This window comes from Persicobacter sp. CCB-QB2, assembly GCF_001274635.1.
Taxonomy (GTDB): Bacteria; Bacteroidota; Bacteroidia; order Cytophagales; family Cyclobacteriaceae; genus Persicobacter; species Persicobacter diffluens.
Map to the genome: position 1 here is coordinate 692,058 of NZ_LBGV01000001.1, position 115,343 is coordinate 807,400.

Sequence of the window (115,343 nt, forward strand, 5' to 3'; positions counted from 1 at the left end):
GCCCGTCTTTTACCACATGAAGGCCATCATTTGAGATGATTACGGGTTCCTGTTGTACTTTATAATCCTTTCGGTAATAATGGAAAGTAGCGGCCGGTACTACCGGATTTAAGGTGTATGCCGGGATGATTTGTTTAAATTCTTTCGGGGAAGAGTAATTAATGGGAAAGGCTTTTAAAGAGGTGAGTGGAGCAAGGAAATTGCCCAGCTCATGTGTGTTAATTGCTCTTCTGGCGATACTTTTAAGCTTTTGACTGTTGAGCTTCATCTGGATCTGGAATGGGTATAATTATTTAAAGTCCGATCTCCATTCTTTGTTAACAGCTTTGAATAAATTATAGCTTGTTGGCCATATTCCTGTTTTTAGCTAATTTGCGGTCATAATTAGAAATCATGCAATTAGTAGTAAAAGCAGATAGTTGGGATGCATTAATGCGTCGATCAGTGGAGATTTTGAAGCCTTTCTCGGCCTGTAGGGTATTTAAGCTGACCATGGATTTATTCCATGCAGAGGAGTGTTTTGTAGATGCTTTGGATGATTACCGTTTCATGGAAATTGTAGAGCATATGTTCAGCGGTCAGACGGTCATGCATTGGAATACGCATCCGAAATCCGGTTTGGAAAAAAACTTTGAGATCAGATTTAGGTTTAGGGCCAAAGGAATAACGCAATATCATCCCAAGTACAAAGAGACATTGTTGACCGAGGGATAGTCAATGAAGATACCCGATGAAAAGTAATCGCCAAAAAAAAGGCCCGAAGGTTAACCTTCGGGCCTTTTTAATTGTGCCTTTAAATATTATTCAGCAGCCGGAGTATTAATCATCGCCTCAACAGAAGCCATCAATTGCTTTGCGTTTGAGTTGTTAGGATCAATTTCCAAAGCTTTCTCTAACAATGGAACCGCCTTTTTCGCTTCTTCTTTTGCCTGCTCGATTTTCGCTGGATCAGCTTGCATGGTGTTGGCTTTCTTTACGATAGCAGCACCTTCCTTGTAATACTTGCTAGACAAGGTTTTGGTCATCGTCTTACTTTTTGGGCAAGACTCCAATCCTTTTTCACAAGCGGCAAACATCTCTTCATTTTTCTTCGCTTTTTTCAAGGAAGCCACTTTCAAGTCCCAAGAGTTACACGCTTTGTAGTTGTTCTCAATGGCCTGATCGAAAAATGGTACTGCCTCTGCATACTGCTTATTTTTGTAGCAGGAGTAACCAGCATTGAAATAAACCGTAGCATCTACCTCTTCCGGCATTACTTCAATTGCCTTTTTATAGTTATCCAAAGCAGTAGTATAGTCCTTAGCGGCCATTGCTTTGTTACCTTCATTTTTCAATTCTGCAAAATCCTGCGCATTAGCAGTAAATGCCATTGCCATGGCACAAACGATTGCTAAAAAAGTTCTTTTCATAGTGATTTTAACTAATTATCTGTGAAATCCATCCTAAATATATGGAGAGCTTACCGAAAGCTCCAAATATTCAATTTCATTTATGCGTTAAAAATGGTTAAATGAGTTAAAAAAACATCAAACGTCCATTCTTTTAAATAGAATCATTATCTTCGAAGTTTTTCTCGTCAATGAGGGTGCCGTACTTGTCGTAATATCTCCATTTTCCGCTAGGCTTATCCTCTCTATATTTCCCGTTGCTGGAAACCCGACCATTTTTATGAAAATAAAGCCAGAGCCCTTCCTTTTTGCCATTCACAAATTCACCTTCTGCTTTTACCTTCCCGTTTGGGAAAAATAATTTGCTTTTGCCCTGCTTCAAGCCATTCTCATAGTATTCCTCGATGGTTTTCTTTCCATCCTCATCGTATGTGATCAGGCTTCCGGTGCCCTCTTTGAAGGAGCCTTTATTCAAAATTTTCCCTTTAGGGGAAATAGGGTCTGTAACGGATTGAAGTCGACCATTGGAGAAGGTGAGCTCTTGTTGTAATTTCCCGTTGGGGTAGAAATAGCCCCAAAGGCCTTCTTCTTTGTTATTTTTGTAAGTGCCCAGATAGGCCAGTTGTTTATTTTCATGATAATAGAACCACTGTCCTCCTTTTTCACCAAAAACAAAATGGCCTTCCGAACGGAGAGATCCATTTTCATAAAAGGTTTTCCAAAGGCCACTTTTCTCATCGTCTTTGTATTCCCCTACTTCAGAGTTTTGTCCGTTTTCATGGAAAAATTCCCAGGTGCCTGTTTTTAAACCTTCTTCATACTTTCCCCGGGCACTCATGAGTTTGTTCTCATAGTACTCCGCATAATCTCCATGTTCTAAGCCATCTTTGAATTGAATGTTCTTATAGAGGTTGCCATTGGGGTAGAAAATCAATGCCCGGCCTTGAACCGTGTCCCGCTGATAATTGAATTCAGATTCTTTTCGACCATTTTCAAAATAGGTGATCTGAATGCCTTCAATCAATCCGTTGACAAAGGTTTCTTCTTTATATTTTGCTAAGGAATAAGGGTAGGAATACTTCCATGTGCCGGTTTCTTTTCCTTTGATGAACTGCCCTTTAGTAATAACATTGCCCATGTCATCATATTCTAAAAATTCGCCATCCTGCAGGCTTCCCTTGTATTGTGTTTTTGTTTTGATATTTCCCCAGGCGTTGTAAGTTATCACGGCACCCTCCACTTCTCCATTCACATAGGTGATGGTTTGTGCCTTTCTGCCAGATTCAGAAAAGTTGGTCCATTCACCATTTTTCAAGCCACTATTATAGGAACCGGATTGCTTAATGTTTCCGTTTTCATAATACAAATTATAAAGGCCGGAGAGTTTATCGTTGGTGTAAACGGCTTCAGAGAAAATTTTCCCACTGGCATAAATCTTCCTCTCTGCTCCATTTTTCATTCCGGATTTATAAGTGGATTTGGCATATAATCGGCCATTATCGGTGTACTGATTCCAAACACCTTCCTTTTGCCCGTTTTTGTAAATTCCGGCTATAAGGGAATCTCCTTTGTCTGAAATAAAGTACCAAACCCCTTCCGGTTTACCTTCTGCATTGTTTTGCCCAACGAGTCTGGCTTCTTCCTGAGCCAGGCAAATAGAGGGGATGAAAAATGTAAAGGTCAGAATAATAGAATAATACAATCGCATGAACGTCATGGGGTAAAAAAACCAAAAACTAAGATGTTCCAATGACTTAAAATTAACATTTTCGACTGGAAATTGAATAGAAATGATGGCTTTTCCTGAGGCATAAAAAAAGCCAGCCTCTTAAGAAGCTGACTTTTGAGTGGTATTGTTTATTGTTTAGCCTTTTTTAGGTGCTCCCGCCAGAATTTCTGCGGAGCAACCTGCGGTATATTTCTCGAAGTTTTTGTTGAACAAGTCCACTAACTTGTTGCATTCTTCCTGATATTTAATGGCATCAGTCCAGGTAGCGCGTGGGTTTAAAACCTCTGGTGCTACTCCTTCGCAAGCAGTTGGGAATTCAAAGCCAAATTCTTCATGCTGCTCAAAGCGAACGTTGTCAAGTTTGCCTTCCAAGGCAGCAGTAATCATAGCACGGGTCTCTCTGAGCTTCATGCGAGAGCCGGATCCGTTTAAGCCTGTGTTGATCATCCAGACGTTGACCTCCTGCTCATCCATTTTTTTACCCAACAACTCTGCGTATTTGGCAGGGTGTAGAGGGAGGAAAGCAGCGCCAAAGCATGCGGAGAATGTTGGGGTTGGCTCTGTGATGCCCATCTCTGTGCCGGCAACCTTTGAAGTGTATCCTGAAATAAAATGGAACATCGCCTGTCCTTTCGATAATCGTGAAATTGGGGGATTACCCCAAAGGCATCAAAGGTCAGGAAGAAAATATTTTTAGGGATTGCACCAATGGAGGGCACTTTGGCATTATCAATAAAATGCAAAGGATAGGAAACGCGAATATTTTCGGTGACCTCTGTATTTTCATAATCAATTTTGCGGGATCTGTCAAAGAATCGGGTGTTCTCTTCGATCGCGCCGAAGCGAATTGCTCTCCAGATATCCGGCTCTTTTTCTTCTGATAAATCTACGGATTTGGCGTAGCATCCTCCTTCAAAGTTAAAGACGGTATTTTCGGTCCAGCCATGTTCGTCATCGCCTATTAAAGCACGATTTGGGTCTGCGGATAGGGTGGTTTTACCGGTGCCGGACAAACCAAAGAAGATGGCCACATCCCCATCTTTACCTTCGTTTGCAGAGCAGTGCATGGACAGTACATCGTGATCGTGTGGTAGAACATAGTTCAAAACCGAGAAGATGCCTTTCTTCATTTCTCCGGCATAGGCAGTTCCGCCGATAATTAACTCCCGGGTGGTCATGTTAACAATCGCGAAGTTTTTACCATTCATGCCTAACTCCTGGTAGTTTTCTGCTTCGAAATTCGGATTGCAGATGATAGTCCAGTTGGCCTCAAAGTTTTCTAATTCTTCTTCCGATGGACGAATAAACATATTATAGTTGAACATATGCTGCCATGCCAACGTGTTATACGAACGAACATTCAGGCGGTAATATGGATCTGCGCCGGCATACATGTCGCGCACGTAAAGGGTCTCGCCTTCGAAAGACTCGATCAAAACCTTTTTCAGATAGTCGAATTTTTCCTGAGAAATGGGTTGGTTGATTTTTCCCCACCATACAGAATCCTTGGTGTTTTCATCCTCTACTGTGTACTTGTCCTTTGGTGATCGTCCGGTGAATTTGCCGGTGTCAACCATCACTGACCCTCGGTCAGTCAAGACGCCTTCGCCTCTTGAAAGGATTTCTTCTGTACATTCAGCGGGTCCCAAGTTCCACTTTACTACAGTTGGTTTGAAGTCGTAAGCATCAAAACCATTTCGAGATTTAATACCGAATTCTTGCATAATAAAAAAAGTTAAAAAAGCGTCGTGTTTTGTTACATAATAAATGTAGTCTCGAAACTAAGTTAATTTTATGATTTAAATCAAGTTTCAAATAAAATATGCGTGATATTTTTCATTGTTAAATTTTCAAAACATGACACTTGTTTTGGGTTTATTTTAAAATAATTACATTTTACTTCAGGTTGTGTTTGGGGCTGTTTTTCGGCGGGTTTGAATGTGATAATTGTTTTGTTATTCATTTAAATTTCTATTTCTTTGTGGAAGTCCCAAGTAAGCATCTTACCTTTGATGGGCTAAGTATTACCAATTTGTAGTTATGGGTTACGGAGAAAGATTTTATTTAGGAGCAGACAGGCGCACACCGGAAATTTATTTAGAGTCTTCCACAGGCTTAATGAGATTTGTGGGGAGGTCCATACCTGAGGATGCCCGTGCCTTTTTTACCAAGGTTACGGATTGGTTAAAGGAGTATCTTGAGAATCCGGCACCCACTACCCGCGTCATTTTTCAATTGGAATATATGAATACCAGCTCAAGTAAGTGCTTCGTGGATATGCTGAAAATGCTTGAAGTGGTCCATCAAGACGCTACTGATGTGACCTTGGTTTGGTATTATGATGAGGAGGATGAGGATATGGAAGATACCGGGGAGGACTTTAAGAATATGTTTGAGTTCCCGGTGGAGTTGAGGGGGGTGGATGATTTGCTTCAAAGACCATTTGACTTGTAGTTTTAAAAAGATATAAAAGGCCCTGAATCAGGGCCTTATTTTTTAAATGCTATTTTTCTTTTCTGAATTTGGAGAGCCAGTGTTCCATTTGTTTTCCTGCGGCTTCCCGTCCTCCCAGACCGAATGATAAGGCGAATGCCACCGCGATAGCGCCTAAGGTGAGGCCGAATGCCAGGTTGACAATCTCGTCAGCGATGCCCATTTGCCTTAAGGAAATCGCGACAAAGAGTCCTATTATTCCTGCCCGGGCGATGGCGGCTAAAAATGCATTTTCTTGATTTTTGCTTAGCACTTTGTAGGCGAGTGATGCCATCCAGCTTCCAATGGCCAGAATAATAAGTCCGAAGAAAATATGACCGGAAAGAATAAGGAGGTCGCCAAGGATAATGGCTAATTGAATGAACTCCAGCTTTTCGATTGCGGTAATGATACCGGAAAAGGCGATAAAGAAAAATACAAGTTGTCCCAATAGCTTAGAGGTGGACTTCTTGTCTGAAAACCATTGGAAAATGGTGATTTTTTTGATGAGCTCATCCAGTTTTAGGTTCAGAAGTAGGCTTTCTATAATTTTTGCGATGTAACGTCCTCCGATAAGGAAAAGAGCTAAAATTAAGGCCGCTGCGATAATATTGGGGATGGCGTTAAGCAGGGTGGATAGCGCTTCGGTGGCAGGGTCCGAGATTACACTCATTTTCAAACTATCAAGCGATATGATCAGGATAGGAATAAAGACCACCAAGAAAACCACTTGTTTGATCAGTTTTGTGAAATCAAAATTGAGTGTTATGCCTAATCTGCCAGAAAGGGAATCGATGCTGCTGGAGATTAATCCGGTGGCTTCTGAAGCAATATTGGCCAATACATAGCCTGCGAAGCCAATAACGAAAGCGGCGAGTAGTCTGGGTAGGAAAATGAGGAATTCATTCAGCATCGCCTGTAGGGGTAGTAAAACGCCTCTTACGCCCATCATGTCAAGAACGAGTAGTAGAACATAAACTACCGCCAAATAGTAGATAATTTTTGAGATGCTGCTTTCTAAGTGGAAGGATTCACTTCCGGTTCTTTCGTTAATCCATTTATCCAGTTTGGCTTTGCCTAAGAGTTTACTGGTTAGGTTTTTTAATCCTTTAGCAATTAATAGTCCTACGATCAGGACGATAATGGCTCCCACTGCTGATGGAACCACGGTGCCAAAAGAGGAGAGGACAGGATCTACAAATTGGTCCAGGTAGTTTTTCATGCTCATATGGTTAGGTATGTATTCCTTCACAAAACATGAAAACTCGCGACCGCTGTTATTTTGTCTTTTATTAAGTCGGGATAAATTGTTTGGAATTGGATTTAGGAGGGTGAATGTGGTGATAAATTTGATTTTATGAGTTTGTCAAAAAACGAAATTCGTAAAAATATTACCAATTGAGCGGGGGGAGGTGTGGTTTTGCAACCGTTTGCGGAAAGTGGTTTTTTGGGTGGTTTTTAATGATTTTCAGCAGTTTTTTTGTTGATGCACTTAGTGGTCGGCTGGGGGAGGATATTGATTTTGTTATAAAATGTGGGTATTGAGTTGTGTTGTGTCAGGCGATTAATTGGGCTTTAAAGAGTACGTTTTTGCTGGTTTTAATGCGTTTGTACTCGAAGCCTTCTAGTATAAAAGCTGCCATTATTTCTCCTTTACTGATTGGTTTAGCGCTTATTTTGGTGATTTCGCCACTAATTTGGGAGATGTCAATGGGCGTGTCTGTGGGGAGGCTTTTGGTCCAATGTTGCGCAATGTGAGCTCTAAGCCAATTTACAATTGTCATATCCAAAGGATAAACGGCCTGTGTCCTATCATCAATGAAGCCTTTGCTGAATAAATTTTGGGGGAGCTTATTCATAAATCAAGTGACCTTATTCCTTATATTTAATTTTATACGGTTTTATTAATATATAGTTCTTTTTGTTGATTTTGCCTGAATCAATCAGGATCAAGTCCTTGTTTAGCTACAAGTCAGTAAAAAACAGTAGTATTTCTCTATTGTCTAGGTTAATTCAATCTGGCAGAGGAATGAGGTAAGGGTCAGCTTATCAAAATATGAGCTATCTGGATTTAGGTATTTTACTTAAAATAAGTGTTTTAGTTCGGTGGGTGGGGCTGGTGGTGATTAGTTCGAGTAGGCCTTCGTTCGGGATAGCGGTCTTGGTTATTTCAATTTTGCTACTGGAGCAAAATAATAAGGTCAGGCAAAGGTAGTCAGGTCTGTTAAGGTCTTTCCAGGGGCTGAAAACCAATTAATTTTATATTCTCATTTGGCTTCAAGATGGAAGAAGAAGGGGTATTGCGCTGTTATTAAGTTTTTTCAATAGATGCAGCGGGTGAGCGTATTGGAGGCTTGGTCGAGTTTTTGAATTTAAAATCCAGTCTATTTGATCTGGTATTCAGGGTTTTGTGTCGGGATTCTGTATTGTGTGATATGTGATTCCGGTTACTATTAGGTATAAAAAAAGGCTGACACTAATGTCAGCCTTTTATTTTTTATTTATAAAGGGTTGTCCCTAAAAATGATCTTACATCATGCCTGGCATTCCGCCGCCCATTGGAGGCATGGCAGGAGCTGCACCAGCTTCCTCAGGTTGATCAGCAACCACACATTCGGTAGTCAACAATAGAGAAGCAATTGAGGCTGCATTCTCTAGCGCCAAGCGAGTAACTTTCGTTGGGTCAATGATACCTGCTGCTACCATCGCCTCGTATTTGTCGTCGCGAGCGTTGTACCCGAAGTCACCTTCACCCTCGCGGATTTTCTGAACAACTACAGAACCTTCTCCGCCAGAGTTAGCAACGATTGTGCGTAAAGGAGCTTCAATAGCTGTGCGAACGATATTGATACCGGTTGTTTGGTCTTCATTAGCGCCTTCAACGCCATCCAATACAGAAGATGCACGGATCAAAGCGACACCACCACCAGGAACGATACCTTCCTGAACAGCAGCGCGAGTTGCGTGAAGCGCATCATCTACACGGTCTTTCTTCTCTTTCATCTCCACTTCAGTAGCAGCACCGATGTAAAGAATCGCTACACCGCCAGCCAATTTCGCTAAACGCTCTTGTAGTTTTTCTTTATCGTACTCAGAAGTAGTGTTCTCAATCTGAACCTTGATTTCGTTTACACGTGCTTTAATCGCCTCAGAGTCGCCTGCGCCGTTCACGATCACCGTGTTGTCCTTATCAATGTTCACTTTTTCAGCAGTTCCCAGCATGTCGATAGTCGCTGCATCCAATTTGAATCCACGCTCCTCAGAGATTACTGTACCACCAGTCAAAATAGCGATGTCTTCCAACATTGCTTTGCGGCGATCACCGAAACCTGGCGCTTTAACTGCGGCAATTTTCAAAGATCCACGCATTTTGTTTACTACTAGCGTAGCCAATGCCTCTCCTTCGATGTCTTCCGCAACGATTACCAATGGCTTTCCAGTCTGAACTACTGCTTCCAATACTGGCAACAATTCTTTCATGTTGCTGATTTTCTTGTCGTAGATCAGGATGTATGGGGATTCCATTTCTGCTTCCATTTTCTCTGTGTTGGTCACAAAGTATGGAGACAAATAACCGCGATCAAACTGCATACCTTCCACAGTCTTTACCTCGGTTTCAGTACCTTTTGCTTCTTCAACAGTGATCACACCGTCTTTGCCTACTTTCTCCATCGCTTCTGCAATCATTTTACCGATCTCGAAGTCGTTATTAGCAGAGATAGTACCTACCTGCGCAACCTCTTCGTTTGAAGTGATGGCCTTGGAAGTTTTCTTCAAATCTTCAATGATCAAAGCAACTGCTTTGTCAATTCCGCGCTTGATGTCCATTGGGTTAGCGCCGGCAGCTACGTTTTTGATACCTGCTTCGAAGATCGCTTGTGTCAATACAGTAGCAGTAGTCGTACCGTCACCTGCCATGTCAGCAGTTTTAGAAGCTACTTCTTTTACCAGCTGTGCTGCCATGTTTTCTACCGAATCCTCTAGCTCAATTTCTTTTGCTACGGAAACACCATCTTTGGTTACGGCTGGAGCACCGAATTTTTTGTCCAAGATTACGTTACGGCCTTTAGGACCCAAAGTAACTTTTACTGCTTCAGCGATTACTGAAACACCTTTCTTTAGTTTCTCACGTGCTTCGCCGTGGAATAAAATATCTTTAGCCATGGTTCAATGGTTTTAAATCAATCAAAAAAACAGATTAAATAATTGCGAAGATATCTGCTTCGCGCATGATCAAGTAAGTCTTACCTTCAAAGGTAATCTCTGTACCTGCGTACTTTCCATAAAGTACAGTGTCGCCAACTTTTACCGTTAATAGCTCATCTTTTTTACCTGGACCTACAGCTACGATTTTACCTTGAGAAGGCTTTTCTGTAGCGGTGTCAGGGATAATGATTCCTGATGCAGTCGTAGTCTCAGCTGCTGCAGCCTCAACTAGTACACGATCCGCAAGCGGTTGGATGTTTACGTTAGACATTGCTGTTTTTATGTTTTTAAGTTAAAATCTTTCTGCCTGATATCATCATAGAGTGTGCCAATCGAGAAAATCAGGATCTTTGTGACAAATTGGCTTAAAATGACGTCAGGCAGGTTTTTTATGGACTGTCAGGCCAGTCTTGGGCTGTCATTCTGTAGCCGAAATTTTGTCATATCTGACCATGAAACACAAAAAAGCCGCTCCAAAAATGAAGCGGCTTTTTATATCAATATCTTATTAACTTATTCTGCAGAATCAGTTGCTGGGCAGTCTCTAAGGTTTCGCCTTCGATGGTTGCATCCGATGCCTCACCACCAAGGTTTGGTAGCGTAGCGCTCTGTCCGGCTTTCTCCAGATTAGGACTGTTGAAAGTGTTTACACCTGCCCCTCTTTGTTCTTCGATAAAAAAGTTAGTGGAAAGTGTAAGGACTACAATAGCAATCGCTAGACCCCAAGTGACTTTCTCCAAAAAATCAGTAGTTTTCTTAACTCCCATAATTTGAGAGGTGCTTGATCCACCAAACTGAGAAGATAATCCTCCTCCTTTTGGGTTTTGCGCTAAGACAACCACAACCAGCAAAATTGCTGCAACGATGATCACTCCAATTAAAACAGTAAACATTTATTATTTTTGATTTTGTAGTTTTTCAATGCAATTCACAAAGTAAGCTTTTTTCTCGGGAAATTTCCAAATCAGGGCCTCGTAAATCTTTACTGCCTCTGAGAAATTCCCTTGACGCTCCATTATCTTTGCCAAATTTTCTGTGTACAGTTCTGAACTCATCTTAGTACTTTGATTGGACAAGTCCACTGCTTTGGTGCTTTCACGCTCCGCCTCCAGAGGGCGGCTAACGCTCGGACAATCCGCAATGAAACGGTCAATCAGGTCACTTTGCTCTTTGAGCAGATGCTCTCGATCTGTCATATAAGTGTTATCCACCTGCTTATTTTCTTCTTCGGTAATCGATTTCTCCTCTGCATCGGGAAAAGCCTGCTCATCATCCTGCTGATCTTCGTATTCCGTCTTTACTCGTAAATATTCTTCTAAAGAGGCGTGGATTTGCTCCGCTAAATTAGCTTCCGCTTCAATTTCGGGACTACGCGCTGCGGTAAATCCTTCCATTTTGGGCTCTGCTACTTCCGATGCGGAGGGCAAATTTAGTGTATTATTATTTTTTATTCCACTTTCTGATGATACAAAATTGTCCTCTTCTAATAATTTATGCTGTGGGATAAGATATTTCCCTGAGGTTGTTTCATCCGAAAGGGTCAAAGAGAAAAATTGCTTAAGATTTTGGGTTTCCAGCACTGATTTTAGATGTTTTCGATTAGGGGAACGCAGGGCAGCACTTGCCAGCATTTCTCTGTAATCTAACCCATCATTCTCCTTTGCAATCTTGGCCATTAAGATTTTGTATAGCGAACAATAGGGGTGTTGTTCACTTAAATCCTGCAGGTCAGTGATTTCCGACAAGGTAACCTTTTCAAGGTTAAAAAGCATGTGATGAAAAGTCGAAGGTTCCACAATTTATTGATTAGTGAAAGGAAAATATAAACGGAAAAAAAGTGCCAAGCAAGACAATTTTTAACAGATTAAATCCAATTAATTACCAGTTGGCCACAGTGGCATTAAAGATGTCCAGAATAATTTGATCTGTGATGACTGGAATTAAGTTTTGCTCTGCGAGGATCTGTCCTGTGAATTAGGATCATAATCATCAAAGAAAGAGAAAGACTTATTCTCAAAATCGAAAGTGTCATCGCTGTTATTAATGTAGTCTGCTTTTACGGTAATCGTTAAACGTTCCACTCCGGCAGCATCAGCGCCATCAATATTTTGGTTACCTCCGGACTGAGGGGCTTGTGGTGAAAATCTATAGCCGGTAATGATGCCCTCAATTTGTAAATCACCTTCTTCGTCCACTAGTGCCAGGGAGGTGTTTTGCTGAAAGTAGTCCCGGATAGCATTGGTGAAGTCCTGAGATAAGTTTGCCGGACCGGCATTCGATTCATCGTAAAAAGTACCGATGGAAATGGTTCTTACTTTGGAGTAATCGATGGAAGCTCCGGTGAAGGAGTAAAACCCACAACCGGAAAACAAAAAGGTGGAAGCGGCAATAAATAGTATATTGCCAATATATAATTTAAATTTATTCATTTACGTTGTTGCTAATTCTTTCGGGGCGTAAAAATAATCAAAAAGCTTGATATTCAGACTTTATTGGTCGATTTCGTACTGTTTGATTTTTCGGTAAAGTGTTCGTTCTGATATACCCAAATCCTGTGCCGCATACCGTCTTTTGTTGTTGTTTTTCCTTAAAGCCCTGATAATAAGGTCTTTTTCTGTTTTTTCGATGCTCAAAGACTCATCCGGCTCGGTTTCATGAGAAATGTCTTCTACGGTGGTTAAATCATAGGTGTCGATTTCGTCTTCCTCCTCAGAATAAAGCAGGGAGCTATGTTCTTCCGGCTCTACTTTGTTTGAAAAACCGGAGGTGGGCTCCGCATTGTAGTTAGAGGGGTTAGGGGATGAGGGATATCCCGTTCCCAGCATGGGCAGATTGCTGGATGTGCTGGCTGCCGGGGCGGTGGATGGTGTCGCACTACCTTTGCCTCTCATCAGCTCCATGATCATGCCTTTCATTTCGGTCATGTCTCGGCGCATTTCAAACAATACCTTGTACAGCAGGTCGCGCTCCGACATATTATCAAAGCTGGTGCGCTCGGTTTCCGGTTCATTGTTATGGCGGATCACCGATGGCAGGTTCGGAGCCTCCTTTGGAATGTATTTTTTCAGGGTTTCCGCATCAATCTTGCGGTTCATCTCCAATACGGACACCTGTTCCACCATATTTCTTAGTTGGCGGATGTTACCGGGAAAGCGGTATTTTAGCAATACTTCCTGAGCTGATGGATCCAGGGAAACCGGTGTCATATGGTATTTGTCGGAAAAATCAGCGGCAAATTTCCGGAACAAAAGCAGGCTGTCACGCCCTCTTTCTCTTAACGGAGGCACGAAGATGGGCACCGTATTCAGTCGGTAATATAAATCCTCACGGAAATCGCCTTTTTCCACTGCCTTGACCAGATTTACATTGGTGGCCGCCACTACGCGAACATTGGTTTTTTGTACTTTGGAAGAACCCACACGAATAAATTCTCCATTTTCCAATACCCTTAAAAGACGCGCCTGAGTGCCCAGTGGCATTTCTCCAATCTCATCCAGGAAAATGGTTCCGCCATCGGTTACTTCGAAATAGCCTTTACGAGCTTCGCTGGCACCTGTAAAGGAGCCTTTTTCATGTCCGAATAATTCTGAGTCGATAGTTCCCTCCGGAATGGCCCCTGTATTCACGGCGATAAATTGTCCGTGCTTCCTGGCCGAAAGGTGGTGGATGATCTTGGAAAAAGATTCCTTACCGCTACCACTTTCTCCGGTAATGAGTACGGACATATCCGTTGGGGCTACCTGCATCGCCACTTGTATGGCATGATTCAATAAATTGGAATTCCCAACAATGCCGAATCTTTGTTTGATGCTTTGAACTTCTTCTTCAGAAAATATGGACATAGTGTCTTTGGACTAGTTTTAAACGATCGATTAAAAAATGTTGGAATAAAAAAGTAAAAGGGAATGTGGCGGTAAAGCTTCATTCCCTTTTATTATACAGGTTTAAGCGTCTACCGCTTCGCCAATCAGTGTTCCCTGCGTGCAGTCGGTTACCTTGATATAGGCGTACTGACCGATCTTAAGGTCTTTTTTGTCGAAGACAATCACCTTATTGGCAGAGTTCCTTCCACTCAATTGGTTTTCGTCACGCTTGGAAACCTTATCAATCAAAACTTTATAAGTCTTTCCGATTGATTTTTTATTTCTTTCCAGAGAAGAGCGATTCTGAATGGCGATTACCTCTTCTAGTCTTCGCTTCTTCACCTCCAATGGAATGTCATCTTCATATTTTTTGTGCGCCAAAGTTCCCGGGCGCTCAGAATAGAAGAACATATAGGAGTAATCATATTGTACATACTCCATCAGGCTTAAAGTGTCCTGATGCTCTTCCTCTGTTTCGGTACAGAAACCGGTGATAAAATCAGAAGAAATTCCACATTCGTCACCGATAATGCGACGGATAGCATCTACGCGATTAATGTACCATTCGCGGTCGTAAGTACGGTTCATCATCTCCAATACGCGGCTGTTGCCGGACTGCGCCGGAAGGTGAATGTAATTACAGATGTTTTCGTGTTTGGCCATGGTGTGCAATACCTCATCCGTAATGTCTTTAGGGTGAGAGGTAGAGAAACGTACACGCAATTCCGGAGATACTTTCGCTACTAATTCCAATAAGTTGGCGAAATTCACAATGTTCTCCGCATCGGACTTGTTGATTTCCTTCTTCGTGTTGGACTCAAAATCTTCGGCCCACTTGTAGGAATCCACATTTTGTCCCAACAAGGTCACCTCACGATATCCTTTATTGAAAAGATCCTGAGCTTCTGCCACAATGGATTTTGGATCACGGCTGCGCTCACGTCCACGGGTGAAAGGTACAATACAGAAAGAACACATATTGTCACATCCACGCATAATGGAGATGAAAGCGGAGATGCCGTTGCTGTTCAAACGCACAGGCGTTACATCGGCATAAGTCTCTTCTTTTGACAAAATGGTATTAACCGCTTTTTGTCCGTCCTCTACTTTGCCCACTAATCCCGGAAGATCGCGGTAGGCATCAGGGCCAACGACCAAGTCTACAATTTTTTCCTCTTCCAAAAGTTTGGACTTCAGGCGCTCTGCCATACATCCCAATACACCTACCATGGTGTCCGGGCGTTTTTTCTTCAGGGCGTTGAAATTTGCCAGGCGCTTTCGTACGGTATCTTCCGCTTTCTCACGAATCGAACAAGTGTTCAAAAAGATAACATCCGCTGCTTTGTAATCGTCCGTAGTGTCATATCCATTTTCGGTCATGATGGAAGTGACAATCTCAGAATCAGAAAAGTTCATCTGACAGCCATAGCTCTCGATGTACATTTTTTTGGTCTTCCCCGTTTGGGAATTCTCACTAATCTTTACCCCGCAGGTTGCGTCTTTTTGAGAGACGGTTTCCTCCTGGTCAAGAATGTTTAGTTCTTTAATGATCTCGCTCATTTTTTATCTATTCATCTACCATCGAGGCTTTTACAATAAATATGCCTCAATATCCAGTAAGCAAAATTAATAAATTGATGGTAAAACTGACAGATTGTCAGATAAATTTACCCTATACTTTCTAATCTTCTATCGATCGCTGATCGGAGGAAAAGGAGCTTTCAGCGGTGCCTGAGGGGTTTAAGCCCAAAAAGCCCGACCCTATCGAGAATTAGGGTCGGGCTTTTTGTAATCATTCTAAATTACATTAGGTTTTTCTTTTTTTCTTTTTGGCCGCCGGAATAGGATATTATTGAGGATTAATCGGTATCCCGGGGAGTTGGGGTGAAGATTCAGATCTGTGGGTTCTTCTCCCACCAGGTGTTTATAGTCTTCTGGATCGTGTCCGCCATAGAAAGTCCAGAAGCCTTTTCCAAAGACACCATGCACATAGCGCGCCTCATCGATGGACTTGGTTTCCCCCATAATGACTACATCAGATTTGATGAGTTTCTTTTTATAGGCAGTGGTTTGCCCCATGAATCCTTTGATAATACGATCATGGTTTTGAGTCAGCATGGTTGGGATTGGGTCCCATTTGGCGGAAAATTCGAATAGGGAAAAATAATCATTGGATTCCGAAAGCCCTCGCTCCATTTCCTGATTGTCAATATTGGAGAATTCATACTCCATCGGGTTTCGATTGATGGAAAAATCGGTGAAGGCGAAGCAGGGGTCAAAATTCAGTTTTTGCTGCGCATGCGGATCAGCCGGATCGCCGTCATACATGGATTCGCAAATGTCAACCCCATCAGCGGAAAGAGCAATATCAAAGGTGTCAGTGGCAGAACACATGGCAAACAGGAAGCCCCCGCCGGAAACAAATTCCTGAATACGTTTTACCACTGCTAATTTCATTTCTGATACTTTGTTGAAGCCGTGTTTCCGGGCAGATTCCTCAAACTCCTTTTGTTGTTCAATGTACCATGCTTGATAACGATAGGCGCGATAGAACTTGCCATACTGACCGGTGAAGTCTTCATGATGCAAATGAAGCCAATCGTATTTCGGGAGGTCTCCGTACATGACCTCATCATCGAAAATCACCTCGTAAGGGATCTCGGCATAAGTTAAGACCAGGGTGACGGCATCATCCCAGGGTTGCTTGCTTTTTGGAGTGTAAACGGCAATCTTAGGCGGCTTCTCCAGTTTCATGACGTCGGTGTTGGTGGTGGGGGAGGCGAGTTGTTGTACAATCTGGTTGGATTGTCCATCAGAGATCACCTCATAGGAAACGCCCCGAATGACGCATTCATTCTCAAATTTCTGGCTGTATTTTACCATAAAGCTGCCCCTCGATAGTTCAGTAACCAGGAGATTTCCTGTTCCTGATCTAGGATCCAATATGCGATGCCATAGGCTTTTAGGTGATTGGTTTGCTTTTGATCCATGGGTAGTAATAAATACATGGCCCTGGCCTGCAAACTAAACAGTATTAGGAATAAAGTGAGAAGGAGACGGGAGTGTTGGTATTTCATAGTATGGAATAATAACCGCTTATATAATAAATAGTGAAAACAGCAGAACTTTGTTCACATTTTTATTTAACTCTAATAAATTGTACTTATTATCGTTTAATACGTTGTAATTTTCCTTAAACCTATGCAATTCCTCGAAAATTTTAAAGAAGGCCTTACCTCGATTAAAGGAAATCTGTTAAGATCGTCCCTGACTGCAACCATTATTGCTATTGGAATTAGCTCTTTGGTAGGGATTATTACTGCCATTGATGGCATGAAGGCTAGTATTGAGGGGAATTTAAGTTCACTAGGTGCGAATACCTACACGCTGAGGTCCATTAATAATAATTCAAGGGGCAACGAAGGTGGTAAAGCCCGAAAAATTTTCCCACCCATCAAGTATGCCGAATTTCAGCGTTTTCAGGAGAAATTTCAAGGAGAGGAAACCATGTCCTTGTCGGCTTATTTAAGCTGGAATGCAGAAATTAAGTATGGTTCGGAGAAAACGAATCCAAATGTTCGAATCGTCGGGATTGACCATAATTATTTGACGCTGGAAGATGCGGAGTTTGCTTATGGTCGTGACCTGACGCCTAACGAAGTAAGCAGCGGGGCGCCGGTGGTGATTTTGGGGGACGCTATTGCATCCAAGTTATTTCCGGTAGGGCAAAAAATAAACCCGGTAGGAAAGTTTATTACTGCCTATGGGGCAAGTTTCAGGATTGTGGGGGTGTTAAAAAGCAAGGGGGCTTTGAATAATAATCAGGGAGTGGATCGGGCGATTATGATTCCGATTGAAAAAGCGAGAATGCTTTCGGCGGGCAGTCAGTTAAATTATAACCTGAAGGTTGGGCTTGGAGCGGCCATGGAAATTGAGCCTTCCATTGGTCGGGCTACGCCAATTATGCGTGCTATTCGCCAGGACCGTCCGGGAGAGGAGGATAGTTTTGAAATCAAAAGAGATCAAAGTCTCGCCGAAAGCCTGAATGAAATTTCGGGCCAGTTGAAGATTGGGGCTATAGGGATTGGTTTTATTACTATTTTGGGAGCGGCCATTGGTTTGATGAATATCATGATGGTGTCGGTAACCGAAAGGACCCGTGAGATTGGAGTGAGGAAGGCGTTGGGGGCTACTCCGGCCAAAATTAAACAACAATTTTTGATTGAGGCCATTACCATTTGTCTGATTGGTGGATTTGCCGGCGTCTTGCTGGGTTTTATTTTTGGGAATGTCGTCGCGCGCACGGTGGATGCTAAAGGCCTGGTTTTTCCTGTGGAGTGGATGTTCCTCGGCTTTGTAGTGTCCGTTTTGGTGGGGGTGATTTCAGGTTATATGCCAGCGGCTAAAGCTTCTAAGTTAGATCCAATTGAGTCCCTTCGTTTTGAATAAAAAGTGGATAAGAAAGACTGTTAAAAGGATGGGTTCCTGTAAGAAAACGCCTGTTTGTGTAAAAAAATGACGGTTTTCGTGGCTTTTTTGGTCGTTTTGATGTGTAAAATGAAATAAAAAGCGGAATTTGGGGATGTCACATCCCGAGAAATTTGCATCATTTTCCTTCTTTGTTTCTATTTTATTTGTAACATCTGACTGACGGGAGTCGAATAAACTTTATGGGTCTTCGAATAGCATATATTATCTTTATTTTTTTTCTGTGTTTTCTGCCGGCATTAGGCGTTGCCGGGGAATTGGTTATTCGTGGCCTTTATCAGGGGAGAGATCTATATGTGCAGAATCCCGAATTGCCGGATGGCGGTTTTGCTACAGCTGAAGTTTTTTTAAACGGTACCAAAGTTTTAGCGCATCCCACATCCTCAGCCTACACTATTCCATTAAATACGTTAAAGGTGGATGATTCCGTTAAGGTGCTCATTACGTATGATGGGTCTTTGCCTCCAAAGGTAATTAATCCGCAGGTATTGCGCCCCAAAGTGAAATTTACCTTTCTGGCAATATCGGTCAATGAGCAAAATATAAATTGGACGGTAGATGGAAATGGTCTGGGCGGAACTTTTATTCTGCAAAGACTGGTGGAGGGGAAGTGGACTATAGCCGGTAGTCATCAATCGGATAATATGGATAGGGAATCTTTTCAATTGCCGGTGACGCATCAGGAAGGGAATAATCGCTATCGCATTCGATTTCTGGCCTCTGTAGGAAAGACCTTCTATTCTAAAGTGGTGGATTATGAAAATTTTCAGGACCCTGTCACTTTTTACCCGGAACGCGTTTCCACTAAGCTGTATCTGAATAAAGCGGTGGCTTATGAAGTGGAAGATGCTTATGGGAATTTTATTGTGGGAGGTGCCGGAAAGGAAATTGATATGAGTCAGGCGGAGACTGGTTTATATTATTTAATAGTAGGGGAGCAAAGAAAGAAATTTTATAAAAAATAAGGCGGAATTAAGTGGCCCGTGTTTTTTGATCTTAGGCTGGTGTTGACCAGTCTCTTTTTTTGTTCCTCCTCCAGATGTATCCTTTACTTGCTGAAGGGTGGATTCTCTGCTTCGTGATTTTCGGGGAGTATTTATTGAAAGGTGAAAAAAAAGGGAATGCCTCTGAAGCGTTCCCTTTTTTAATTTTTGGATTGGGTTATTAAGCCGAATTATTCATCGCTAAATTTTCTGATTAAGTGCAAGATGCTTATAGTCAAATGAGTACAAATCGTTGTCTTAGCTTTGAATTAGCCCAAATTTGGACAAGCTTGCTTTCTCCTCATTCATCTGTTTCGTTGGAAAAAACTTAAAATAGGAAACTATTCCTTCATTTTTCCCGCCTTACAGCTAAACGAGGATTTAAGCATTGAACTCCGGCTTAATGTTTTTCGAATATGGTTTCGATTTCATCAATCTCCATCTGTCCCTGTTCATTGATGTTTTTCATCTTCACCTGCTTCAGTTCATTGATCAGCATTGGGTCATATTTGGCTGCCACACGTATATAGTTTTCAGTAAAGCCAAGCATTTTACCTTCATGGATTTCATCCTCAAATAATACGGTGTAGTTTTTATCAATATGTTCCTGGTAGAATTGTCTTCTTTTCTTTTCAGAAAGGATACGAAGCATTTTTGCGCGCTTGCTTCTTTCCTTAATCGGCACCACTTCTCCCATATCTACCGCTTCGGTATTGGGGCGCTCAGAATAGGGGAATACGTGTAGATAGGAGATTGGTAATTCACTCAGGAAGTTATAAGTTTCCAGAAAGCGTTCCTCTGTTTCGCCGGGAAAGCCCACGATCACATCTACCCCGATGCCACAATGGGGCATCAGTTCCTTAATCTTCTTGACGCGGTCGGCATAAAGGTCTCTTTTATAGCGACGCTTCATTAATCGCAGGATCTCCGGTGAACCGGACTGCAAAGGAATATGGAAATGTGGGACGAATTTCTCAGACTGTGCCGTGAACTCAATGATTTCGTCTGTCAATAAGTTCGGTTCGATAGAAGAAATACGAATGCGCTCAATACCTTCCACTTTATCCAGGGCTTTCGCCAAATCCACAAATTTATCTTCCCGCTGTCCATTACGGATACCGAAATCTCCGGTGTTTACTCCGGTTAAAACGATTTCCTTAACGCCTGCTGCGACAATCTCCTTGGCAGATTTCACTACATTCTCAATCGTATCGGATCGGCTTGCTCCTCTAGCCATTGGAATAGTGCAGTAAGTACATGGGTAATCGCAGCCGTCCTGCACTTTCAGGAAAGTGCGGGTGCGGTCATTTAAGGAATAGGCGTTATGATAATCCAACGCATCCTCTATATCGGAATAGTATACTTCTGCTTTCTTTTCCTGGGTAAATGGATCCACCTTGGGTTGGAAGTTCTCATCCAAAATGTCCAATAGGCGGAATTTTTCTGCAGCACCAAATACGGCATCCACGCCATCAATGGTCGCAATCTCCTTTGGTTTAAGCTGTGCGTAGCATCCGAGGATGGCCACATACCCCTTCGGGTTGATCTTCATTGCCTCCTGCACCACTTTGCGGCATTTCTTGTCCGCATTGTCGGTTACTGAGCATGTATTAATAATGAAGATGTCCGGATTGGCATCAAACTCGACTTTTCGATATCCTCTCTCCTCGAAATTGCGGGCAATAGTGGAGGTTTCTGAAAAGTTAAGCTTACAGCCTAAAGTATAAAACGCAACTTTTTTCATAGCGCGCAAAGGTAGTGATTTTTTGGCCGTTTTTTGCTCTGATAGCGCAATAAATAACAGTTGGCGATGTGTTAGTTAGAATAATATATTCACATATTTTAATCATTCAATTAATATTTTTCTAATTCTGCAAACTGATTGACTGATAAGGGAGTAGGATTTTGAGATTCGTATTTCAGAAATTGTTTTTTGAAAAGATCGTAAATATTACGTAGGGGTGTTTTTTTAGCCAAAATTGATTGATACCTTGTGTTTGTAAATAATTCAGGCTTATATTTGAGCCGTTAATACAGCCGTGATTTAAGATATGTAAGAAATCACGTTAATTTTCAACCCTACAAGAACTGAAATGGCACATTTGAGATTCAAAGCGCTAGAAGAGCTTTCTAAAAGATCCGCTGTAAAGGTGGAGGAACCAGCAGAACCGATTTCATCCTATTTCGGTGTAAATTCATTTGACCTAGAGAAAATGAAGCGCACCTTGGCTCCTGATACTTTCAAAAGAGTAAAAGATGCCATCGAGAATGGTAAAAAGATTGACGTTGATACTGCTGATGCGATTGCTGCTGCAGTAAAGACCTGGGCAATGGACAAAGGAGTTACACATTATACTCACTGGTTCCAGCCACTTACCGGTTCAACTGCTGAAAAGCACGATTCTTTCTTTGATGCCTTTGCAGGACTTGAGCGTTTGAAAGGTGAAGCTTTGATCCGTCAGGAGCCGGATGCCTCTTCATTCCCGAACGGTGGTATCCGTTCTACTTTCGAGGCACGTGGTTATACCGCCTGGGATCCATCATCTCCAATCTTTATCTTTGGTAATACACTTTGTATTCCTACCGTTTTCGTTTCCTATACTTCTGAGTCTTTGGATTACAAAGCTCCTTTGTTGAAGGCAATCGAGGCAGTAGATAAAGCATCCACTCGTGTATGTCGTTACTTCGATCGTAACGTAAACCACGTAACTGCTTCTTTGGGTTGTGAGCAAGAGTACTTTGTGATTGACAAAGGATTGTATTACTCACGTCCTGATTTGGTAATGTCTGGTCGTACATTGTTCGGTCACGCTCCAGCGCGCGGTCAGCAGTTGGATGATCATTATTTTGGTACTATTGCTCCTCGTGTATTGGATTACATGAAGGATTTCGAGATCGAGGCTTTGAAATTGGGTATTCCTGTTTCTACTCGTCACAATGAGGTAGCGCCTTCTCAGTATGAGGTGGCACCATTGTTCGAGGAAGTAAATAAAGCTTCGGATCATAATAAATTATTGCAAGACTTGATGGACAAAGTGGCGGAGCGCCATGACCTGAAAGTATTGTTCCACGAGAAGCCATTCGCTAATCTGAATGGTACTGGTAAGCACAACAACTGGTCTTTGATCACTGATCAGGGGGTTAACTTGTTGCAGCCATCTTCTTCTGCACGTGAGAACTTGCAGTTCCTAACTTTCTTCGTAAACACCATTAAGGCGGTTCACGAGCACGCTGATTTGCTTCGTGCGTCTACTGCTTCGGCAGGTAACGATCACCGTTTGGGTGCAAACGAAGCTCCTCCGGCCATTATCTCCGCTTTCATCGGTCAGCAGTTGACTGCTGTATTGGATGAGTTGGAAAACAACGGTAATGTTGAGGTAGAGAAAGGCGATAACATGTACATGAAGTTGGGTATTGACAAGATTCCTGAAATCTTGTTGGATAACACTGACCGTAACCGTACTTCTCCATTCGCTTTCACCGGTAACAAATTTGAGTACCGTGCAGTGGGTGGTGATGCGAACTGTGCAGGCCCAATGGCAGTATTGAACGTAATTGTGGCAGAACAGCTTCAGCAGTTTGCTGATGAGGTTGATGCAGCTATCGAAGGCGGAAAAGAAAAGCGTTTGGCAATTGTTGACGTATTGCGTCGTTATATTAAGGAGTCTAAAGCGATTCGTTTCGAAGGTGACGGTTACTCTGATGAGTGGGTTGTTGAAGCGGAGAAGCGTGGTCTTCCAAATATTAAGACTACTCCAGAGGCATTGGAGGCTTACATTTCTGATAAAGCGGTTGCTTTGTTCGGTAAGCACCATGTATTGTCGGAGCGTGAGCTTCATGCACGTGTAGAAATCCTTCAGGAGAACTACATTAACAAGATTCAGATTGAGTCTCGTGTAATGGGTGACCTTGCAGCGAACCATATCATTCCTACCGTTGTTCAGTATCAAAACAAATTGATCCAAAACGCTCAGGGGCTTAAGGATCTTGGAATCGATAATTCAGAGATTGTTTCTACTATCGAAAAAATCAACAAGCACTTGTCTAATCTGAAAGTAGCGATCACCAACATGACGAACGCCCGTAAGGAAGTGAATCAGATCGAGGATGCTACTGAGAAAGCAAAAGCTTACTGCTTTGGTATCAAAGAAAAGTATTTCGAAGAGATCCGTTATGCGGTTGACAAGTTGGAGCTTTATGTTGACAATGAAGATTGGCCATTGACTAAATACCGTGAGTTGTTATTCTTACGTTAATTAATAGTATAGCAAAAGATTTAAAAACCTCAGCTCTTTTTTGAGCGGAGGTTTTTTTGTGCTTTGATTTTGGTAGAAACCAATTGTAGAGTTTCGATGCAGGATAATAAAGATAACCATGAATTCTCGTTGCAAAAAGCATAGGGAATTAGAGGTGTATTTTGATGAGGGACAGGGTGCTTGATGAAAATAGGCTGTATTTAATGGTAAAAAAAAGAGAAAAAGCATTTGATGTTTTTTTTAAATATTTTTTTGTATGATTTTTCTCAGCTGGAGGTGATTGTTCTTTTTTTGAGTTGGGGGGAGAAGAATAACGCTCCTAATTGATATAGGCACTTTTTGCGCATCGCTCTTGTTAATTTTAGACAAGTTTTTCATGTTTCTGAACGATTGAATGAAAAAAAGAGTGACTTGAGGAGTCAAAAGCGGTTCTTAGCATCCTAAATAGGGTAAAGTTTTTCGATGAACGATTTTGTATAGGGGCAGGTTATGGCTTTTGGGGATCGATTGGGATGAATAATAAAATAAGACTTGTCTAAAATGGCAATTGGAATAAAGGGTTTCTTTCTTTTGGAAAAAATATTTATAAAAAAAATAGGAAAAACTTATATGTAGTGATGTGGTTTGAATTTAACCTTTCGAAGAGGGCTGGCGTTCCTATTTTTACATAATCCGATTTGACTAACTTATATTGAATAATTAAATCATCACTTATGAAAGAGACGACTATGTTGGGGGTGATCAGAGCTGCCTTGGATACTGCCATCAGCCAACCGCTGGTAGGGCTATATTTAGCTGAGTATGGTTATACCAAAGAAACGATCGCAGAGGGTGATTTACTTTATGAGAATTATGTGCAGGCATTAGAAGCTACTCGAAAATTAAGTTTTGAGGTGGAACAGGCTATTATTGCTTATCAAAAGCGATTTAAGAAATTTGAAGCGAGATATCGAGAACATCGAAAGCTGGCTATGGTAAAATTCAAAGCTCAGGAGCCTGTTTTGAGAGCACTTGATTTGGTGGCCCCTTGTGGTGATAATATGTCGGAACGCATGTTGTCCATGCGAAGGTTTTATTACGGTTTGAAGGGAGACCAGCAGCTGACTGAAGCGTTAAAAGCAGTGAAAATCAATGAGGGAGTAGTGAAGTCCGCCATAAGGGAGTTTGGCTTAATTGAAAATGAAAAGTCACAGGTGCAGCGTCATCGAGGCATTTTACAGTCCATGAATGCAGTGAAGTCAGAACAATTCGGAAGATTGCAGTTGTGGATGAGTGATTTTATTCAGGTGGCACGCATTGCTCTGAAGGACAATGAGCAGCTCCTTGAAGGTTTAGGGGTGACGGTTAAGTAAAAGTGTTCATTTATTTTTGATAGTTGTACAAAAAGTAGGGGGGATGACCTTGGTTCATCCCCCATTTGTTCGAAAATTCATCCAGATTGCTATATTGTTGAGAGCCGTGCGCGTTTGTGCTACGGCTTCTTTCTTTTTTGAACAAAAAGTAATCAAGGGGAAGTCTGGGATGGGAATTGCTTCACTAAAATCCTTTTCATTTCGGCAATGAGCATTGTAATATAAGGGGGGTAAATAGATCTTATTTTCAGTATGTTAATCCTTTTGATGCGTAAATGATACCGGAGGGAAGGAGTTGATTTAATTATTTGAATAAATTTTTTAACTTTAAATCAAACTAATCTTATTTTAATCATGGGTGATCGATTTAAAGTCTACACATTAACCCTGATAAGTGCCTTGGTATTATGTGGTTGTTCTGAATTTGAAGGGGAAGGTCCCAGGATGGAGTCGTTCATGGACAATTGGGATTGGGGAGAGATGGTCGCAACGGTGGATTGGGGCTTTAACTTTGGGTGTAATAGCATTGAAGTGAAATCAGTTCAAGATATTCAGGATTTTATTGCGGAAGTGGAACAAGAGATGCTAACTGAAGTAGGGGATGAGGCTTTATATGGTGTTCATGCTCAATTCGACGGTGAGAAGCTGACTTATTTCCTGATTACGGATGCGAATGATGCACGGCTTTCAGCAGAAGAAAAAAAGGCTTTTACCCTGGATCAGGATAAAAGCCCTTTTGAGTTATTGATCAAATGCGACCAATCCTAAAGATATTAATTTTCTACTGTTTGGACTTCGTTTCTTAGCTTGATATCCAAATTGTTGAAATCTACCAGATCTACCAATTCGCTAAGGTCATCGTCATAGGTGACCTTCACCAAATCTCCTTTTTGGGTGACCGGAAGCTCGTTGGAGATCATGGTATTACCGATGAAAATGCGATCTTCGGCTCCCGCAAGTACCAGATAGAAATTCATATTGCCATTTCTCACGTCGCTACCGACCCTTAATACTTTAGCTTCTAGCTGCAGGGTGTTTTTATTCTCTGAAGGGATATTGAGGTGTCCCTTACTATTGACTGCATTCTTGTAGGCGCGTAAGCATTCCTTGATATTATTGCCAACTCCAACAATGGTGTAATCTTCAACAGAAACCATTCCGATCATCTTTACTAATCCGCCTCGGTCTTTCAAAGACATGACGTAGGTCGGAATACCATTGATATTATAAGTCACCGGAAAGGTGACGCCATAACCTTTCTCTTGGACTTTTCCTGCGGCAGAAGACATAGCAGCCGTTTCTGTAGCGCCGACTTGTTTGAACCAGGTGGCGTCCTTGCTGCGGGTATCGATCAACATGAAGCCTACGGTCCCCTGGTCAGCTCCAACGGAAGTTAATCCTGTGTACCAATAGCTTTTGCCATCTGCACCAAAAACTAATGACATCCCTTCAGTTGGCTTCAGCTTGTTTTCATTAGAAAAATTCCAGTAACCCTGTACAAATTCGCCCCAGTCGGATAATTGTTCTTTTACAAAATCATAGGGCTGAATGCGATCCACCCATTCCGGTGTTTCAGTGATGGTGTAGGCTTGTTGAGCTCCGGTTTCCGGATTTACGATGATGGTTCCAATAGCTTCTTTGCCTGAAAAGCCCACTTTCTTTTCATATTGGGTGATTACCCAATGAGGGTAACCCTTTTCATCGATTTCAAAAGTGTAATCAGTATAACCCTTAGAGGCATAGCCATTGAAGAATAAATGACGTTTGAGGTTGTCTCCAAAAAAAGCATTGGGCTGATACCTGATGTTGAGCGGCTGGCCATCAATTTCCTGTACGAGGCGGACGTCACGTTCATTGGTCGCAGATACCATTACATAGCCTGGAGTTCCCTGCCTGTTGTCTAACCATTTGAAGAATCCGGAGTGAAGCAAAGGAGCTATCCAGTATAATTTACCCTGAAATTGCTGAATGGTGAACTCTCCCAGGTCCACCTGACTGCCCAGAGCTGGCTTGGCGCCCAAAATTTTATCTCCTAAACGTTCTGCTACAGCCTGATCCACCGTTCGGATTTCCTCCACAGAAATGGGGGCGATCTGTTTGGCGAAATTATCTCCCTCTTTGACTTTACCTAATAATACCTGATAATCATCGGCATGTATGATAGGTGCGGTAGTAACGAAAGAGACGATGGTGAGGTAACTGAGCACGAAAAAGGTGATCAATAAGATGAATCCGGAGAATTTTTTCTGTGGGGCATTACCCTCTACTGCTCTACTTACACTAAAAAGAAGTAATAGTACGACCACCAACAAGAGGGGAAGTCCAAAATAACCATAGGCCAAGGTAGGTAAGAAAAAATAGATACCAGTTCCCAGGGTTAATAATGCAATGATGCAGAGAATAATAAAGATCATAGATAATAATTAGCAGAATAAAAATTTTAAGAGCTTAAATTAAAAAATATTGGAGGAGGTTGGGTTAAATAAAATTAAATTTTTAAAAGGAATTTGGAATAAAAGAGGTTAATCATCGAAGGGTGATATGAAAAAGGCCATCGAAATAGGATTTTCGATGGCCTTTTGGCTTAGGAATTGTCGGAAACTCAAGTCAAAACTTCTTTACTCGAATAATTCACCGCTAGAATTATCAACTGGACCCAACGATGTCACTATTAATTCTTTGAGCTTGGATTCGTTGATTTTTTAATAGTCCAAATTGGTGTGAGCGTGCTTTCTCCTCATTCCTTTGCTTCGTTGGAAAAAACTCGAAATAGGCAACTATTCCTTCGTTTTTCCCCTCCATGCAGCTAAATGAGGATTGAAGAATGCATAATCCGGCATCAGTGCGTATGGAATGAAATTTCATCGAAGCATTTTCGGTAGAATCGTTTAGACGATCTTCCCAAAATCAGTCTTTTTGAATGAGAGCGTGTTTATAAGCCAAAATTCACAGCGAAAATTTGAAGTATTACGGAAGCGATAAAGGATTATTTGGAGAGAATAGCATCGCTATTTTTGAGAAGTTATCCAAAATCACTTCCAATAATTCGAATTGGCAGCCGGATGGTGTGCTTTTAAACATGCTCTGAATAGTGTCCGCTTTTCATAAAACGGCTTAAGCTGTTTGTATTTCATTTTGCCCTTTATTGGGAACTTTCCTAGGCCTGAACCTTAGCGCTAACCTCAATAGCTTGCAGAATGTCGGCCTTGATGTCTTGAATATGTTCCAGTCCGCAAGAAATACGGATAAGTCCGTCGGTTATGCCTACGTTCAGTCGTTCTTCCGGGCTTAGCTTCGAGTGCGTGGTAGAGGCGGGATGGGTCGCAATAGAGCGGCTATCCCCTAAGTTGGCGGTAAGGCTCAACATTTGCAAAGCATCTAAAAAGCGTCTTCCCCTTTCTACTCCTCCTTTGATTTCAAAGGATACGATTCCGCCACCCAGCTTCATCTGCTTTTTGGCCAATTCATATTGTGGGTGAGAGGGAAGGTGCGGATATTTCACCCAGTTAATTTCTTCATGTGATTCCAGCGTTTTTGCTAAATCCAACGCATTGGCACAGTGGCGCTCCATTCTGATGGCCAGGGTTTCCAGGGATTTAGAAATGATCCATCCATTAAAGGGAGATAATGCGGGTCCGGTATGTCTACCGAAGAACCTTACCTGCTCAATAAGTTCTGCCTTTCCCAAGATTACCCCCGCAATGGTTCGTCCCTGCCCGTCCATATATTTGGTTGCGGAATGGGTAACGATATGCGCCCCAAGCTTGGCTGGGTTCTGAAGGTAAGGCGTAGCAAAACAATTGTCCACATTCAGGATAATACCATGTTTATTGGCCAGCTGCGCCAATGCTTCCAGATCCAAAATGTCCAAAGCAGGATTGGATGGAGTTTCTACGAAGATCATCTTGGTCTCCGGACGAATATGTTGCTCCCATTCTTCAATAGGTGTGCTCACGTCCACATAAGTATGAGAAACGCCCCATTTAGGTAAAATCTGTGTCAGAATTTGGTGCGTGCTTCCGAAGAGTGATCGGCTGGCCAATACATGATCTCCCTGACCCACAAATGCTGCCAAAGAGGTGAACATCGCCGCCATCCCGGAAGCTGTTGCAAAGCCGTCTTCCGTGCCTTCCATAGCACAAAGCTTTTCCACCAATTCATTGTTATTGGGATTGGAATAGCGGGTGTATATGTCGCCTTCCTTTTCATTGGCAAATTGAGCGCGGGCATCTTCTGCATCTTCAAATACAAAAGAGCTGGTCGTATATATAGGGGCGGCATGTTCTCCGTGCGGGCTTCTGGCCGTTTGGGTACGAATTGCCTTCGTTTCGAATTGTTGATTGTCCATGTCAAATAATCATTTTTGCGAAAGCAAAATAAAGCTTCCTCAAAAGATAGCACCAAAATTTCAGCCTAATGGTGAAAAAAGGCCAGGAGGCTGTTACTGTTAAAACTTCCTTTGGGAAAAAGAAGAATTTCTATTCAAAAATTTCGAAGGTATAAGTGATTTTGGCCGTTTTGGAAAGCATGATTCCTACCGAGCAATACTCCTCATTAGAAAGCTCAATGGCTTTGGCGACTTTACTCTCATTCAAATTACCCCAAAGTTTATAGTGTAAATGAATTTTTGTCCAGACGTTGGCCTTTCCCTCAGGTTCACGTTCTCCACTTACGTCTACTTTTAGGTCTTTTAACTCCTGACGCTGCTTTTTTAATATGGAAATCACATCAATAGAGGAACAACCGGCTACCGCAGCCAGTAGCAATTGCATCGGGCGCATCCCTTTGTTTTCACCTCCAATTTCGGGCGAACCGTCCATTTCTAAAGTGTTGCCATCAGCATTTTTAGCCTCCATATGGTAGGCATCATTGATTCTATGAAGCTCCAGACTCATAAGACAAATTATTTGGTTATTGTAGTATGAAATGTTCGTAAAAGTAGAAAGCTTTAGGCATTTTTGCATAACTTCATGCCGAACCATTTAAATAAAAACTAAATAATCTATAACCATGAAAGAAATAACAGTACAGGACTTAAAGGCGATGAAAGATGCCGGAGAGGATTTCCAGCTGGTAGATGTTCGTGAAAATCATGAGTATGAGTTGACCAATATTGATGGGGAATTGATCCCTTTGGGAGAGGTAGCGGCCCGTGCTGATGAAATCTCCAAAGATAAGAAGGTGATCGTGATGTGCCGTTCCGGTAAAAGAAGCGCCACCGCCATCGAATATTTGGAGGATAATGAGGGTTATGATAATTTGTACAATTTGGTTGGCGGTATTTTAGCATATGGCCGAGAAATTGACGATAGCATCGTCCAGTACTAGAATAATCTAACGATTTTGGGTGCGGAGAAAGGCGCGGGTTTCCTGAAAAAGATTTTTTTCGCTTAGGGAATCAGCCGAATTAGCATTAAATTAAATCGTTGATCTTTTGATAATCAGCCTGTTGTTTAGTGAGGTGCTTTTGTGGTTATTTTTTCTGATAAAAATCAGTGATGCATCTTAAGGAAAAACCACATATCTTAGTGTCTTCATTTTGAAACAGGCTTCAATAAATATATGCTTTTGGAATTTGAAAAACCCATAGTCGAGCTTGAGACCAAGCTGGCAGATATGAAACAACTGGCACTGGATAGCGGTGTAGATGTTTCCGATGCGGTCGCCAAATTAGAGGAAAAGATTGAAACGCTTAAGACGGAGACTTACCGTAACTTAACGCGTTGGCAGCGTGTGCAGCTTTCTCGCCACGTTGATCGCCCGTATACCTTTGACTACATCCATGAGATCACCGACGAGTTCATTGAGATTCACGGAGACCGCGGAGTAGCAGATGATAAAGCCATGGTAGGTGGATTTGGTCGTATTGGCCAGGAGACCTTCATGTTTATCGGTCAGCAGAAAGGTAGAAATACCAAGGAACGTCAGGAACGTCGTTTTGGTATGCCCAACCCTGAAGGGTACCGTAAGGCTTTGCGCTTGATGCGCATGGCGGAAAAGTTCAACAAGCCGATTGTTTGCTTGATTGATACTCCAGGTGCTTATCCGGGATTGGAGGCAGAAGAAAGAGGACAGGGAGAAGCAATTGCCCGTAACCTGAAAGAGATGTTCTCTTTGAAAGTGCCGGTAATTTGTATTGTGATTGGCGAAGGAGCTTCGGGTGGTGCTTTGGGTATCGCCATTGGAGACCGCGTGATGATGCTGGAGAATACCTGGTATTCTGTGATTTCTCCCGAATCATGTTCTTCCATTCTTTGGAGAAGCTGGGAGTTCAAAGAACAGGCGGCTGAGGCATTGAAATTGACCGCGGAAGATATGCAGTCCTTTGGATTGGTGGATAAAATTATCCCGGAACCATTAGGAGGGGCGCATACGGATCTTAAAGCGATGTCCAAGATTCTGAAAGAGGAAATTTTAAGTACCGTTCAGGAATTGAGTGCTATGTCGGAAAGCGATCGCATTATCCAGCGTATCGACAAATTCTCAGACATGGGCGTAGTAGTGGAATAATGAATATTTTCTAATTATATTGAAAAGCCGTATAGAGTGATAAACTCCATACGGCTTTTTTTATTTTTTATTACAGCAGAGATATGAAGATACATGCGGTAGATACCGGAGATTTTAAGTTGGATGGTGGCGCCATGTTTGGGGTGGTTCCTAAGTCCTTATGGAGTAAAGCCATTGCACCTGATGAGAATAACATGCTTCCCATGACCATGCGTTGCATGCTGATTGAGGAAGGTGATCGTAAGATATTAGTGGATACCGGCATTGGTAATAAGCAGTCGGAGAAGTTTTTTAGTTTCTATTTTCTTTCGGGAGAGGGATCTCTTTTGGGCTCTTTGGAAAAGTTGGGGGTGAAGCCGGAAGAAATTACAGATGTTTTCTTTACCCACTTCCATTTCGATCATGCCGGGGGAGCCATTATTCATGTGGGGGAAGAAAAGCAGCCTGCTTATCAATTCCCGAATGCTAAGCATTGGACTTCAAAGGGGCATTGGGATTGGGCAACGGACAATCCTAACCCAAGGGAGCGCGCTTCCTTTCTTCCGGAAAATATTTTACCCCTGAAAACTTTAGGACAACTTCATTTTGTGGAGGATGGGCACGATTTGCCCTTTGAGATCGTATTTTGTGATGGGCATACTGAAAAACAAATGTTGCCCAAGTTGAAAGTTGGGGATCGAACGGTGGTGTTTATGGCTGATTTGCTCCCAACAGCAGCCCATGTGCCTCAGGCCTGGGTGGTGGGCTATGATACACGCCCTTTATTGACCATGGATGAGAAGCAGACCTTTTTACAGGAAGCAGCGGAAGGAAATTACTTGTTATTTCTGGAGCACGACCTAGAGTGGGAGGTTTGTACCGTGAAAATGACAGAGAAAGGTGTTAGATTAAATGAACGAATGAGCCTGGCTGAAGCTTTGGAAGGAGTAGAAATGGCTTAGCTTAGCAAAGATTTAGGTTTGAATAATAATACTTAAATAAGCCAGCGACATAAAAGGGGGTAGGACATCATAAAAAGTGCTACTCCCTTTTTTGTCTTTATTTTGGTCGTATTCGTTGCAATAAAAAAAGCTCATTGCCGTGAGTACATAGAAAATTAACCCCAATTTTTCAGTGCTAGACTTAGTAGCTTATCTTAAATGTCTTATTTTTAGCTCAATAAGCATGTGTTTGCTGATTTATGGAGAGCCCAAATTTGGGCAAGCGTGCTTTCTTCTTATACTTCTGTTTCGTTGGAGAAAATTTGAATGAGAGAACTTTTCCATCATTCTTCTCATCATGCATCTAAGTGAGGATATAAGCAGGAACAATCCGGCTTAAATTCTATAAGGGGCTGTGGGTAGATAGAAATTTTGGAAGGCTAAAAAGGGTTTTGGCGGTGAATGATAAATAATTTAATAGATATATCCAGTATGCAGGGAAACGAATTTATCCATCACCAAATGCTTGAAAATGCTTCACATTATGCAGCTTTTAGTCTGGGGCAGAAAGGGGGGAATCCTGCTGGTGTTTTTCAGGTCTCTGATTTGATTTCTGATGCTGAAATGTTGGCGTTCGCTGATAAGTTGGGCTATTCGGAGACGGCCTTTATTATGGGGCGAAATAAGGAATGGGAAATTCGGTATTGGTCCCCCAAGACAGAAGTCCCTTTTTGTGGTCATGCGACTTTGGCCGTAGGGGCTCATTTGGCATGGGAGCAGGGAGCCGGTAATTTTTTATTCCAAACGAAGGCCGGTCAGGTGAAGGTACAGGCCCGCTTATTGGAACAGGGTCAGTTAGCTGGGGTTTCATTTCTTTCTCCTCCTTGCCATCATCGGCGGGCAGAGTCTTCTTTGGTGAGGAAGATGATGGATTTAAGTGATCTTTTTCCAGGGGATTTGGATCGCAATCACCTTCCGGTAATTGCAAATGCAGGGGCCAATCATCTTTTGATATTTATTAATTCTCGCGCTAAACTTCAGGAAATCGAATATGATTTTGTGGGAGTCCGAAATCTTATGTTGGAAGAAGATCTGTTGACTATTAGTCTTCTATTCAAACAAGACAAAGCTTTATTTTATTCCAGGAATCTCTTTCCTGTGGGTGGAGTTTACGAAGACCCGGCAACAGGTGCTGCCGCCGCCGCTTTGGGTGGCTTTTGGAGGGCTAGATATGAGCCCACTTCCTTTTCTTTTAAGATATTACAAGCGGAGCACTTGCCTACCGCCTCCTCATTGGAGGTGAGGTATGATACGCAAACCGGAAATGGGGTTTGGGTGGGAGGAACAGTACGAAAATATAGTTCTACCCCAAAAAATCAGCCCAATTAACCCAAATATTCACCACCTGATAAAGAGATTCACACCAAGGGGGGGGAATGTCCGTGAAATGCGATTAATTGTATTAAGCTTGTTTGCTCAATTTCATCGGTCAGTTTGGAAAAAACTCGAAATAGGGAGCGATGACCTCGTTTTTTACCGCGCAGCTAAAGGAGAATTTAAGTATCCATAATTCCACCTCATTAATATTTTCAAAGGCATTTTTCAGAAGTGAGGTAAAAGAAAAAAGCACGGTATCCATCAGGCTACCGTGCCACCTTTCTGATAAACAGAAAGAAAAAGCAATCATTAGAGAATTAGGAGTTATCTCGCGAAAGATATTTGGCTCTTCAGCCTGGGCTCCTCCTTCGCCCAATTAAACGAACTAGGAATCAAAAGTTATCTTAGAGTGACTTCCGTCGCAGAAGGGCTTATTCCCTGAAGCTCCACAGCGGCATAGTGCACCTTTTTTTAATTTTTTGGTGTTTCCATCTGCGCCAATTATTTCACATTCTCCTTCAAAGAGAATGGGTCCACCCTTCACCACCGTCATTTTTGTCGAACTATCGATATTTACAGCATTGCTTCCAGCGTCTTTAATACTCAAAGCTCCGGATGGACACTTACCTACCTGAGCTCTAATTTCCGCTTCAGAAGCGCCATCCACATTTATCCAAGGCTTGGTGTTAGGATTAAAAACGCTTCCCAATCCATTTACACAATTCGCAGAGTGCGTACATAAATCGGGATTCCAAATAACAATGGTATTACCTTTCTGATATTCTTTGATGGATGATGGCATAATTAGGGATGAATTACAACAATATTTACGTCTTGCTGGAAAAAGTGGTTGTTTAAATGATTCAATATTTAGTAAATTCTTGTGTGATATAAACCCAAGATAAACTTCCCAAAATGAAAACTTCTAGCCCAATTGAGCAGATTGTTCATATGGATAGCCTGATGATTCCTCTTCGGCATCACCGCCTGCATATGAAAAGAATTTACCAAAATCAGAATGGGCCGGTGGCCTTTGCGCTTCACGGATCCATGGAAAATGGTAGGATTTTTTACAATGAAAAGGGGAGAGGGCTGGCTCCCTATTTGGCCAAGGCAGGTTTTGATGTTTTTGTGCCCGACCTTTCCGGCAGGGGGGGCAGTATTCCGAAAATAGCAAAAGGCTTTGAAACGGATCAGCACCATGCTATTGTGGAGGAGCTTCCGGCATTACTGCAAGAGGTGCAGACTTTGCGCCCCAATAGGCCCATTCACTTTATTGGGCATTCCTGGGGTGGTGTTTTGTTACTTTCTTTATTAGGGAGGTTTCCTGGTTTGCCCGTGAGTAGTCAGGTATATTTTGGGAGTAAGCGCTCTCTTTTGGTCAGGAATATGGAAAGATTTTTTAAAGTCGATTTGTTCTGGAATCGTCTTTTTAAATGGTATAGCCAACGAAAAGGCTATTTCCCGGTAAGGCAATTAGGCATAGGGGCGGATGATGAACCGCTGCAGTATTATTTGCAGGTGGTCGAATGGGTTCGAAAGAGTCCTTGGTGGGATCCGGTGGATGGTTTTGATTACCAGAAAGGCCTTAAAGCGCAAAAAGTCGCCCCGACGCTCTACCTGGCAGGGAAAAGCGATAAGGTATTGGGGCACCCGGAAGATGTTCGGCGATTAATGGAGGAGGTCGGAGGAGAACAGGATAAATTTGTTTTGCTCTCCAAAGCCAATGGTAATTTAAAAGATTATGGTCACGTGGATATGTTGATTGCCAGGGAATGCCTTGAGGATCATTTCCCTATGGTGGTGGAGTGGCTGAAAAAATGTGAGCAAAATGCGGAGCAGATGTAATAATATCTCGTTATTTTTTAGGTGATAAGTGCGACAATTCGTGGATTCTTCCTATCTTGAAAATTGAAAATACCAGGAGGTGCTCCATCATGACAGGTGGGGCCTTTTGGGAATTGAGGTAGAGCTTTAAATTTACTCCCTGCATGAATCATTTTGCAAACAACTTAAAATACCTGCGTAAAACTCAGAGGCTTACACAGGAGAAGTTTTCCGTAATTATTGGGCTGAAGCGATCAACATATAAGGATTATGAAGTAGGAAAAACCAAGCCGGACTTCGCAGTGCTGACCAAGATTGCTGATCATTACAGAATTACCATTGATGAGCTCATCAGGGAGGATATCATGGCAGTGGGTTTGGAGAATCTGTCCTCTCAGGATAAAAATTCATTGCAAAAACCGTTGGATCGTGTTCTGACGATTTCTCTCGATAAAGAGGGGAATGAAAATGTGGATTTTGTCTCTACGGAGGCCAAAGCAGGTTATCTGGAAGGATATAATGATCCGGAATATTTAAAGGATCTACAAAAAATTGCGATTCCTAATACTCAAAATGGGACTTATCGTGCCTTTCCGATCAGTGGGGATTCGATGGAACCCTATTTTCCAAACGGATCCATTTTCGTTGGAAAATATGTGGAGAATATAGATTACCTCAAGCATGGAAAGACTTACGTTTTAGCGACTTCAGATGATGGCGTGGTCTGTAAGAATGTGGCCAAGGCGAAAGGGGCTTCCGATAAGATGATGTTTTATTCTCTGAACCCGATTTATGAACCCTATTTTGTGGATTTAACTTCCATAAAAGAAGCCTGGGAATTTCATGCCCTGATCCAGTTTGATTCTCCATCCGACACTAGCCTGGTCGAGAAGATTTTGGACCACGTTGGCGCTTTTGATGCGTAAATTTTAAATATTTGATTGATAAATAACCTTCCATTCGGGAGGTTTTTGTTTTTTGTGGCAATTGCTAAAAAAAAAATCGCCTGACTACCACATCAGGCGATACAAACTAAACTAATCGATATGAATAACGTGATTCAATCGCGTAAATACTTTCATAGGCAATTACATACTTTCTAATTATCAAAGGAATATGTGATATTTTTTGTTTTTGAGACGGTTAATAATTTGCTTTCTAATCTTATTTTTCTATAAAATGCAGAGTTTTATCCTGATTTAGTTCAAGCAGATTTCTTTTTAGGGCTTCCAACAACCATTGCCACCCCTAGGAGAATGACCAGGCCACTATAAGCAGTGCTTAAATCCATTTTAGGGACATTTAACCACTGAAGTTCGTAAAATTGCATCAATGCCAAAACTGCAAAGGTGATGACAGGGTTCAGTGTGATAATCACACTGACCTTATTCGCTTCTGTATATTTCAGGGCTTCCGAAAGGCAACCATAGGCCACCAGTGTGTTGAGACCAAGAAAAAGCATTAATAACCATCCAAAACCGTCCAAAGCAATAAGGCTGTTAAATTCTACTACCGGTATATAGAGTAAAGTGGGTAGGCCATAAAGAAATAGATTGAGTTGTTGTGGGGGATAAGTCCTGACCAACTGTTTTTGAAATAATGCATAAACCGCCCAGGTGATGGCCGCTCCCACCACCCAAAGTGCTCCCAAAAGGAAAGTCTCCTCCTGTCCTACAAATAGGGCTGTGATTTGATGTCGGTAAAAAAGGAAAAATCCGATGGAGACTACCCCAAAACCCAAAAGTTGTACATTACTGAGCTGCTCTTTAAAGAAAAAGACTCCTCCCACGGCTAACAACATCGGCCCCATCTGAATAATGACCTGAGCGCCTGCTGGAGAAATGATGTCGATCCCCATCGCATAACCTAAATAATTAAATGAAAGGCATAGGGCTGCCATAATTAGAAGAAAAGGGGGGCGTAGGAGAATTTTGAGCTGTGCAGGCTGGCGGAATCCTAAAAACATTCCCAGAATAAGGAAAGCGATGGAAAAACGCACCCAGATGATAGAAGAAGGCGGAATGTATTGGGTGGCGAATTTAATAGCCAAGGCCAGAAAGCCCCATAAGGCGGCAGTTGTACAGGCAAACAAAATTCCTTTTTTATTATTGTTTTTTCCCATGGAAATTATGTTGTAGATTATGTAGGATTTTCGACACAATTATTGAAAAATAAAGGTTGATGTGCAAGAAAATGTAAGAGTAGGCCAAGAAAAGACTTGTTTTTTGGACTAGAAAAGGCATAAAATAGCCTGATTAGGGTTTTTTTGGTAGAAAATTCGCTTTATTTCAAAATATTTAGCTAGGATGCACTAATCTTACTTGAAGTACCCTTTTATGGGTATATGATAGGAAAAATGCCTATTCTGCCTTTAATTTGCAAAACAGATCGTTTTGTTTTTTAAGGGACGCTGGGAGATTATAAAGAACTTTTTACCTTGGCATGGTCAAGGTTTATTATTGGGTATGGATAAGGATCAATTGACAAAAGACAACACAGAATTAAAGGACCAAATTCAAGGGTCGCGAACAAATCAGCAAAAAATGCAACGAAAAAGACTGTGGATTATTCTGGTAACGGTGGCCCTGGTAGCCATTACATTGGTAACTACTTTTCAGTTTAATCGTCAAAATCGTGAATTGAATGAAAATAAGGCAGCATTAAGAGCTTCTTATGAGTCATTGGATTCTATGCACACTTTATATGAGGATCGGATTCAGGAGATAGAGGCGCTGAATGGACAGTCCGAAGAGTTGTACAGAGCAAAAGTGCAGTTGGAATCTGAGTTGGATCAGATTGCCGAAATTTTGTATTTGTTGGATGGCCGTCAATTGCCAATGAGGGAGGGACAAAGTCTGACGATGGAAGGTGAGGAGCAGGATCCGGAATCGAAATATTCTCCTGAACAGCGAAAAGACATGATTGATAATGCCTTGTCGTCTTTAAAATACAAGTTAGTGGAGTCTCAAAAGCGTTTAAAAGGCTATGAGCAGCTTTTGGTAGTGAAAGATGAAGAGATTTCAAAACTGAAGACGGTGAATGAAGGCTTGTTGGTGGAAAATCAGGAGCTGAAGACTAAGCAAAATGATATGGAGGCTAATTTTAAAAGCCTGAACCAGGAGAAGGAAAAAATTTCCGAGAAATTGGAACTGGCTCAAAAGCTCAGAGCGAAATCTATAGTTGTGGAAGGGTTAAATAAACGAGATAAAGTTTATGAAAATCCTTTCCGATTGCGTCAATTGGATTTCTTACGCGCTACCATTGTTTTAGATATTAATGAAGTGGCCAATGTGCAGGGACATCAGGTTTATTTCCGTTTAATTGATGGAGACGGGCAGCTGATTATGGATCCGGATGGGACCTCAGGAGAATTTAAGGTGAAGGATGAATTAATGGTTTATTCATTACATCAGGAAATTCTTTTTGATAATACGGGCCAAACGATTTCTTTCTTACTTCCCAATAAGGAAATCTTTGAGAAAGGAGAGTACAAGGCAGAGTTTTATATAGATGATTATTCAATTGGGACGGTTCCGTTCCGGGTAAGATAAAAAAACAGTGAAGCCGATCATTTGATCGGCTTTTTTTTGGAAGGGTTTTTCTTGACTACCTATTTCTCACCGATTGCGCGCCGCTATTCAAGTTGAAAAAAAATCTTTTCGGACCATAGGTGTAAAGCTTTCCTCGGAATTAGTGCGAGAAAGAAAAACCTTTTAATTTGCAATGTACTTTTTTGAGCAGGGTGTAAATTCCCCGCAATTGGACGACATAAACACAAAGTTATGAATCAGGATGTAATGAATCTGGAGCCAAAAATGCTCTGGAGTAATTTTGAAGCACTGAATGCGGTACCCCGCCCCTCTAAGAAGGAAGAGCGTGTAATTGCATTTTTGCTTGACTTTGGAAAGCAACATGGCATAGAGACCATTCAGGATAAAATAGGGAATATCATTATGCGTAAACCTGCTACGGCAGGATATGAAAACCGAAAAACAGTGGTGCTTCAGTCGCATATTGATATGGTGCACCAAAAAAATGCAGATACCGACTTCGATTTTGATAGTGAAGGCATTAAGTCATTTATCGATGGCGAATGGGTAAAGGCAAAGGGCACTACTTTGGGAGCAGACAATGGCATTGGAGTGGCGGCAATGATGTCGGTGCTAGAGGATAATACCCTGGAACACGGACCCATTGAGTGTTTGTTTACCGTAGATGAAGAGACGGGCATGACTGGGGCTTTTGGACTGGAAGGCGGCTTGTTGCAGGCAGAAATTTTGCTGAACCTAGATACGGAAGATGAAGGAGAGTTGACCATTGGCTGTGCCGGTGGCGTAGATACCACAGCGACCAAATCATACACTCAGGAGCAATTACCGGTAGGTTATAAAACTTACAAAATCTCTTTGAAAGGCCTAAAGGGAGGCCATTCAGGAGGTGAAATTCATCTGGGCCGGGCGAATGCCAATAAATTGATGAACCGTATTTTGTGGTTTACCCATGGCTCTTATGGTTTGCGCATTCACGAAATTGATGGAGGTAGCCTAAGAAATGCTATCCCAAGAGAATCATTCGCAGTGGTTGCGGTGTTGGCGAATAAGGCTACCGCTTTTGAAGCGCATGTAAAAGAGCAGGAGGGGATTTTCCAGGCAGAATATGCTAAAGCTGATGGTGGTATTCAGGTTGTGCTGGAGGAAGTGACAGCCAGTGGGCCCGTAATGGAATTAGAGTTCCAAAAACAGTTCATCAACGCGATTCAGGCCTGTCCAAATGGCGTTATTCGCATGAGTAATGATATCGAAGGCCTGGTGGAGACTTCAACTAACCTGGCCAGAGTTTCGGCCAGAAATGGGGAGTTAGAAGTGCTGACGCTACAGCGTTCTTCCGTGGACAGTGGGAAAGATGATGTGGCCCGTTCAGTAGGTGCACCTTTCCGTTTGCTGGATTGTAAAGTGACACACAGTGGTTCTTACCCAGGCTGGGCACCGAACCCCGCTTCTCCGGTATTGAAAGAAATGGAGACGCTTTTCAAGGCCCAATTTGGTTATGATCCAACCGTAAATGCGGTACATGCTGGCTTGGAATGTGGCATCATTGGAGAAGCTTATCCCGGGATGGATATGGTTTCTTTTGGACCTACCATTAAAAATCCTCACTCTCCGGATGAGATGGTGGAAATTGCTACGGTGACCCGTTTCTGGGATTATTTATTAGAGATTCTAAAAAATATTCCGGCAAAAGGATAATACTTTAGCTGACAAAAAATAGAGAAGCATCACTTCGTTGTGGTGCTTTTTTTTTGCCTATTAAATTTGCACTTAACATAAGCCGAATGATGGATCGCCAGATTCAATAATTCTAACAAGAGATCTTACTTTTTCCCGAATTATTCACTGACAGATTCAGGAGGGTATCTTAAATGGTTAGTTTCAATTCGATAAGGGTGTGTTTGATGATTTGTTATTAGCCCGAATTTGAGTGCTATTGCTTTTTTCTCATTCATCTGCTTTGTTGGAAAAACTCAAAATAGGAGAAATTCATTTATTTTTCCTGCATTGCAGTTAGTGGAGTATTTAAGCCAATAAAATTCAGCTTAAGTGCATTTTTGGGAGCATAAAAAAAGACCCTCTGTTGATAGAGGGTCTTTAAAGGTTGATTAGTTAATTGAAATATTTTAAAGATGCTTAGAGAAGGCAAACGGATTATTTTCCTTAAAAATATTTAGATAGAAATCCAGGTTGCCTTTATTGATTCTTTTGTCTTGCAAAGAAGGATCAATTGCTTTCATTCTTTTGATGAGTTTTTTGGGCGACTCACTTTTATTAAAAATATCCCCAGTGTTCATATCTAGGCAATATTCGACTTTTTTAATGTCGTGATAACTTGGCTCAACAGCGGAGCCCATTGGTCGTCCTCCAGTGGAAATTCCTCCAGCCATTCCCGGCCCAAAAGCGCCCACACCAAAGGAAACAGAAGGGCCTCCATAGCCGCCTGCGGATTTTTTTCCTCTTGGCTTTAGCGACATGGTATAGGCCATCAATTGGCTTTCCATATGGTATAATTTACATAGATACAGCATGGCATTTTTACCGGAAGTTCTGCTGTGTTCTTTGCTTACGATATAGGTGCGGTCTCCAATAGTAAGTCCCCAAATGGTATTTAAATCAATGGGTTCAAAGGGCGCTTGTTGCCCTAAAACCAAATTGTCGATTTTCATCATGGGATTATTGGTTTGGATGGCAAGGAGTTGTTGGCTCTCCGAGCTCAGGGCATTGAGCGAAATCTCCGGGCGGTTATGCTGAAAATCCTCAAAGCTTAGATAAATTCCCTCTTCTAAACCACTGGCAAAAGCCTGAGTCGCCAGGCATACACATAAAACTAGATAGCAAATTAGTTTTTTCATTTGATCTTAAATTTATGTAGGTTATGTGAAGGCATTCAGGATTTACTGTTAACAAATGTATAAAAAAACGCCCAACAGACAATCTGTCAGGCGAATATTCACATGAAAATGATTAGACGATCGGGAATTAGGAAAGTCGATTTTTATAATCATCATAACCAAATTTCCGGATCAGCTGAAACTGTCCATTTCGGTCGATCATTCCAATGGATGGATGCTGCACGCCATTGAAAGTGGTCGTTTTCACCATGGTATAATGAATCATATCTTCGAAAATGAGGGTGTCCCCAATGGCCATTTTTTGGTCAAAACCATATTCTTCCATAAAGTCTCCGGCCAGGCAACTGCCTCCCCCAATACGGTAATGGAATTTTCCGCTATTGTCCTCATGGGCATTTCTGATGGCCGGGCGATAAGGCATCTCCAGGCAGTCCGGCATATGGGCAGTAAAGGAAACATCCATGATCAGGTTTTCAAAGCCGCCGTTTTCAACCACATCCATGACCGTGGATTTTAGAAATCCGGTCTCCCAGCCAAAGGCACTTCCCGGTTCCAGATAGACTTTCAATTTTGGATATTTGGCCCGGAAATTTTTCAGCACCCGGATTAAATGGGCATGATCGTAGTCTTTTTTTGTTACCAGATGACCACCTCCAAAATTCACCCATTCCAGTTGGTTAAAAAAATGCCCATATTTTGCTTCAAAGGCAGCGATCACCTTCTCGGTGGTGAAGCTGTTATTTTCGCAAAGCGCATGAAAATGTAAGCCTTTAATGCCTTCCGGCAGACCATCTGCTAAATGCTTGGCTTGCATGCCCAGTCGGCTGGTAGGGGAAGCCGGATTATATAAATCTGTTTCAATCTCGGAATATTCCGGATTTACCCGCAGTCCGGGAGATACCCCAGCTGCCAGGCTTTGTTTTTTAAACCTTTCCCATTGACTTAAAGAATTAAAGGTAATATGAGAAGAGTAGGAAAGAATTTCTTCAATTTCAAAAGGGGAATAAGCGGGCGCATAGGTATGCGCTTTGTTTTTCATTTCTTCGAAACAAAGTCTGGCTTCATGCAGTGAGCTGGCCGTGGAGGTATTGATATATTCCCGAAGAATTGGAAAACTGCTCCACATGGCGTAGCCCTTAAAGGCCACAATAAATTCTACATCCGCTTGATCCATAATATGGCGAATGATCCGGAGGTTTTCCCGTAGTTTCACTTCTTCCAGCACAAAACATGGAGAAGGTATTTGGTCCAAAATATTTTCCATTGCTAGTTTTTAGCCAAAAAAAGGGCGAAGCCTGCGCCTGCCCTTTTTAGAAATGTTTTAATATTAATACTCGTGAGGCAATTCTAGGCCTACTTTCTCATGCCATGGTAAACCGTGGATGTTTAACTGCTCCATGAACGGATCCGGATCAAACTCTTCCACATTGTAAACCCCGGCTTTATTCCATTTTCCGGTGAGCATCATCATGGCGCCAATCATGGCAGGAACGCCCGTGGTGTACGCTACGCCTTGTCCGCCGGTTTCATCATAAGCCGCCTGATGAGAGCAGTTGTTCCATACATAGTAAGTTTGGTCCTTACCATCTTTTACGCCCTTAATCTGGCAACCGATAGAAGTCTCTCCTTCATAATTTTCCCCTAAAGAGGAAGGCTCCGGTAACAATGCTTTCAAAAATTCCAGTGGAATAATCTCCTGGCCCTGGAATTTAATGGGCTCGATAGAAGTCATTCCTACATTTTGTAGCACCTCCAGGTGTTTAATGTATTCCTGGCCGAAAGTCATCCAGAAGCGAGCACGTTTAATGCTTGGGAAATTTTTCACCAATGATTCCAGCTCCTCGTGGTATAACAAATAGGATTCACGCGCTCCAATGTTTGGATAGTCAATAGGCTTATGGAATTCCAATGGCTTGGTTTCTACCCAATCTCCATTTTCATAAAATCGACCATTCTGTGTAATCTCCCGAATGTTAATCTCCGGATTGAAATTGGTAGCGAAAGCCTTTCCGTGATCACCGGCATTACAGTCTACAATGTCCAAATAATGCATTTCATCAAAATGATGCTTAGCGGCATAGGCGGTATAAACTCCGGTAACTCCCGGATCAAAACCACAACCCAATAAAGCCATCAAGCCTTTTTCTTTGAAACGATCCATATAGGCCCACTGCCAGCTGTATTCAAACTTGGCCACATCTTTTGGCTCATAGTTGGCGGTGTCCAGATAATGCACGCCCGTTTCCAGGCAGGCATCCATGATGGTCAAATCCTGATAAGGAAGTGCCACATTAATAACCATTGCTGGTTTAAACTCATTGATCAAGGCAACAAGTTCAGGTACGTTATCGGCGTCTACCTGTGCGGTGTGAATCGTTCGGTCTTTAATCTCTGAAGCGATTTTGTCACATTTAGACTTTGTACGGCTAGCGAGCATAATCTCACTGAAAACCTCCGGAAGCATAGCGCATTTCTTAGCAACAACGTTGCCCACGCCTCCTGCACCAATAATAAGTACTCTAGACATATGGTGATTAGGATTTTAAAGAACTATAAATATTTTGGGCGCAATATAAGATAAAGCGTCGATTTGCAAGTGAATCCTTAATGAAAAATTCACAAAGTTCAAAAAAAGGTGATATAGAATAATAGTAAGGGACAATATTTATTGTTTATAGGCTTGAATAAAGATATAATTCCTGATGGAAATCACTTTTTTTCGCCTACATTTGGTTTGACGACTAAATTTCATGTCCTTCTTAAAGAAATTTAATGAAGAATAAAGCGTAAAAAGAACTTAATGGAATGTGGGGAGGTTTGGATTATATGAAGACCCGGCCATTTTATCCCCGACATATGCCTTTAAGTTTATTTTTAGTTGAATGGATGAAAGCTAAAGCGACTGCACAAAGCATTTTTTAGATCAGGCGCTATCAATCAAACCCTAATCACTATGATGCAGACTACATATTCTAAAGGAGTTTACTATTGGCTGTTAGCCGGATGTGTTTTGATTTTCACCATGGTGGTGATTGGTGGTATCACCAGGCTGACACAATCCGGTTTGTCGATGACCGATTGGCGTCCGGTAACGGGAATGTTGCCTCCCATGAGCGATACGGCATGGCAGGTAGAGTTTTCCAAATACAAACAGTCACCGGAATTTCAAAAATTAAATTACCATTTTGAATTAGAGGATTTTAAATCCATTTTCTGGTGGGAGTACATTCACCGGCTTTTAGGCCGACTGATCGGTATGGTTTTCTTCTTTCCCTTTGTGGCATTTGCTTTTATGGGGCAGTTGAAAAACGGATTACTGAAACGATGTTTGCTCATCTTAGCCCTTGGAGGTGCGCAGGGATTACTGGGCTGGTATATGGTAAAATCCGGATTGGTGGATAAACCTTATGTTTCCCATTATCGCCTTGCAGCCCACCTGATGTTAGCGCTACTCACGATGGTGGTAACGTTTTGGACAGCCCTTCAAGTCCGATTCCATGATTATAAAAAGAGTCTGGTGCTAAGCAATCAATTGAAAGCTTATGCACTGGTAGGTGGATTTATTGGTTTAATAGTTTTGCAATTGGTTTACGGGGCCTTTGTAGCAGGCCTGAAGGCCGGGCATGTTTATAATACTTTCCCAAAAATGGGGGATGTCTGGATAGCTGAATCAGTGACGGCCATGAGCCCCTGGATTAAGAATTTTTTTGAAGGACTGGCTGGTGTACAGTTTATCCACCGTTGGTTGGGGATGGCTTTATTGGTAATCGCGATGGTATTGGGCGGTTATGCTTTTCGTACAGATCAATTGCGTAATCAGCAGAAATATGGCATTTATGTGATGTTGGCTTTTGTGCTGGTACAAGTTACGCTGGGCATATTTACATTAATATATAATGTGCCGGTGAGCTTGGGGGTGATCCACCAGGCGATGGCGGTTTTTGTTTTGTTATCGGCAGTTTATGCACTTTTCAGTTTGAGAAGTCCGGTGCAGGTACGAGAAAAAATAGTGCAGGCTGAAAGGGTGAGTACGCTAAAGGTATAGTTATCAGTTATGTAAGGTGTGTTGATCTTTTTGTGAGAAAAAATGACAATTGTTGTGACAAATTTTGTTTATGAAATTTCGTCCTTCCTTATAAAACATCCGTTAGGATAATCGAACTAGGATTCAAAAGACAACTTTGCTTTTGAATGGTTATGTAAGTAAAAGTAATCAATAAAATAAAAAATGGCAGATCGTCAGCTATGGTACTTTGAAGAAGTGGATCTTTTTAATATTCTATGCCCGCGCAAGTCGGCAATGATGGGAGAGAAACACAGCTTGAATGAGTACGGGAAAGATGAGTTTATTTATCTGGAGGATGATCCTTCAGACCAGATTTTTTTGATCGCAAGTGGTCGTGTAAAAATTGGAGGCTATACCGATGATGGTAAGGAAATCGTGCGTGCGATTTTGGGGCCGGGAGAATTGTTTGGCGAAATGGGATTGGCCGGGGAGCTGGTTCGGGAAGATTTCGCTCAGGCAATGGACAATAAGACCCAGTTGTGTAAAATGAGTCTGGATGATCTGCGCGAAATGATGAAGGATAACCAGCCTCTTAATTTGCAGATGATCAAATTGATCGGTTTGCGTTTGAGGAAGTTGGAGCGTCGGATTGATGCGTTGGTCTTTAAAGATGCCCGTACCAGAATTGTGGAATTCTTATTGGACCTGGCAGAGGAGCGCGGGCAGAAAGTGGGATTTGAAACCATGATCAAAAATCATTTTACTCATAAAGATATCGCCAAGCTAACTGGCACCTCCAGACAAACGGTGACCACGATTTTAAATGAATTGAAGGAGAAGAATTTAATTAATTTTGATCGCCGAAGGATCTTGATCCGGGATGTGGAGCAATTAAAACAATCAGAATCGATTTGATATTGATAAATAATCAGTTAGAACGGCCTTCGGGTCGTTTTTTTTTGCTTTAACTGACCTGTTTTTCTTTTTAGCGGAAAGGGAATTATATTTTTGGGAGAAAATAACTTTAAAGATATTGATAATGGTTGATCGTCATCAACTTGTAAAGGTTTTGTCCGACGCTTTCGAAGGAAATCCCAGCATTGATTTAGTGGTGGGTGAGGGAAGTGGAGCCAGAGAACGTTTGGAGTGTTTAATGGAATATTCGCTTAAGCTTTGCGAAAAGCGGGGGAAGGTGATAACAAACGAGGAGGGAACGGCCGTACTTTTAGCTTTGCACTCCCGCCAAAAAATTCCCTGGTTCCAACAGCTTAAACTTGATTTGGTTTTTGCCTTTCAGGTGTTGGGCTGGAAAAGAATATATCCTGTTTTGAAGCGGGAAATTCTTATTAAAAGTTTACATCCCAAATCGGCTTATTGGCATTTGTGGTTTATTGGGGTTGCGCCAAACTATCAGGGGAAGGGGGAGGGGGCCGCTTTGATACAAAAATTATTTGCTGAAAATCTAGAGGCATTACCTGTTTTTTTAGAAACTTCCGTACCTAGAAATTTGCCCTTATACAAACGTTTTGGTTTTGAAGTTATCCAGAAAATGAATACAGGTTTTCCCTTATATATAATGAAAGCCGCAAATGAAAAAAAGGAGCACTGTTCTCTGGATTCATGATTCTGGCGCTCCTTTCATTTTGATAAATTCCTATTCAAAAATCTTTATCGTCTCTTCTATCGCCTCTAAGGTCTCTTTGGGTAAAGCATCACCTTCCCAGGGATGTTTTCCATTGAATACATGATTCGCCCCGGGAATCACATGAATTCTACTCGCAGGGTGAGTAAATTTGAATTGCTGTACATGTTCCACCGCTAAAGTGGCATCATCATCTCCATGTAAAACTAAGATCGGAACCTCACACCGCAGGGCATTAGGCAGTACTTCCAGGGCTTTTTGATGCGCGAAATAATCTTCTACCGTTTCAAAGCCCAAAGGCATGTTCTGCTTGGTTCGGCCATTGAGTACATAAATGGTCCCCATCTGCTTCCAGTATTTTTTACCTTCCTCCGTCCATTTGGCAGCATAATCATGCACCGGAGCCCAGGCGGAAACCCCTTTCACACGGCCATCACTCACCGCATAATTGATGACTCCTCCGCCTCCGCGACTGTGTCCCATGATGTAAAATCTATTTAAATCCATTTCATCAACAGGAATATCATTTTCTTCTGAAAAAATCCAATCCACCGCCTGTCGGAAATCTTTTTGTTCTTTACTGAGCGTATTTTTACCAAAAGCCTCCAGGTCTACAAAATCAAGGGGATGCTCCGGGGAGGTGCCGTTATGGGATATATTTACTTTAATGAAAATGAAATTTCTGTGGGCAAAGTCCTGGGCAATGGCGTTAAAGTGCCCCCAATCTTTGAATCCCTTAAATCCATGTAAAAAAAGGATGATTGGTTTTTTTTCATTATTCTTTTGATAGCGGTAATCCAGTACGTTAAATTTTTCACTATGAGTGGATTTCAATCGAATATCATCTTTGAAAACCAAGGTGGAATCCGCAAGAAGTGACTTCATATTTGTCTTTTAATTTTTATATCGTTGGAAATGCAGTATTTTTATTTCTTGATTTAAGAAGAAATAATAACTCCACAAAGCATTAGCATTATTTTGAGGTTGTTCAGTAAAAATTGCTGTAAACTTCTATCAGTGTTGAAGGTTATTTTGTGAAGCGCGTTTTTTATGAAGTTGACATTAAAAGAAATTCAGCAGCCCATTGTTGGAGACATGAAAGCTTTCGAAGAAAATTTTCGAAAGTCGATGAAGACAAAGGTGCTGTTATTGGATAAAATAACGAATTACATTATCAGGAGCAAGGGTAAGCAAATGCGTCCCATGTTCGTGTTTCTGGTTGCTGGTGCTGTGGGGAAAATTGAGGAGTCTACTCACCGCGGGGCTGCTTTGATTGAGCTTTTGCATACGGCTACACTAGTGCATGATGATGTCGTGGATGATGCCAACTATCGTCGTGGATTTTTCTCCATCAATGCCCTTTGGAAAAACAAAGTAGCAGTTTTGGTGGGGGATTATTTACTTTCTCGGGGTTTGCTTCTGGCAGTGGACAATGGGGATTTCAGTCTCCTGAAGATTGTCAGTACAGCCGTGAAAGAAATGAGTGAGGGCGAGCTTTTGCAAATGGAAAAAGCCCGCAAGCTGGACATTACCGAGGAGGTGTATTATGAAGTGATTCGCCAAAAGACAGCCTCTCTGATTGCGGCCTGTTGTGGGGTGGGCGCTGCCAGTACCGGAGCCAATGAGGAATTGATCGCTCAGATGAAGATTTTTGGGGAGAAAGTCGGGATGGCCTTTCAGATCAAGGATGATCTTTTTGATTTTGGAAAAGATGAGATCGGTAAACCTCGAGGTATCGACATCAAAGAAAAGAAAATGACCTTGCCTCTGATTTACGCCTTGCGCAATGCGGATTGGTCCACACGCAGAAAAATCATCAATAAAATCAAAAACAAGACGGATGACCCAAAAGAAGTTCAGGCCGTAATTGATTTTGTGATTAATTCCGGCGGACTCGACTACGCACAGCAGAAAATGGAAACTTTCTATCAGGAAGCCCTTTCGATGCTTTCAGATCTCCCGGAATCTGAATACAGAACCTCTTTGCAGCAGTTGGTGGAGTTTACCATTTTGAGAAAAAAATAATCCGAAAAATCTTTTTCGTGCGCTTTACAGCGCTATGACAGAAAAACCGAAGTATGTTTGTTTCGGTTTTTTTATGCGGATTGGTTTTGGTCCCTTTTGTTTGGTGATGAGGGCTTTTCTTCCACTTTTTTCATGGGTGGGGCAGTAGCGGTATAAACTTTACCCCGAAAATGGTATTCATGTAAGCCCAGATGGCCTTGTGCCAGCCATTCACAATATTTGATAATGCCAGCCTCGGCCAGCTGGTCTACTAGGGCGTGCACCATTTGTAAACTTAATTGAAGCGGGGAAATTTTTTCGGATAATAGGTTAAAGCGTTTAAGCCTGTTGGAGGCTTCCTTGTATATGCCTTCTGCGTACTGTTTTTGATAATGATGGTATACGCCGGGGTGAGTGCTGGAGGGGTCCTTATGACTTTCCGCGAGGTTCCTGCCGATTTGCTGGTTATAATAAGCCGCAAAATTCCGCTCTTGTTGATCATTGATCTTGTAAGCCTTTACCGTGGTTTCCGCTTTGAAACGCTGTAGTTGTTTGTCCCATCGGTTTAAAAAAAATTGCGCTTCTTCCGCATTTTCCGCCCAAACCGAAAATTTTCTCGGATGAAAGTTTTCCTCCAATGCGGCCATTAATTGATCTATGTTTTCCATCATCACTTTTTTTACAATCACCTAAAAGCAAAAGCACCACAGTGGAAGCTTGTTCTGTTTTGTGTTTTTTTAGCATGTAGGAATTGAGGGGAGATTTCATGAAAATCGAGATGGTTTTTTACCTTTTATTACATGGCTTGAAATTTTCAGGTGAAGGCTCCTGCTAACAATGTTTAGTGAATTTTCTTTCCTATTTATGCAGCTTACGCTTACCCATCGTGAATATATTGGTCTCAGCCTTATGGCCGGGCATTCCTTAGTCAAATAGCGGTTCAGTTGGGGGTGCATCGTTCTACGATTAGTAGGGAGGTTCAAAGAAATAGCACACAGGCTGGTTATGATCCGGCTTATGCACATCTTTTGACCAAAGCCAGGAAAGTTTGTGCAGCTATGGGGATGCGCTTAAGGCTATGGGCTTGGCCAATTAATTCAAAATTTCAACATTCTTTATTTCAGCGGGCCATAACTGACTGGCCTTCTTCCATCAATGACTATTCTACCTGCATGCCGGTTAACCTGTCGATTATCAGGTCATGCTATTATATGACAGGTTTTCAAAAAGTTTTTAATGAGGCCTATTATGATTTTATGGTCGGCTTGCTGGGTTTTTATCGCTCTGCCGGACGATGTGAGGCCTCTACCTTTCTTCTGCAAATTAGCCTCCCTTTGTTTCCTCAATTTGCTCCCCCGCTAGGTTTTTTGCCCAGCCAGCCGGCACCGGAATTTCTGCAATTTTCGGCCTGAGCCTTTTTAATTCCCTTCGGGGCATTACATCGGGGTTGTTTTTTAATTCCCGGCTTTTTCTTTAAAAAAAAAGACAGTATTTCCAGTAAATTTTCTTGAAGGCCTTTTCATTTTCTTTCACTTTTTTATTTCTAATCCATTCCACTGTCTGTATGGGGTTCGCCTTAGGTTGTTGCGTTTGCTCACAAATCATTTCAATGTCAAAAAATAAATTTACCCGGAGACGTGGCCAAACAATTTTTCTCATTGGCTACTTTCAAAAGCAGGGAAGCTCATTTTCCCCCTGAATTATTTGACAGTCTGAAATAAATCCAATATGAAAGCTTATCTCTTAATGGAAGCCGGTGATGCCGGGCAATTGTACTTGCAGGATGTTCCGGTTCCGGAAATTTCGGCGGAGGAAGTGCTGGTGGCCGTGAAAGCGATTTCCATTAATCCGGCAGATGTTAAAGTTCGGGGATCAGAAAGAGGTCTGGAGCAGCTCTGTGGATCGGAACGCCCAGTAATCCTGGGCTGGGACATAGCAGGTGTGGTGAAGCAGGTAGGGGCAGCGGTGTCTGATTTTCAAATAGGAGATGAAGTTTTTGGTATGGTGAATTTTCCCGGTCGGGGAAATGCTTATGCCGAAATGGTTGCTGCGCCCGCGGCTCATTTAGCCAAAATACCTGCTAATATTTCTTTTGAAGAAGCCGCAGCGACCACCCTGGCCGCCCTCACTGCCTGGCAAGTTTTGGCTGGGCGGATAAAATCCGACGATCGGGTGTTGATTCAGGCGGGTTCCGGGGGAGTTGGGCATTTTGCTATTCAAATCGCTAAGACCTTAGGCGCCTGGGTAGCAACTACCGCCTCGGGAGCTAATCAGGATTTTGTTTTGGAAATGGGAGCCGATTGCGCCATTGATTATCAGTCCCATCATTTTGAAGTAGAGCTTACCGATATTGATTTTGTGTTGGATGGTATCGGTGGAAAGGTATTGGAGAATTCCATTAAGGTGATGCGTAAAGGAGGGGAAATCATCTGCCTGCCGCAAAGTGAATTTTCTTTTGGTTTACAGTCTGCGGCAGACAATCGGCAAGTGAGCCTGGGCTCCATTTTAGTGACCTCCAGTGGGGAGGATATGCGGCATTTAGCGAATCTCTTAGCGAAGGGGACATTGAAGCCTCAGGTGTATAAAATTTTTTCTTTTGAAGATTTGCCCCTGGCCCATGAAGAGGTTGAAAAGGGCCGGGTAGTGGGGAAAGTTATTGTTCGTTTATAAAATACCTTTTAAGCCGGATTTTACGGATTTTTTATAAAACTATAAGTGGGCAAATTATAGGAATGAGCTGGTTCCCAATGAGGGTCGGTTTGATTTTAGCGCTTGTTTATGAGTTAGATAACTATCTTTTACAGTATTGACTTTATGGTATAAAATCTTTCACATCAATAGTCCGGCCTTGTTCAATGGGCGGGTAGCCAAAGGTTCTGCTGGCGACCAGAAAGCATCACAGCGATATTTTAGCAATTTTTCACCAATCTCCTGCACTCTCCAAATGTCGCCTTGATGGATTCCGTCAGCAGGTTCGTTGTCCCGCCGACATTGATCACACCCTTGATTTTTTTGTTTCGTTTTTTATCAAGAAAAAATGAAAAGAAACGATTGATGATTATAGATAAGGTGTTGAATGGCTGATCCGGCTCTTATGAAAAATCCCTGAGCCGGATGATAATTATGCTTAAATCCTCGTTTAGCTGCCAGGGCGGAAAATGAAGGTGTTTTACCAATTCTGTTTTTTTTCAGGGCACCAGCCGAATGAGGGGAAAGCAAGCTAAGCCAAATTTTGGCGTTTAAAAATTACCGCCAGAGATCCTATTAAAAAGTCTTTTTGCGCGACTTCTTGTACTCGGTGGGGTATTATTCGGTTTGCTAAAATGGTGATTCATGAGCTTGAACGGGTTGTGAGTGAGCAGGGAAAAATAAAAAAGCCTCCGAATGATTCGAAGGCTTTTTTCGTTCTATTAAAAATATTCCTTATTTCAATAACTCATCTACGGTTTCATTAAAATCCCGAATGAATTCTTCATAATACGCTCCCGTACTCGGTCCGTTGAAACCTGTATGGATTTTGGTGACTACTCCCTGCTTATCTATGAAAATAGTAGTGGGGAAAGACATCACCTTATTCAGCATTGGTAAGGCTGCGGAAGCATTTTTCTTATCACCAGCAATTAAAAACGGGTAGCCCACCTTGTATTTTTTTATGACTTTCTCCACGCGTTTTTTTGAATGTTCAAAATCATCATTGCGCTCAAAGGAAAGGCCTACGATCTCAATCCCTCTTTTTTTATTTTTCGCATACCAGTCAGCCATAAAAGCCGTTTCATCCATACAGTTTGGACACCAGGTTCCAAAAATTTGAACGATGGTCGGCTTGCCATTGAATCGCTCATCAGTGGAGAAGGTAACCTGCTTGCCTTTTAAATCCGGGAAGGAGAAATCAAATTCGTCTTCCGGATTTTTCAGATAGGTCATTTCATAGGCATTGGGTAATTCAAAGTTTTCATCCTTTACTGCTGTCCACTGAGTATGGAACCCTTTTCCTGACCAAAAGTCCCCCTCAATCTGATCGCCATTTTTGGCTGCTTCAAAAAGATATAAGTGTTCTCCATCAAAAGCGGACAGGTAAAGGGAATCTCCTACTACATTACCGGAAAGAAAACGGTAGTCACCGGTGGTAGTGCGGAAAGTACCTTCCAAATAATCTCCTTCCTGCTCAAAAATGGCCATAGCATATACGGAATCCGGCTTATGGGCAAAATGGGTTTTCCATTTTCCGGCAAAGCTGGCGCCTGTTTGCTTTTCTTTACTCACTGCGGGGTCAAATCGGTAGGTTTGGTGAGGAAATGCCTTGAAAGGGAGGATGTAATTTTTGACATACTCCTTATTGAATTCTCCCACCAGCTCTCCGTATTTCCATTTGGCAGAAATACTCGCTTCAAATATGTGCATGGGAAGGTGAAGGGAGTCATCTGATAAATAAAAATCATGAATAGGTAAGCGTTCCTTGCCGTTAATCAGGTATGCAACCTTCTTTTTTCCTTCTTTTTCCAAAGCAAACTGGAAAGGAAAGGTCTTATGCTGGCTTTGAATAATTCCACGGTAATTTCCAAAAGGGATTTTGTCAGGCGCATTATCCTGTTTGCCTTCACAGGCTGTAAAAAGGAGTCCGATGACAAAAAAGTAGAAAAAGTTTTTCATGCAATTGTGCGTTTATTTTGCGGAAAGATAATAAAAAAAATATTTCAACTCTCGCATCCTATTTTCATTGCCGGTAAATTTCAGGGGTATCTCATTGCCTCAATGAAAGTGCTGGTGCCTTTCGGTGGTAGGTTTAAACCGAATTATTCACTTACGGATTTAACAAGCTAATCTCAGTGAATTTTTAGGGTGTAATGATAGGCTATTGGTTAAGCTAAGCTTGAAATGATCTTGACCTTTTTTTAAATATGATGCCGCTATAGTCGCGAATTAGGAATGAATTCGGCCTTTCCAGGGATGTAATGCAAAATGATTGATGCCAAAGCCGTGAAAAAATAGGCGTTATTCCCATTAGTGGGATATTGTTAATACTTAAACCACTCGCTTTGCCGCTTGGTGGGAAAAATAAACACAAATTGGCAAATTGTTGTGCAAAAATGCGTTCTACTGCCTGATAAATCTTAGATTTGAGGGTTGTAATAGGCCCGTGATCGGGAAGTTTTATTTGAGGAGTAAAAAATGAGTGAACAATACCATTTACCGGTAATGCTAAAGGAATGTGTGGAGGCGATGGAGATCGATCCACAAGGGAATTATGTGGACGTTACTTTTGGTGGCGGAGGCCATAGCAAGGAAATTTTAAAAAGTATTAACGGGGGTAAGCTGTTCTCTTTTGATCAGGATGATGATGCCGCAAAAAATGCAGCGGAAATCGAGCATGATGGCTTTAATTTTATTCCGGCTAACTTCCGCCATTTGGTGCGCTACCTGAAAATGTACCGGGTAAATGGTCAGGTGGATGCTATCCTGGCTGATTTGGGGATTTCTTCTCACCAAATTGATGAGCCCAGCCGTGGCTTCTCTACCCGTTTTGATGCACGACTGGATATGCGGATGAATCAGTCGCAGGAGCTTTCCGCCTGGGAAGTAGTGAATGAATATGAAGCAGCAGACTTGCATAAAATCCTGGGAATGTATGGAGAGGTTCGCAATGCCAAAACGGTGGCCAATGCCATTGTATCTGAGCGTACGGCTAAGCCTATCGATACCATAGAAGAATTTAAAACTTTATTGAAAAACTTCGCGCCCAGGGGTAAGGAGAATAAATATTTTGCTCAGGTTTTTCAGGCTATTCGCATTGAGGTGAATGAAGAACTGAAGGTGCTGGAAGAATTTTTGGAGCAGTCGGCAGAGGTTTTACGTCCGGGTGGCCGATTGGTGGTGATGTCTTATCACTCACTGGAAGATCGGTTGGTAAAGAATTTTATTCAGAAGGGAAAATTTCATGGGCCGGTGGAAAAGGATTTGTTTGGGAATGATATTAAACCTCTGGATCCGGTGAACCGCAAGCCTATAGTGGCAGAAGCAGAAGAAGTACAGCAAAACCCACGTGCCCGCAGTGCGAAATTGCGCATTGCTGTTAAACGTTAATCTACTGAATGAGAGAAAATACTTTTAGAAACCCAACCAAACCTAAAGTCTCCCGTCCGAGAGTAGCCACCAAAGGGCAGCGTAAGAAAAAGAAAGGCTTGTTCACCATGGTGGAGCGGCTTTTTGAGCGTTCGTATCTGGGACGGAAAGGGATTGATCTGCAGTTGCTGAAACCATGGCTAATGATCATGGTTTTGGGGATTGTTTATATCTTCAATAGTCATTATGCCGAGAAAACTTCTCGCAAGATTGACAAGCTGCAAAAGGAAGTGCGTGACTTGCGTTCGCAGTACACGACCCTGAAGTATTCCTATATGTATTCCAGTAAACAGTCGGAAGTAGCCAAGAAGGTGCAGCAATTGGGTTTGGAGGAAAGTGAAGTGCCACCCTTTAAAATCATTGTGAAAGAGAAGTGAAAAATATAAAACAATCCATATTGCGCCGCCTGCTGATGGTGATGTTCCTGATGGTATTGTTTGGGGGCGTAATCATTGCCAGGGTTTATACCATTCAGCAGTGGGAAGATGATCGCTGGGATAAAATTAAATTATCAGAGCAGCAGATTCATCAGGAAATTCCTGCCACCAGAGGGAATATTTATTCAGACAACGGCAGCCTGTTGGCTACTTCTGTGCCTTTTTATGGGCTGGCCATGGATCCTACGGTGGCGAGCAATGAAGTTTTTAATGCTGGTATAGATTCCCTGTCTATACTGTTGGCTAAAAAGTTTAAAAAGCGATCCCGGTGGGATTATAAAAGGCAGTTGGTGAATGCCCGCAAAAAGGGCAAGCGATATGTGCGTTTGTCTAAACCCAATATCAATCACTTAAGCCGGAAGGAAATGGAAACCTGGCCGATATTTCGTGAAGGGCAATATCGGGGCGGTGTGATTTTCGAAACGGTTAAACGCCGTTATCTGCCTTTTGAAACCATGGCTAAGCGTACCATTGGCTATGTGAATGAAAATGGTCAGGGGGCAGGGTTGGAATTAAGCTACGACAAAGTTTTAAGCGGAAAGCCGGGCGAGGGAACTTACCGTAAGGTGGCTGGAGGGAATTGGCGCCTGATTCATGATGAGACCGAAATTTCCCCGGTGCACGGAGATGATATTGAAACCACCATTGACGTCAACATTCAGGATGTTACCGAGGCAGCGCTTAAGCGGAGACTGGAACAGACAAAATCTGAATGGGGTTGTGCCATTGTGATGGAAACGGCCACCGGGCAGGTGAAAGCAATCTCCAACTTTGCTCAAAACTCAGACGGAAGTTTCTCCGAATCCTACAATTATGCCGTGGGTAAGCAGGGTACAAGGGAGCCTGGCTCTACCTTTAAACTGGCATCCATGATTGCATTATTGGAGGAGAAACAGTTAAATCCGGAAGATACCATTGATACCGGAGATGGGCAATATCAATATGCGGATAATGCCATCATGCGTGATGCCAAGATTGGAGGCTATGGTAATTTAACCATACAGGAAGTCTTTGAGCATTCGTCCAATATTGGGATTTCACGTTTGGTAGATCGGGTGTTTGGAATCAATGAAAAGCGTTTCATAAGTCATCTGGAGGATATGGGCATCATGGATCCCCTGGGCTTCCAGTTGGTGGGATATGGAGAGCCTTATTTTAAAGCCCCGGGACATGAGGATTGGTCAGGAACGACCTTGCCCTGGATGTCCATTGGCTATGAATTGCAGATTACGCCTTTACAGACCTTGACTTTGTACAATGCCGTGGCCAATGGGGGGACGATGGTACGGCCCTATTTGGTGCAGCGCATCGTGCAAGGGGGGCGGGTGATTAAGGAAAATGAGCCGCAGATCATTCGTAAAAGTATTTGCTCTCAAGAAACCCTGGAGAAAGTACAATCCATGTTAGAAGGGGTGGTATCCAGAGGGACTGCGCGTAATATTCGCAATGCGCACTATGGTATCGCGGGTAAAACCGGGACCGCAAGGATTTTAGAAAAAGGGCGTTACGTCAGGAAATATTACACTAGTTTTGCGGGTTATTTCCCGGCAGATCATCCAAAGTACAGCTGTATCGTTGTGCTAAATGACCCCAAAGGGGTAAATCTTTACGGAGCAGATGTGGCGGCACCGGTATTCAAGGAGATCGCAGATAAGATTTATGCCACGGATTTAGAAATTCATCAACCATTGGAGTTGATGGCTATGCCCGAGCATGACCGGTTTCCCGTTATTCGCGCTGGCCTGGAGACTGATCTGAAACTACTTTGCGAAGATCATTTCCAATTGCCTTTGGTGGATGAGTCCGATGGAGCAGGCCAATGGGTGCGCTCGCTGCGCATAGAAGATTCGGTGCATTTTCGCACTAATCCGGTAGTGAAAGGGCGTGTGCCGGATGTTCGGGGCATGACCCTTCGAGATGCGATTTACCTTTTGGAAAATCAAAAATATGTGGTCACCTTCAAGGGCGAGGGCCGGGTGGTGAGCCAGAGTAGAACGCCGGGGCAGAAAGTGTCGCCGGGGAGTCAGATTCAACTTCAACTTAGTTGGTAATGAAATTACAAGAATTATTGGTGGACGTTGCCACCATCAAAACTATAGGGACAGTGGATCGGGAAGTCGGACAAATTCAGTTCGATTCCAGAAAGTTGTCTGCAGGCGATGTTTTTATTGCCCAAAAAGGTACACAGGTAGATGGTCACCGTTTTATTCCGATGGCGGAAGAAGCTGGCGTGGCGGCCATTGTTTGCGAAGATTTGCCCAAGGAAAGAAAGGACGGTATTACTTACCTTCAGGTGGAGAGTGCCTCCAAAGCTCTTGGGTTGATGGCTTGTGCCTTTTATGGTCATCCTTCGCGTGAATTAAAATTGGTGGGGGTTACCGGTACCAATGGCAAGACGACTACGGTGACCCTGCTTTATGATTTGTTCCGCCGCCTGGCTTACTCCACTGGTATGCTGAGCACGGTAGTGAATAAAATCAATGAAGCCGAAATTACTGCTACCCATACAACCGGGGATGCTTTACAGATCAATCAGCTCTTGCGGAAGATGGCAGACGCAGGGGTGCAGTATTGTTTTATGGAAGCGAGCTCTCATGCGATACATCAACATCGTATTGCCGGTTTGGATTTTGATGGGGGCGTATTTACCAATATCACCCACGATCATTTAGATTATCACCAAACCTTCAAAGACTATATTTTTGCGAAGAAGATGCTCTTTGATCAGCTGCCGGCACATGCCTTTGCATTGGTAAATGCAGATGATAAACGTGGGCCGGTAATGCTGCAAAATTGCAAGGCTAAGCATTATACCTATGCGCTGAGAGGGCTATCTGATTTTCCTGCCAAAATAGTAAGTAATGGTTTTCATGGCCTCGAGATTGAAGTAGAAGGGCAGCCGGTATTTTTCCGTCTGATTGGCGCTTTTAATGCTTATAATTTGATGGTCGCTTATGTGGTGGCCAGTATTTTTGAAATTCCGAAGGAAGATGTCCTGCTGGAACTTTCCGCTCTGACAGGTGCTCCCGGACGGTTTGAGTTGGTGCCCAATGCCCTGAGAAAAGTTGCCATTGTGGATTATGCGCATACACCCGATGCCCTGGAGAATGTTTTGAAAACCATTCAGGAGATTCGCCAGCAAGGGCAGCAAATGATTACGGTGGTTGGCTGTGGGGGTGATCGTGATAAGACCAAGCGCCCGAAAATGGCCCATATTGCCGCAAAGCTTTCTGATAAAGTGATTCTGACGGCGGATAATCCGCGCTCGGAGGATCCGCAGGTTATTTTGCAGGAAATGGCCGAGGGCCTGGAGATTACTCAGCGCGCCAAGGTATTACAAATTCTGGATCGAAAGGAAGCGATTCGCACGGCCAATATGTTGGCGGAACAAAAAGATATTATTTTGGTGGCCGGAAAGGGCCATGAAACTTATCAGGAGATTCAGGGCGTCCGTCACCATTTCGATGACCGAGAGGTGATCCGGGAAATTTTGGTGTAATGGCCATGACTCGCGGCTTTTGCAGTGAATATTTACATCACCGGAAAGGCTGCTGAGAGAAGCTTGGCCAAAGCCATTTGACGTTAATTATTAATTTAAAGATTTATAACCCGATTATTCGGCATGTTTTATTATTTGTTTGACTTTCTAGACCGTGAATTTGACTTAGTCGGCGCGGGATTGTTTTCCTTCATTACTTTTCGTGCGGCAGCCGCCATGTTTGTTTCCCTTTTGATTTCTATCACCTTTGGGAAAAGAATTATCGATAAGCTGAGGTCTTTACAAATAGGGGAGACCGTTCGTGATTTAGGTTTGGAGGGTCAGAATGAAAAAGCCGGTACGCCTACCATGGGGGGATCATCATCCTTTCTTCTGTTCTGATTCCGGTGCTGCTTTTTGCCAAGCTGGAAAATATTTACATCATCTTGTTGGTGGTGACTACCGTATGGTTGGGGCTGATCGGCTTTCTGGATGATTATATTAAAGTATTTCGCAAAAATAAAGAAGGCCTTGCGGGGCGCTTCAAGCTAGTCGGACAAGTGGGCATCGGCCTGATTGTCGGATTGACGCTTTTCTTCCATCCGGATGTACAGGTGCGCCAGTATTATGATGATGCCGGTAAGCCCGTGACTACCTATACGGAGAATTATGAAAATATTAAATCTACCAAAACCACTGTTCCTTTTGTGAAGAGCAATGATATCGAGTATTCGGATCTTTTGCCTTTTCTTCCTAAAAGTTTCGAATGGTTGATTTACGTTTTGGTGATTACCTTTATCATCACTGCCGTATCCAATGGTGCTAACCTTACCGATGGAATTGATGGGCTCGCCGCGGGAACCTCGGCCATATCCTCCACCACGTTGGCCATCTTTGCCTACCTGTCGGGGAATGTCATTTTTTCTAATTACCTGAATATCATGTATATACCGCATTCGGGGGAGTTGGTAGTATTTCTGGCAGCTTTCACCGGAGCTTGTATCGGTTTTCTATGGTATAATGCCTATCCGGCGCAGGTCTTCATGGGCGATACCGGCTCGCTGGCCATTGGGGGGATTATTGCCGTACTGGCCATTGCGATTAGAAAAGAATTTTTAATCCCGATTATCTGCGCCGTCTTTCTGATTGAGAATATGTCAGTGGTCATGCAGGTGAGTTATTTTAAATACACCAAGAAGAAATTCGGGGAAGGCCGAAGGATTTTCCTGATGTCTCCCTTGCATCATCATTACCAAAAGAAAGGGATTCGCGAAGCAAAAATTGTGATGCGCTTTTTTATTGTGGCGATTTTATTTGCCCTGGTTTCACTGGCTGTTTTGAAAGTTCGATAGTATGAAAAAAGTGGTTGTTTTAGGTGGGGGTGAAAGCGGCATTGGTGCTGCCCTGCTGGCCAAGGCTAAAGGTTTCGAAGTTTTTCTTTCTGATCGGGGAGCTATTTCAGAAGACCGGAAAGCAGAATTGATTGCTGCCGAAATTGCTTTTGAAGAGGGGCAGCATACGGAGGATCGAATACTGGATGCAACCATAGTGGTGAAAAGTCCGGGGATTCCGGATCACCTGCCGTTGATTCAGCAGTTTCACCAGCAAGGAACGCCGGTGGTAAGTGAACTGGAATTTGCTTATCCATTTTCCAATGCCAGATTTTTGGCTATCACCGGTACCAATGGTAAAACCACCACAACCATGCTGGCCTATCACCTGTTAAAATCCGCAGGTAAAAAGGTGGGTTTGGCCGGCAACGTGGGTTTTTCACTGGCTCGTCAGGTAATGGAGGAAGAGGCCGATTGGTATGTGTTAGAGGTGAGTAGTTTTCAGCTGGATGGAATGTATGACTTTGCAGCTGATGCCGCGGTCATCACCAATATTACACCGGACCATTTGGATCGTTATCATAACTCCATGGATGATTACATTGCCTCAAAAATGCGCATTGCTCAAAATATGGGGGCGATGAATCCCCTGATTTACCTGGGGAATGATGCCAATATTCGCAAGGGGCTGGCCTCTATTTCGGTAAAGCAACAATTGCCTTTTGGATTGAAAGAGGATGGCATGAATCAAGCCTTCATGGACGGAGATTGGTTGAAGATTCCAATGGCGGATTTTGAGGTGAATGTGAAGGGCCTGCCCTTGAAAGGCCCGCACAATTTTCAGAATATGATGGCCGCAATTCTGCTTGCTCAACATGCCGGGCTTAACAGGGAGGAGATTGTGCATGGCCTGCAAACTTTCCAAAATGTCGAGCACCGCTTGGAGTTTGTAGCAGAAATTGACGGCGTAAAGTATTATAATGACTCCAAAGCCACCAATGTGGATGCGGTGCGTTATGCGCTGGATAGTTTTGAGGCGCCCATTGTCTGGGTGGCCGGGGGCAAAGATAAGGGGAATGATTATCAGGAGCTGGAGCCATTAATGCCCAATGTAAAAGCTTTGGTGTGCCTGGGGGCGGATAACGAAAAGCTGTTAAATTATTATAATGGAAAGTTTCCGCTGGCGGATACACATTCGGTGGCAGATTGTCTGCTAGCCTGTCGGTCTATGGCAGAAGCGGGAGATGTAGTTTTGCTTTCCCCGGCCTGTGCAAGCTTTGATTTATTTAATAGTTATGAGCACCGCGGAGATTTGTTTAAAGCCGAGGTGTTGAAATATAAAAAATAATATAGTCAGGGGTAGCGCGCTTTTCATGTCGAGAATTTTTCTTCTTAAGCCTTATCAAACCATCAGCCCAACATGAGTAATTTTAAAAATTCAATTCGCCGTTTATTTTTCCTGGATAGCTACAAACTTGAAGGAGATAACTATATCTGGGGTTGTGTGCTTTTTTGGACATTGCTCAGTATTCTGGGGGTTTATAGTGCTACGGGTACTTTGGCCTTCAAGAAACTCAATGGGGATACGGAATATTATCTGATTTCTCATGGAGCCAAGTTCATGTTGGGATTAGGGATGATGTACCTTTTTCATAAATTTGATTATCGCTGGTTTTTCAAAACCAATAAGCTGATTTATGGCCTTTGCGTGGCTTTCTTGGTATTTGGGGTGTTTTACGGTTCTTCTTTGAATCAGGCGCAGCGTTGGGTAAATATTTTGGGCTTTACCTTACAGCCTGCTGACTTGGCCAAAATGGGTTTGATGATTATTCTGGCTACCCAAATTTCCAAGGACCAAAACCGTTTTAAAGATTCCTGGTTCCCCTTTATTAAAATGGTGATCACCATTTCCATCCCTTGTGGAATCATTATGCTATCTGATATTTCCACAGGATTACTCTTGATGTTAAACTCCCTCGTATTGATGGTGGTGGGGCGTGTGCCCATGAAGCAGTTGTTATTAACGGGCCTGATTGTGGTTATTTTAGGGGGTGTTGCGGGGGCTTTCATGGGTTCTCGTGTGGGGACAGCGATGTCCCGCCTGGAAAGTTTTGCGAATTCAATTGATGATATTTCCTCGCTTTCCTATCAATCCAAGCAAGGATTAATTGCCATTGGAAATGCAGGATTTCAGGGCCTGGGTCCCGGAAATAGTGAACAGAAAAACTTCTTACCTCACCCTTATTCGGATTTTATTTTTGCCATTATCGTGGAAGAGTATGGACTGGCCGGTGGAATATTGGTTATTCTCTTTTATATGGTGTTTCTCTGGCGATCTTTTGCCCTGATCGCCTATACCCAGCAGCCGTTTGGAGGGCTGCTTTCGGCAGGCCTTGCCTTCGGGATCGTGATGCAGGCCATGGTGAATATGGGGGTAACGGTTGGGATTTTGCCCGTGACCGGTTTGCCTTTGCCCATGATCAGTATGGGGGGATCTTCTTTATTGTTTGTCGGAGCATCGATCGGATTATTCAGAGTGTGGCCCGCGGATCCAAGAATCCGGACTTTGAAGCGCATATGGAAGAGGTGGAGGAAGAGGAAGTTCCGGTAGTCAAAAAAGGGAATCGTTTCAATGTACCTTTGGGATAAAAGAAAGATTTATATCCAAATAGCGAAATTTTTACTAATCTCATTAATTTAAGGCGTCATTTTATGATGCCTTTTTTGTGCAAAATGGCTACATTACTGCGATTTTGAATGCGATGATTTGAATATCAACAATAATTCAGAAGAAGATTTTTAATGATAAAAATTGCATAAACTTTATGGCGCAATCTCAAATAATTAATCGGGTGATTATCAGTGGGGGAGGTACCGGTGGGCATATATATCCCGCTATTGCTATTGCCAATGAAATCAAAAACCGAAATCCAAAGGTAGAAATTCTCTTTGTGGGAGCGGAAGGAAAAATGGAAATGACCAAAGTTCCGGAGGCAGGATACCCCATAGAAGGACTTTGGATCAGTGGGATTCAGCGCCGATTGACCTTAGATAATCTGGCATTTCCTTTAAAGCTGATCAGCTCGCTATGGAAAGCCCGAAAGATTATTAAAAGTTTTAAGCCGGATTTGGCCATAGGAGTTGGTGGCTACGCTTCCGGCCCTTTGTTGAAAATGGCCAGCCGTATGGGTATTCCTACTTTGATTCAGGAGCAAAATGCTTTTGCAGGACTGACGAATAAGTGGTTGGCTGATCAGGTGGATAAAGTTTGTGTAGCTACTCCGGGCATGGACAAATTCTTTCCCAAAGAAAAGATAGTCATTACGGGGAATCCGGTACGTTCCGACATTATTGGAGCGAATAGTAAAAGGGCGGAAGGCTTAGCGCATTTTGGCTTGGATAGTGACAAGCCGGTGTTGTTGGTGTTAGGCGGATCCCTGGGAGCAAGAACCATTAACGATACCATGCTGCAGGATGTTGAAAAATATTTAGCAGCAGGCGTACAGGTTTTGTGGCAGATCGGGAAGTTTTATTATAAAGAAGTAAGCTCTTCGCTAGAGGCAAAAGGATTGCAGGATGTGCATCCGCATGAGTTTATCAAGGCCATGGATCTGGCTTATTCCGTGGCGGATGTCGTTATTTCCCGCGCGGGAGCGCTATCAGTATCCGAACTGTGTTTGGTGGGGAAACCAACTGTTTTTGTACCTTCACCCAATGTGGCGGAGGATCATCAAACCAAGAATGCTTTACAATTGGTAGAGGCCGATGCGGCCTTGATGGTAAAAGATGTAGAGGCAAAAAGTAAGTTAGCGGAAGTTACCCTGGACTTGTTCCAGAATGAGACTTTGCGCTCAAAACTTTCCAATGCCATTTTGCAACAGGCCAGGCCAGATGCTGCGGCAGAGATTGTAAATGAAGCAGAGCAATTAGTTTAGGTTTTTATTAATGAAATTCATGGAAGGACAGGATTTCCATACTGTATATTTTATTGGCATAGGGGGCATTGGCATGAGTAATCTTGCCCGTTATTTTCATCAGAGAGGGGCGAAGGTGTCTGGTTATGATAAAACGCCTAGCCCTTTGACGCGCAAATTAGAGCAAGAGGGAATGCCCGTGTATTATGAGGAAGATATCGCCCATATTCCGCAGGACATCAAAAATAAAAAAGCAGGCACTTTGGTAGTGTATACGCCGGCCATTCCTAAGGAGCATCAGGAGCTGGTCTTTTTAAAATCGGCAGGGGTAGCGCTGTTTAAGCGATCAGAAGTTTTAGGCTTGTTATCGAGGAATTTATATACTATTGGGGTAGCGGGTACACATGGGAAAACTTCTACCTCGACGATGTTGGCGCATTTGCTGCATCATGGTGGGAAAGATACGGCCGCATTCTTGGGGGGATCAGTGTAAATTTTGATTCCAACCTTTTGGTGAATGCTTCCTCCAATGCACTTTGTGTGGTGGAGGCGGATGAATTTGATCGTTCCTTCCATCGGCTTTCTCCCAGAGAAGCCATTATCACTTCCGCCGGGGCAGATCATTTAGATATTTATGGCACGCATGAGGCTTTGTTGCAGGCTTTTCGGGAATATATCGATAAACTTCCTGCGGGTGGTAATCTAATTATTCAGGAAGAGATTGCGAATTTGGCGGACCACCGAACCGATATTTCCATAATTACTTATGGTATTGATAGCGGTATGGCACAGGCGCAGGATATTCGGGCGGATCAGGGTGCTTTTCTTTTTAATTATAAGTCAGAAGACTGTTTTATTCAAGATTTAAAGCTTTATGTGCCAGGTTTTCATAATGTAGAAAATATGGTAGCGGCCATTACTATTGCTCGCGGACATGGCCTCTCTGATGCGGCTATTAAAAAGGCAGTGGCCGATTTTCAGGGCGTGAAAAGGCGTTTCGAATATATTGTAAAGCAGGAGGACAGGATTTATATCGATGATTATGCACATCATCCGGAAGAAATTGAAGCTTGTCTTAAATCCGTAAGGGCATTATTTCCGGATAAAAAGTTATCCATTGCTTTCCAGCCCCACCTTTTTAGCAGAACGCAGGATTTTATGGAAGATTTTGGAAAAGCTTTGGGCTTGGCAGATGAGGTGTTTTTGTTGGACATTTACCCTGCCAGGGAGTTGCCTATTCCGGGAGTAAGCGCTGAGGTATTATTGGAGAAGATCCCCGCAAAATCCAAAACGCTTTTATCTAAAGAAGGGCTATTGGAACGAATTAAGCAGGATTTGCCACATTTGTTCCTGACCCTTGGCGCAGGGGATATTGATCGCCTGATTCCGGAAATTAAAGCGATTTTGCAAGCTGAACAGGCTAATTAATTGACTAGGATAAGGTTAAATGAAGGGGTATGGACTATTTCAGAAAAAATATTTTTTTTCTCAGATTGTTCTCTTTCATCTTTATATAAATTCCTGTTATATTTTGGGGTAGAATACTTTATTTAGGGTATTTTTCGTTCATTTAATAAAAATTTACTAGTAAGAATCCGATGAAAGGTCGAGTGAAATTAAAAATGGTTCCCAAAATAATCCTATCCGTTGTGGTGCTGGTTTTGGGATATATTTTAGTTTACGCCAGGCCAGTCAACCGTCCGATAAATGAGGTGGATATTTTTATTCACCGAAATTACGATCAGTTTTTTTTGGATGAGGAAGAAGTAAGGAAACTGATGAGTGATAAGGGGCGTACTCAATTGGAGGGCGCTTTAAGTGGGGAGTTGGAATTGAAATTATTGGAAGATCGCATCAAGGAACATGCTTTCGTGAAGTCTTCTGTGGTGAGCAGAAATATGGATGGGAGCATTTTTGTTGAAGTAGAGCAAAAAGAATTGATGGCGAGACTTATTCGGGAATCTGCAAAGGATGCCTATGTGAGTGAAGACAAAGAGTTGTTGGGGGTGTCGGATGTTTTTACAGCCAGAGTACTTTTGGTTAGAGGAGATTTTGCAGACCGGATGATCATTCAACAGCATGATACACTACCTGAAAGAGATAGTTTATTATACCTGATTGAATCGATTCATCAGAACCCTTTTTTGAGGGCTCAAATTGCCGAACTCAATGTGGATCAGGGAGGTAGCGTTGTGATGCATCCACAGGTCGGGCGAGAAAAAATAATTTTCGGAGCAGCTACAGATATTGATGAGAAACTTCGAAAGTTAAAGGCGTATTATGATTATGTAATTCCCGCAAAAGGATGGGGTATATATGATCAAATCAATTTGAAATATAAGGATCAAATTATTTGTGAATAATTGATTTGTTTTATTAATTATAAGGTGAGTGCCTTATTTGATGCTTGAGAATCTATTGCAAGGAAATTCCTTGTTGAAATATATGCGGTAAATGGAAGGAAAAGAAAAAATAGTTGTTGGACTAGATATTGGGACCACCAAGATTTGCGCCGTTGTCGGGCGTAAAGACAAGAACGAGAAGCTGGAAGTTCTTGGGGTGGGAAAAGCAGTATCGGACGGAGTGGTCAGAGGGATTGTCAGTAATTTGGATAGGACCACTGAGGCGATTGAAAAAGCCATTTCTGAGGCGTCTCAGGCCTCCAATGTCAATATTTCCGTCGTGAATGTGGGCATTGCTGGCCAGCATATTAACAGTAGTTTTCAGCACGGTTCCATCACCCGTGAGAATAGTGATGAGGTGATTTCTGTAGAAGATGTAGAAAATCTTCAGAATGACATGTACCGCTTGGTGGTACAGCCGGGTTGTGAGATTATTCACGCCATGCCACAAAGTTATACCGTGGATCATAATGAATCCGTGGTTGATCCTGTGGGCATGACCGGAATTAAATTGGAGGGGGACTTTCATATTATTACCGCACAGTCCACCGCCATTAAAAACATCAACAAATGTGTCGATCAGGCCGGACTTTCCCGAGGAGAGTTGATTCTGGAGCCTTTGGCTTCGGCGATGGCCGTTTTAAGCTCTGAAGAGAAAGAAGCAGGGGTTTGCCTTGTGGATATTGGAGGAGGAACCACTGACATTGCCATTTTCCATGATAGCATTATCCGCCATACCGCAGTAATTCCTTTAGGCGGGAATATTATCACGGATGATATCAAGCAGGGTTGTCAGGTGATGACACAACAGGCGGAAGCCTTGAAAATGAAATTTGGTTCCGCCCTTTCGGATGAAGCTTCTGATCAGGAAGTCGTTTCGATTCCGGGCTTGCGTGATCGTGCTCCAAAGGAAATTTCCGTAAAGAATCTGTCTTACATTATTGAAGCCAGAATGGAGGAAATTGTGGAGCTGATCCATATGCATATTTTAAATAGTGGTTATGCTAAAAAACTGTCAGCAGGTATAGTGATCACCGGTGGTGGGGCATTGCTGAGCAATTTGAAACCACTGGTAGAATTGATGACGGGCCTTGAGGTACGCATCGGTTATCCGAATGAGTATTTGGGCAGAAGTCAGACGGAAGAGGTCAAGAGTCCTATCTTTGCCACTGCCGTTGGCTTGGTGTTGACCGGCTTCCGCGCTTTGGATGATCGTCAGGATCGATATGAGCGCATCAGAAGTAAAAAGTCCCATCAGCCGATCATGAGTACTACCGATAATCCGGTGTCCTCGGTGACGGAAACCTCCGTTCGCGAAAGGAGGGAGCCTCAAACCCCTCCAAGAGCAACAACACCTTCTGGCGCTGCTAAATCGGCCCCAAAAGCTGAAGAAGCTCCCAGGGAAGAAGGAGGGACCATTTTTAAGAAAATTTTCAATCAGGTGAGAACCTTCTTGGTCGAAGACGAAGATGTCTAAACACCTTTAATGAATTATTGAGCAATAAGCCGTCTAATACGGATAAAGATATACAGATAATATGAGTGACACGTCTTACACTTTCGATATTCCAGTTGATAAGTCCTCCATCATTAAGGTGATTGGAGTAGGTGGCGGAGGAGGAAACGCCGTAAAGTATATGTACAATCTTGGAATCAACGATGTTGATTTTGTGGTTTGTAATACCGATGCGCAGGCCCTGAAGAACAATCCCGTGCCCAAAAAATTACAGATCGGGGTAAACCTTACCGCTGGTTTGGGGGCTGGAGCGAAGCCTGAGCGTGGCCGTGAGGCTGCTCAGGAAAATAAAGAGGAAATCCGTGAGTTGTTGGGAGAGCATACCAAAATGGTATTTATCACCGCAGGAATGGGTGGAGGTACCGGTACCGGAGCTGCTCCTGTAATTGCGCAGGTAGCTCGCGAGATGGATATTTTGACCGTCGGAATAGTGACTTTTCCTTTTGGCTTTGAAGGCCGTTCCAAGCAAAGACGTGCACTGGAAGGAATTGAGGAATTAAAGGAATATTGCGATACGGTGATCGTTATATTGAACGATAAACTGAAAGACATTTATTCCAATATGAAAGTTCGCGAGGCTTTTGCCAAAGCGGATGAGATTTTGACCACTGCGGCCAAATCTATTGCGGAAATTATTTCTGTTCATGCGGAAGTCAATGTCGATTTTGAAGATGTGAAAACCGTCATGAAAGATTCTCGTGCTTCTGTGATGGGATCTGCGGAAGTACATGGAGAAGATCGTGCAATCAGAGCGGCAGAGGCTGCCATTGCTTCCCCATTGTTGAACAACCGGGATATCCGCGGCGCCAAGCGCATTTTGCTTTCGATTATGTCCGGAGAGGATGCGGAATTGGATATGCAGGAATTGGCCGATATTACTGAATTTATTCAGGAAAGAGCCGGAGAGGATGCCGAGGATGTTATCTGGGGGCATGGTGTAGTGCCGGAGCTAGGTGAAAAGATTCGTGTTACGGTTATCGCCACGGGATTTGAGGATAAGGAAGGAGAAGACGATTCCGATAACAATGAAACTCAACTTCTGGAGGCCAAAAAAAAAATTATTGATGTAGATAGCGGTAAAACCATCCGTACGGAAAGTATTGCTAGTCAGGTAAATGCCGTTCAGGAGGAAAATACGCCGGTTCCAACGGAGCCGGTAGCGCATGAAACGGTGATTAAAGCCAACCCTTTGCCGACTACGGAATCAGTGAAGGTTGCGCCGGTTTCGGAGCCAACGGTTGCTCCGGATAGAGAGTCCCAAGCCACCTCCGAGCCAATAGAAATGGAGATCTCAGTGAAGGATCCGGTGAATGATTTCTCTAATCCGGGAGACTATGGCATTCCTCCGGTACCTGCGGATGATGAACATGAAAATAATGGCGTGGTGACTTATGATCTCCGTGATGATGAGAAAACCATTGAAGGTAAACGTCATGACATCAGTGTTCCTGATGAAGAGGAAATTCGCAAAAAGCGAAGAGCTCTGGAGGAGGAACGCCAGAGGCGAGAGCGTGAAATGTATGGCCATCGTCCGGTAGAGGATGAGGAAGATTATAAAGAAATGATTTCTCAGCCGGCTTACTTAAGGAGAAAGAAACCTTTAAATGAGGTGAAGCCTTCTTCAGAAGAAAATGCCTCTCGCTTTCAGGTAAGCCCGAACAATAAGCTTTTAGGAAATAACCGATTTCTACATGACAATGTAGATTAAATAAAAAACGGCGACCCCATCAGGTCGCCGTTTTTCGTCTTGTCGTTTGAGGATGCGCTTTTACCACATATAACCTAGTTTGATTCCAAATACCAGCCAAACAGGAGATTCCTGTACATAATAATCATTCGGAAGCGTATGGTGTTCATAATTATTTACCTCTTCATTAGCACTGATATTCACTTTCCGAAATTCTAATCCCGTATCAATCCCCAGTTCAAATTTTTCCGAAAGCCGGAATTGATAGCCGGTATTCAAACTGAAGCCATAAGTGAAAAGCGTTTGTTGATAATCCTTCTCGATGCTGTAAAGGTATTGGTTGTCTTTTCTTACTTCCAGAAATCCATTTCTTTTAAAATCAAAATAGCGGGCTGCTAATCCCATGCCGAAATAATATCGGTAGTTTTGATGTCGCGTTCTCTGGTAATATTTGTATACCATATTTAAGCCATAACCATTCATGTATTGGTAATCCTCAACATCATGGAGCGCGGTATTTGGCGTGTTTTCCGTGAAGTAGAGTTCCGTCTGCAGGGCGTTTTTTTCATTATAGGGATGCTCATAGGCAATAGCGTATTCAGGCTTATTGAGTATGGCCCTGTAGGCATCAATTCGAATCGCCCTGGGATGATATTCCGGGTAGTGCTTTTGGTATTTATAGTAAGGGGTATGGTCTTGTGCAAATAGTATTCCTGGTATCACAAGGAAGAAAAGTGTTAAGTATTTCATGATGAAAGCATGTTTGGAGATGGAGAATTTTTGAAGCTGTTCCGTAGTGTTTTTTTTTATTTTGCTACCACAAATAGCCCAAGCTTACGCTAAAGACCAGCCAAGCGGGTTCTGTAATGGAGTGGTAATCTTTGGGGATATCAGAGATAAATTTTTTTGTCGCGTAATTTTCGACCTCATTATCATAGAGGCGGGCCCTTCTGAATTCTACTCCCCAATCGATCCCGACCTCTAGTTTTTTTGTAAAGCGGTATAGGTAACCATTGTGGAGACTGAAGCCATAGGACAGATGACGTTGTTCAAAATCTTTAGGTTCAGAATGTGAATACATGCTATTTTCATCATAAATCAACACCTCTCCGGTTTTTTGAAAGTAGTAGTGTTTCGCTGCAAGACCAAAGCCGAGATAATAGCGGTAGTTTCGGTGTCGGGTTTTCTGATAGTATTTATATACTAGGCGGAGGCCATAGCCCTTCATCTCATTATAGTCGCTTAACTCCTCCTTTTTCTGTTGGTGGCTGGTGACGAAAAAATCTGTTTGCAGCGCATTACGTTCTTTGATCGGTTGTTCATAAGACAGCTCATATGCCGGTGGTTGTCGCAGGAATACCTCAAAAAGGTCTAAGCGAATCGCATGTGGAAGGTATGCAGGTAAATATTTTTTGTCCTTTATTTTATAAATGTAGTTCTGGGTGGAGTCATTTTCTGTCATTTCATTTTGCGCCCATAATATACTGGGTAGAAACAGCAGGAGCAGGGTGATGTATTTCATAACAATTTTGTAGGCTAGCATTAATAAATGTTGGGGCAGGGGGAGGGACTTTTCCATTCGTCTGGCTTTTACCACAAATAGCCAAGAGAGATCCCGAAAGCTACCCATACAGGCTCGGTGAGTGAACGGTAATCATCGGGCATTTGATTATAATTCCTTCCCTGTATGAACTGATAGTTTTCCGCCTCATTATCATAGAGGTGGAGTTGATGAAGTTCAATACTCCAGTCGATCCCCAGTTCCAACCTTTTTGAAAGGCGGAACAGGTATCCGTTATTCAGGCTGATCCCATACGATAAATAGCGTTGCTTAAAGTGCTTCAGCTCACCACTCAGAAATTCCGTGTATGGGGCTATTTTGACTTCTCCGGATTTATGAAAAGTGTAATGTTTGGTGAAAAGTCCGGCTCCGAGATAGTAGCGGTAATTTCGGTGTCGGCTTTTGTGATAGCGTTTATAGAAAAGCTTCAGTCCGTAACTATTCACCAGGTCGTATTGGTACTCCTGATTGGAAGGGTCTTGCTGATGTCTGCCAAAGAATAAGTCCGTTTGCAAGGCTGATCGCTTTCCAAAAGAATTTTCATAAGAGAGCTGATAGGCAGGCTGCCTAGCGACCGCTTTGAAAAGGTCAAACCGAAGGGCATGGTGTGGTCTATCAGGGAGTTGTTTTGAGGGTTTGTATTTCACCATAATGATGGTCGCCGGAATAGAATCGTTTTCCGGGATTTCACTTTGCGCTATTAAAAGGCCGGGTATAAATAACAGAAGAATACAGAGGTGTTTCACTATAATGATCGATTAAAAAATGAAAGGATGGCCGGTAGGTTTTTCGTATTTTGCCAGGGTTAGATTACCAGAGATAAGCCATCCTGATGCCTAAGATCAAACTTACCTGCGACGAAAGGAATTCGTAATCATTAGGTACTCTGCGGGTTTCAAAATATATAAACTCATTATCTATTCCGCCATTCTTATAGATATTGAGCCTTTTAAATTCTAGCCCCCAGTCTACTCCCAGCTCCAGCTTTTGAGAAATACGGAATTGGTAGCCATTATTTACCGTAAATCCATAAGTAAAGCAGCTTTGCTCGAAGGCTTTAGTATTATAATAAATATATCCGTCGTTATCCGTAATACTAATGTCTCCGGTTCTTTGGAAAAAATAGTGCTTAGCTGCCAGCCCAAGGCCGAAATAATACCGGTAATTGTCGTGTCTGGTTTTTTGATAGTATTTATAAGTCAGGTTAAGGCCATAGCCATTCATGTAATTAAAGTCCATGTCATATTGCCTTCTGTAGGCAGGGTCAGGTCCCTGGTTTTCAGTATAAAAAATATCCGTTTGAAGTGCATTTCGAGTCCCTAAGGGATGTTCATACGAAATTTCATAAACGGGTCGTTCCATGAAGGCCTTATAAAGATCAATGCGAATAGCATGAGGTAGCTCGGTCGGAAAAATTTTTATTCTGGTTTCAATGCTATCATTAGGCTGTTGATATTGTTTTGGCTTAATGTCATTTTGCGCATGTGAAAGGCAAGGGACAAATAAAAGGAGAAAGGTGATGATTTTCATTGAGGTGATGGCCGCTTTAGGCCTTGTATCTATTGAATTTGGCTGATTAATTTGATGTTTTGCTGATCGCGATAGCTATACTGGACAATGCCGTCATTACCGATAATGACCAGGGTTTGATTATGAGGGATTAAATCAAAGGCATGGATATCCTGAAAACTTTGGAGGAGCACAGGGTCAATGGGATCACTAATATCAAAGACTTTAAGCCCCCAGTTCCCTTCGCAGATAAAAAGGAGGTCATTATCAATACCAAGACCATGTGGGTTTTCCAGTGGAATAGTTTTGACGAGCGTAGGCCGTTGGATGTCTTCCAGATTGATAATGTCCAGTTGGTTCACCTCATTCCAGCAGGCATTGCCCGCTCTAAGGGTTGAATAGGCATAAGGAAATTGGACAACAACAGGGTCGCAGGAGCGAATGTGATCAAATTCTGAAATTTTGTTCAGGTGGTTGCCGGCACTAATGTCATAAATTAAAACACCTGTTGAAGTTCCAATAAAAAGATAATCCTCTGTGGGGAAGAGGGTCTCCATCTCTCGGCTAATATTTTTCGATTTATTGAATTCCAGCGTTCCATTATCCTGATGAATGGTGTAGGAGGATAATTTGCCCATAGGTGGATTGAGCATGAACAGGTAGTCTGAGGAAATGGCGAATTGCGCCATGGAACCATTTATTCCTGTTGATGAATTGGGTCCCATATCGCTATTTTCATTACAGGCCGCTATCCATACACCAAGGCAAAGAATCAAAAGTAGGTTTAGTGTCTTTTTCATGGTGTTTATCTTTTACATTTTGTGGAGGTAGCCTTTGATTCTTTCCATCCGATAATCTCGCCCTTGCTTTCATCCGGACAGACTATTTTCAAACCAGGAGGGAGTTCATCATATACATTGTGTGGAAATTGGTCCGAAAGGCGTTGAACCTCCTCCACGGTGGATTGCTCAAAATTAATTTTCAATACAACCAAATCACTGAGGTGTTTGGCATATATAAAATCATTTTTGATGGAAAAGCCGTTGATTGCGGCAATAGGTAGGAATCCAATTTTTTGTGGATTTTCGGGATTTTCATTATTGATAATGTGTATCCCTATTCCGCTTTCGGCAATCATGAGGTAGTGTTGATAAATCGTCACCTGTCCGGCAGACTCAATAGCTCTTTTTTTAGCTAGTTGTGTTGGGATTTCTGTGGTTTCCGCATAGATGGGCTCATAAATCTTATTCAGGTCAAAGCGGGTGTTTCCAGGTGGGAGAGGATCAACACAACAGTCGTCCCCTATGCAGGACCATAGACTGAGGTTGATGGTCAATAAAAAAAAGAGTCTTTTCATTAGTGTAGGTTTTTATTCAATGTACTACATTAATGAAAGACTCAATATGACAAATGTCTTATTTTATATCAAATAAGTGTTAAAAGACCACTTATTGTCCCTGATTGGTGCTTTCAAAAATTTTGTCTGCAGACTGGGCGACAAAACCTGAGTATAGTTTCCCCTCTTCAGTAGGGTAGCGATAGGCAAATTCATAGTAACAGGCCGGAATGGCATGTTTGCCGTCTGTAAATTCCACTTCTACAGTGTCGGCAAGGGTGGAGGATTGCTCTAACAAGACATCTTTGGAACCTTTTATTTCACCACCGGAAGTATTTAATTTAAAGTCTAATCGTTTGATATAATCATTCATGCCTATCAGGCTATGGATGCTTTTTAGGTGGTTGACAAAAACGGTGAAATGGTTAGGCCGGAAGCCGTGTGCGGCCATCCAGCCGGCATATTCACTTTCTTCTAATAATTTCAGATAAGTGGAATAATCGAGCTTCCAGGGGCGTCCTATATTCACAAAATCATATCGCTCATTCATGCCCTCAGGAATTTGATCCAAAAGTTCGCGCACCGTTTGGTTCAATGCCGGGGAGAATTCTTCCAGCTTTAATTCAGAAATAAATATTTTGGGCATCAGTGGATCCAGATGTTCAAAGTGTTTAGCATATAGCTTTTTTGCTTTGAATTCATATTCTCCTTTTTCCTTATAGCCCCCCTCGATAAATGGCTTTTTCAATACCTCAATATTTACCCGGGGGTCATTATAAGTCCGAAGAGCAATATGATCATTGACCACCTTATCCTCCTGTTCTAATAAGCTATTGTATATTTTTCTGACCTGGGGGTTCATGTGGGAATAATCTTTCCACATTTGAGCTAATAACGCATCAAGATTCTGTGCTTGCATGGGAACTGGGTTTATTGTTGATGTATAGAATTTAACAATAGCCCGCCGAAATAAGAAAAAAATAACAATATTTATCTTCCGCCTTCGGTTATTAATAAAGCGGTGGTCTCAAAAGTAAATTTTGCTTTTCCAGCCGGATTAAGCCTAATAAATCCTGCTTTAGCTGCAAGGCGGTATAATGGAGGAATTTTTCCAAATTCTTTTTTTTCAAGGAAGCAGATGAATGAGGAGAAAGCATTTTGTCCAAATTGGGGCTATTATAATTTAAAGAAAATAAGCTCTAAGAAGCTGAAGATAAGTCACTTGTGATTGATAAATGTAGCGGTGAGTAATTCGGCTTAAGAATCGCTTATTTGAAAACGAGCTTCTGGGAGGTTACCTGCATCTTAAAAAAAAGAGGCTGTCTCATCAACTGAGACAGCCTCTTTTCTTAATCCGAATGATGTATGCTTCTATCCTTCTTTAGCTGCATGGTGGTAAATGAAGGAATTTTCCTTATATCGTTTTTTTACAACATAGCAGATGAGTGAAACGCTAGCCTGCTCCAATTCAACTATTTCAAATCCAGAAACAATTCCCTCTGTGCCTGAAGATAAGGCCCGGTCCTTGGTCTGGATGGTTGAATCTTGCGCTGCATAATCCGGCTTATTCTGATAGAAAATCACTTCTTTTGGCTAGCAACGCTTTTGCCCGCCTCTTTTCGATGAGCACAATCTGTTCATCGTTTAGAAGGCCAGCCAGCATTTTTTCCCCCTTAGCTGTGGGGAAAAGCTTGAGTTCTCCATTGTGTTCTTTTCGGATGTCATCAATGGTGATAATGGCCATCGGTTGGCTTGCAATCAGGCTGTCTAATTCTTTAACCTGCCCGCGATCCAAATACTGATCTACCTGTAAATAGGCAAATTGACTTAAGTATTGATTGAGCAATTTTTGATCTCCCTCCGGCAATCCCTCGATCTCCCATTTTATACTATTGGAGGTGATTTCAAAATTGTCTTCCGGATGTCCGGGATATTGTAATTGCAGGCTTTTCAAAGATCTTGGGCTGGATTCGAAAATCGCTCGCTTTCGCCAATCATTTGGCAATACTTCGAAAATACCGGTCACATAGCTGTTGTAACCCGGTAGGTGTACAATGGCCGGGACATCATCCTCTTTTTGAAAATAAGAAAGCGTTTTGGCCGGATTTCCTACAGTTATAAATTCGGAGCTGCCCTCACTGCTGGTAACTTTTACTTTTATGCCATTTTCGGTCAATAATCGATAAACCGATTCTTGCTCTCGTTTCGGCACCCGGCGTTTCACCTCCATTTGGTTGAGGATGCTGAGCATAACATCAATCATACCGCTTTCTGCCGGTAGCTCGTTGACAAGCCAGCCGTTTTTTTGGCGGTTTAATAAAGTCACCTCCTGTTGGTTGGTGATCTCAATGCTGCGAATAGCGGCGGTGTCCGCTATGGTAAAGGCGTTCAGGTCCGTAAATTTTTGGCGGTCGCTAAAGTCTACCGAGATTGAAACGACAAACCAAACCAGCAGTCCAATTAATATAATGAGCAGTTGTGTGTTGGTTCTCATAATGTTAGAATTTGGCAAATCGTTGCTGGCGAATAAAATACCAGGCAATTCCAAAAATTAAGATCAATAGGACAGGCAATCCGATGTTTAATACCTGCCAGAATAGCTTTTCTTCCAGTACTTTGACTTTGTCTAGCGGGCGGATTTTTACACTTTTATTTCTGGCGATGATAATGCCGTTTTCGTCCAAAAGGTAATTCAAGGTATTCCGCACAAAGTCTGCATTGGCAAAATCCTGTCGGCTGAAGGGATCAACTCCTAAAGCGACCGGTTCTCCGCTTTGCGGGTTTACTTCGTTGATCAGTATGTCAGCATCCCCCACAACCACAATGGCATTGTGGGCACTTTCTTTTTTGAAATTTACCTGATCTGCGAAAGCTGGCAGGAATCGATTTTTATAAATAGATTGAAAATTTCCTTCCAGTAAGTAGGCAATCGGAATAGGTCCCTGATTAAACTTCTGAGGGTCTATTTGCCCTCTCATATTGGTAAGCTCTATTAAGACCGGCGCCGTTACCTTCCGGGAATAGGGCGATGAATACATTAAGGCTGTTTTTTGTACGCCTTTGACTTTTACGGTGTCCAGAGGTGAAACATATGCCGTTTTAACCGCATCCAGATTATTCACCATCGGATTTTTACCGAAAACATTAATCAGGGGATAATAAGGGAAAGGCATCAGTTGAATTTGAGGCTGATCCCCCATATTGCCAGTGACAATCGGGTAGGTGCCCGCATTTAAATCCTGAATGATATTGGGCTGCACCTTCACGCCCCATTTAAATAGAAGGTCCGCCACTCCTAAATCTTTTTGAAGCGCAAAGGCAGAGCCATCTGTTCTTAAGCTATCGGTATTGATCTCGAAACTTTCTCCAAAAACCAATAGCTTCCCACCGCGCATCACAAACTGGTCTATGATGTACTGTTCCCGATCGCTAAAATGTTGCTGGGGACGGATCATCATCAGAGCATGGTAATTCGAAAGTTCTGACATATTTTTGATGAAGGTCAGATCATAATCATCCTTTAGTGCCTGTTGAAGTCCGTCTAATGCCTTATTTTTGATTTTCCGGTCTCCATTATAAATCGCTACTTTTTTTCGCTCAATATTAGTGAGCTTTTTGATAGCAGAGATTAATTCATATTCCACACCCTCCACAGATTGGTTCAATCGCTCCTGGGGTGGTGCCGATTTATTCCCCTTAAAAAGCATGACTCCCATGTCCTGGCCTCCATAGGAAACAATGGCGCCCGGGAAGATCATCTTTTCAATTTTTTTGCCGTTTTCAGTGGCGTGAATATTGGTAGGCTGTATGCCTAAATCTGCCAAATACTGGTAATATTGATTGCGGGCCTTGCTATTTTTGGCCAGAGAAGGATCTGTGAATTTGTATTGAATTTTATCGCCGGCATAGGAGCGGAAAACCTCCAACGTCTCGTGAATGCTTCGGTTGAGCCTTTTGAATCCTGCCGGAAAATCTCCCTCCAGCTGGATGTCGATGTAGACCACATCATCCAGATCTGTCAGGATGTTTTTAGTGGCCTCACTCAGGGTATATCTTTTTTCCTCGGTTAAATCCACCTGAAAAAAGTAGTCGCTTACCAATAAATTGAGGTTAATGGCCAGCATCAACACAATCAGTGAGATCAGAATATCCCTTACTTTTAGGCTGTGAAATTTTTCTTTCATTTTTACCATTTTCTACTGGAAATACTCATTCGGGTAAATTGCAGTGCGACCACCATCACCGAGCCAAAATAAAACAAATCGCGGGAGTCAATTAAACCTTTGCTCATGCTTTCATAGTGAGATAAAATTCCCAACTGGTTGATGAGCGGGGAGTAATCACTCCAAATATTGATATTGCTAATGGAATCAAAGCCAGAGTACATCATGAAGCAGAGGAAAATGGCCGTAATGAAAGCGATAATCTGATTTTCGCTTAAAGAGGAGGCTAAAATACCAATAGCGGTAAAAATACCTGATAACAGGATTAGCCCGAAATAACTCCCCACTATGGCGGCAGAATCAATATTGCCCACCGGGGAAGCTAATTGAATTAAAGAAAAACAATAAATCAGGGTGGGGATGAGCGAAATGATGACCAAGAACCAGGCTGCCAGAAATTTCCCCACAATGATTTGTATATCACTGATCGGTTTGGTGAGCAGGAGTTCCAGGGTGCCCGTTTTTTTCTCCTCTGCAAAAGTACGCATACAGATTGCAGGAATTAGAAACATCAATACATAGGGACCCAGATTAAAAAGGGAGCTTAATTCGGCATAGCCATAATCAATAACATTGGTTTCGGGAAAAACCCAAACAATCAGCCCGGTAACGACTAAGAATACCCCCATCACCACATATGCGATGAGTGAGTTTAAGAAATTCTTAACTTCTTTAGAAAATATATGTAGCATTTCAAATTGCTATTGGATTCAATTATTTATTTAAGAGGTTAACTCCTGGAATGCTTTTTCAATAGACCATTGCTCCCGGCTTAATTCAATTAAAGGGATGTTGTTTTGAGCAGCAGCCTGGAAGATAAAATAACGAAGGTCTTGTTGCCCTGTGGCTACAATTCTGTATTTCAGTGCCCCAATTTCTTCCACAGCCTCAACGCCTTCAAGGTCCAAAATCGGCTTTAAGTCCGCCTCAAACTGAATTTCTAATAAAATATGCTGTTTTTCCAGTTTGTATTTTAAGTCATTAATAGGGTGATCTGTAATGATATTGCCCTGATCAATAATGATTACCCGATCGCAGAGGGCTTGTACCTCCTGCATGATATGAGAAGAAAAAATAACCGTTTTATTTTTACCCACCTCTTTGATCAATTGACGTATTTCTACCAATTGATTGGGATCCAGTCCGGTAGTAGGTTCATCCAAAATCAAAACCTCCGGGTCGTGAATAAAAGCTTGTGCTAATCCGACCCTTTGCTTATACCCTTTGGAAAGCTGTCCAATTTTTTTGTTTTGCTCCCTTTCTAAACCACACATCTCCACCACTTTGGAAACCCGCTTGGCCAGAAATGAACCTCTCAAGCCCTGGACTTTACCCGCAAAACGGAGGTATTCGTGCACGTACATGTCCAGGTATAGCGGATTGTTTTCCGGTAAATATCCCACTTTAGCTCGAGCCTGTAAAGGATTTTCCGTCACATCAATCCCACAAATCTCCACCGTTCCGGAAGAAGGACTTAAATAGCCTGTAGAAATTTTCATGGTGGTGGATTTACCCGCCCCATTAGGCCCCAGAAATCCCAGGATTTCTCCCGGGTGGGCTTCGAACGATATTTGGTTCACGGCTTTTTGTTCGCCGTATATTTTGCAGAGATTGTTGATTTTTACAGACACACTAAAATGAATTATCCTTGCTGCAATAATGGCATAAATTCATTGAATTTTCAATTTTGAAAGCCGCAGCTGCCGGATTATTTCCAATTTTTAGCCCGAACTATTCACCGCTATCTTTAGAAGATCGCCTTAAAGGACTTATTTCCACTTCAATAAGATTGTATTTAGGGCTTTGATAATAGCCCAAATTTTAGGCAAGCAGGCTTTCCCCTCCTTCATCTGCTTCGTTGGAAAAACTCAAAATAGGGGACTATTCCTTCATTTTTCCCACCTGGTAGCACAACGAGGATTTAGAGGTTGTGTAAAAGCCAAAATTCGCAGCGAAAATTTGATTATTGCAGAAGCGATAGCCGATTATTTTGAGAGAATAGCATCGCTATTGTTAAGAAATTAACCTAAACCGCTTTCAAAATCTCGAATTGGCAGCCGGATGGTGTGCTTTTAAAAACGCTCTTAAGCAGGAATAATCTGGTTGAGGACAGGGTCTCTTATTTTTGACCTCCACTCTCTAAATATGTTTTAAAGTGGTCCGTATTATATTTCGCCATTCCTTTTTTAGTCGAGATCACTTTACCATTGGGGAAATGACATAAGTGGTCGGTAATACCTGAGAGCGGAATACTTCCGGTAAGCCTGCCTTTAACCTATAGGTATTGAATCTAGGGCCTTTATTTAAAAATTTCTCGAGGGCTTCCCGTTCCTTGTCCATATTTACCAGTACAAAGGCTACTTTTTCCGGATCAGTTCTTTCCTCCAGCGCTAAAATATCCGGTAGCTCTGCAATGCAGGGAGGACACCAGGTAGCCCAAAAATTTAAAAAGATTGTTTTGCCTTTGAAATCTTCGAATGGAATCTCTTCCCCATTTTCATCTAAGAGTATCCATTGATATTCTGCCTCGGGCATGTTCTCCAATTCAGCAGATTCTGAAGGTTGAAAAATTCCAGTTTTTAATATTAAACCCTGTAAGGGGCCCAATACCGGAGCACGAAGATTAGGCATAAAAACGAGCACCAGCAGAAATCCAGCAAGAAGGATGTCCAGCCAATGTTTTTTTAGTCGAATTAATACATCTGCTTTATTCATATGCAATTTTACAATAAATGAAGGGAGTAATTCGTCTTCTTGCGGCTATTTGTTGCTTTATCGAAATAATTGCACATAATAGGTAGTACCCTCCACCTCATATTTTGCAATACAGGAACTGACCAGATAGGGGCTATTCAGGTTTTTCTGATATTCCGGAGATTCCATCCAGACATCGATTGGATTAAGCCGAATATCAGCTTGCCTTTGGATATTAATTTTCCAATCCTTGCTGAAATGCGCTGTGCTGTACTCATATTGGAGGGCTTCAGCTCTTTTTTTGGCGAAGCTGTACATATAATTATCCCATTTTAAGGTTGCCAGATCTTTGGAGGCCCGGTAAGCATTCACAATTTCCAAATAGGATTTCATCTCATTCTTTTGTCGGACACTATAAAATGGAAGCAGGAATAAAAGGATGGAAAAATAAATCTTGGTCATATAGTCATCGGGAGTTTTGATTAAAGGGGATCCCTCAAATCACAGGATTGGAAAATCTCCTGAACTTTTCACCCAAGTTATGGTAATGGATATTAAATTCCTAAAGGCAATGAAAGAAACGATTTGATGGACAGTGGCCCCTTTTGTTTCCTGGCAAATTTGAAGGTAACGGCACCAAGGCCTGGCCCGGGGCATCCTTTATCATGGAAAGGCAGTCAGGAATATAGGCCTGAATATTCATGCTTAAATCCTCCTTGCACCGCAAGCCGGAGAAATCAAGAGGTCCTTCCAATTCCGGGTTTTTTAAAAGACGCCAATGAGTGAGGAGAAAGCGAGCATGCCCAAATTGGGGCTATTATAAACTAATGAAAATAAATTATAATAAACTGAAGTCAAGTCGCTTATACTTAGTTGATAAATTAGCGGTGAATAATTCGGGTTACACGGCTTTTTCATAAAACAACAAATGGGCAAATTATAGGAATGATCTAGTTCCCAATGAGGGTCTATTTGAATTGAGCACTTGTTTATGAGTAAGCTTACTACCTTTTACAGTATTGACGTTATGGTATAAAATCTTCCACATCAACAGTCCGGCCTTGATCAATGGGCGGATAAACAAAGGTTCTGCTGGCGACCAGAAGGCATCACAGCGACATTTTAGCAATATTTCACCAATCTCCCGCTCTCTCCAAATGTCGCCTTGATGGATTCCGTCAGCAGGTTCTTTGTCCCGCCGACATTGATCACAGCCTTGATTTTTTTGTTTCGTTTTTTTTCAAGAAAAAATGAAAAAGAAACGATTAATTATTCAATATAAGGTATTGAATGGCTGATCTAGCTTTTTATGAAAAAGCCCTGATTCGGGTTAAGATGATCTTCTAAATCTAGTGGTGAATAATTCGGTTTAAATGACTGCCCCTTAGTTTTCTTGGATCGTATATACTAGTATAACCTACTTCAACAGGCACTCCATTGTTCACCATTGCCCCTTTTATAATGGGTTTAAAGATTTTTGGCATGGAAGAGTCTATCTTATCAACAAAACATAGCCGGAAGCTCTGTTATCAACAGGAAGTGGAAGCGCTCATGTCTCAATTTTCCACCGATCCTTATCATGGACTGAAAGGTCACCAGGTGGAAGCCCAACAATTACGGTTTGGGAAAAATGAAATTGCCACCAAAGAAGGAGAATCCAAATGGAAACTCTTCCTCAAGCAATTTCAGCAGCCATTGGTTTATATATTGATTGTTGCCGGGATTGCGGTTGGATTTTTAGAAGAATGGGTGGAGATGGGCGCAATCTTCGGGGTGGTGGCCATTAATGCCATTATTGGCTATGTACAGGAGCTGAAAGCCCTGAAAGCCATTGCTTCTTTATCCAAATCTTTAATGGCCCAGGCGCAGGTTTTAAGAGCGGGTGTTTTTCAAATTGTTCCGGCTCAAGAGTTGGTGCCGGGGGATATTATCCAGCTCAACGCTGGCGATAAGGTGCCCGCTGATATTCGGATTATTTCCGAAAGGGCGCTACAGGTGGATGAATCAGCTTTAACCGGGGAGTCATTACCCGTTGAAAAACAAATAGCGGTGATTCCCGATGAAGTGGCTTTGGGAGACCGAAAAAACCTTTCTTTCCTTGGTTCATTGGTGACTCATGGTACCGCCAGAGGCTTAGTGGTGGCGACCGGAAATGATACGGAAATGGGAAAAATCAACACCATGATTGCCTCGGCAGAAGTGTTGGAAACTCCCTTAACCCAAAAAATTAATCAATTCGCCTATCGTTTATTATGGATAATTCTGGCATTGGCCTTATTCGCCATGGCGCTTAGTCTGTATCGTGGGCATAGCCTGGAGGAGGTGATTTTGGAGGGAGTAGCACTGGCGGTGGGGCTATTCCGGAAGGGCTTCCTGCGGTAGTGACTATCACGTTGGCCATCGGTGTTTCCCGTATGGCCCGAAGGAAAGCCATCATCCGAAAGTTGCCGGCAGTGGAGACGCTGGGGAGTACTACCGTGATTTGTTCGGACAAAACCGGTACACTCACCCAAAATCAGATGACTGTTCAAGCGCTTTATTGTGAAGGCAAGGTCTATTCGGTTAGTGGAGTGGGCTATGCACCGGTAGGAGAAATTTTTTATAAAGGGCAAAAAATAAATGCCCTGCAAGAGAGGAGTCTGACCACCTTGCTGCATTGTGGTTATCTGTGTAATGATGCCCAATTGGTGCAGGAAAAGGAGTGGGAGATCAACGGTGATCCGACGGAAGGCGCATTAATAGTGGTGGCCCAGAAAGCCGGACTGGATGCGGCCAAGTTAATGGTGGACTTTCCACGGCTGGATGCTATACCTTTTGAGTCTGAGCATCAGTATAGTGCTACTTTACATAAGGGCTTCACTAATAATATTTTATATGTAAAAGGATCTGTGGAAAGAATCATGACTTTCTGTGATACTTTATTGGAGTCTGAAAAAGCACTGATTCTTCAACAGGCAGAGGCCTTTGGGGAGAAGGGGATGCGGGTTTTGGCTTTTGCGGGAAAGGCAATAAAGGCGCAGCAGTCCGAAGTGGAAGAGTCGGATGTTAGATCTGGCCTGGAGTTTTTTGGATTGCATGCCATGATTGATCCTCCGCGTCCGGAGGCTATTGAGGCGGTCGATGCAGTGCAGAAGGCAGGAATGAAGGTGAAAATGATTACCGGAGATCATAAAAGTACTGCTCAGGCCATTGCCAGACAGCTCGGTATGAACAATGCGGAAAAGGGGATGAGTGGTTTGGAATTGAATGATTTGGAGGAAAAGGAAATCCCACCATTGGCGGAAGAGTATGCCGTATTTGCAAGGGTGAGTCCGGAGCAAAAGTTGCTGTTGGTGAAAGCGCTTCAGCAAAAAGGGCATATTGCTGCCATGACTGGTGATGGAGTGAATGATGCACCGGCTTTGCAACAGGCGAATATTGGGGTGGCCATGGGGAAAGGGGGGACAGAGGTAGCCCGGGAGACTTCAGATATGATTTTGACGGACGATAATTTTGCTACTATCCGGGCAGCCGTTGAAGAGGGCCGGGCGGTGCTGGATAATCTGATTAAGTTTATTGGCTGGACATTGCCGACCAATATTTCGGAGGGAATGGTCATTCTGATGGCCGCACTTATGGGCGTAGCATTACCTATTCTGCCTTTGCAAATTCTTTGGATTAATATGAGTACGGCCATTTTTTTGGGTTCGACCCTGGCAGTGGAGCGAAAGGAATGGAATTTGATGAACCGGCTGCCCCGCGCGGCAGATGCGCCCATTTTGGATCGGGAAATGGTCTTTCGTTTGTTATGGGTGAGTGCTTATATAGTTATTGCCGTCTTTGCCATTTACCGTTTTGCCTTGGAACAGGGCCATTCTATTGCTTATGGCCGAACGATGGCCGTGAATATGATTGTATTTGCGGAGCTGGTTTACCTGTTGAATTGCCGCTCCTTGCATCATTCCCCCATTAAGATTGGCTTTTTTAGTAATCATTGGTTAATACTTGGTATTTTGGTGATGATTTTTTTACAAATGCTATTTACTTACTGGCCGGTGATGAATCAGCTCTTCGGAAGTGTGTCCATCAGCGGTGCGGATTGGATGAGGATTCTGGCAGCCAGTGGCTTGCTGTTTGGTTTAGTGGAAGTGGAAAAATTGGTGAAGCGCAGGCTGGGATAGAAGAGATTTCTCTCGGAAAGCCGGGCAGCTTTTCGGCGATAGTCCTTTAGGGCGTGTTTAAAAGCATACCATCCGGCTTTAAATTCTAATTATTGGAAGCGATTTTGGATAATTTCTCCACAATGGCAATGCTATTCTTTCAAAATAATCGGGTTTTGCTTCTGCAATAATCAAATTTTCGCTACGAATTTTGGCTTTTAAAACTCTCCTAGGAGCCTGTCGGATTATAATCGACTTCCCTAAAATTACAAAATATTATTTTGGCCATAAATTGTGCGTTCAGGGTTTTTTCATAAAAAGCTAGTTCAGCCATGGAACGCCTTATGCTGAATAATTAATCGTTTATTTTTCATTTTTTCTTGATAAAAAACGAAACAAAAAAATCAAGGCTGTGATCAATGTCGGCGGGACAAAGCACCTGCTGACGGAATCCATCAAGGCGACATTTGCAGATGACACGAGACTGGTAAAGTATTGCAGAAATGTCGCTATGATGCCTTCTGTTCGCCAGCAGCACCTTTGTCTATCCGCCCATTGATCAAGGCCTGAGGGTTGATGTGGAAGATATTACCCGGATTATTCATGCTTAAATCCTCGTTTAGCTGCAAGGCGGAAAAAATGAAGGAATAATTTCCTATTTCGAGTTTTTTCCAACGAAGCAGATGAATGAGGAGAAAGCAAGCTTGCCCAAATTTGGGCTATTATAATTCAAAGAAAATAATATTTAATGACGTGAATTTAAACTACTTGCGCCTTGATAATAAATTTAGCGGTGAATAATTCGGGTTTATACCATAATGTCAAAACTGTAAAAGGGTGTAAGCTCACTCATAAACAAGCGCTCAAATCAAATAGCCGCCCATTGGGAACTAGATCATTCCTATAATTTGCCCATTTGTAGTTTTGTGAAAAAGCCGTGATTGTGCGTTGAAGTCAAACTAGCCCTGAAGGCTATATTTGAGGGATTGGAAAGATATTTTCTTCAATTGAAATTTGATATCCCAAATAATATTTCGCTTAATAGACTAAATTGGTATAAATCCGATACGCACCTAGCCGGTTTTTCAGGGGACGGATTTATTTTTAAACAAGGGGGGATTTCAGGGTATAGCAGGAATATCCGGGAAAGAAGAGTGGACGGTTAGTTCGCTTTTGAAGCCGTTTTTTTTCTTCTACTGAAAGTGAAAGGAACGATTCTGTTTTGGATTATTTCTTGAATCGAGGGACTGATGAAATCACCTTTGAAATTCCTTTTTTCGGTTTTCTGATTGGGTTTAATGCGCTGTTTTTTAGGTGCTTGGTGTTTTATTTCTTAAAAAAAAGGGTCACTATCCTTTCTGACCGTTATTGTATTGGGGTATTGGACTTGTTACTTTTGTGCTATCCCAAAAGCAAATAACATGAGAAATTTAACAGGAATCCTATTGGGCATAGGTTTATCGATGATGGCTTGCGCACCATCAAGTGATAATTCAAAAAAGCAGCAAGCTTCCTTGGGGCATCAGGGTGGCAAATACGAAATGGTGCAGGCCTCCGAGGTGGATTGGACCTATCTGAATCCGGCCAGAAAAGATAAAGCGCCTATGGCTGGTACGCTGTGGGGAGACCGCAACGGCACGAAAGCAACAGGATTTTTGTTAAAGCCTTTTGATGGATTTTCTTCTCCTCCTCATATTCATAATGTATCCTACAGAGGAGTGGTGATTAACGGTCTGTTTCATAATGATGATCCGGAAGCAGAGAACGAGTGGATGCCTGCCGGATCATTCTGGACACAACCAAAGGGGCAAGTGCACATTACTTCAGCTAAAGGAGAAAATTTGTTAGCCTATATCGAAATTGAAGAGGGGCCCTATCTGGTAAAACCAATCGAGGAGGCCTTCCATACCGATGAGGTTCCGTTGAATATGGATCAGTCGAATATGGTTTGGTTGAATGCGGCGGATATTCGGTGGATCAGTAAATCAGTGGCTGGTAGTCAAACACAGGCGAAGGTGGCCATGCTCTGGGGAGATAAAAATGAGCAGCAATTTTATGGAAGCATGCTGAAATTACCAGCGGGTTTTGAAGGGAAATTGGTGAATCATGCGGGTAGTTTCAAAGCGGTGGTGATCAAAGGGGAACCTCAATATCAATCTCCAAAATTGGAGCAGGCCGTGAAATTGCCCCCCGGAAGTTATTTTGCTTCTTCGGATAAGGGTGATCATCAATTATCTGTAGGGGAAGGAGAGCTGGTGCTCTATATCCGAACCAATGGAGAATTTGAATTAAAATAATCCGGTTTTAGGATAAAGTCGACCAGTTTTTTTTGCATTAGGAATGCTCTTAGGAGGGCTGGCGAAAAATTGGGGTGATTAAATTTATTGATGAGATGAACAGAAGGGTTTTAGGAAATATATTATTTTTTGTTTTCGCAATATTATCGCTTACGGGTATACTCCTCTATTTTATACCCTTCCAAAAGTGGGTGGTTGCCTTACATACCTTGATGGCCTTATTTTTTTTGATATTGGTGCTATTTCACCTTTTCAACAATAAGAAACCATTGAAGCAATACCTAAAGGTGGCGCCCAAAGGAAAAGCTAAAAACTGGAGTGGCTTGGCGATTTTTACGGGATTGCTGGTGCTGGTTTACCTGTCTTATTCGGGTAATGCTATGGTGAATTATTTATACCAATGGGGCAATGAGTACCGCGCTCAACAGTTAGGCAAGGTGGAAGCTTCCTTTGATTATGAAATCATCGATATGAACAAAACGATGGGGGAGCGTTCCTTTAGTGTGGAATTCAAAAAAGGACCTGCCTTTACGCACCCCTTGTTTGCCATTTGGTTGGAAGACACGGCGGGAAATTATGTTCAAACGCTTTATGTTTCGCAATCTATCTCTTCCAGCGTTTTCGCTATCGCCAAACGGGAAGGGGATAAGGTAATACCGGGCATTCAAAGAAGGCCGGAGGCACTGCCTTATTGGTCGCATAAAAGAGGAATCCAGGCTTCGGATGGTTTGTATGTTCCTTTGGAAGCCGCTCCTGATTTGGATGGCGTGTCCGGAGCTACGCCGGTAAAAAGCTTTGTGATAAACAGTCAGCATCAGCCGAAAGGTGGGCAGGAATACCGCGTGATGATGGAAGTGAATCAGTCCTTTGACTGGAATGAGTACTATTCTAAGGACCGCTTTCCGGATGATCCTATTTACTCCGGATCCGGCGTAGTGGGCCAGCCTTCTTTGGTATATGCGGCGACTTTAAAGGCCTCTGAATTGGACAAAAAAACGCACAAAATTATGGAATTGATCGGGCATGGCCATCATTCCGGGCAGGATGGAGAACTTTATGAAGATTTGTCTAAAGTGACCACCGCCAAAGAAATTGCGGAGCGAATTATTCTGACGGTGAGGTAAATATTGGTTCAGCTATTGGAAGAAAAAAAGGCTTTATGGGAGTTGATCATTCCCTTAGAGCCTTTTTTATTTTTAGCACATCCCTAGTTCGTCTGGTTGTATTTTTCGGGCAGGGGCTTGAATCCATCGCCGATCTTCAGGTAATCCTTTGAAGGCGTCCAGGCAAAACCTTTTGGCGTCCAGTCTATTCCCGGAATCCAATAATCTCCACCATACTCGTAAGCGCCCAAGTCTGGAGCACTTCCCTTGTATCCTTTGTGGTTGATGCCTTTGATTTTCTTCCCCTGATTGATGACCGGCGAACCCTTTACCGGCATGAACTTGTTCTTGATATCCGTATGGAATGGTACCGTTTCATATTGCACGTTGTAGTCGAACTCATTATCTGCTTCCGGTCCGCTGTATTCTTTTTCATCTACTTTGAATTTTGATCCATCACCGGAAAGCCACCAAGGACGCACATCACAAATGTTATTGTATAATTTATTGTCTTTGACATTCGTCCGTACCTCATTTCTTTTCGGGACCCAACTTCCGATAAGGGATTCTTCCGGCGGGCCGACATTCCAAAAGGTATTGTTATAAATTTCATTTTCGACGGCATTCCAGTTGAAGCGCAGCCCTCCCCATTCAATGTCCCACACCACATTATGGTGAACGATGTAGCCGGCCGAATTATTATCTAAATAAATTCCTGTGGCTTTTTTGCCGGCATGTTTTGCCCCATAAGCATCATGGAACCAGTTGTGATGAAGTTCAATATTTCTGGGGACACTGTTGCCGGTAACATAGAACAAGCCACCATCTGCACCGGAAATCAGGCTTTTCTGCACGTGGTTGTACGCAAATTCGCTATTGTCACCGGATACTTTTACTCCATCTCGGGCAGAACCGTAGACCGAGTTTTTAAAGAATTTGTTTTCCGGCCCGTGGCTATTGATCAGAGAAGCATGAATGCCTATGGTGTTAAAATGCTGGATGATACAATTTTCTACACGATTTCGAACCGCATTTTTGGCCAGCAGAATGCCATTCACACTGCCATTTTCCAAAACGCATTTTTCAATCACATTTCCTTCTCCCTTCATGATCTGTACCGCGGCATCTGCTACCGCAGCGCCCTTGAGGTTAGTGATCAGGCGTTCTGCACCATGCTTCACCATGCAGTTGGTCATTTTATTATAGTTCCCATTAATGGTCACCATGCCACCGAAGAAATTCAAGCCCTCCAGTTCGATATAATCCTTACGTAGATCGACCACCTGCTGACGCGCGCTGACTTCCACCTGGGCCTGATCCGGATGAAGTCCTTTTGGTGGATAAAAATATAAAGTTTTTTGTGCGGCATCATAATACCATTCGTTGGGGGCGTCCAGCGCCTCGAGTTTATTCATCAGATAGAAAATTCCACGGTGTCCATTCTCAAAACGCTGTGGGCTATGGGTTTTGCCAAAGGGCCATTTGTCAGGCAAGGTTTCAAAAGAGATACGTCCCAACGCTTGATCAAAGCCGGTAATGGTGCGTTCCCAGCTGCAACCGCTGTGAGCGCCCAGATAATGAATGATGCCACCCGTCCAGTCGATGGCCGGAATATCCTGATTGCTGATATAGGACATCGACCAAGTGGATTTATCCAGGTCAATATAGGCGGCATCTAAAGTGTACTCGTCATTGTCGATATCATTCGGCCAACGGGTAATCTGCATCTTTCGATGATTCCAATAAACATTATTGCGTTCGGCCAAATTCATGGAAACCCCTGTTTTTTTATAGATTTTTCCTTCGTGCTTTTCCCAGCCGGTCACGGCCTCAGTAGCGCTGATGATCACTTTATCTTGCGCCCAGGCTTTGAATACAATGGGCTTCGATTTTGTGCCGGAATTTTTAGGTTGGATGGTTTCCCGATAAGTTCCTTCATGGATGTAGCAAACATCTCCTTTGACCATAATATTGGCCGCTTGCTGAATCGTCTGAAAAGGGTTGGCTTTGGAACCATCTCCCTTTGTGGAATTCCGGGCATCCACATGGTAGTCTTTGGCGCTTGCCGAAAGGGACAGGGCCAACAGAAAAAACAGGCAATTAAAATTTCTAATCATATCAAAAAAATCCTTTTTAAGGCTTCACGGAATTATTTCGATACAAAAATTAGTAAAAGATGCTGCTCCGGATGTTTAAAAATATCAGGGAAAGCAGGGGGTGTTTTGTGAGTGGATAAAGCAGAGGGCGGTTTTAAATTTTTTTCAGTTATTCTTGCCACCTAATGTTGGTTTAATCTCCTTTTTGAGGTAAAAAGTGAAGAAAAGAAAGCGTTACCATTAATCGGGATTGCTTAACGGTAACGCGATGTTTTTCCAAAACTAAAGCTCAATGATACTTCCGTCTTGTGGAACCAGAAGCTCCACTGCTGCCTGTTGGGCTTTTTCCGCAAGGGAAGATCTGGTGACCTGGCAATGATCCAAAGACTCAATATGAACAGCAATCTTAGTCGCATTTGGAGCTTTTTTTGCCACCTTTATCGCTTCCTCTTCATCCATCAGAATACGGTCTGCACCCATGAAAATAGCACCACCGGCATTCATGACAATCACCTCAGGATTATATTTTTCGATATTACCTTCGATCTCCGCATCCCAAAGACAGTCTCCAATGATATAAATCGTCGGGGCTCCCTCCGCTTGCAATACAAATCCGGAGACCTGCCCTAAGGCTTCTAATACCTGCTCCGGTCCGTGTTTTCCTCCTGTGCGGTGTATGGTAATGCCCTCGAATTCGGTGCTGTCCTCAATGACCTTCACATTTTCAAACGGACTATCTGCGAGCATTTTTGCATCAAAAGGCTGAGCGAAAAATGGCAGGTTTTTCGGAAGCATTTCCATAGCGGCAGGATCGAAATGATCCGGATGGGCATGCGTGAGGAAAATAGCATCAAGGCCTTCCAGGAGATCACTGACCGGCATGCTTAGATCCACGGTCGGGTTTAAATTTTGATCCGGCACCACAAATGATCTTATGCTGTGTTTTTCGCCCAACATAGGGTCAATGAGTAGCGTTTTTCCGGCATAATTGATTTTCAGTGTGGCATTTCGAATTAATTGAATACTGGTGTTTCCCATTTTGAATTTTATTAGTGGTTAATAATGATTCAAATATCTAAAATGCCGGGAGTTAAGTGGCTACCACCTTTCCATCAATTCCTACCATTTTGATAAGCCAGTCGGTATTCGCTGGGGCTTTCTCCCGTCTGACTTTTAAAAAAGCGGGAAAGGTGGTTGGGTTCGGAAAAATGAAAGATTTGTGCCAGCGCTTCTATGGTATGGTTGGAAAACAGGAGTTGCATCTTGATTTCATAGGTCAGCCTCGCCTTTAAAAACTCACTGCAGGTGATATTGAAATGTTTCTTCACGGCCTTATTCAGTGTAATTCGACTTACCTTCATGAGGGCAGCATATTCCGCTACCCGTTGTTTAGCCACAATATGTTGCTCCACTAATCGCCGGAACTCATAAGCAATATTGTCATTGGTAATGGCGGTGTTGATCTGCTGTTGTCTGGCGTAAGTTCGGTTGAGTTGAATGAGGATATAATACAGGATGGAACGGATGATATGCACACTGTCGCTTTCCGGATTTTCCAGTTCGATTTTGATTTCCCGGAGTTTATGCAAATAATCCGCCTCCAAATCCGGGGAGATGCCCACTTTCAAAGGGAGTTCGGTCTGATAGAAGTACAGCAGCCGGAAGGTGAAGTATTTGTCGGAGAAAAATTCATTCAGAAAATCTTCCTGAAAAATCAGGATGGTCGCTTGCAGATCTTCAGCCTGAACGTCCCAGCGGTATTTTTGATTTTCGGAAATAAAGAGCACCATATGATTCTCCAGCGTAATGTTCTGCTCATCCAATTGTAGCTTCCCCTTACCTTTTTCCACAAAAACAATCTGGAAAAAATCGGCAGACTGCCATTCTCCCAAAATGAGGGAATTGGTGTTTTGCCGGAGTTCCAAAACGTTCAGCAGGAAATCTACCCCACAGATGGTTTTATTAAATTTGATATGTTTCATTGGGCTTAATTTGATCGCAGACTATTCGGACTATAGCCAAATTGCTGTTTGAAAGTTCTACTCAGATGCGAGGCACTGTGAAAGCCCAATTCCTCACTGATCTCCAAAATGCTTTTCTCGGTATAGGTGAGCAATCTGTTGGCTTCTTCTAAGCGGTGCTGATTAAAAAAGCTTTTAATGGGTTCATTAAAAACCATTTTAAAGGTGCGCTGTAATTTTGATTTACTCATGCCGTATTTTTCGGCCAGTTCCTCAATATTAGGAGCCTTGTTGAAGTTGGAGAGCAAATCTTCTTTAACCTGATGGATGATATAAAAATCATCCGGATGAACCTTAGGTTGATCCAAATTAAATGCTGTGCCTTCATCGATCATGGCCACCAGTCGGGCGGTGATTTCATAGGCACGAGCAAAGAGAATAGGCTTGCCCAGTCTGTCATCTTTGATGTGCAAAAATGCTGAGCGCACCAGCGCTTCCAGCTCCGGAGTAAGCCGGTGGTAGTAAAACCAGTTCTGTTCGCTTTGCAGAATATTCAACAATTTTGTGCCATTCGGACTGGTAGCGGTCCACAGCTCGAAAAAGGAAAGGGGAAAACGCACCGACATCCATCGGATATTTTTATTGGCGGGAAAAAAAAGCTTGAAAGGCTGGTTCGCATTATAAATCAGAATGCCCTCGGCATTTTCATCCGCATGTCGGTTGCCCTCCATATCACCATGAATTCCGATCTGGATCGCCACGATAGATTCCTCACTTTGAGGTTGATTCGTGATGTGCACCGGAGCATGCAAGAGGTAATCCGCCAGCGCAATAATGGCCCCATTGGGATATTGGTGAGAGGTGATTTCAATTTTCCCCAGCGCGCTATCCGATTGAAAAGTTGTTCCATTCCATTCCCCACCAAAGGTTTCCTCCAGCTTTTTATAGAGGTGTCCGGGTATTTGTTCAATGGTATGTAGCTCCAATATTTCTTTCCCCATGGTTTTTAAAAATTTAGTCCCACGCCAGTACGATCAGGCTTGTTTGCTGGCCAAAACTAAACATTCCCCTGCACATTTTGGAATTTTTTTGAATGCCGGATGCATCAATTTTGAATCAATCCTCCGGGGAAACTTTCCCACCTTTGTCTTATCATCATCGTCAGCCAAAGCCCCAAGGGAGGCTTGACCTTAGGGAAAATATCGATACTCCATCCAACCTGCTTCATATTTCAGAAAAGCTTCGCCGGCCTTACAAATTCAGAATACTACAGACCGGAAGATAGTCGCATCAACAAATGTTGTAGCACCCTAGCTCCATTTCCGGTTCCGGACTTTGGGCCTGTTCCGACTATTGATCATGTTAAAAATAAGGATATGAATACAAGAATTTTTACCAGCCTTGTGCTGGCAATCGGATTGATTGCCCCACAGCTTTCCCTGGCAAAAGGAAAGGATAAGCAACCGAATATTTTGGTCATTATGGCTGATGATATCGGGATCTCCAATGTGAGTTATAATAACAAAGGAATGATGGGCTATATGACGCCCAATATTGATCGTATTGCGAATGAAGGAGCCCAATTTACGGATTACTATGCCGAGCAATCCTGTACTGCCGGACGTTCTGCATTTATCACCGGACAGATGCCGGTACGGACGGGACTGACCAAGGTTGGACTACCAGGAGCGGATCTGGGCCTTCGAAAAGAAGATCCTACGCTGGCAGAATTGCTGAAGCCACTGGGCTATGCAACGGGGCAATTCGGTAAGAATCACCTGGGTGATCGCGATGAGTTCCTGCCTACGGCGCACGGCTTCGATGAGTTTTTTGGGAATCTGTACCACCTGAATGCCGAGGAAGCACCCGAGCACCCGAACTATCCGAAGGATCCGGCTTTTAGAAAGAAATTCGGTCCTAGAGGGGTGCTTAAGTCCACCGCAGATGGTGAGGTGAAAGATACCGGCCCATTGACTAAAAAACGAATGGAGACCATCGATCAGGAATTTTTGGATGCGACCATAGACTTTATCGAGCGTAAAGAAAACGAAGATACCCCATGGTTTTGCTGGTTTAACCCTTCCCGTATGCACTACCATACCCATGTGCCGGATGATTACAAAGGGAAAACCGGTTTGAATGTTTATGCCGACGGTATGGTGCAACACGATGATCAGATCGGCGAGCTGTTGGATAAAATTGATGAGCTGAATATTGCGGAGAATACCATCGTCATCTATACTACTGACAATGGCGCCCACTTTAATATGTGGCCTGATGGCGCTTCCACGCCTTTCCGTGGAGAAAAGAACACCAACTGGGAAGGTGGTTACCGCGTACCTTTCGCCATCAGATGGCCGGCTAAGATTAAGGCCGGAACTGTGGAGAATGGCATTACCTCTCATACGGACTGGTTGCCTACTTTAATGGCCGCTGCCGGGGATGAGCATATTGTTGAAAAACTACAGGAAGGCCATAAGATTGGTGACATGACCTACAAGGTGCATGTGGATGGTTACAACCTGTTGCCGAATTTGGTGGAGCAAAAGCCGGGGCAGGAATGGCCAAGAACAGAATTCTTTTACTGGAGTGATGATGGCGACCTGGTAGCCTATCGATTTGACCAATGGAAGTTGGTGTTTATGGAGCAGAAAGCCCATCAATTCCGGGTTTGGATGGAGCCTTTCACCGCCCTGCGTGTTCCTTTGATTTTTGACTTACGCATGGATCCTTATGAGCGTGCCTCAACCGATGCCAATGGCTATTACGAGTGGATGGAACGCGTAGCACAATTCCTGGCGGTTCCTGCCCAAGCACAGGTAGGGGAGATGCTGAAAACTTTCCAGGAGTATCCACCACGCCAAAAACCCGCCAAGTTTAACATTGAAGATGTGTTGAACAATATGATGAAAACGGGTTCCAATAACTAAAATAATCTCAATCTCCTGCAAACGAGGAGAATCTCTTCATATCGGACCTCATTCCTCTTGGGATGGGGTCATTGTCTTTGGGGCGCTTCGTAAACTCAGCCGGGCTTTCGCAGCTCGCTCTTTTTTTGCGCCCGCTTCGCTTTAAGGCGAAAAAAAGGAGCTCAAACAGACCTGCTCTATCCCTTCGCCTTTCAATCGGGAGCCACCAACAAAAATCAAAAATAGCTTTCGGGGGTTTTATAAGGAGTGAATCAAAAACAAGCACGATGATCATTCAAATAATTAGAATTCACTCTGCATTAGACGCGGAGGTATTGTTGGAGCGGGCCAAAGAACGGGCCAAGGAATTTGAGCAATTGGAAGGCCTGATTCAGAAGTACTATGTGAAGCTCGGTACACAGGGAGGCTATGGTGGTATTTACATTTGGGAAAATCGAGATGCCATGGAGGCCTTCAGGGATTCGGAACTGGCCGCAGGCATACCGGATGCCTATGAAATACTGGAAGCACCTGATGTGGAATTGGCGGAAGTTTTGTTCCAGCTAAGATAAAAAATCCCCCGTCAGTATACTGTCGGGGATTGTAAAGGCAATGTATCTTGTGTTTGATTGCAATAAGGGTGGTTTGTGTATCCTATTTGATCAACTTATTTCCCCCTGAATTAATTTACGGAAATTTTAATTTCACATTGAATGGTTAAAACTTGTTCCGGATTATTTTGGCAATCTAAAAGTTGTTGTAACTCATTTAATTCTTGTTGTAACTGGCTGGCACGTTGGCTCAGGTGAGCAGATTTATGCCCAAATCTTTCCATATTAGAGAATTGCTTTTGCCGCAGGAATTTAATCTTTGAAAGTATCAAGTCATGAATCACTTCCTCGGCCTCTAATGATTGGTAATCACTATCAATCAAAGTGATGGTTTTACTTTTAGCGTGTGGAGTGTCTGGCTTTGTTAATGGGTTGGTTTTTGACATGTGGTTTTCATTTCGTTTTAATAATTCTACAAAGGTGCGCAAAAGAGGGAGTTTATTTTTATTTATAAATCTTATCTTATTCATAAGAAATTTCAATGACCATTAAGTGAAGAAATTCTTGCCATTGTTGGAGCAATCAAATTTGAACGCAACACTTAATTTCTTTTTGGACTAAGCCGGAAGATTAGTTTCAAAATGGTACACAAAGGCTTTTTTCATTTTGGTGACCATTTTTTTAGCACCAATGTATTACCTGCATATAGATCGGTATTCCTAATGTGATGTTAAATGGAAAAGTGATGGCAAGCGGCATGGGAATATACAGCCCTGGATTGGCTTGGGGTACCGCAATTTTCATAGCTGCAGGCACCGCGATGTAGGACGCACTGGCCACCAAAATAGCCAACAATAAACGGTCTCCCACACTCGGACTTAAAGCCCCGCTCAGGGCAGCTACAGCGACCCCATTGATCAATGGGATAACCGTTGCAAAGATAAAAGGGCCGGGGCCTTTGCGGAAAAGAGAGGATAATTTTCGACCGCTTTCAATGCCCATATCGAGTAGAAATATGGCCAGAAAACCTTTGAAAAGTTGGTTGGTAAGGGGGCGATGCCCTGCGCTTGCTCCTCGCTGGCCATAAAGCCAATCACCAGACTACCTAAAATAAGCAGGACGGATCCATTGGTAAAAGAATGCTTTACGATGGATTTCATACAGACCTGATTTTGTTTTTTGTAAGCCGAAATCAGTAGTACGCCTACAATAATAGCCGGGGCTTCCATCAGCGCCATCGTGGCAATCATATACCCACCGAAGGGAATATTTTGTAATTCCAAAAATGCGACGCAGGTCACAAAGGTAACGGCGCTGATGGATCCGTAGGCCGCTGCTATGGCCCCGGCATTTTCCACCGAGAACTTCTTTTTGAGCAGAAAGAAGGTATAAATGGGAACCAATAGCGCCATGATGATACCGAAGGCGATCATGCCGGCCATTTCCATGGTAAAAGTGGAGTGGGCTAATTCTTGTCCACCCCTGAATCCAATGGAAAATAATAAATAGAGAGAAAGGAATTTTGAGGAACCTTCCGGAATTTTTAAATCACTTTTGAGTTGTACTGAGATGATACCCAGGGCGAAAAATAGAAGGGCAGGGTTGGTGAGGTTTTCAATAATTAGCTGAAGATCCATTATTAATAATATCGTCTATGAACTGTTTAAGTGTATTTTATGGGTAGATTCCTTGAAGTGGAAAAATCAAATTGGAAGTGACTTTGATTCATTTATCAAAAAGCAGTGTGGCTATGCTTTCCAGATAATCGGAAATCACTTCCTTAAAATCTCAGGATTTCCTCAGAAGATTTGACTACTAATCATGCAGTTAAGGGTTAAAAGTGATATTGATTTCGCAGTGAAGAGACAGGACTTGTTCTGGGTTCACAGTAGATTGTAGTAAATCCTCTAAAGAATCTAATTCCTCCTGTAATTCCTGAGCTCTTTGGTTTAAATGCCCTGATTCCACCCCAAACCGTTCCAAAATGGAAAACTGTTTTTGCTTTAAGAATTTAATCTTTGAGCGAATCAGATCCCGAACCACTTCTTCCGCTTCGGGTTTTTGATAATCACTGTTGATCAGGGTGATTTGACGCGTCTTAGGGAAGGTGATTTTTGCCGCCGGAGTTAAATGCTTATTCTTCATGATTTTAACTTTGGTTTTTTTGATTGTTGACGCAAAGAAAGATGAAAAATTCCATATATTTTTATATATTAGTGTTATTGAATACATAAACAAACGTTATGAATTATACTTTACATCAATTACAGATCTTTCTGGAGGTGGTCAAGCAGGAGAGTGTAACCCGCGCTGCTGAGGCAATGCATATGACTCAGCCGGCATTGTCGATTCAAATGCGCAATTTTCAGCAACAGTTTGATCGACCTTTAATGGAAGTGGTGGGAAGAAAAATTTATATAACAGATTTTGGGAAAGAAATTGCGGAAATGGCAGGCCGCGTAGTGAAAGAGGCGCAGGAAATTAAATTTCAGACCAAGGAATACAGTGGGGAGCTATCAGGAAGTTTGAAAATCTCTGTAGTTTCTACCGGTAAATATGTGATGCCTTACTTCTTAGCGGAATTTTTGGATTTGCACCATGCGGTGGACCTTCAACTAGACGTTACCAATAAGTCTTTGGTGGTGGAAAGTCTGAAACAGAATCAGGTGGATTTCGCACTGGTTTCTGTCCGCCCGGACCGAATGGATTTGGAATCCATTGATTTGCTGGAGAACAAACTTTATATGGTGGGGAATAAAGAGCAATTTGATGCGGATCGCCCTTTTATCTTCCGGGAAAAAGGCTCTGCTACCCGGAAGGGGATGGATGAGTTTCTCAAATCCCGTAAAAACCGTAAGCGTTTGGAGTTGACCTCTAATGAGGCGGTAAAGCAGGCGGTGATTGCCGGGCTGGGTTATTCCATTATTCCTTTGATCGGGACGAAACATGAACTGGAAAATGGGGATTTATTTAATTATACCCACGGAGGGTTTGCCGATTAAGACGATGTGGCAGTTGGTTTGGTTAAAAGGAAAGCGACATAGTCCGGCGGCCAAGGCCTATTTGGAGTTTCTTTCTGAACGGAAAGAGGCTTTAGCGAAATTACACTTTGAATGGTATATGTAGAACTGATCATAGGGAGTAGGAACAGGGTGTTAATGTGGTTGTGCGCACTGGCGTTTTTGTTGGGTGCCCGGGTGGTAAATGCGCAGCAGGATTACCGGCATTATCATCAGCAGGTGCTGAAAGTGGAAGACCAGATCATGCTGGAAAACTTTGATTCGGCCACGGTGCTGTACCATGCCTTGTTTTCGGAATATGAATTTGTGTTTCAGCGGGATTGGTGGGTGGGAGCGCAATGTGCCTTTATCTCCGGAGAAGATGAACTTGCTTTGAAATGGCTGGAGTTGGGCATGAAGGCCGGTTTGGAATGGCGGGAGATCAAAGATTTTTCACTATTTCGTCCCTTGAAGAAAATTGATGATTGGAAATCGCTGGAAAAGGAAAAAGCGGATTATCGGCGGGAATATGAAACCAAATTGGATTCCCCGCCTGCCCGGAAAATGGAAGCCATGTTCAGGGAAGATCAGGCATTGGCTTTTAAATCTTTATTTCGATTTTCAGAAAACAAACGGAATAAATTTGCCGAGGAAGTCTTTGCCATTCAAAGTGAAAAGCACCTGCAAGAAATTCAAAAAATTATTGATTTGGTGGGCGTACCAGGAGAACGCATGGTAGGAGAATCTATTTGGCTCTCCGTGATGCTCTCTCATCATAATGGCATCTCTCAGGACTATTCCGAAAAAGATACCCTTTATTTAAAGATGAAGCCTGAATTACTTCAGGCCATTCAGGTAGGATTCCTTTCCCCCTATGTGTACGGTTGGGTGGAAGATTGGTATTGGTCTGTGCTCACACAGGGAGCTGAAAATGCTTATGGGATGTTGAACGCCCCGGACAAAGTACAACAAGCGGAGGTCAATATTAATCGGGGCCGGGTGGGCATGCGCCCATGGGAAAATGAAAAACGGCTGAATCAGGTGGAGCGGAAATATGGCTTGGATTTAAAACTTACAAGAGATCTTTAAGGGGGAGAGGAGATCGGCTTGAATGGGTATGGGGAAATTATATCGAATAATATAGATTGATTTCAATAAAAGGGTTTATTTAGTGCTGACTAAATTTGTATTCAATGAGACGCCATTCTATTTTCCTACTTGGTTTAATTTTTTTCATTTCCTGTAAGCAAGCACAAAAGCAGCATCCTGAGTCAGCACAAGGCCAGTACGAAACCCCTGCCCATGAGACGATTCACCCACTGACCGCTTCTTTTTGGAGACTGTATGAAAATGAAATGATTTATGGGGAGAAGCATCATATTTCGTCCAAAAATCAATCCCTTTGTTATTATCCGGATGGTCGATTATTTTTTAATGGTGTCTATGGTTCATGGGTTTTGGATGACGAAGTCGTTAAACATCAACTGAACCGGGAAGATGAAGTCGCCATGAATTTTGGAGGAGATTTTATCATAGAAAATCTGACAGATTCTTCTTTGGTGATCACCAAGTTGATGGACAGCAAAGGGGAGATGAAAAGGAGAATGTACTTTAAAGCTTCAAAAACCTTAACCCCAAATCCTCAGCCACATTCCGGTGCACCCTATCATTTTTTGGGAGAGCTTAATCAACAACTTTTGGATTCTCTGCATGCCATGTCCAAAGCGGCATTATTTGATGCCGGATTTACGATATTAAGAAATGATATGATTCATATTTTGAAGGAAGATACTTTACATATTATTGGTTTAAATCAATCAGAAAACTGGTATCAAAAGCAGGCTTTGAATTAGTTTCAATAAAGAAGAAGGAATGAGGGGTTGATGTTTTATCCAATAATGTCAAAAATCATTATGCCATGGAAACGAAAGCGACATTAGCCAGTCGGTTAAAAGAGGTGCTCACAGAAGGGGAGTGGGTGACGGGTATGAATTTCAAAGCGCAAATTGAAAAGTTAAGCTGGCAGCAGGCTACCCATAAAGTGGCCGAATTGAATACCATCGCTGACCTTACTTTTCATATCCATTATTATCTCAAAGGTGTGGGTGATGTATTGGGCGGTGGCCCACTGAAAATCCATGATCAATACAGTTTCGATTATATGGGCGTAGAGGAGGAAGAAGATTGGCAACAGTTGAGAAATGATTTCCTTCAAGAGGCAGATCGCTTTATCAGCCTGGTCGAACAAATGCCCGTAGCACAATTGTCTGCTCCCTTTGTGGAGGAAAAATACGGCACTTGGGAAAGGAATATCAATGTGATGATCGAGCATGTGTATTATCATCTGGGGCAGGTGGTGTTGATCAGGAAGTTGATGGGGAGTAGAAGCGCTTCATAATTTCGAGAAACACCAATACTAATAAATGAGGCAAAAGACTAAATTAATCATTCTACAAGGTAGGGCAAACGCATCAAGTTAAAAACTATTGAGAAATTGGTTTATTTTTGCCCTATGAATACACCCACGACTATTTTTTCAGGAGTAGAAGACCCTCGCCAAGAGTGGAGATGTCTTTATCCATTAGAAAATATCCTTTTTATCGCCTTAGCAACAATGATTTGTAATGGCGAAGATTTTGAAGATATGGTAATTTTCGGAGAGCAAAATTATGAATGGCTAGCCGAGTGCCTTGATTTATCGAATGGTATCCCATCTCATGATACCTTTAATCGAGTTCTACAAAGATTACGACCAGACTCATTGCTGAATAGTCTCAAAGAAGATGGGCAACAATTACTGGACGTTGTAAATGAAAAGCAGGTGATTTTAGATGGGAAAAAATTAAGGGGAGTTTCTCCAAATCAAAAAGGGAATAAAGGTTTATACATATTAAGTGCTTGGGTTGGTGAAAATAATATTTGCATAGGCCAACAAAAGGTTAAAAATAAAAGCAACGAAATTACAGCCATTCCTGAATTACTTGATAGCATAGAATTGGCCGGCGCTACGGTGAGTATTGATGCGATAGGGTGTCAAAGGGAGATTGCTCAAAAAATAACACAAGATTGTGATGCTCAATACTTTCTTTCGCTTAAAAAAAACCAGAGGAACAGTTATCAGATTGTTGAAGATGCATTCCGCTTCCACAATCCTAGCAAATTTGACTTAATGATTGAAGAAGGGCATGGAAGAAAAGAAGAACGTAAATGCACTATAATTTCAATGGCATCTTTGCCGGAAGAGGAGCAATTAACTGGTTGGGAAGGGCTAAAAAATATTGTTAAGATTGAGAGTAATCGAAATGTTAAAGGGAAGGAAAGTAAGCAGGTTAGATTCTACATGAGTTCTGAAGAAATTTCAGATCCAAAATACTACAATTTATTGGCAAGAGGACATTGGAGCATAGAGAATCAACTGCACTGGCATTTGGATGTGACATTTAATGAGGATGCTTGTAGAGCCAGAAAGGATCATTCCGCTGAAAACTTAAATATCCTCCGAAAAATCGCACTGCAGAGAATTTCTAGAATGGATGATAAACTCAGTAAGAAAAAGAGGAGATACAAGGCTTCAATGGATCATAACTACCTTATATCCATCATCTCCTGATGCGTTTGCCCTATTCTACAAGGGGTATGAGGCATATGCATAAATTTATTGTACTTATATTAATCTGTTTTTTAGTTTCTTGCTCTACGCAAGAGGAAAGGGGGAAGTATGAATATCGGTATGCTTATGTCTATAATACTAAGCCGATGCACTGGGGGCATGGATATTTTAAAGTTTTAGTGCATTACCGCTTTAAATTCAAAGGGGACCTTCATCAGGGCGAGTATAAATGGAATAAATTATCTAAGGTCCATATGCTACCTTTCCAAGAGGGAGATAGTATCCTTATTAAGTTTCCGGCTGATAATATTGATAAATCGGAGATAATAAGGAAAAAAGGCTATAATACTCTTTGATCTTGGGTGTTACAGCCTCACCCCAAAGGGGTGACACTAAATAGCGATGGGTGCTAACCCATCGAATAGCATTCTCTCGCCCAACATTAAGCCTGAAAGGCTTAAACATTATCCCCCTAAATCCTCCCAATGATTGATGTAGATTTTCATTGAACCCCTTCAGGGTTCGGGAGTTGTTGGTTATTTTGCCGATGGGTTTTCACCCATCGCTATTCAATTTAATCCCTTCGGGTTAGGGGTTTTACTTTGATTAAAAATATTAGTTTTCAGATATTTTCCTCTCAACGGAAGTCCTGCTTGGAAGAATTTGATTTATCTAAGTTGTCTCCTTCCCAGTCAAGGCGTCCCCCTGGTCGAAGCGTCGCACTTTGACCAAGGTTGTCCTATTCCCACCACCTGTACGACCAAAAATGCCGAGCACCCTAACCCCCAACTTCCCCCAAAACCTCCCCTCAAATTTTGCCAAACCGACCTTTTGGTTATTTTTGTGGCTACTGAATACTAAAGATTAACCATGTCAAGAAAATATTTCCTGAAAATCGCTGAGGAATTGGCGATTAGCCAAACTCAGGTAGCCAATACGGCAGAGTTGTTGGATGAGGGGGCGACGGTTCCGTTTATCGCCCGATACAGAAAGGAACAGACCGGTACATTGGATGAGGTGGCCATTGCGGCGATTCGTGATCGCATGGAACAATTGCGCGAGCTGGATAAGCGTCGCGAGGCGATCTTGAAATCATTGAAAGAACAAGAAAAATTGACGGACGAATTGGAAGCGGCAGTTATGGCGGCCGAAACCATGAGTCAGTTGGAAGATATTTACCTGCCTTATAAGCCGAAGCGTCGTACCCGTGCGACTATCGCGCGTGAGAAAGGGCTGGAGCCACTGGCAGAGAAAATTTTCTCTGAGGAGCAGTTCACTTTGGAAGAGTTTGCCGCCTCCTTTATTGATGGCGAAAAAGAGGTGGAAGATGTGGAGCAGGCTTTGGCCGGTGCACGTGACATTATCGCTGAGTGGGTGAATGAAGATGCCGATGCCCGTGCTGACATGCGTGAGCTTTTTGAAAAAGAAGGCCGCTTTGTGGCGCGTGTGATCACCGGTAAGGAGCAGGAAGGAGAGAAGTATAAAGATTATTTCGAGTGGGATGAAGACATCAAGTCTGCGCCTTCTCACCGCGTGTTGGCCATGCGCCGCGCAGAGAAGGAATTGATCATCACCCTGGAATCTTCTCCGGAAGAAGGCGATGCCCTTTATAGTCTTGAAAATCGTTTCGTTACGCGTCAGGATGCTGTAGGTGAGCAGGTCACTTTGGCCGTGCGCGATAGCTACCGTCGATTGATGAAACCATCGATGGAGACGGAGGTACGTACCACCACCAAGCAACGCGCGGATGAAGAAGCGATTCGTGTATTCCGTGAGAATTTGGCCCAACTGCTAATGGCTTCCCCTATGGGGCAGAAGCGAGTGATGGGGATTGACCCGGGATACCGCACCGGTTGTAAAGTCGTGGTGCTGGATGCACAAGGCAAGTTGGAAGATCATACCGTGATTTACCCGACCAATGGCGCATTCAAAAAGCAGGAGGCTGAAGCCGTATTGTTGGCTTGGTGCGAGAAGTACAATGTGGAAGCCATTGCGATTGGTAACGGAACAGCCTCCCGCGAGACGGAAACCCTGGTGCGTGACCTGAAAATTCCAAACACCACCGTCGTGGTTGTGAATGAGAGCGGTGCCTCCGTTTATTCCGCTTCCGAAGTGGCTCGTAAGGAATTCCCGGATCATGATATCACCGTTCGTGGAGCAGTATCTATTGGCCGTCGATTGATGGATCCTTTGGCTGAATTGGTAAAGATCGATCCGAAATCTATCGGTGTCGGGCAATATCAGCACGATGTGGATCAGTTCCAGTTGAAAAAAGGCCTGGACGATACCGTATCTTCCTGTGTGAATGCCGTAGGAGTGGAGCTGAATACCGCTTCCAAAGAATTATTGACCTACGTTTCCGGTTTGGGTCCATCCCTGGCCGAGAATATTATCCAATACCGTAATGAGCATGGGGCATTTTCTTCCCGTGCGGACTTGAAAAACGTACCACGTTTGGGGCCAAAAGCTTTCGAACAGGCCGCAGGTTTCCTTCGTGTGCGTGATGCCAAAAACCCATTGGACCGTTCGGCAGTACACCCGGAGCGTTACAAATTGGTACAGCAAATGGCCAAGGATTTGGGCGTTTCTGTGGATCAGTTGATGTCGGATGCGGAAAGCCGTCAGCGTATTGATTTGAAAAAATATGTATCCGAAGAAGTGGGGATGCCGACTTTGGAAGATATCATGAAAGAGCTGGACAAGCCGGGCCGTGATCCTCGTGAGAAGTTCGAAGTATTCCAGTTTGCCGATGGTATCTCGGAGATCGAGCACCTGAAGATGGGCATGAAGTTGCCGGGCATCGTGACCAATATCACCGCTTTTGGTGCTTTCGTGGATGTCGGAGTGCATCAGGATGGTTTGGTACACGTGAGCCATTTGTCGGATCAGTTCGTGGACGATCCTGCTAAAGTAGTGAAGGTAGCGCAGAAGGTAGAGGTTACTGTGATGGAAGTGGATATCCCACGCAAGCGCATCAGCTTGTCCATGAAGGCCGATCCGTTCAATACCGACAAGCCTGCCCGCGGACAGAAGTCCGGCAGAAATCGTCAGCAGGAAAATCGCGGACGCCAGCAGAGCAATGACCGTCGCGGCAATCGCCGACCACAGCGTGAGGAGGCTCAGGCTGATGGGGATTTGCAGGCGAAGCTGGCCATGCTCAAAGGAAAATTTAAATAAGATTTAAGCCCCCGCATCAACATTTGGCGGGGGAATGCGTATTCAATCGCAGGCTGAGAGCGTGCTTTTAAACATGCTCTATGCTTCGGCCTGTGATTTTTAATTTTTATCAAGCAATATGAGTCATCCAAAAATAAAATCCACTACCGTCTGTGCCATTGTTCATAATGGTCAGGTCGCTATTGGGGCCGACGGTCAGGCTACTATGGGCAATACCGTCGCAAAAAGTAATGTGCGTAAAATCCGTAAGCTGGCGGATGGTAAAATCGTTTTGGGTTTTGCAGGATCTACGGCCGATGCCTTCACCCTGATGGAGCGCTTCGATGAGAAGTTGGGCACCTACGGGGGCAATATGAAACGCGCCGCTATCGAATTGGCCAAAGACTGGCGAATGGATCGTTACCTGCGTCGTCTGGAAGCCATGATGATCGTGGCCAACAAAGAAGAAGTTTTGGTGATCTCCGGTACCGGGGACGTTTTAGAGCCGGACAATGGGGTAGCTACCATCGGTTCCGGTTCCATGTATGCACAATCTGCCGCATTGGCACTGAAAAAGCATGCACCGAACCTGACCGCCAAGGAAATGGTAGAAGAGTCGCTGCATATCGCTGCCGACATTTGTATCTACACCAACCATAATTTGATTGTAGAAACAGTAGCGGAATAAGTCGCTGCTCACCAATTTCAAAAAGGACAAGTTCTTCAGGGGGCTTGTCCTTTTTTCATGCCTTATGTTTTGGTAAAAGGAGGCTTTCTTTTTTTGGGGCCGTGCCTCACAAGCTCAGCACCGGGCTGGCGGCAGTCGCTATTTTGGTGCCCCATCCCAAACAAAACCGCCTAAGGTGTCGCTGACCAAAATGAGCTCCAACAATGCCTTCATCCCTCGGCCGGGGGGCAGTGAAAAACTTTTTGTTACTTGATTTGACTTAAATTTTTTGTGAATCATTTTTAAATACGGCCATCCATCTTTTATCTTGCTCCTTTTCTAACCAAGCCAAGTCCTGAGAGATAAATATCCGGAAATTGGTATTTGTTTTTTTCTCTGAAATATTCTCTTATTATTCCAATTTCTTCCATCTTCGAAACGAAATCATCCACATTTGGGATTCCAGCTTTTTTGATATGTTTTTTTAAAACTTCTTTTTCCATTGGAGATCGTTCACTCTTACCATCAAATAAATTAAATATAACATCGAGTTGAGGATATTCTTCTTTCAATTCTTGAACTCTTTTCCTTGATACTTCAATGAGAGCATCTTCAGCATTTTTGGATCTAATTATTCTGTCATCCAATTTTTTTCGATCCTTTTTCTGTAAAGCTGCAGATGATTCAATTAACCAAAGTAATGTTCTGGGATGAATGTGTTCATTGGTGTCCTGAATGTGATTTTTTATCCAATTTGATGGGTATGATTTATTATTTCCACCCATTCGCTCACCAAAAATCTTGGTTAGTATTTTTTGATGATTTTCATGATTTAAGTTTGGAACTGCTCCAAGTTCTTTTATTTCTCCAAATTCAGTACTAACATCATAAAAAAGCGTGTTTTTTAAATGAGGATCTGCGTGGTACATTCGTTTCCATAAAATATTTAAAAGCTCATCAAAGTTCCAACTTAACTTATTGGTATAGTTATCAAGTTTTACTTTGTCAGTAATATCATTTACCTCTCTGTCAAATATATCTTGCCTTAGAAAAATTTTTGCTTTTATATTTTTATAAATTTTAATATTCTGAAAGTAAAAGGAAATCAATCCACTAATTATTTTTCCTCTGACGCTTTCCTCCTCATGAATTTGGTCAAGGTAGTCATAAACAAAAATGCAAATTGTTCCCTTTTCACTTAGAAGTTGATCATATTCAATTATGCTTTCTTCCAAAAACAGTAGATTTATGGGATTATCGAAAAAGCCTAACCATTCAGATTGTTTAGAGTCAATTAATTTCGATAAAAACTCTTTATGGGAGAATTTTTGGGTAATTATTTCTTTGGTTAATTCGTTTTTTAAAAGTAACGCGATCCAGAAAGCCCTTATTACATCTAAGTCCTGTCCTGCAATTATTTTAAAAAATGGTTTTGTAAAATTGGTTTCACTCTCATAACCCACTTTCCAATCTAAATCATTTAAATTTTTGTTGTCGGCATCACAATAGGAGGCCAATGCTTTAGTGTAATTTTGGTGCTTAAGGACTGTAAATAGTGCAGTTTTTCCACTACCTTTCTCTCCCAACACTAAGAACGAATTTTTATCAAATATGTAGCGATAACTTTTGGTGGGATAGAATCTGTTTTTTAGGTCTTCGTCACTATTAAATTCATTTTCAGCAGCTCCATTTGTAACGGATTTAGTCATTGCATTTAAAACCTTGTCATTAAATTCATTTTCCTCAGAAAGTTTTAGCTCTTTGCCAGAGTTTTTGCGAAGAAAATATGAAATATGATCAGCTATTTTATAGTATGCTGAATTTACGTCCTCAATAATTCTGTTAATCTTATCCTCATCGTTGATTAATGCTACTATTTCATTATAGGGTATATGAATGGGGAAGTGATCAGCAGTATCATCATCAATGCTTGGAACTGAATTAACGTCATAATAATATTGACAAAAAGCGTCATAGCTTTCTTCGATATAATACTTCATTTCAGCTTTAGCATCTGCTGGGGATTGGGGACGGGAGAGTTAATTAAGTAAAAAGGGATTTCATTTTCTTTAAAACCATTTAATTTAGGCACTATACTCCTTAGTCCGAACATATTTTGACTATTCCCATAGAATAAAAGGAAAATCATTTGGGCATAACGATTAAATACCAACCCACCAATATCATTTATTCCTGTTCGTGAATCAATTAGAATAACATCAGGTTGTATTTCTTTTTCAATTAATTTGAGATAAGTATCAACCCCAAAGCTATTATGTTTGTTGTAATTTAGGTTTACTTTAGATAATTTATCAATGAATAGGTCTGAATCATTCTTTCCTGTCGATATTGCTGGAAAAATAAATAATTCTCCACCTGTTCTTATAGAGGGTGATCGGTGTTTGAAGTAATAATCGTCCAAAGAGAGTTGATCCAAATCTTTTTTTGAAAAATTATAATCATTTATGAAGTCAACAAAACCTTTGACAGAAAGGTATTCTTCGCGTTTTGCCTCTTCTTTTTGTAAAGCAAAAAGGGTTGCTAAACCTGGCGCTTCTAGATCGAAATCTATAAGAGCAACTTTTTTACCCTGCTGAGCCAAGATGTGCGCTGCCATTACCATAGCAGTTGTTCTACCAACTCCTCCTTTGAAAGAATAAAAGCTTATTATGGGTGTGTTTAATACTTTTTCGCTTCTTTGGACAAACCAATTGTTTTTAGTTAAATGTCTTTCAATGAAAAATATGTTCTTTCCTTTCTCCAGTTCTTTCTTTCCGGCTTGTAAATCATTCCATATAAATGAATCTTTATTTTTGTCTAAAAAATCAACCTCATCGATTGCTCTAATCTTTTTGAGTTCTTCAATCGTAGTGTGATTTTTTTTAGGGCCGAAAATATATACTGAGAATCTGGAATCTACTTTTCGGATTATATATGTTTCATTTTCTTCACTAACAACTGTTTTGATTGCTTGGTGTAGATCTTGTAAATTAGATGAAAAATTCATTTGATTTGTTTGATTAAATCTCCCCATTGGTTTTCATTCGTGTTAAGGCCTCCATTAGAATGTCGATTTCAGATAAGTATTGGCTCGAGGTTTCTTGATCCCATTCTTCGGAATGAGCTATATACCTTATTGCAACAGGATTCCATTTATTTTCCCCGCGAAGTATAGTTGGGATAGATTCTGCGATGTTAATAAGATTTTCATTAACTAAGGAAGAACTCTCAAATAGGTAGCTTATTCGGTTGGCCATTCTTTCCATATTATGTCCGAAATTGCGCCTTAACTCTTCAGTAGAAGATCCATTATTAGTTAGGATTATTTTTGCATAACATTCTGCTGTATAGCCTCCTAGGTAACATGCACTGTGAAATTCATTCTGCTGATGTAATTTATGGGAAGAAGTGTGACATCTTCTTGCTGTATCATAGTAATTGTCTGGCATAAGAGTATTGGATCATTCATTGAAAAGTACTAATATTTTTTGGAATTCACATTATTATCCATATTTAAAGTAGGGCAAACGCATCAGGAGATGATGGATATAAGGTAGTTATGATCCATTGAAGCCTTGTATCTCCTCTTTTTCTTACTGAGTTTATCATCCATTCTAGAAATTCTCTGCAGTGCGATTTTTCGGAGGATATTTAAGTTTTCAGCGGAATGATCCTTTCTGGCTCTACAAGCATCCTCATTAAATGTCACATCCAAATGCCAGTGCAGTTGATTCTCTATGCTCCAATGTCCTCTTGCCAATAAATTGTAGTATTTTGGATCTGAAATTTCTTCAGAACTCATGTAGAATCTAACCTGCTTACTTTCCTTCCCTTTAACATTTCGATTACTCTCAATCTTAACAATAGTTTTTAGCCCTTCCCAACCAGTTAATTGCTCCTCTTCCGGCAAAGATGCCATTGAAATTATAGTGCATTTACGTTCTTCTTTTCTTCCATGCCCTTCTTCAATCATCAAGTCAAATTTGCTAGGATTGTGGAAGCGGAATGCATCTTCAACAATCTGATAACTGTTCCTCTGGTTTTTTTTAAGCGAAAGAAAGTATTGAGCATCACAATCTTGTGTTATTTTTTGAGCAATCTCCCTTTGACACCCTATCGCATCAATACTCACCGTAGCGCCGGCCAATTCTATGCTATCAAGTAATTCAGGAATGGCTGTAATTTCGTTGCTTTTATTTTTAACCTTTTGTTGGCCTATGCAAATATTATTTTCACCAACCCAAGCACTTAATATGTATAAACCTTTATTCCCTTTTTGATTTGGAGAAACTCCCCTTAATTTTTTCCCATCTAAAATCACCTGCTTTTCATTTACAACGTCCAGTAATTGTTGCCCATCTTCTTTGAGACTATTCAGCAATGAGTCTGGTCGTAATCTTTGTAGAACTCGATTAAAGGTATCATGAGATGGGATACCATTCGATAAATCAAGGCACTCGGCTAGCCATTCATAATTTTGCTCTCCGAAAATTACCATATCTTCAAAATCTTCGCCATTACAAATCATTGTTGCTAAGGCGATAAAAAGGATATTTTCTAATGGATGAAGACATCTCCACTCTTGGCGAGGGTCTTCTACTCCTGAAAAAATAGTCGTGGGTGTATTCATAGGGCAAAAATAAACCAATTTCTCAATAGTTTTTAACTTGATGCGTTTGCCCTATATTTAAAGATTATCTAATTTTCTTGATTTTATCGCCTTTTACACAGTAGGTAGGTATCGTTACTTTTTTTCTAATTGGTATTATACCGATTTATTGGTCACTATCTTACAGTTTTATCAAGATACGTTATCTACAGTCCATATTCCTTACTCACTTTCGTGAAAATTGGTGTTGGCGCTTTTTATTTTAGGGGGATCGTTTACCATGAAAGGTTTAGCTTTTTGCTTACTTTTCTGTGGTATTCATTATTAATTCAGTTCTAATCTATTGATTCCAGTATTTCATTATTTTAAAGCCCTACTTTCAATAGCACAACCTACATTTAAATGGCTCCTTACATTCATTGGAATCCCGACCCGGAGATCTTCAACCTCTTCGGCTTATCGATCCGTTATTACGGACTCTTTTTTGTCACCGGAATAATCCTTTGCATCAAAGTCATCGAACGGATTTTTAAGCAGGAGGGCATTCCCCGCAAAAATTCAGAAGTACTGACCCAATACGGGGTGCTCGGAATTTTTGTCGGTGCCCGTCTGGCGCATTGCTTTTTTTATGATTGGGATTATTATTCCAACCACCTGATCGAAATATTATTACCTATCAGGATGTTCCCTTCCGGCGACTTTGAAATCATCGGCTATCAAGGGCTGGCGAGTCATGGAGGCGCTTTGGGCTTAATCCTGGCTTTGTTTTTTTATGCCCGCCGATGTCATCACCAATTCCTGGAGATTTTGGATATTATTGCCATCACCACTGGTTTGGGAGGAGGCTTTATCCGCATTTCTAACTTCTTCAATTCCGAAATAATCGGAAAAGCAACCGGATCCAGTTGGTATGGAGTGGTGTTTGATCGCGTCGATCAAATTCCCCGACATCCTGCACAAATCTATGAGTCACTGGCATATTTCCTTATTTTCGTGCTGATGATCATCATCTATCGATCGAAAAGAATAGCGCTGGGGCGTGGCTTTTATTTTGGCTTAACGCTGAGTCTGATTTTCTGCTTTCGCTTTGGGGTGGAATTTTTTAAAGTCAATCAGTCTTCCTTTGAGGAGGGGATGGCATTGAATATGGGGCAGTGGTTGAGTATCCCTTACATTATCATTGGTTTGGGCTTTGTGCTGTATGCCCGTTTGGGTAATGGAAAAATGACATGGAAATTATCTTGACCGCACAGGCCGAAGAGCTGCGATGGTATTTGGAGTTCTGCAATCAATACCTTCAATAGAAACAGAATAGAAAGGTAGTCTTCGGGCTGCCTTTTTTTTGCCCTGTTCTCCTGTTGATAGAAATCTCGTTTCCAACAGCGATAAGTCAATTCGCTGTCAATGAGTGTTTTGGGCAAAGTGGATAGGATCGAAAGCTCTTTCCCAAAAAGTATACAGCTTTCGAAAATCTGTATAAGTCTACCGCCCTGCTTTATGCCGATATTTGTACCGAACAATAAAACAAGCGATATGAGTACTGCAAATCAATTTGGAAAAAAAGGTTGGACTCCGGACCGAATCAAAGATCTAACCGGTAAAACCTTTGTGATCACCGGCACCACCAGCGGGACGGGCTATGAGGCTAGCCGCATTTTACTGTCCAAGGGCGCGACCGTGGTGATGCTGAACCGTAACCCCAAAAAAGCGGCCGATACCATTGCTCTGTTAAAGGAAACTTTGGGTGATGCGATCAAGCTCTCCAATGTTCAAATGGATTTGGGTGTGCAGGCGTCCGTAAAAAATGCGGCCAAGGAAGTTTTAGAAATGGTAACCGGCATTGATGCTTTGATGTGTAACGGTGCCATCGCTCAGGTGCCGGAGCAGCAAATCACAGAAGATGGCTGGGAAAGCCAGATGGGCGTCAACTATTTTGGCCATTTCACCCTACAGGCGCTACTCCTTCCGCTGATCGAAAAGGTGAACGGCCGGATCGTTACGGTGGGGAGCATGGGTTATGATATGGGGATCAAAACCATTAAGTTCGATGACCTGAATTGGGATAAGGACTATACCGCCAATGATGCCTACAGTCAGAGTAAACTTGCTCAAATTATGTCGATCTATGAATTACAGGACCGACTGGAGCAGGCTGGCAAAACCAATGTGAAAGCTTATGCCTGTCATCCGGGTTCTTCCCGAACCAATTTGATCAGTACCAGTGGGAGCTTTATGATGAAAATGATTTTCGGCCTGATGAAATTGTCTCCCCTGACGCAGCCGGCAGAAAATGGCGCCTATCCGGAGCTGATGTGTGCAACGGAAGAAGACCTGGATCAGAAGGCTTTTTACGGTCCTACAGGACGCAGTAATTGGGTGGGGCCAGTGGGGGCGCATTATCTGGCTCCGCATGCAAAGGATAAAGCTGTTGCCAAAAAATTATGGGATTTATCCGAAAAGGAAACGGGAGTTCAATGGAATTTTTAAATTGAGACTTATAAAATATTTCAAAATGGATCTACTCAAAATATCGACAGATTGGGCCAAGGCCGAACTGGTTTCTACTTCCTTCTTCATTATTGCCGGGCTGGTCTTTGTGATGTGCAGCTTTGGTTTCTGGCAGTTTGGTAAAACCGATCTGGCCAAAGCCTACATCATTCCGATATTGGTGGCCGGAGCGTTTTTAATGACGGTCGGATTTGGTCTGTTTTTCACCAATAAAGGCCGGATCACCCAATTTGAAACCGCCTACAATGAGGATGTTTCTGCATTTGTTGCTTCGGAAATGGCGCGCACCGAAAGCACGCTGAAAGAATACAAGACGGTGGTATTTACGGCTATTCCCTTCATTATCATGGCTTGTGGTCTGGCCATCTTTTTGGTGAATACGCCCGGCTGGCGGGCAGGCATGATTTCCACCATTGCGATGTTGTCGGTTATTTTGCTGATCGACGGACTGGCTTATGCCCGTATTGCCGACTATCAGCAGGAATTGATTAAAGTAGAACAAGAACTGAAATAAGCACATGCAACATTTTGATTCGCTGTCGGCCTATCTGAAATATCTGGAACTGCCCCGCCCGGAGCATCCGATGTTCAGCATGTATACCGCCCTGGGCGAAGGCTTTTTGCCCTGCCCCAAAGAAAGTTCGCCTCCCATCACGAACGATTGCTATTCGATCAGTTTCAAAAGGTTTGTGGCGGGAGATCTGAATTATGGCCGTACCCAATACGACTTTACCGATGGGGCCTTATTTTTCATCGCTCCCCGGCAGGTATTGCAGTGGAATAGCGGTGCCGTTTTCGATCAAAAGGGATTTTCGATCAACTTTCATGAAGATTTCCTGAAAGGAACAGAACTGGCCACCCAGATCAGAAAATACGGTTTCTTTTCTTATTCAGTCAATGAAGCCCTGCATCTTTCCCCAAAAGAGGAGCGACAGATGGAGCTCATCATCGAAAATATGGAGCTCGAATATCATAACAATCCCGATTCCTTCAGTAAAGAGCTCATCATCGCGCATTTGAGTACCTTGTTGAAATATGCGCAGCGATTTTATGAAAGGCAATTCAATAGCCGCACCGAGCTTTCCAATGATTTACTGGATCGCT

General features: G+C 42.5%; 97 protein-coding genes and 4 pseudogenes (2 of these 101 cut by a window edge). 52 read left to right on the forward strand and 49 right to left on the reverse strand.

All coding sequences use genetic code 11. From position 1 onward, the window contains the following. On the reverse strand, positions 1-268 hold the 5' end (the start) of the coding sequence (locus NG22_RS03205) for a DUF563 domain-containing protein (protein WP_053404384.1). Its footprint begins 899 nt before the window's first position; only the first 268 of its 1,167 coding nucleotides appear in the window; the start codon lies at positions 266-268; the stop codon falls past the left edge of the window. Between the two features lie 125 nt (positions 269-393). Between NG22_RS03205 and NG22_RS03210 the strand changes: the two genes are divergently transcribed. Further along, positions 394-714: a hypothetical protein gene (locus tag NG22_RS03210; protein ID WP_053404385.1), complete on the forward strand. Its 321-nt coding sequence runs from the start codon at positions 394-396 to the stop codon at positions 712-714. Positions 715-800: 86 nt separating this feature from the next. Here NG22_RS03210 and NG22_RS03215 read toward each other — a convergent pair whose 3' ends face one another. The 3 genes and pseudogenes from NG22_RS03215 to pckA all read right to left on the reverse strand — a co-directional run bounded on the left by NG22_RS03215 (position 801) and on the right by pckA (position 4,841). Then, a complete protein-coding gene (locus tag NG22_RS03215; RefSeq protein WP_082304970.1) occupies positions 801-1,409 on the reverse strand; it encodes a tetratricopeptide repeat protein in 609 nt (202 codons plus the stop codon). 133 nt (positions 1,410-1,542) lie between these two features. Beyond that, entirely contained in the window at positions 1,543-3,138 is a 1,596-nt protein-coding gene (locus NG22_RS03220) for a toxin-antitoxin system YwqK family antitoxin (RefSeq protein WP_157600840.1), read from the reverse strand. Between the two features lie 114 nt (positions 3,139-3,252). Beyond that, positions 3,253-4,841, reverse strand: a pseudogene (pckA, locus tag NG22_RS03225) (phosphoenolpyruvate carboxykinase (ATP)). A gap of 316 nt (positions 4,842-5,157) precedes the next feature. Between pckA and NG22_RS03230 the strand changes: the two are divergent. Then, a complete protein-coding gene (locus NG22_RS03230) occupies positions 5,158-5,571 on the forward strand; it encodes a DUF1987 domain-containing protein (RefSeq protein ID WP_053404388.1) in 414 nt (137 codons plus the stop codon). Between the two features lie 49 nt (positions 5,572-5,620). On the opposite strand, the gene NG22_RS03235 is transcribed toward NG22_RS03230, so the two are convergent. The 10 genes and pseudogenes from NG22_RS03235 to NG22_RS03280 all read right to left on the reverse strand — a co-directional run bounded on the left by NG22_RS03235 (position 5,621) and on the right by NG22_RS03280 (position 16,735). Next, positions 5,621-6,811 (reverse strand): mechanosensitive ion channel, encoded by a 1,191-nt coding sequence (locus NG22_RS03235; RefSeq protein ID WP_072159172.1) that lies wholly within the window; start codon positions 6,809-6,811, stop codon positions 5,621-5,623. Between the two features lie 334 nt (positions 6,812-7,145). Then, positions 7,146-7,373 (reverse strand): hypothetical protein, encoded by a 228-nt coding sequence (locus tag NG22_RS03240; protein ID WP_216597585.1) that lies wholly within the window; start codon positions 7,371-7,373, stop codon positions 7,146-7,148. A gap of 745 nt (positions 7,374-8,118) precedes the next feature. After that, positions 8,119-9,753: a chaperonin GroEL gene (gene groL / locus NG22_RS03245; RefSeq protein WP_053404391.1), complete on the reverse strand. Its 1,635-nt coding sequence runs from the start codon at positions 9,751-9,753 to the stop codon at positions 8,119-8,121. A 34-nt stretch (positions 9,754-9,787) separates the two neighbouring features. Beyond that, complete coding sequence (locus NG22_RS03250) at positions 9,788-10,066, reverse strand: co-chaperone GroES (protein ID WP_053404392.1); 279 nt, start codon at positions 10,064-10,066, stop codon at positions 9,788-9,790. A gap of 226 nt (positions 10,067-10,292) precedes the next feature. Further along, positions 10,293-10,688: a preprotein translocase subunit SecG gene (gene secG / locus NG22_RS03255; RefSeq protein ID WP_053404393.1), complete on the reverse strand. Its 396-nt coding sequence runs from the start codon at positions 10,686-10,688 to the stop codon at positions 10,293-10,295. Between the two features lie 3 nt (positions 10,689-10,691). Continuing rightward, positions 10,692-11,567, reverse strand: a complete 876-nt coding sequence (locus NG22_RS03260) for a hypothetical protein (RefSeq protein WP_053404394.1) — start codon at positions 11,565-11,567, stop codon at positions 10,692-10,694. 168 nt (positions 11,568-11,735) lie between these two features. After that, positions 11,736-12,224, reverse strand: coding sequence for an LptE family protein (locus NG22_RS03265; RefSeq protein ID WP_053404395.1), 489 nt, complete (start codon positions 12,222-12,224; stop codon positions 11,736-11,738). Positions 12,225-12,284: 60 nt separating this feature from the next. After that, complete coding sequence (locus NG22_RS03270; protein WP_053406871.1) at positions 12,285-13,631, reverse strand: sigma-54-dependent Fis family transcriptional regulator; 1,347 nt, start codon at positions 13,629-13,631, stop codon at positions 12,285-12,287. Between the two features lie 108 nt (positions 13,632-13,739). Continuing rightward, positions 13,740-15,218, reverse strand: coding sequence for a tRNA (N6-isopentenyl adenosine(37)-C2)-methylthiotransferase MiaB (gene miaB, locus NG22_RS03275; RefSeq protein ID WP_053404396.1), 1,479 nt, complete (start codon positions 15,216-15,218; stop codon positions 13,740-13,742). Positions 15,219-15,455: 237 nt separating this feature from the next. Then, positions 15,456-16,735 (reverse strand): annotated as a pseudogene (locus NG22_RS03280) (asparagine synthetase B). Positions 16,736-16,859: 124 nt separating this feature from the next. Here NG22_RS03280 and NG22_RS03285 point away from each other — a divergent pair. After that, entirely contained in the window at positions 16,860-18,107 is a 1,248-nt protein-coding gene (locus NG22_RS03285) for an ABC transporter permease (protein WP_053404397.1), read from the forward strand. A gap of 221 nt (positions 18,108-18,328) precedes the next feature. Beyond that, positions 18,329-19,111, forward strand: a complete 783-nt coding sequence (locus NG22_RS03290) for a hypothetical protein (RefSeq protein ID WP_053404398.1) — start codon at positions 18,329-18,331, stop codon at positions 19,109-19,111. 418 nt (positions 19,112-19,529) lie between these two features. Here NG22_RS03290 and mtaB read toward each other — a convergent pair whose 3' ends face one another. Further along, on the reverse strand, positions 19,530-20,873 hold the full coding sequence (gene mtaB / locus NG22_RS03295) for a tRNA (N(6)-L-threonylcarbamoyladenosine(37)-C(2))-methylthiotransferase MtaB (RefSeq protein ID WP_053404399.1): 1,344 nt from the start codon (positions 20,871-20,873) through the stop codon (positions 19,530-19,532). Between the two features lie 349 nt (positions 20,874-21,222). Here mtaB and NG22_RS03300 point away from each other — a divergent pair, with 349 nt between their 5' ends. From NG22_RS03300 to NG22_RS03310, 3 genes are all read left to right on the forward strand, one after another. Continuing rightward, positions 21,223-23,385, forward strand: a complete 2,163-nt coding sequence (locus tag NG22_RS03300; RefSeq protein ID WP_053404400.1) for a glutamine synthetase III — start codon at positions 21,223-21,225, stop codon at positions 23,383-23,385. Positions 23,386-24,098: 713 nt separating this feature from the next. After that, positions 24,099-24,737 (forward strand): hypothetical protein, encoded by a 639-nt coding sequence (locus NG22_RS03305; protein WP_157600841.1) that lies wholly within the window; start codon positions 24,099-24,101, stop codon positions 24,735-24,737. A gap of 354 nt (positions 24,738-25,091) precedes the next feature. Further along, positions 25,092-25,505, forward strand: a complete 414-nt coding sequence (locus NG22_RS03310; protein WP_053404402.1) for a hypothetical protein — start codon at positions 25,092-25,094, stop codon at positions 25,503-25,505. 5 nt (positions 25,506-25,510) lie between these two features. On the opposite strand, the gene NG22_RS03315 is transcribed toward NG22_RS03310, so the two are convergent. From NG22_RS03315 to NG22_RS03325, 3 genes are all read right to left on the reverse strand, one after another. Next, entirely contained in the window at positions 25,511-27,151 is a 1,641-nt protein-coding gene (locus tag NG22_RS03315) for a hypothetical protein (RefSeq protein ID WP_053404403.1), read from the reverse strand. Positions 27,152-27,894: 743 nt separating this feature from the next. Further along, the gene (locus NG22_RS03320) at positions 27,895-29,085 is read right to left on the reverse strand and encodes a PLP-dependent aspartate aminotransferase family protein (protein ID WP_053404404.1); all 1,191 of its coding nucleotides are present in this window, start codon (positions 29,083-29,085) and stop codon (positions 27,895-27,897) included. A gap of 130 nt (positions 29,086-29,215) precedes the next feature. Continuing rightward, positions 29,216-29,632 carry an OsmC family protein gene (locus NG22_RS03325; protein ID WP_053404405.1) on the reverse strand — a complete coding sequence of 139 codons (417 nt, stop codon included), beginning with the start codon at positions 29,630-29,632 and terminating at the stop codon, positions 29,216-29,218. A 115-nt stretch (positions 29,633-29,747) separates the two neighbouring features. Here NG22_RS03325 and NG22_RS03330 point away from each other — a divergent pair, with 115 nt between their 5' ends. From NG22_RS03330 to NG22_RS03345, 4 genes are all read left to right on the forward strand, one after another. Next, entirely contained in the window at positions 29,748-30,065 is a 318-nt protein-coding gene (locus tag NG22_RS03330; RefSeq protein WP_053404406.1) for a rhodanese-like domain-containing protein, read from the forward strand. A gap of 234 nt (positions 30,066-30,299) precedes the next feature. Continuing rightward, the gene (locus tag NG22_RS03335) at positions 30,300-31,247 is read left to right on the forward strand and encodes an acetyl-CoA carboxylase carboxyltransferase subunit alpha (protein WP_053404407.1); all 948 of its coding nucleotides are present in this window, start codon (positions 30,300-30,302) and stop codon (positions 31,245-31,247) included. Between the two features lie 83 nt (positions 31,248-31,330). Next, positions 31,331-32,188, forward strand: coding sequence for an MBL fold metallo-hydrolase (locus NG22_RS03340; RefSeq protein WP_053404408.1), 858 nt, complete (start codon positions 31,331-31,333; stop codon positions 32,186-32,188). A 441-nt stretch (positions 32,189-32,629) separates the two neighbouring features. Then, the gene (locus NG22_RS03345; protein ID WP_082304972.1) at positions 32,630-33,556 is read left to right on the forward strand and encodes a PhzF family phenazine biosynthesis protein; all 927 of its coding nucleotides are present in this window, start codon (positions 32,630-32,632) and stop codon (positions 33,554-33,556) included. Between the two features lie 373 nt (positions 33,557-33,929). Here the strand turns inward: NG22_RS03345 and NG22_RS03355 are convergent, their stop codons facing one another. Then, complete coding sequence (locus tag NG22_RS03355; protein ID WP_072159021.1) at positions 33,930-34,346, reverse strand: (4Fe-4S)-binding protein; 417 nt, start codon at positions 34,344-34,346, stop codon at positions 33,930-33,932. Between the two features lie 113 nt (positions 34,347-34,459). Here NG22_RS03355 and NG22_RS03360 point away from each other — a divergent pair, with 113 nt between their 5' ends. Together NG22_RS03360 and NG22_RS03365 are read left to right on the forward strand one after the other, a co-directional pair. Further along, positions 34,460-35,392 (forward strand): alpha/beta fold hydrolase, encoded by a 933-nt coding sequence (locus NG22_RS03360; RefSeq protein WP_053404411.1) that lies wholly within the window; start codon positions 34,460-34,462, stop codon positions 35,390-35,392. Between the two features lie 143 nt (positions 35,393-35,535). Continuing rightward, positions 35,536-36,297 carry a LexA family transcriptional regulator gene (locus tag NG22_RS03365; protein WP_053404412.1) on the forward strand — a complete coding sequence of 254 codons (762 nt, stop codon included), beginning with the start codon at positions 35,536-35,538 and terminating at the stop codon, positions 36,295-36,297. A gap of 278 nt (positions 36,298-36,575) precedes the next feature. Here NG22_RS03365 and NG22_RS03370 read toward each other — a convergent pair whose 3' ends face one another. Further along, positions 36,576-37,493 (reverse strand): DMT family transporter, encoded by a 918-nt coding sequence (locus NG22_RS03370; RefSeq protein WP_053404413.1) that lies wholly within the window; start codon positions 37,491-37,493, stop codon positions 36,576-36,578. Positions 37,494-37,914: 421 nt separating this feature from the next. On the opposite strand from NG22_RS03370, the gene NG22_RS03375 reads away from it, so the two are divergent. Then, entirely contained in the window at positions 37,915-38,922 is a 1,008-nt protein-coding gene (locus NG22_RS03375; protein ID WP_157600842.1) for a hypothetical protein, read from the forward strand. 231 nt (positions 38,923-39,153) lie between these two features. Further along, the gene (locus NG22_RS03380; RefSeq protein ID WP_053404415.1) at positions 39,154-40,617 is read left to right on the forward strand and encodes an aminoacyl-histidine dipeptidase; all 1,464 of its coding nucleotides are present in this window, start codon (positions 39,154-39,156) and stop codon (positions 40,615-40,617) included. Positions 40,618-41,045: 428 nt separating this feature from the next. Here NG22_RS03380 and NG22_RS03385 read toward each other — a convergent pair whose 3' ends face one another. The 3 genes from NG22_RS03385 to NG22_RS03395 all read right to left on the reverse strand — a co-directional run bounded on the left by NG22_RS03385 (position 41,046) and on the right by NG22_RS03395 (position 44,301). Beyond that, complete coding sequence (locus NG22_RS03385) at positions 41,046-41,774, reverse strand: hypothetical protein (RefSeq protein WP_053404416.1); 729 nt, start codon at positions 41,772-41,774, stop codon at positions 41,046-41,048. Positions 41,775-41,901: 127 nt separating this feature from the next. Continuing rightward, complete coding sequence (nspC, locus tag NG22_RS03390; RefSeq protein ID WP_053404417.1) at positions 41,902-43,038, reverse strand: carboxynorspermidine decarboxylase; 1,137 nt, start codon at positions 43,036-43,038, stop codon at positions 41,902-41,904. Positions 43,039-43,101: 63 nt separating this feature from the next. After that, entirely contained in the window at positions 43,102-44,301 is a 1,200-nt protein-coding gene (locus NG22_RS03395; RefSeq protein ID WP_053404418.1) for a saccharopine dehydrogenase family protein, read from the reverse strand. Positions 44,302-44,727: 426 nt separating this feature from the next. Between NG22_RS03395 and NG22_RS03400 the strand changes: the two genes are divergently transcribed. The 3 genes from NG22_RS03400 (at position 44,728) to NG22_RS03410 (ending at position 47,404) form a co-directional block, all read left to right on the forward strand. After that, positions 44,728-45,819, forward strand: coding sequence for a COX15/CtaA family protein (locus tag NG22_RS03400; protein WP_216597586.1), 1,092 nt, complete (start codon positions 44,728-44,730; stop codon positions 45,817-45,819). Positions 45,820-46,002: 183 nt separating this feature from the next. Next, on the forward strand, positions 46,003-46,695 hold the full coding sequence (locus NG22_RS03405) for a Crp/Fnr family transcriptional regulator (RefSeq protein WP_053404419.1): 693 nt from the start codon (positions 46,003-46,005) through the stop codon (positions 46,693-46,695). A 124-nt stretch (positions 46,696-46,819) separates the two neighbouring features. Then, a complete protein-coding gene (locus NG22_RS03410) occupies positions 46,820-47,404 on the forward strand; it encodes an N-acetyltransferase (RefSeq protein ID WP_053404420.1) in 585 nt (194 codons plus the stop codon). Between the two features lie 30 nt (positions 47,405-47,434). Here NG22_RS03410 and NG22_RS03415 read toward each other — a convergent pair whose 3' ends face one another. Further along, positions 47,435-48,307: a S9 family peptidase gene (locus NG22_RS03415; protein ID WP_053404421.1), complete on the reverse strand. Its 873-nt coding sequence runs from the start codon at positions 48,305-48,307 to the stop codon at positions 47,435-47,437. 165 nt (positions 48,308-48,472) lie between these two features. Here NG22_RS03415 and NG22_RS03420 point away from each other — a divergent pair, with 165 nt between their 5' ends. Continuing rightward, positions 48,473-49,447, forward strand: coding sequence for a polyprenyl synthetase family protein (locus NG22_RS03420; protein ID WP_053404422.1), 975 nt, complete (start codon positions 48,473-48,475; stop codon positions 49,445-49,447). Positions 49,448-49,518: 71 nt separating this feature from the next. Here the strand turns inward: NG22_RS03420 and NG22_RS03425 are convergent, their stop codons facing one another. Then, on the reverse strand, positions 49,519-50,097 hold the full coding sequence (locus tag NG22_RS03425) for a hypothetical protein (RefSeq protein ID WP_157600843.1): 579 nt from the start codon (positions 50,095-50,097) through the stop codon (positions 49,519-49,521). Between the two features lie 219 nt (positions 50,098-50,316). On the opposite strand from NG22_RS03425, the gene NG22_RS03430 reads away from it, so the two are divergent. Then, a complete protein-coding gene (locus NG22_RS03430; RefSeq protein WP_157600844.1) occupies positions 50,317-50,838 on the forward strand; it encodes a helix-turn-helix domain-containing protein in 522 nt (173 codons plus the stop codon). A 316-nt stretch (positions 50,839-51,154) separates the two neighbouring features. After that, entirely contained in the window at positions 51,155-52,096 is a 942-nt protein-coding gene (locus NG22_RS03440; RefSeq protein ID WP_053404426.1) for an NADP-dependent oxidoreductase, read from the forward strand. Between the two features lie 753 nt (positions 52,097-52,849). Here the strand turns inward: NG22_RS03440 and NG22_RS03450 are convergent. After that, the gene (locus NG22_RS03450; RefSeq protein ID WP_053404428.1) at positions 52,850-54,076 is read right to left on the reverse strand and encodes a peroxiredoxin; all 1,227 of its coding nucleotides are present in this window, start codon (positions 54,074-54,076) and stop codon (positions 52,850-52,852) included. A gap of 519 nt (positions 54,077-54,595) precedes the next feature. Here NG22_RS03450 and rsmH point away from each other — a divergent pair. The 13 genes and pseudogenes from rsmH (at position 54,596) to ftsZ (ending at position 70,332) form a co-directional block, all read left to right on the forward strand. Further along, positions 54,596-55,507 carry a 16S rRNA (cytosine(1402)-N(4))-methyltransferase RsmH gene (gene rsmH / locus NG22_RS03455; RefSeq protein ID WP_053404429.1) on the forward strand — a complete coding sequence of 304 codons (912 nt, stop codon included), beginning with the start codon at positions 54,596-54,598 and terminating at the stop codon, positions 55,505-55,507. An 8-nt stretch (positions 55,508-55,515) separates the two neighbouring features. Further along, positions 55,516-55,923, forward strand: coding sequence for an FtsL-like putative cell division protein (locus NG22_RS03460; protein WP_053404430.1), 408 nt, complete (start codon positions 55,516-55,518; stop codon positions 55,921-55,923). Further along, on the forward strand, positions 55,920-58,034 hold the full coding sequence (locus NG22_RS03465; protein ID WP_367379217.1) for a penicillin-binding protein: 2,115 nt from the start codon (positions 55,920-55,922) through the stop codon (positions 58,032-58,034). Before NG22_RS03460 ends, NG22_RS03465 begins: the two co-directional genes overlap by 4 nt. Continuing rightward, complete coding sequence (locus NG22_RS03470) at positions 58,034-59,482, forward strand: UDP-N-acetylmuramoyl-L-alanyl-D-glutamate--2,6-diaminopimelate ligase (protein ID WP_053404431.1); 1,449 nt, start codon at positions 58,034-58,036, stop codon at positions 59,480-59,482. The genes NG22_RS03465 and NG22_RS03470 overlap by 1 nt, the downstream gene beginning before the upstream one ends. Positions 59,483-59,605: 123 nt before the next feature. Further along, positions 59,606-60,813: pseudogene (gene mraY / locus NG22_RS03475) on the forward strand (phospho-N-acetylmuramoyl-pentapeptide-transferase). A gap of 1 nt (position 60,814) precedes the next feature. Further along, positions 60,815-62,140: a UDP-N-acetylmuramoyl-L-alanine--D-glutamate ligase gene (murD, locus tag NG22_RS03480; RefSeq protein ID WP_053404432.1), complete on the forward strand. Its 1,326-nt coding sequence runs from the start codon at positions 60,815-60,817 to the stop codon at positions 62,138-62,140. A 72-nt stretch (positions 62,141-62,212) separates the two neighbouring features. Continuing rightward, a complete protein-coding gene (locus NG22_RS03485) occupies positions 62,213-63,403 on the forward strand; it encodes an FtsW/RodA/SpoVE family cell cycle protein (protein ID WP_053404433.1) in 1,191 nt (396 codons plus the stop codon). 214 nt (positions 63,404-63,617) lie between these two features. Continuing rightward, positions 63,618-64,727, forward strand: coding sequence for an undecaprenyldiphospho-muramoylpentapeptide beta-N-acetylglucosaminyltransferase (gene murG, locus NG22_RS03490; protein ID WP_053404434.1), 1,110 nt, complete (start codon positions 63,618-63,620; stop codon positions 64,725-64,727). Positions 64,728-64,737: 10 nt separating this feature from the next. Beyond that, a complete protein-coding gene (locus tag NG22_RS18265) occupies positions 64,738-65,199 on the forward strand; it encodes a Mur ligase domain-containing protein (protein ID WP_367379218.1) in 462 nt (153 codons plus the stop codon). Positions 65,200-65,219: 20 nt separating this feature from the next. Continuing rightward, the gene (gene murC / locus NG22_RS03495; RefSeq protein ID WP_367379219.1) at positions 65,220-66,134 is read left to right on the forward strand and encodes a UDP-N-acetylmuramate--L-alanine ligase; all 915 of its coding nucleotides are present in this window, start codon (positions 65,220-65,222) and stop codon (positions 66,132-66,134) included. 194 nt (positions 66,135-66,328) lie between these two features. Next, a complete protein-coding gene (locus tag NG22_RS03500; protein WP_157600845.1) occupies positions 66,329-67,069 on the forward strand; it encodes a cell division protein FtsQ/DivIB in 741 nt (246 codons plus the stop codon). Between the two features lie 91 nt (positions 67,070-67,160). Next, positions 67,161-68,585, forward strand: coding sequence for a cell division protein FtsA (gene ftsA / locus NG22_RS03505; RefSeq protein WP_053404436.1), 1,425 nt, complete (start codon positions 67,161-67,163; stop codon positions 68,583-68,585). A gap of 61 nt (positions 68,586-68,646) precedes the next feature. After that, on the forward strand, positions 68,647-70,332 hold the full coding sequence (ftsZ, locus tag NG22_RS03510; protein ID WP_053404437.1) for a cell division protein FtsZ: 1,686 nt from the start codon (positions 68,647-68,649) through the stop codon (positions 70,330-70,332). A 60-nt stretch (positions 70,333-70,392) separates the two neighbouring features. On the opposite strand, the gene NG22_RS03515 is transcribed toward ftsZ, so the two are convergent. From NG22_RS03515 to NG22_RS03580, 13 genes are all read right to left on the reverse strand, one after another. Next, positions 70,393-71,061 carry a hypothetical protein gene (locus NG22_RS03515; RefSeq protein WP_053404438.1) on the reverse strand — a complete coding sequence of 223 codons (669 nt, stop codon included), beginning with the start codon at positions 71,059-71,061 and terminating at the stop codon, positions 70,393-70,395. A 64-nt stretch (positions 71,062-71,125) separates the two neighbouring features. After that, positions 71,126-71,833, reverse strand: coding sequence for a hypothetical protein (locus tag NG22_RS03520; RefSeq protein ID WP_157600846.1), 708 nt, complete (start codon positions 71,831-71,833; stop codon positions 71,126-71,128). 68 nt (positions 71,834-71,901) lie between these two features. Beyond that, a complete protein-coding gene (locus NG22_RS03525) occupies positions 71,902-72,618 on the reverse strand; it encodes a hypothetical protein (RefSeq protein WP_053404440.1) in 717 nt (238 codons plus the stop codon). Positions 72,619-72,682: 64 nt separating this feature from the next. Then, positions 72,683-73,402: a hypothetical protein gene (locus tag NG22_RS03530; protein ID WP_053404441.1), complete on the reverse strand. Its 720-nt coding sequence runs from the start codon at positions 73,400-73,402 to the stop codon at positions 72,683-72,685. Positions 73,403-73,431: 29 nt separating this feature from the next. Next, positions 73,432-74,181 (reverse strand): hypothetical protein, encoded by a 750-nt coding sequence (locus NG22_RS03535; protein ID WP_053404442.1) that lies wholly within the window; start codon positions 74,179-74,181, stop codon positions 73,432-73,434. Positions 74,182-74,186: 5 nt separating this feature from the next. Further along, positions 74,187-74,738: a hypothetical protein gene (locus NG22_RS03540; RefSeq protein ID WP_053404443.1), complete on the reverse strand. Its 552-nt coding sequence runs from the start codon at positions 74,736-74,738 to the stop codon at positions 74,187-74,189. 91 nt (positions 74,739-74,829) lie between these two features. Continuing rightward, positions 74,830-75,636 (reverse strand): DUF1338 domain-containing protein, encoded by an 807-nt coding sequence (locus NG22_RS03545; RefSeq protein ID WP_053404444.1) that lies wholly within the window; start codon positions 75,634-75,636, stop codon positions 74,830-74,832. A gap of 645 nt (positions 75,637-76,281) precedes the next feature. Continuing rightward, positions 76,282-77,211 (reverse strand): DUF4340 domain-containing protein, encoded by a 930-nt coding sequence (locus tag NG22_RS03555; RefSeq protein ID WP_053404446.1) that lies wholly within the window; start codon positions 77,209-77,211, stop codon positions 76,282-76,284. A gap of 4 nt (positions 77,212-77,215) precedes the next feature. After that, on the reverse strand, positions 77,216-78,901 hold the full coding sequence (gldG, locus tag NG22_RS03560; RefSeq protein WP_172674311.1) for a gliding motility-associated ABC transporter substrate-binding protein GldG: 1,686 nt from the start codon (positions 78,899-78,901) through the stop codon (positions 77,216-77,218). A 2-nt stretch (positions 78,902-78,903) separates the two neighbouring features. Continuing rightward, on the reverse strand, positions 78,904-79,632 hold the full coding sequence (gene gldF, locus NG22_RS03565) for a gliding motility-associated ABC transporter permease subunit GldF (RefSeq protein ID WP_053404448.1): 729 nt from the start codon (positions 79,630-79,632) through the stop codon (positions 78,904-78,906). A 30-nt stretch (positions 79,633-79,662) separates the two neighbouring features. Continuing rightward, the gene (gene gldA, locus NG22_RS03570) at positions 79,663-80,571 is read right to left on the reverse strand and encodes a gliding motility-associated ABC transporter ATP-binding subunit GldA (RefSeq protein WP_053404449.1); all 909 of its coding nucleotides are present in this window, start codon (positions 80,569-80,571) and stop codon (positions 79,663-79,665) included. Between the two features lie 565 nt (positions 80,572-81,136). Further along, positions 81,137-81,655, reverse strand: coding sequence for a TlpA disulfide reductase family protein (locus NG22_RS03575; RefSeq protein WP_053404450.1), 519 nt, complete (start codon positions 81,653-81,655; stop codon positions 81,137-81,139). 57 nt (positions 81,656-81,712) lie between these two features. Beyond that, complete coding sequence (locus NG22_RS03580; protein WP_053404451.1) at positions 81,713-82,096, reverse strand: CAP domain-containing protein; 384 nt, start codon at positions 82,094-82,096, stop codon at positions 81,713-81,715. 1,020 nt (positions 82,097-83,116) lie between these two features. Here NG22_RS03580 and NG22_RS17975 point away from each other — a divergent pair. The 4 genes from NG22_RS17975 (at position 83,117) to NG22_RS03610 (ending at position 89,194) form a co-directional block, all read left to right on the forward strand. Beyond that, entirely contained in the window at positions 83,117-84,016 is a 900-nt protein-coding gene (locus NG22_RS17975; RefSeq protein WP_216597587.1) for an HAD-IC family P-type ATPase, read from the forward strand. Then, positions 84,016-85,794, forward strand: a complete 1,779-nt coding sequence (locus NG22_RS03590; protein ID WP_216597588.1) for an HAD-IC family P-type ATPase — start codon at positions 84,016-84,018, stop codon at positions 85,792-85,794. The genes NG22_RS17975 and NG22_RS03590 overlap by 1 nt, the downstream gene beginning before the upstream one ends. Positions 85,795-87,194: 1,400 nt before the next feature. Then, a complete protein-coding gene (locus NG22_RS03605) occupies positions 87,195-88,070 on the forward strand; it encodes a DUF4437 domain-containing protein (protein ID WP_082304974.1) in 876 nt (291 codons plus the stop codon). A 212-nt stretch (positions 88,071-88,282) separates the two neighbouring features. Next, on the forward strand, positions 88,283-89,194 hold the full coding sequence (locus NG22_RS03610; RefSeq protein WP_172674312.1) for a hypothetical protein: 912 nt from the start codon (positions 88,283-88,285) through the stop codon (positions 89,192-89,194). An 83-nt stretch (positions 89,195-89,277) separates the two neighbouring features. On the opposite strand, the gene NG22_RS03615 is transcribed toward NG22_RS03610, so the two are convergent. From NG22_RS03615 to NG22_RS03630, 4 genes are all read right to left on the reverse strand, one after another. Continuing rightward, positions 89,278-91,290 carry a right-handed parallel beta-helix repeat-containing protein gene (locus NG22_RS03615; RefSeq protein WP_053404456.1) on the reverse strand — a complete coding sequence of 671 codons (2,013 nt, stop codon included), beginning with the start codon at positions 91,288-91,290 and terminating at the stop codon, positions 89,278-89,280. A gap of 261 nt (positions 91,291-91,551) precedes the next feature. After that, entirely contained in the window at positions 91,552-92,307 is a 756-nt protein-coding gene (locus tag NG22_RS03620; protein WP_053404457.1) for an MBL fold metallo-hydrolase, read from the reverse strand. A gap of 74 nt (positions 92,308-92,381) precedes the next feature. Next, positions 92,382-93,251 (reverse strand): AraC family transcriptional regulator, encoded by an 870-nt coding sequence (locus NG22_RS03625; RefSeq protein WP_053404458.1) that lies wholly within the window; start codon positions 93,249-93,251, stop codon positions 92,382-92,384. A 5-nt stretch (positions 93,252-93,256) separates the two neighbouring features. After that, positions 93,257-94,231 (reverse strand): helix-turn-helix transcriptional regulator, encoded by a 975-nt coding sequence (locus tag NG22_RS03630; RefSeq protein ID WP_053404459.1) that lies wholly within the window; start codon positions 94,229-94,231, stop codon positions 93,257-93,259. A gap of 375 nt (positions 94,232-94,606) precedes the next feature. Between NG22_RS03630 and NG22_RS03640 the strand changes: the two genes are divergently transcribed. Together NG22_RS03640 and NG22_RS03650 are read left to right on the forward strand one after the other, a co-directional pair. Continuing rightward, positions 94,607-96,160, forward strand: coding sequence for an arylsulfatase (locus NG22_RS03640; RefSeq protein WP_053404461.1), 1,554 nt, complete (start codon positions 94,607-94,609; stop codon positions 96,158-96,160). A 266-nt stretch (positions 96,161-96,426) separates the two neighbouring features. Continuing rightward, positions 96,427-96,711 carry a hypothetical protein gene (locus tag NG22_RS03650; RefSeq protein ID WP_053404463.1) on the forward strand — a complete coding sequence of 95 codons (285 nt, stop codon included), beginning with the start codon at positions 96,427-96,429 and terminating at the stop codon, positions 96,709-96,711. 110 nt (positions 96,712-96,821) lie between these two features. Here NG22_RS03650 and NG22_RS03655 read toward each other — a convergent pair whose 3' ends face one another. The 3 genes and pseudogenes from NG22_RS03655 to NG22_RS03665 all read right to left on the reverse strand — a co-directional run bounded on the left by NG22_RS03655 (position 96,822) and on the right by NG22_RS03665 (position 98,835). Then, entirely contained in the window at positions 96,822-97,220 is a 399-nt protein-coding gene (locus NG22_RS03655; protein ID WP_053404464.1) for a hypothetical protein, read from the reverse strand. Between the two features lie 151 nt (positions 97,221-97,371). Continuing rightward, a pseudogene (locus NG22_RS03660) lies at positions 97,372-98,327 on the reverse strand (sodium-dependent bicarbonate transport family permease). Positions 98,328-98,517: 190 nt separating this feature from the next. After that, entirely contained in the window at positions 98,518-98,835 is a 318-nt protein-coding gene (locus NG22_RS03665; protein WP_053404465.1) for a hypothetical protein, read from the reverse strand. Positions 98,836-98,933: 98 nt separating this feature from the next. On the opposite strand from NG22_RS03665, the gene NG22_RS03670 reads away from it, so the two are divergent. The 8 genes from NG22_RS03670 to hslV all read left to right on the forward strand — a co-directional run bounded on the left by NG22_RS03670 (position 98,934) and on the right by hslV (position 107,143). Next, complete coding sequence (locus NG22_RS03670) at positions 98,934-99,692, forward strand: LysR family transcriptional regulator (protein WP_367379220.1); 759 nt, start codon at positions 98,934-98,936, stop codon at positions 99,690-99,692. Then, positions 99,682-99,816 carry a hypothetical protein gene (locus NG22_RS18270; RefSeq protein WP_367379221.1) on the forward strand — a complete coding sequence of 45 codons (135 nt, stop codon included), beginning with the start codon at positions 99,682-99,684 and terminating at the stop codon, positions 99,814-99,816. Before NG22_RS03670 ends, NG22_RS18270 begins: the two co-directional genes overlap by 11 nt. Next, entirely contained in the window at positions 99,804-100,778 is a 975-nt protein-coding gene (locus NG22_RS03675; RefSeq protein WP_157600848.1) for a hypothetical protein, read from the forward strand. Before NG22_RS18270 ends, NG22_RS03675 begins: the two co-directional genes overlap by 13 nt. Before the next feature lie 104 nt (positions 100,779-100,882). After that, entirely contained in the window at positions 100,883-101,542 is a 660-nt protein-coding gene (locus tag NG22_RS03680; RefSeq protein ID WP_053404467.1) for a hypothetical protein, read from the forward strand. 65 nt (positions 101,543-101,607) lie between these two features. After that, positions 101,608-102,087 (forward strand): DinB family protein, encoded by a 480-nt coding sequence (locus NG22_RS03685; protein WP_053404468.1) that lies wholly within the window; start codon positions 101,608-101,610, stop codon positions 102,085-102,087. Positions 102,088-102,201: 114 nt separating this feature from the next. Further along, complete coding sequence (locus NG22_RS03690) at positions 102,202-103,299, forward strand: ISAs1 family transposase (protein ID WP_053404469.1); 1,098 nt, start codon at positions 102,202-102,204, stop codon at positions 103,297-103,299. Positions 103,300-104,169: 870 nt separating this feature from the next. Further along, entirely contained in the window at positions 104,170-106,476 is a 2,307-nt protein-coding gene (locus tag NG22_RS03700) for a Tex family protein (protein WP_053404471.1), read from the forward strand. A 118-nt stretch (positions 106,477-106,594) separates the two neighbouring features. Beyond that, a complete protein-coding gene (gene hslV, locus NG22_RS03705) occupies positions 106,595-107,143 on the forward strand; it encodes an ATP-dependent protease subunit HslV (protein ID WP_053404472.1) in 549 nt (182 codons plus the stop codon). 302 nt (positions 107,144-107,445) lie between these two features. On the opposite strand, the gene NG22_RS03710 is transcribed toward hslV, so the two are convergent. From NG22_RS03710 to NG22_RS03725, 3 genes are all read right to left on the reverse strand, one after another. Beyond that, complete coding sequence (locus NG22_RS03710) at positions 107,446-109,122, reverse strand: hypothetical protein (protein WP_053404473.1); 1,677 nt, start codon at positions 109,120-109,122, stop codon at positions 107,446-107,448. Further along, the gene (locus NG22_RS03715) at positions 109,119-110,156 is read right to left on the reverse strand and encodes an AAA family ATPase (RefSeq protein ID WP_053404474.1); all 1,038 of its coding nucleotides are present in this window, start codon (positions 110,154-110,156) and stop codon (positions 109,119-109,121) included. Before NG22_RS03715 ends, NG22_RS03710 begins: the two co-directional genes overlap by 4 nt. Positions 110,157-110,654: 498 nt before the next feature. Next, complete coding sequence (locus tag NG22_RS03725; protein ID WP_053404476.1) at positions 110,655-111,752, reverse strand: ISAs1 family transposase; 1,098 nt, start codon at positions 111,750-111,752, stop codon at positions 110,655-110,657. A gap of 381 nt (positions 111,753-112,133) precedes the next feature. On the opposite strand from NG22_RS03725, the gene lgt reads away from it, so the two are divergent. From lgt to NG22_RS03745, 4 genes are all read left to right on the forward strand, one after another. Continuing rightward, entirely contained in the window at positions 112,134-112,976 is an 843-nt protein-coding gene (gene lgt, locus NG22_RS03730) for a prolipoprotein diacylglyceryl transferase (RefSeq protein WP_053404477.1), read from the forward strand. A 288-nt stretch (positions 112,977-113,264) separates the two neighbouring features. Beyond that, positions 113,265-114,218, forward strand: a complete 954-nt coding sequence (locus NG22_RS03735; RefSeq protein ID WP_053404478.1) for an SDR family NAD(P)-dependent oxidoreductase — start codon at positions 113,265-113,267, stop codon at positions 114,216-114,218. Between the two features lie 25 nt (positions 114,219-114,243). Continuing rightward, on the forward strand, positions 114,244-114,753 hold the full coding sequence (locus tag NG22_RS03740; protein WP_053404479.1) for a hypothetical protein: 510 nt from the start codon (positions 114,244-114,246) through the stop codon (positions 114,751-114,753). Positions 114,754-114,757: 4 nt separating this feature from the next. Beyond that, positions 114,758-115,343, forward strand: the 5' portion of a protein-coding gene (locus tag NG22_RS03745) for an AraC family transcriptional regulator (RefSeq protein WP_053404480.1). It continues 326 nt past the right edge of the window; the window shows 586 of its 912 coding nt (coding positions 1-586); the start codon lies at positions 114,758-114,760; the stop codon falls past the right edge of the window.

Excerpts from the sequence above, each read along its gene's own strand:
- NG22_RS03625 (WP_053404458.1), bottom strand. The coding sequence starts at position 93,251 with ATGAAACATATCAAATTTAATAAAACCATCTGTGGGGTAGATTTCCTG.
- NG22_RS03580 (WP_053404451.1), bottom strand. The coding sequence starts at position 82,096 with ATGACCAAGATTTATTTTTCCATCCTTTTATTCCTGCTTCCATTTTAT.
- NG22_RS03655 (WP_053404464.1), bottom strand. The coding sequence starts at position 97,220 with ATGAATAAGATAAGATTTATAAATAAAAATAAACTCCCTCTTTTGCGC.
- NG22_RS03375 (WP_157600842.1), top strand. The coding sequence starts at position 37,915 with ATGCAACGAAAAAGACTGTGGATTATTCTGGTAACGGTGGCCCTGGTA.
- NG22_RS03365 (WP_053404412.1), top strand. The coding sequence starts at position 35,536 with ATGAATCATTTTGCAAACAACTTAAAATACCTGCGTAAAACTCAGAGG.
- NG22_RS03230 (WP_053404388.1), top strand. The coding sequence starts at position 5,158 with ATGGGTTACGGAGAAAGATTTTATTTAGGAGCAGACAGGCGCACACCG.
- murG (WP_053404434.1), top strand. The coding sequence starts at position 63,618 with ATGGCGCAATCTCAAATAATTAATCGGGTGATTATCAGTGGGGGAGGT.
- NG22_RS03610 (WP_172674312.1), top strand. The coding sequence starts at position 88,283 with ATGGCCTTATTTTTTTTGATATTGGTGCTATTTCACCTTTTCAACAAT.
- NG22_RS03370 (WP_053404413.1), bottom strand. The coding sequence starts at position 37,493 with ATGGGAAAAAACAATAATAAAAAAGGAATTTTGTTTGCCTGTACAACT.
- NG22_RS03620 (WP_053404457.1), bottom strand. The coding sequence starts at position 92,307 with ATGGGAAACACCAGTATTCAATTAATTCGAAATGCCACACTGAAAATC.
- secG (WP_053404393.1), bottom strand. The coding sequence starts at position 10,688 with ATGTTTACTGTTTTAATTGGAGTGATCATCGTTGCAGCAATTTTGCTG.
- NG22_RS03395 (WP_053404418.1), bottom strand. The coding sequence starts at position 44,301 with ATGTCTAGAGTACTTATTATTGGTGCAGGAGGCGTGGGCAACGTTGTT.
- NG22_RS03260 (WP_053404394.1), bottom strand. The coding sequence starts at position 11,567 with ATGCTTTTTAACCTTGAAAAGGTTACCTTGTCGGAAATCACTGACCTG.
- NG22_RS03540 (WP_053404443.1), bottom strand. The coding sequence starts at position 74,738 with ATGAAAAGACTCTTTTTTTTATTGACCATCAACCTCAGTCTATGGTCC.
- NG22_RS03385 (WP_053404416.1), bottom strand. The coding sequence starts at position 41,774 with ATGAAAAAACTAATTTGCTATCTAGTTTTATGTGTATGCCTGGCGACT.
- NG22_RS03640 (WP_053404461.1), top strand. The coding sequence starts at position 94,607 with ATGAATACAAGAATTTTTACCAGCCTTGTGCTGGCAATCGGATTGATT.
- NG22_RS03555 (WP_053404446.1), bottom strand. The coding sequence starts at position 77,211 with ATGAGAACCAACACACAACTGCTCATTATATTAATTGGACTGCTGGTT.
- NG22_RS03675 (WP_157600848.1), top strand. The coding sequence starts at position 99,804 with ATGGTATATGTAGAACTGATCATAGGGAGTAGGAACAGGGTGTTAATG.
- NG22_RS03335 (WP_053404407.1), top strand. The coding sequence starts at position 30,300 with ATGCTTTTGGAATTTGAAAAACCCATAGTCGAGCTTGAGACCAAGCTG.
- gldG (WP_172674311.1), bottom strand. The coding sequence starts at position 78,901 with ATGAAAGAAAAATTTCACAGCCTAAAAGTAAGGGATATTCTGATCTCA.
- NG22_RS03440 (WP_053404426.1), top strand. The coding sequence starts at position 51,155 with ATGAAAGCTTATCTCTTAATGGAAGCCGGTGATGCCGGGCAATTGTAC.
- NG22_RS03615 (WP_053404456.1), bottom strand. The coding sequence starts at position 91,290 with ATGATTAGAAATTTTAATTGCCTGTTTTTTCTGTTGGCCCTGTCCCTT.
- NG22_RS03320 (WP_053404404.1), bottom strand. The coding sequence starts at position 29,085 with ATGGACAATCAACAATTCGAAACGAAGGCAATTCGTACCCAAACGGCC.
- gldF (WP_053404448.1), bottom strand. The coding sequence starts at position 79,632 with ATGCTACATATATTTTCTAAAGAAGTTAAGAATTTCTTAAACTCACTC.
- nspC (WP_053404417.1), bottom strand. The coding sequence starts at position 43,038 with ATGGAAAATATTTTGGACCAAATACCTTCTCCATGTTTTGTGCTGGAA.
- NG22_RS03535 (WP_053404442.1), bottom strand. The coding sequence starts at position 74,181 with ATGAAAAAGACACTAAACCTACTTTTGATTCTTTGCCTTGGTGTATGG.
- ftsZ (WP_053404437.1), top strand. The coding sequence starts at position 68,647 with ATGAGTGACACGTCTTACACTTTCGATATTCCAGTTGATAAGTCCTCC.
- NG22_RS03740 (WP_053404479.1), top strand. The coding sequence starts at position 114,244 with ATGGATCTACTCAAAATATCGACAGATTGGGCCAAGGCCGAACTGGTT.
- NG22_RS03425 (WP_157600843.1), bottom strand. The coding sequence starts at position 50,097 with ATGATGGAAAACATAGATCAATTAATGGCCGCATTGGAGGAAAACTTT.
- NG22_RS03680 (WP_053404467.1), top strand. The coding sequence starts at position 100,883 with ATGAGACGCCATTCTATTTTCCTACTTGGTTTAATTTTTTTCATTTCC.
- NG22_RS03305 (WP_157600841.1), top strand. The coding sequence starts at position 24,099 with ATGAAAGAGACGACTATGTTGGGGGTGATCAGAGCTGCCTTGGATACT.
- NG22_RS03515 (WP_053404438.1), bottom strand. The coding sequence starts at position 71,061 with ATGAAATACTTAACACTTTTCTTCCTTGTGATACCAGGAATACTATTT.
- NG22_RS03345 (WP_082304972.1), top strand. The coding sequence starts at position 32,630 with ATGATAAATAATTTAATAGATATATCCAGTATGCAGGGAAACGAATTT.
- NG22_RS18265 (WP_367379218.1), top strand. The coding sequence starts at position 64,738 with ATGAAATTCATGGAAGGACAGGATTTCCATACTGTATATTTTATTGGC.
- miaB (WP_053404396.1), bottom strand. The coding sequence starts at position 15,218 with ATGAGCGAGATCATTAAAGAACTAAACATTCTTGACCAGGAGGAAACC.
- hslV (WP_053404472.1), top strand. The coding sequence starts at position 106,595 with ATGAGTCATCCAAAAATAAAATCCACTACCGTCTGTGCCATTGTTCAT.
- NG22_RS03690 (WP_053404469.1), top strand. The coding sequence starts at position 102,202 with ATGAATACACCCACGACTATTTTTTCAGGAGTAGAAGACCCTCGCCAA.
- murD (WP_053404432.1), top strand. The coding sequence starts at position 60,815 with ATGAAAAAAGTGGTTGTTTTAGGTGGGGGTGAAAGCGGCATTGGTGCT.
- NG22_RS03545 (WP_053404444.1), bottom strand. The coding sequence starts at position 75,636 with ATGCAAGCACAGAATCTTGATGCGTTATTAGCTCAAATGTGGAAAGAT.
- NG22_RS03210 (WP_053404385.1), top strand. The coding sequence starts at position 394 with ATGCAATTAGTAGTAAAAGCAGATAGTTGGGATGCATTAATGCGTCGA.
- NG22_RS03735 (WP_053404478.1), top strand. The coding sequence starts at position 113,265 with ATGAGTACTGCAAATCAATTTGGAAAAAAAGGTTGGACTCCGGACCGA.
- NG22_RS03405 (WP_053404419.1), top strand. The coding sequence starts at position 46,003 with ATGGCAGATCGTCAGCTATGGTACTTTGAAGAAGTGGATCTTTTTAAT.
- NG22_RS03240 (WP_216597585.1), bottom strand. The coding sequence starts at position 7,373 with ATGACAATTGTAAATTGGCTTAGAGCTCACATTGCGCAACATTGGACC.
- NG22_RS03605 (WP_082304974.1), top strand. The coding sequence starts at position 87,195 with ATGAGAAATTTAACAGGAATCCTATTGGGCATAGGTTTATCGATGATG.
- NG22_RS03300 (WP_053404400.1), top strand. The coding sequence starts at position 21,223 with ATGGCACATTTGAGATTCAAAGCGCTAGAAGAGCTTTCTAAAAGATCC.
- NG22_RS03520 (WP_157600846.1), bottom strand. The coding sequence starts at position 71,833 with ATGAAATACATCACCCTGCTCCTGCTGTTTCTACCCAGTATATTATGG.
- NG22_RS03650 (WP_053404463.1), top strand. The coding sequence starts at position 96,427 with ATGATCATTCAAATAATTAGAATTCACTCTGCATTAGACGCGGAGGTA.
- NG22_RS03460 (WP_053404430.1), top strand. The coding sequence starts at position 55,516 with ATGAGAGAAAATACTTTTAGAAACCCAACCAAACCTAAAGTCTCCCGT.
- rsmH (WP_053404429.1), top strand. The coding sequence starts at position 54,596 with ATGAGTGAACAATACCATTTACCGGTAATGCTAAAGGAATGTGTGGAG.
- NG22_RS03410 (WP_053404420.1), top strand. The coding sequence starts at position 46,820 with ATGGTTGATCGTCATCAACTTGTAAAGGTTTTGTCCGACGCTTTCGAA.
- ftsA (WP_053404436.1), top strand. The coding sequence starts at position 67,161 with ATGGAAGGAAAAGAAAAAATAGTTGTTGGACTAGATATTGGGACCACC.
- NG22_RS03665 (WP_053404465.1), bottom strand. The coding sequence starts at position 98,835 with ATGAAGAATAAGCATTTAACTCCGGCGGCAAAAATCACCTTCCCTAAG.
- NG22_RS03710 (WP_053404473.1), bottom strand. The coding sequence starts at position 109,122 with ATGAAGTATTATATCGAAGAAAGCTATGACGCTTTTTGTCAATATTAT.
- NG22_RS03700 (WP_053404471.1), top strand. The coding sequence starts at position 104,170 with ATGTCAAGAAAATATTTCCTGAAAATCGCTGAGGAATTGGCGATTAGC.
- NG22_RS03380 (WP_053404415.1), top strand. The coding sequence starts at position 39,154 with ATGAATCAGGATGTAATGAATCTGGAGCCAAAAATGCTCTGGAGTAAT.
- NG22_RS03715 (WP_053404474.1), bottom strand. The coding sequence starts at position 110,156 with ATGGGGAGATTTAATCAAACAAATCAAATGAATTTTTCATCTAATTTA.
- mtaB (WP_053404399.1), bottom strand. The coding sequence starts at position 20,873 with ATGAAAAAAGTTGCGTTTTATACTTTAGGCTGTAAGCTTAACTTTTCA.
- NG22_RS03215 (WP_082304970.1), bottom strand. The coding sequence starts at position 1,409 with ATGAAAAGAACTTTTTTAGCAATCGTTTGTGCCATGGCAATGGCATTT.
- NG22_RS03470 (WP_053404431.1), top strand. The coding sequence starts at position 58,034 with ATGAAATTACAAGAATTATTGGTGGACGTTGCCACCATCAAAACTATA.
- NG22_RS03250 (WP_053404392.1), bottom strand. The coding sequence starts at position 10,066 with ATGTCTAACGTAAACATCCAACCGCTTGCGGATCGTGTACTAGTTGAG.
- NG22_RS03420 (WP_053404422.1), top strand. The coding sequence starts at position 48,473 with ATGAAGTTGACATTAAAAGAAATTCAGCAGCCCATTGTTGGAGACATG.
- NG22_RS03415 (WP_053404421.1), bottom strand. The coding sequence starts at position 48,307 with ATGAAGTCACTTCTTGCGGATTCCACCTTGGTTTTCAAAGATGATATT.
- NG22_RS03500 (WP_157600845.1), top strand. The coding sequence starts at position 66,329 with ATGGTTCCCAAAATAATCCTATCCGTTGTGGTGCTGGTTTTGGGATAT.
- NG22_RS03400 (WP_216597586.1), top strand. The coding sequence starts at position 44,728 with ATGATGCAGACTACATATTCTAAAGGAGTTTACTATTGGCTGTTAGCC.
- NG22_RS03330 (WP_053404406.1), top strand. The coding sequence starts at position 29,748 with ATGAAAGAAATAACAGTACAGGACTTAAAGGCGATGAAAGATGCCGGA.
- NG22_RS03670 (WP_367379220.1), top strand. The coding sequence starts at position 98,934 with ATGAATTATACTTTACATCAATTACAGATCTTTCTGGAGGTGGTCAAG.
- NG22_RS03340 (WP_053404408.1), top strand. The coding sequence starts at position 31,331 with ATGAAGATACATGCGGTAGATACCGGAGATTTTAAGTTGGATGGTGGC.
- NG22_RS03325 (WP_053404405.1), bottom strand. The coding sequence starts at position 29,632 with ATGAGTCTGGAGCTTCATAGAATCAATGATGCCTACCATATGGAGGCT.
- NG22_RS03685 (WP_053404468.1), top strand. The coding sequence starts at position 101,608 with ATGGAAACGAAAGCGACATTAGCCAGTCGGTTAAAAGAGGTGCTCACA.
- NG22_RS03355 (WP_072159021.1), bottom strand. The coding sequence starts at position 34,346 with ATGCCATCATCCATCAAAGAATATCAGAAAGGTAATACCATTGTTATT.
- NG22_RS03315 (WP_053404403.1), bottom strand. The coding sequence starts at position 27,151 with ATGATCTTTATTATTCTCTGCATCATTGCATTATTAACCCTGGGAACT.
- lgt (WP_053404477.1), top strand. The coding sequence starts at position 112,134 with ATGGCTCCTTACATTCATTGGAATCCCGACCCGGAGATCTTCAACCTC.
- NG22_RS03530 (WP_053404441.1), bottom strand. The coding sequence starts at position 73,402 with ATGAAAATCATCACCTTTCTCCTTTTATTTGTCCCTTGCCTTTCACAT.
- NG22_RS03450 (WP_053404428.1), bottom strand. The coding sequence starts at position 54,076 with ATGAAAAACTTTTTCTACTTTTTTGTCATCGGACTCCTTTTTACAGCC.
- NG22_RS03310 (WP_053404402.1), top strand. The coding sequence starts at position 25,092 with ATGGGTGATCGATTTAAAGTCTACACATTAACCCTGATAAGTGCCTTG.
- NG22_RS17975 (WP_216597587.1), top strand. The coding sequence starts at position 83,117 with ATGGAAGAGTCTATCTTATCAACAAAACATAGCCGGAAGCTCTGTTAT.
- NG22_RS03575 (WP_053404450.1), bottom strand. The coding sequence starts at position 81,655 with ATGAATAAAGCAGATGTATTAATTCGACTAAAAAAACATTGGCTGGAC.
- NG22_RS03290 (WP_053404398.1), top strand. The coding sequence starts at position 18,329 with ATGGGTCTTCGAATAGCATATATTATCTTTATTTTTTTTCTGTGTTTT.
- NG22_RS03265 (WP_053404395.1), bottom strand. The coding sequence starts at position 12,224 with ATGAATAAATTTAAATTATATATTGGCAATATACTATTTATTGCCGCT.
- NG22_RS03485 (WP_053404433.1), top strand. The coding sequence starts at position 62,213 with ATGAGTAATTTTAAAAATTCAATTCGCCGTTTATTTTTCCTGGATAGC.
- NG22_RS03725 (WP_053404476.1), bottom strand. The coding sequence starts at position 111,752 with ATGAATACACCCACGACTATTTTTTCAGGAGTAGAAGACCCTCGCCAA.
- NG22_RS03630 (WP_053404459.1), bottom strand. The coding sequence starts at position 94,231 with ATGGGGAAAGAAATATTGGAGCTACATACCATTGAACAAATACCCGGA.
- NG22_RS03360 (WP_053404411.1), top strand. The coding sequence starts at position 34,460 with ATGAAAACTTCTAGCCCAATTGAGCAGATTGTTCATATGGATAGCCTG.
- NG22_RS03235 (WP_072159172.1), bottom strand. The coding sequence starts at position 6,811 with ATGAAAAACTACCTGGACCAATTTGTAGATCCTGTCCTCTCCTCTTTT.
- groL (WP_053404391.1), bottom strand. The coding sequence starts at position 9,753 with ATGGCTAAAGATATTTTATTCCACGGCGAAGCACGTGAGAAACTAAAG.
- NG22_RS03285 (WP_053404397.1), top strand. The coding sequence starts at position 16,860 with ATGCAATTCCTCGAAAATTTTAAAGAAGGCCTTACCTCGATTAAAGGA.